The 105,569-nt window shown below is 43.3% G+C and carries 95 protein-coding genes, 1 tRNA gene and 5 pseudogenes (1 of these 101 only partly in view); 40 read left to right on the forward strand and 61 right to left on the reverse strand.

Annotated features, from left to right (window positions below; genetic code table 11):
- Nucleotides 1-882, forward strand: partial view of a phosphoenolpyruvate synthase gene (gene ppsA / locus AAC006_RS07775; protein WP_126872254.1) — the 3' end only. 1,491 nt of this gene lie to the left of the window's left edge; the window shows 882 of its 2,373 coding nt (coding positions 1,492-2,373); its start codon lies off the left edge, out of view; it ends in the stop codon at nucleotides 880-882.
- Nucleotides 883-1,069: 187 nt separating this feature from the next.
- On the opposite strand, the gene AAC006_RS07780 is transcribed toward ppsA, so the two are convergent.
- The 10 genes from AAC006_RS07780 to AAC006_RS07825 form a co-directional block, all read right to left on the reverse strand.
- A complete protein-coding gene (locus tag AAC006_RS07780; protein ID WP_126872195.1) occupies nucleotides 1,070-3,325 on the reverse strand; it encodes a molybdopterin cofactor-binding domain-containing protein in 2,256 nt (751 codons plus the stop codon).
- Nucleotides 3,322-3,819 carry a (2Fe-2S)-binding protein gene (locus AAC006_RS07785; RefSeq protein WP_126872196.1) on the reverse strand — a complete coding sequence of 166 codons (498 nt, stop codon included), beginning with the start codon at nucleotides 3,817-3,819 and terminating at the stop codon, nucleotides 3,322-3,324. The genes AAC006_RS07780 and AAC006_RS07785 overlap by 4 nt, the downstream gene beginning before the upstream one ends.
- Before the next feature lie 240 nt (nucleotides 3,820-4,059).
- Entirely contained in the window at nucleotides 4,060-4,275 is a 216-nt protein-coding gene (locus AAC006_RS07790) for a tellurium resistance protein TerC (protein ID WP_126872197.1), read from the reverse strand.
- A gap of 214 nt (nucleotides 4,276-4,489) precedes the next feature.
- Nucleotides 4,490-5,422 (reverse strand): AEC family transporter, encoded by a 933-nt coding sequence (locus tag AAC006_RS07795; protein WP_126872198.1) that lies wholly within the window; start codon nucleotides 5,420-5,422, stop codon nucleotides 4,490-4,492.
- 494 nt (nucleotides 5,423-5,916) lie between these two features.
- Nucleotides 5,917-6,777, reverse strand: coding sequence for a PhzF family phenazine biosynthesis protein (locus AAC006_RS07800; protein ID WP_339891070.1), 861 nt, complete (start codon nucleotides 6,775-6,777; stop codon nucleotides 5,917-5,919).
- A gap of 235 nt (nucleotides 6,778-7,012) precedes the next feature.
- Nucleotides 7,013-7,522 (reverse strand): glutathione S-transferase family protein, encoded by a 510-nt coding sequence (locus AAC006_RS07805; RefSeq protein ID WP_260563438.1) that lies wholly within the window; start codon nucleotides 7,520-7,522, stop codon nucleotides 7,013-7,015.
- Nucleotides 7,523-7,624: 102 nt separating this feature from the next.
- Nucleotides 7,625-7,750 (reverse strand): hypothetical protein, encoded by a 126-nt coding sequence (locus AAC006_RS07810; protein WP_257720344.1) that lies wholly within the window; start codon nucleotides 7,748-7,750, stop codon nucleotides 7,625-7,627.
- Nucleotides 7,751-7,809: 59 nt separating this feature from the next.
- Nucleotides 7,810-7,947 (reverse strand): hypothetical protein, encoded by a 138-nt coding sequence (locus tag AAC006_RS07815; RefSeq protein ID WP_158306767.1) that lies wholly within the window; start codon nucleotides 7,945-7,947, stop codon nucleotides 7,810-7,812.
- A gap of 90 nt (nucleotides 7,948-8,037) precedes the next feature.
- Complete coding sequence (locus AAC006_RS07820) at nucleotides 8,038-8,631, reverse strand: rod shape-determining protein (protein ID WP_013784416.1); 594 nt, start codon at nucleotides 8,629-8,631, stop codon at nucleotides 8,038-8,040.
- Nucleotides 8,632-8,752: 121 nt separating this feature from the next.
- Nucleotides 8,753-9,082, reverse strand: coding sequence for a hypothetical protein (locus tag AAC006_RS07825; RefSeq protein ID WP_126872201.1), 330 nt, complete (start codon nucleotides 9,080-9,082; stop codon nucleotides 8,753-8,755).
- A gap of 217 nt (nucleotides 9,083-9,299) precedes the next feature.
- Between AAC006_RS07825 and AAC006_RS07830 the strand changes: the two genes are divergently transcribed.
- The 3 genes from AAC006_RS07830 to AAC006_RS07840 are packed head-to-tail and all read left to right on the forward strand — an operon-like array spanning nucleotide 9,300 to nucleotide 11,545.
- Nucleotides 9,300-9,698: a PadR family transcriptional regulator gene (locus AAC006_RS07830; RefSeq protein WP_126872202.1), complete on the forward strand. Its 399-nt coding sequence runs from the start codon at nucleotides 9,300-9,302 to the stop codon at nucleotides 9,696-9,698.
- Between the two features lie 4 nt (nucleotides 9,699-9,702).
- On the forward strand, nucleotides 9,703-10,281 hold the full coding sequence (locus AAC006_RS07835) for a hypothetical protein (protein WP_126872203.1): 579 nt from the start codon (nucleotides 9,703-9,705) through the stop codon (nucleotides 10,279-10,281).
- A complete protein-coding gene (locus tag AAC006_RS07840; protein ID WP_339891074.1) occupies nucleotides 10,274-11,545 on the forward strand; it encodes a metallophosphoesterase in 1,272 nt (423 codons plus the stop codon). Before AAC006_RS07835 ends, AAC006_RS07840 begins: the two co-directional genes overlap by 8 nt.
- 70 nt (nucleotides 11,546-11,615) lie before the next feature.
- Here AAC006_RS07840 and AAC006_RS07845 read toward each other — a convergent pair whose 3' ends face one another.
- A complete protein-coding gene (locus AAC006_RS07845; RefSeq protein WP_126872205.1) occupies nucleotides 11,616-13,154 on the reverse strand; it encodes a glucan biosynthesis protein in 1,539 nt (512 codons plus the stop codon).
- Between the two features lie 520 nt (nucleotides 13,155-13,674).
- Between AAC006_RS07845 and AAC006_RS07850 the strand changes: the two genes are divergently transcribed.
- Together AAC006_RS07850 and AAC006_RS07855 are read left to right on the forward strand one after the other, a co-directional pair.
- Complete coding sequence (locus AAC006_RS07850; RefSeq protein WP_339891076.1) at nucleotides 13,675-15,231, forward strand: aryl-sulfate sulfotransferase; 1,557 nt, start codon at nucleotides 13,675-13,677, stop codon at nucleotides 15,229-15,231.
- A 446-nt stretch (nucleotides 15,232-15,677) separates the two neighbouring features.
- On the forward strand, nucleotides 15,678-17,486 hold the full coding sequence (locus AAC006_RS07855; RefSeq protein ID WP_126872207.1) for a DUF885 domain-containing protein: 1,809 nt from the start codon (nucleotides 15,678-15,680) through the stop codon (nucleotides 17,484-17,486).
- Between the two features lie 412 nt (nucleotides 17,487-17,898).
- Here AAC006_RS07855 and AAC006_RS07860 read toward each other — a convergent pair whose 3' ends face one another.
- The 3 genes from AAC006_RS07860 to AAC006_RS07870 form a co-directional block, all read right to left on the reverse strand.
- Complete coding sequence (locus AAC006_RS07860; RefSeq protein WP_126872208.1) at nucleotides 17,899-18,165, reverse strand: hypothetical protein; 267 nt, start codon at nucleotides 18,163-18,165, stop codon at nucleotides 17,899-17,901.
- A 35-nt stretch (nucleotides 18,166-18,200) separates the two neighbouring features.
- Complete coding sequence (locus AAC006_RS07865; protein WP_013784407.1) at nucleotides 18,201-18,698, reverse strand: hypothetical protein; 498 nt, start codon at nucleotides 18,696-18,698, stop codon at nucleotides 18,201-18,203.
- A gap of 542 nt (nucleotides 18,699-19,240) precedes the next feature.
- Nucleotides 19,241-19,525 (reverse strand): pyrimidine/purine nucleoside phosphorylase, encoded by a 285-nt coding sequence (locus AAC006_RS07870; RefSeq protein ID WP_126872209.1) that lies wholly within the window; start codon nucleotides 19,523-19,525, stop codon nucleotides 19,241-19,243.
- Nucleotides 19,526-19,778: 253 nt separating this feature from the next.
- Here AAC006_RS07870 and AAC006_RS07875 point away from each other — a divergent pair, with 253 nt between their 5' ends.
- Entirely contained in the window at nucleotides 19,779-22,883 is a 3,105-nt protein-coding gene (locus tag AAC006_RS07875) for an FAD-binding and (Fe-S)-binding domain-containing protein (RefSeq protein WP_126872210.1), read from the forward strand.
- 65 nt (nucleotides 22,884-22,948) lie between these two features.
- The gene (locus tag AAC006_RS07880; protein ID WP_126872211.1) at nucleotides 22,949-23,371 is read left to right on the forward strand and encodes a DUF4826 family protein; all 423 of its coding nucleotides are present in this window, start codon (nucleotides 22,949-22,951) and stop codon (nucleotides 23,369-23,371) included.
- 35 nt (nucleotides 23,372-23,406) lie between these two features.
- Here the strand turns inward: AAC006_RS07880 and AAC006_RS07885 are convergent, their stop codons facing one another.
- The 7 genes and pseudogenes from AAC006_RS07885 to AAC006_RS07915 all read right to left on the reverse strand — a co-directional run bounded on the left by AAC006_RS07885 (nucleotide 23,407) and on the right by AAC006_RS07915 (nucleotide 30,447).
- Nucleotides 23,407-23,874: a GNAT family N-acetyltransferase gene (locus AAC006_RS07885; protein ID WP_063458464.1), complete on the reverse strand. Its 468-nt coding sequence runs from the start codon at nucleotides 23,872-23,874 to the stop codon at nucleotides 23,407-23,409.
- Nucleotides 23,875-23,883: 9 nt separating this feature from the next.
- Nucleotides 23,884-25,050 carry a cupin domain-containing protein gene (locus tag AAC006_RS07890; protein ID WP_126872212.1) on the reverse strand — a complete coding sequence of 389 codons (1,167 nt, stop codon included), beginning with the start codon at nucleotides 25,048-25,050 and terminating at the stop codon, nucleotides 23,884-23,886.
- Nucleotides 25,051-25,109: 59 nt separating this feature from the next.
- A complete protein-coding gene (locus AAC006_RS07895; protein WP_013784400.1) occupies nucleotides 25,110-26,399 on the reverse strand; it encodes an adenylate/guanylate cyclase domain-containing protein in 1,290 nt (429 codons plus the stop codon).
- Between the two features lie 68 nt (nucleotides 26,400-26,467).
- Nucleotides 26,468-27,835 (reverse strand): adenylosuccinate lyase, encoded by a 1,368-nt coding sequence (gene purB, locus AAC006_RS07900; RefSeq protein ID WP_013784399.1) that lies wholly within the window; start codon nucleotides 27,833-27,835, stop codon nucleotides 26,468-26,470.
- Nucleotides 27,836-27,849: 14 nt separating this feature from the next.
- Entirely contained in the window at nucleotides 27,850-28,476 is a 627-nt protein-coding gene (hflD, locus tag AAC006_RS07905; RefSeq protein ID WP_013784398.1) for a high frequency lysogenization protein HflD, read from the reverse strand.
- Nucleotides 28,477-28,478: 2 nt separating this feature from the next.
- Nucleotides 28,479-29,585, reverse strand: a pseudogene (gene mnmA / locus AAC006_RS07910) (tRNA 2-thiouridine(34) synthase MnmA); the annotation flags it as partial.
- Between the two features lie 319 nt (nucleotides 29,586-29,904).
- Nucleotides 29,905-30,447: an rRNA large subunit pseudouridine synthase E gene (locus AAC006_RS07915; RefSeq protein WP_208805584.1), complete on the reverse strand. Its 543-nt coding sequence runs from the start codon at nucleotides 30,445-30,447 to the stop codon at nucleotides 29,905-29,907.
- Between the two features lie 423 nt (nucleotides 30,448-30,870).
- Between AAC006_RS07915 and AAC006_RS07920 the strand changes: the two genes are divergently transcribed.
- Entirely contained in the window at nucleotides 30,871-33,090 is a 2,220-nt protein-coding gene (locus AAC006_RS07920) for an NADP-dependent isocitrate dehydrogenase (protein WP_208805585.1), read from the forward strand.
- Between the two features lie 408 nt (nucleotides 33,091-33,498).
- On the opposite strand, the gene cspD is transcribed toward AAC006_RS07920, so the two are convergent.
- Nucleotides 33,499-33,717 (reverse strand): cold shock domain-containing protein CspD, encoded by a 219-nt coding sequence (gene cspD / locus AAC006_RS07925; protein WP_013784394.1) that lies wholly within the window; start codon nucleotides 33,715-33,717, stop codon nucleotides 33,499-33,501.
- A gap of 198 nt (nucleotides 33,718-33,915) precedes the next feature.
- Between cspD and clpS the strand changes: the two genes are divergently transcribed.
- Together clpS and clpA are read left to right on the forward strand one after the other, a co-directional pair.
- Complete coding sequence (gene clpS, locus AAC006_RS07930; RefSeq protein ID WP_129737954.1) at nucleotides 33,916-34,236, forward strand: ATP-dependent Clp protease adapter ClpS; 321 nt, start codon at nucleotides 33,916-33,918, stop codon at nucleotides 34,234-34,236.
- Between the two features lie 24 nt (nucleotides 34,237-34,260).
- Nucleotides 34,261-36,537 (forward strand): ATP-dependent Clp protease ATP-binding subunit ClpA, encoded by a 2,277-nt coding sequence (gene clpA, locus AAC006_RS07935; RefSeq protein WP_013784392.1) that lies wholly within the window; start codon nucleotides 34,261-34,263, stop codon nucleotides 36,535-36,537.
- A gap of 353 nt (nucleotides 36,538-36,890) precedes the next feature.
- Here the strand turns inward: clpA and infA are convergent, their stop codons facing one another.
- The 4 genes from infA to trxB form a co-directional block, all read right to left on the reverse strand.
- A complete protein-coding gene (gene infA / locus AAC006_RS07940) occupies nucleotides 36,891-37,109 on the reverse strand; it encodes a translation initiation factor IF-1 (protein ID WP_013784390.1) in 219 nt (72 codons plus the stop codon).
- Nucleotides 37,110-37,184: 75 nt separating this feature from the next.
- A complete protein-coding gene (locus AAC006_RS07945; protein WP_013784389.1) occupies nucleotides 37,185-37,898 on the reverse strand; it encodes an arginyltransferase in 714 nt (237 codons plus the stop codon).
- Nucleotides 37,895-38,641 carry a leucyl/phenylalanyl-tRNA--protein transferase gene (gene aat / locus AAC006_RS07950; RefSeq protein WP_013784388.1) on the reverse strand — a complete coding sequence of 249 codons (747 nt, stop codon included), beginning with the start codon at nucleotides 38,639-38,641 and terminating at the stop codon, nucleotides 37,895-37,897. Before aat ends, AAC006_RS07945 begins: the two co-directional genes overlap by 4 nt.
- A gap of 53 nt (nucleotides 38,642-38,694) precedes the next feature.
- Nucleotides 38,695-39,660, reverse strand: coding sequence for a thioredoxin-disulfide reductase (trxB, locus tag AAC006_RS07955; RefSeq protein WP_208805586.1), 966 nt, complete (start codon nucleotides 39,658-39,660; stop codon nucleotides 38,695-38,697).
- 606 nt (nucleotides 39,661-40,266) lie between these two features.
- Between trxB and yfbV the strand changes: the two genes are divergently transcribed.
- A complete protein-coding gene (yfbV, locus tag AAC006_RS07960) occupies nucleotides 40,267-40,716 on the forward strand; it encodes a terminus macrodomain insulation protein YfbV (RefSeq protein WP_288388411.1) in 450 nt (149 codons plus the stop codon).
- A gap of 56 nt (nucleotides 40,717-40,772) precedes the next feature.
- Here yfbV and AAC006_RS07965 read toward each other — a convergent pair whose 3' ends face one another.
- From AAC006_RS07965 to AAC006_RS07975, 3 genes are all read right to left on the reverse strand, one after another.
- Entirely contained in the window at nucleotides 40,773-41,279 is a 507-nt protein-coding gene (locus AAC006_RS07965; protein WP_083820145.1) for a SprT family zinc-dependent metalloprotease, read from the reverse strand.
- Between the two features lie 25 nt (nucleotides 41,280-41,304).
- The gene (sppA, locus tag AAC006_RS07970; RefSeq protein ID WP_013784383.1) at nucleotides 41,305-43,170 is read right to left on the reverse strand and encodes a signal peptide peptidase SppA; all 1,866 of its coding nucleotides are present in this window, start codon (nucleotides 43,168-43,170) and stop codon (nucleotides 41,305-41,307) included.
- A 101-nt stretch (nucleotides 43,171-43,271) separates the two neighbouring features.
- On the reverse strand, nucleotides 43,272-43,481 hold the full coding sequence (locus tag AAC006_RS07975) for a hypothetical protein (RefSeq protein ID WP_013784382.1): 210 nt from the start codon (nucleotides 43,479-43,481) through the stop codon (nucleotides 43,272-43,274).
- A gap of 60 nt (nucleotides 43,482-43,541) precedes the next feature.
- Here AAC006_RS07975 and AAC006_RS07980 point away from each other — a divergent pair, with 60 nt between their 5' ends.
- On the forward strand, nucleotides 43,542-44,159 hold the full coding sequence (locus tag AAC006_RS07980; protein WP_339348997.1) for a DoxX family protein: 618 nt from the start codon (nucleotides 43,542-43,544) through the stop codon (nucleotides 44,157-44,159).
- A 91-nt stretch (nucleotides 44,160-44,250) separates the two neighbouring features.
- Nucleotides 44,251-44,802, forward strand: a complete 552-nt coding sequence (locus AAC006_RS07985; protein WP_126872216.1) for an NAD(P)H nitroreductase — start codon at nucleotides 44,251-44,253, stop codon at nucleotides 44,800-44,802.
- A 284-nt stretch (nucleotides 44,803-45,086) separates the two neighbouring features.
- Here AAC006_RS07985 and AAC006_RS07990 read toward each other — a convergent pair whose 3' ends face one another.
- Both AAC006_RS07990 and ansA read right to left on the reverse strand, forming a co-directional pair.
- Nucleotides 45,087-45,929, reverse strand: coding sequence for a DUF2797 domain-containing protein (locus AAC006_RS07990; protein WP_126872217.1), 843 nt, complete (start codon nucleotides 45,927-45,929; stop codon nucleotides 45,087-45,089).
- A 9-nt stretch (nucleotides 45,930-45,938) separates the two neighbouring features.
- Nucleotides 45,939-46,946, reverse strand: a complete 1,008-nt coding sequence (gene ansA / locus AAC006_RS07995) for an asparaginase (protein ID WP_126872218.1) — start codon at nucleotides 46,944-46,946, stop codon at nucleotides 45,939-45,941.
- Nucleotides 46,947-47,109: 163 nt separating this feature from the next.
- On the opposite strand from ansA, the gene AAC006_RS08000 reads away from it, so the two are divergent.
- Nucleotides 47,110-48,981 carry a DUF885 domain-containing protein gene (locus AAC006_RS08000; RefSeq protein WP_126872219.1) on the forward strand — a complete coding sequence of 624 codons (1,872 nt, stop codon included), beginning with the start codon at nucleotides 47,110-47,112 and terminating at the stop codon, nucleotides 48,979-48,981.
- Between the two features lie 93 nt (nucleotides 48,982-49,074).
- Here the strand turns inward: AAC006_RS08000 and lipA are convergent, their stop codons facing one another.
- The 13 genes from lipA to leuS form a co-directional block, all read right to left on the reverse strand.
- The gene (lipA, locus tag AAC006_RS08005; RefSeq protein ID WP_013784376.1) at nucleotides 49,075-50,037 is read right to left on the reverse strand and encodes a lipoyl synthase; all 963 of its coding nucleotides are present in this window, start codon (nucleotides 50,035-50,037) and stop codon (nucleotides 49,075-49,077) included.
- Nucleotides 50,030-50,686 carry a lipoyl(octanoyl) transferase LipB gene (gene lipB, locus AAC006_RS08010; RefSeq protein WP_126872220.1) on the reverse strand — a complete coding sequence of 219 codons (657 nt, stop codon included), beginning with the start codon at nucleotides 50,684-50,686 and terminating at the stop codon, nucleotides 50,030-50,032. The genes lipA and lipB overlap by 8 nt, the downstream gene beginning before the upstream one ends.
- Complete coding sequence (gene ybeD, locus AAC006_RS08015) at nucleotides 50,687-50,950, reverse strand: DUF493 family protein YbeD (protein ID WP_013784374.1); 264 nt, start codon at nucleotides 50,948-50,950, stop codon at nucleotides 50,687-50,689.
- A 90-nt stretch (nucleotides 50,951-51,040) separates the two neighbouring features.
- Entirely contained in the window at nucleotides 51,041-52,174 is a 1,134-nt protein-coding gene (locus AAC006_RS08020; protein ID WP_041452539.1) for a D-alanyl-D-alanine carboxypeptidase family protein, read from the reverse strand.
- 297 nt (nucleotides 52,175-52,471) lie between these two features.
- A complete protein-coding gene (locus tag AAC006_RS08025) occupies nucleotides 52,472-53,392 on the reverse strand; it encodes a septal ring lytic transglycosylase RlpA family protein (RefSeq protein WP_126872221.1) in 921 nt (306 codons plus the stop codon).
- Between the two features lies 1 nt (nucleotide 53,393).
- Nucleotides 53,394-54,509, reverse strand: a complete 1,116-nt coding sequence (gene rodA / locus AAC006_RS08030) for a rod shape-determining protein RodA (protein WP_013784371.1) — start codon at nucleotides 54,507-54,509, stop codon at nucleotides 53,394-53,396.
- Nucleotides 54,509-56,398: a penicillin-binding protein 2 gene (gene mrdA, locus AAC006_RS08035; RefSeq protein WP_013784370.1), complete on the reverse strand. Its 1,890-nt coding sequence runs from the start codon at nucleotides 56,396-56,398 to the stop codon at nucleotides 54,509-54,511. Before mrdA ends, rodA begins: the two co-directional genes overlap by 1 nt.
- A gap of 14 nt (nucleotides 56,399-56,412) precedes the next feature.
- Nucleotides 56,413-56,883 (reverse strand): 23S rRNA (pseudouridine(1915)-N(3))-methyltransferase RlmH, encoded by a 471-nt coding sequence (gene rlmH, locus AAC006_RS08040; RefSeq protein ID WP_126872222.1) that lies wholly within the window; start codon nucleotides 56,881-56,883, stop codon nucleotides 56,413-56,415.
- Nucleotides 56,884-56,961: 78 nt separating this feature from the next.
- Nucleotides 56,962-57,279: a ribosome silencing factor gene (gene rsfS, locus AAC006_RS08045; RefSeq protein WP_013784368.1), complete on the reverse strand. Its 318-nt coding sequence runs from the start codon at nucleotides 57,277-57,279 to the stop codon at nucleotides 56,962-56,964.
- Between the two features lie 8 nt (nucleotides 57,280-57,287).
- Nucleotides 57,288-57,998, reverse strand: a complete 711-nt coding sequence (gene nadD, locus AAC006_RS08050) for a nicotinate (nicotinamide) nucleotide adenylyltransferase (RefSeq protein WP_013784367.1) — start codon at nucleotides 57,996-57,998, stop codon at nucleotides 57,288-57,290.
- A 4-nt stretch (nucleotides 57,999-58,002) separates the two neighbouring features.
- Nucleotides 58,003-59,031, reverse strand: coding sequence for a DNA polymerase III subunit delta (gene holA / locus AAC006_RS08055; RefSeq protein ID WP_126872223.1), 1,029 nt, complete (start codon nucleotides 59,029-59,031; stop codon nucleotides 58,003-58,005).
- Nucleotides 59,032-59,033: 2 nt separating this feature from the next.
- The gene (gene lptE / locus AAC006_RS08060) at nucleotides 59,034-59,555 is read right to left on the reverse strand and encodes an LPS assembly lipoprotein LptE (protein WP_126872224.1); all 522 of its coding nucleotides are present in this window, start codon (nucleotides 59,553-59,555) and stop codon (nucleotides 59,034-59,036) included.
- Between the two features lies 1 nt (nucleotide 59,556).
- Nucleotides 59,557-62,160: a leucine--tRNA ligase gene (gene leuS, locus AAC006_RS08065; RefSeq protein WP_126872225.1), complete on the reverse strand. Its 2,604-nt coding sequence runs from the start codon at nucleotides 62,158-62,160 to the stop codon at nucleotides 59,557-59,559.
- A gap of 405 nt (nucleotides 62,161-62,565) precedes the next feature.
- Here leuS and AAC006_RS08070 point away from each other — a divergent pair, with 405 nt between their 5' ends.
- On the forward strand, nucleotides 62,566-64,941 hold the full coding sequence (locus AAC006_RS08070) for an ATP-binding protein (protein WP_260563435.1): 2,376 nt from the start codon (nucleotides 62,566-62,568) through the stop codon (nucleotides 64,939-64,941).
- A 113-nt stretch (nucleotides 64,942-65,054) separates the two neighbouring features.
- Here AAC006_RS08070 and AAC006_RS08075 read toward each other — a convergent pair whose 3' ends face one another.
- Both AAC006_RS08075 and yhbY read right to left on the reverse strand, forming a co-directional pair.
- Nucleotides 65,055-65,885 (reverse strand): 3-hydroxyacyl-CoA dehydrogenase, encoded by an 831-nt coding sequence (locus AAC006_RS08075; protein WP_185864149.1) that lies wholly within the window; start codon nucleotides 65,883-65,885, stop codon nucleotides 65,055-65,057.
- Between the two features lie 137 nt (nucleotides 65,886-66,022).
- Nucleotides 66,023-66,316 (reverse strand): ribosome assembly RNA-binding protein YhbY, encoded by a 294-nt coding sequence (yhbY, locus tag AAC006_RS08080; protein ID WP_013784361.1) that lies wholly within the window; start codon nucleotides 66,314-66,316, stop codon nucleotides 66,023-66,025.
- Nucleotides 66,317-66,411: 95 nt separating this feature from the next.
- On the opposite strand from yhbY, the gene rlmE reads away from it, so the two are divergent.
- The 9 genes from rlmE to AAC006_RS08125 all read left to right on the forward strand — a co-directional run bounded on the left by rlmE (nucleotide 66,412) and on the right by AAC006_RS08125 (nucleotide 75,568).
- Nucleotides 66,412-67,041, forward strand: a complete 630-nt coding sequence (gene rlmE / locus AAC006_RS08085) for a 23S rRNA (uridine(2552)-2'-O)-methyltransferase RlmE (protein ID WP_126872227.1) — start codon at nucleotides 66,412-66,414, stop codon at nucleotides 67,039-67,041.
- A gap of 110 nt (nucleotides 67,042-67,151) precedes the next feature.
- Nucleotides 67,152-69,098 (forward strand): ATP-dependent zinc metalloprotease FtsH, encoded by a 1,947-nt coding sequence (gene ftsH, locus AAC006_RS08090; protein ID WP_126872228.1) that lies wholly within the window; start codon nucleotides 67,152-67,154, stop codon nucleotides 69,096-69,098.
- A gap of 118 nt (nucleotides 69,099-69,216) precedes the next feature.
- Nucleotides 69,217-70,041 carry a dihydropteroate synthase gene (gene folP, locus AAC006_RS08095; RefSeq protein ID WP_126872229.1) on the forward strand — a complete coding sequence of 275 codons (825 nt, stop codon included), beginning with the start codon at nucleotides 69,217-69,219 and terminating at the stop codon, nucleotides 70,039-70,041.
- A 9-nt stretch (nucleotides 70,042-70,050) separates the two neighbouring features.
- Nucleotides 70,051-71,394, forward strand: coding sequence for a phosphoglucosamine mutase (gene glmM, locus AAC006_RS08100; RefSeq protein ID WP_013784357.1), 1,344 nt, complete (start codon nucleotides 70,051-70,053; stop codon nucleotides 71,392-71,394).
- 95 nt (nucleotides 71,395-71,489) lie between these two features.
- Nucleotides 71,490-72,236, forward strand: a complete 747-nt coding sequence (gene tpiA / locus AAC006_RS08105) for a triose-phosphate isomerase (RefSeq protein ID WP_126872230.1) — start codon at nucleotides 71,490-71,492, stop codon at nucleotides 72,234-72,236.
- A 10-nt stretch (nucleotides 72,237-72,246) separates the two neighbouring features.
- Nucleotides 72,247-72,720 carry a preprotein translocase subunit SecG gene (gene secG, locus AAC006_RS08110; protein ID WP_126872231.1) on the forward strand — a complete coding sequence of 158 codons (474 nt, stop codon included), beginning with the start codon at nucleotides 72,247-72,249 and terminating at the stop codon, nucleotides 72,718-72,720.
- A 7-nt stretch (nucleotides 72,721-72,727) separates the two neighbouring features.
- Nucleotides 72,728-72,813, forward strand: a tRNA-Leu gene (locus AAC006_RS08115).
- A 171-nt stretch (nucleotides 72,814-72,984) separates the two neighbouring features.
- Nucleotides 72,985-75,279, forward strand: a complete 2,295-nt coding sequence (locus AAC006_RS08120) for a GGDEF domain-containing protein (RefSeq protein ID WP_126872232.1) — start codon at nucleotides 72,985-72,987, stop codon at nucleotides 75,277-75,279.
- Between the two features lie 130 nt (nucleotides 75,280-75,409).
- Nucleotides 75,410-75,568 carry a YqaE/Pmp3 family membrane protein gene (locus AAC006_RS08125; RefSeq protein WP_013784353.1) on the forward strand — a complete coding sequence of 53 codons (159 nt, stop codon included), beginning with the start codon at nucleotides 75,410-75,412 and terminating at the stop codon, nucleotides 75,566-75,568.
- 95 nt (nucleotides 75,569-75,663) lie between these two features.
- Here the strand turns inward: AAC006_RS08125 and AAC006_RS08130 are convergent, their stop codons facing one another.
- A complete protein-coding gene (locus tag AAC006_RS08130; protein ID WP_126872233.1) occupies nucleotides 75,664-76,107 on the reverse strand; it encodes a hemerythrin domain-containing protein in 444 nt (147 codons plus the stop codon).
- A gap of 211 nt (nucleotides 76,108-76,318) precedes the next feature.
- Entirely contained in the window at nucleotides 76,319-77,956 is a 1,638-nt protein-coding gene (locus AAC006_RS08135) for a diacylglycerol kinase family protein (RefSeq protein ID WP_126872234.1), read from the reverse strand.
- A 219-nt stretch (nucleotides 77,957-78,175) separates the two neighbouring features.
- Between AAC006_RS08135 and AAC006_RS08140 the strand changes: the two genes are divergently transcribed.
- On the forward strand, nucleotides 78,176-78,718 hold the full coding sequence (locus AAC006_RS08140) for a DUF2878 domain-containing protein (RefSeq protein WP_126872235.1): 543 nt from the start codon (nucleotides 78,176-78,178) through the stop codon (nucleotides 78,716-78,718).
- 107 nt (nucleotides 78,719-78,825) lie between these two features.
- Here AAC006_RS08140 and AAC006_RS08145 read toward each other — a convergent pair whose 3' ends face one another.
- Nucleotides 78,826-79,377, reverse strand: coding sequence for a hypothetical protein (locus tag AAC006_RS08145; protein ID WP_126872236.1), 552 nt, complete (start codon nucleotides 79,375-79,377; stop codon nucleotides 78,826-78,828).
- A gap of 604 nt (nucleotides 79,378-79,981) precedes the next feature.
- Here AAC006_RS08145 and AAC006_RS08150 point away from each other — a divergent pair.
- From AAC006_RS08150 to AAC006_RS08170, 5 genes are all read left to right on the forward strand, one after another.
- Entirely contained in the window at nucleotides 79,982-81,016 is a 1,035-nt protein-coding gene (locus tag AAC006_RS08150) for a DNA topoisomerase IB (RefSeq protein WP_126872237.1), read from the forward strand.
- Nucleotides 81,017-81,460: 444 nt separating this feature from the next.
- Entirely contained in the window at nucleotides 81,461-82,960 is a 1,500-nt protein-coding gene (putP, locus tag AAC006_RS08155; RefSeq protein WP_126872258.1) for a sodium/proline symporter PutP, read from the forward strand.
- Between the two features lie 15 nt (nucleotides 82,961-82,975).
- Nucleotides 82,976-84,085 (forward strand): glutamate 5-kinase, encoded by a 1,110-nt coding sequence (gene proB / locus AAC006_RS08160; protein WP_126872238.1) that lies wholly within the window; start codon nucleotides 82,976-82,978, stop codon nucleotides 84,083-84,085.
- Nucleotides 84,082-85,329, forward strand: a complete 1,248-nt coding sequence (locus AAC006_RS08165) for a glutamate-5-semialdehyde dehydrogenase (RefSeq protein WP_126872239.1) — start codon at nucleotides 84,082-84,084, stop codon at nucleotides 85,327-85,329. Before proB ends, AAC006_RS08165 begins: the two co-directional genes overlap by 4 nt.
- A gap of 177 nt (nucleotides 85,330-85,506) precedes the next feature.
- Nucleotides 85,507-86,412 (forward strand): mechanosensitive ion channel family protein, encoded by a 906-nt coding sequence (locus tag AAC006_RS08170; RefSeq protein WP_126872240.1) that lies wholly within the window; start codon nucleotides 85,507-85,509, stop codon nucleotides 86,410-86,412.
- Here AAC006_RS08170 and AAC006_RS08175 read toward each other — a convergent pair.
- Entirely contained in the window at nucleotides 86,395-86,955 is a 561-nt protein-coding gene (locus tag AAC006_RS08175) for an HNH endonuclease (protein ID WP_126872241.1), read from the reverse strand. The two genes, AAC006_RS08170 and AAC006_RS08175, sit on opposite strands and share 18 nt — an antisense overlap.
- A gap of 336 nt (nucleotides 86,956-87,291) precedes the next feature.
- Here AAC006_RS08175 and pnp point away from each other — a divergent pair, with 336 nt between their 5' ends.
- Both pnp and AAC006_RS08185 read left to right on the forward strand, forming a co-directional pair.
- A complete protein-coding gene (gene pnp, locus AAC006_RS08180; protein ID WP_013784342.1) occupies nucleotides 87,292-89,403 on the forward strand; it encodes a polyribonucleotide nucleotidyltransferase in 2,112 nt (703 codons plus the stop codon).
- A gap of 133 nt (nucleotides 89,404-89,536) precedes the next feature.
- Entirely contained in the window at nucleotides 89,537-89,830 is a 294-nt protein-coding gene (locus AAC006_RS08185) for a DUF1244 domain-containing protein (RefSeq protein WP_013784341.1), read from the forward strand.
- Between the two features lie 151 nt (nucleotides 89,831-89,981).
- Here the strand turns inward: AAC006_RS08185 and AAC006_RS08190 are convergent, their stop codons facing one another.
- The 3 genes from AAC006_RS08190 to AAC006_RS08200 are packed head-to-tail and all read right to left on the reverse strand — an operon-like array spanning nucleotide 89,982 to nucleotide 92,366.
- Nucleotides 89,982-91,412: an ATP-binding cassette domain-containing protein gene (locus AAC006_RS08190; RefSeq protein WP_126872242.1), complete on the reverse strand. Its 1,431-nt coding sequence runs from the start codon at nucleotides 91,410-91,412 to the stop codon at nucleotides 89,982-89,984.
- A gap of 31 nt (nucleotides 91,413-91,443) precedes the next feature.
- Nucleotides 91,444-91,935, reverse strand: coding sequence for a GNAT family N-acetyltransferase (locus tag AAC006_RS08195; RefSeq protein WP_126872243.1), 492 nt, complete (start codon nucleotides 91,933-91,935; stop codon nucleotides 91,444-91,446).
- Nucleotides 91,936-91,964: 29 nt separating this feature from the next.
- Nucleotides 91,965-92,366: a DUF4870 domain-containing protein gene (locus AAC006_RS08200; protein ID WP_013784338.1), complete on the reverse strand. Its 402-nt coding sequence runs from the start codon at nucleotides 92,364-92,366 to the stop codon at nucleotides 91,965-91,967.
- Nucleotides 92,367-92,533: 167 nt separating this feature from the next.
- Between AAC006_RS08200 and AAC006_RS08205 the strand changes: the two genes are divergently transcribed.
- The 3 genes and pseudogenes from AAC006_RS08205 to AAC006_RS08215 all read left to right on the forward strand — a co-directional run bounded on the left by AAC006_RS08205 (nucleotide 92,534) and on the right by AAC006_RS08215 (nucleotide 93,949).
- A complete protein-coding gene (locus tag AAC006_RS08205; RefSeq protein ID WP_013784337.1) occupies nucleotides 92,534-92,752 on the forward strand; it encodes a VF530 family protein in 219 nt (72 codons plus the stop codon).
- Between the two features lie 75 nt (nucleotides 92,753-92,827).
- Complete coding sequence (locus AAC006_RS08210) at nucleotides 92,828-93,301, forward strand: NYN domain-containing protein (protein ID WP_126872244.1); 474 nt, start codon at nucleotides 92,828-92,830, stop codon at nucleotides 93,299-93,301.
- A gap of 133 nt (nucleotides 93,302-93,434) precedes the next feature.
- A pseudogene (locus AAC006_RS08215) lies at nucleotides 93,435-93,949 on the forward strand (YoaK family protein).
- Between the two features lie 74 nt (nucleotides 93,950-94,023).
- Here AAC006_RS08215 and AAC006_RS08220 read toward each other — a convergent pair.
- Nucleotides 94,024-94,803 carry a hypothetical protein gene (locus AAC006_RS08220; RefSeq protein ID WP_013784334.1) on the reverse strand — a complete coding sequence of 260 codons (780 nt, stop codon included), beginning with the start codon at nucleotides 94,801-94,803 and terminating at the stop codon, nucleotides 94,024-94,026.
- 186 nt (nucleotides 94,804-94,989) lie between these two features.
- On the opposite strand from AAC006_RS08220, the gene AAC006_RS08225 reads away from it, so the two are divergent.
- Nucleotides 94,990-96,045, forward strand: a complete 1,056-nt coding sequence (locus tag AAC006_RS08225) for a DUF4350 domain-containing protein (protein WP_260563436.1) — start codon at nucleotides 94,990-94,992, stop codon at nucleotides 96,043-96,045.
- A 79-nt stretch (nucleotides 96,046-96,124) separates the two neighbouring features.
- On the opposite strand, the gene AAC006_RS08230 is transcribed toward AAC006_RS08225, so the two are convergent.
- From AAC006_RS08230 to AAC006_RS08245, 4 genes are all read right to left on the reverse strand, one after another.
- Entirely contained in the window at nucleotides 96,125-97,153 is a 1,029-nt protein-coding gene (locus AAC006_RS08230) for a methionine synthase (RefSeq protein WP_013784332.1), read from the reverse strand.
- Between the two features lie 25 nt (nucleotides 97,154-97,178).
- The gene (locus AAC006_RS08235; RefSeq protein ID WP_013784331.1) at nucleotides 97,179-98,156 is read right to left on the reverse strand and encodes a DUF1852 domain-containing protein; all 978 of its coding nucleotides are present in this window, start codon (nucleotides 98,154-98,156) and stop codon (nucleotides 97,179-97,181) included.
- 502 nt (nucleotides 98,157-98,658) lie between these two features.
- Nucleotides 98,659-99,186 carry a YchJ family metal-binding protein gene (locus tag AAC006_RS08240; RefSeq protein WP_126872246.1) on the reverse strand — a complete coding sequence of 176 codons (528 nt, stop codon included), beginning with the start codon at nucleotides 99,184-99,186 and terminating at the stop codon, nucleotides 98,659-98,661.
- Nucleotides 99,187-99,278: 92 nt separating this feature from the next.
- Complete coding sequence (locus AAC006_RS08245; RefSeq protein ID WP_126872247.1) at nucleotides 99,279-99,707, reverse strand: deoxyguanosinetriphosphate triphosphohydrolase; 429 nt, start codon at nucleotides 99,705-99,707, stop codon at nucleotides 99,279-99,281.
- Nucleotides 99,708-100,098: 391 nt separating this feature from the next.
- On the opposite strand from AAC006_RS08245, the gene AAC006_RS08250 reads away from it, so the two are divergent.
- The gene (locus AAC006_RS08250; RefSeq protein WP_126872259.1) at nucleotides 100,099-100,500 is read left to right on the forward strand and encodes a YqaA family protein; all 402 of its coding nucleotides are present in this window, start codon (nucleotides 100,099-100,101) and stop codon (nucleotides 100,498-100,500) included.
- A gap of 17 nt (nucleotides 100,501-100,517) precedes the next feature.
- On the opposite strand, the gene AAC006_RS08255 is transcribed toward AAC006_RS08250, so the two are convergent.
- Nucleotides 100,518-101,180, reverse strand: a complete 663-nt coding sequence (locus tag AAC006_RS08255; protein WP_126872248.1) for a protein-methionine-sulfoxide reductase heme-binding subunit MsrQ — start codon at nucleotides 101,178-101,180, stop codon at nucleotides 100,518-100,520.
- Nucleotides 101,180-102,190 (reverse strand): annotated as a pseudogene (msrP, locus tag AAC006_RS08260) (protein-methionine-sulfoxide reductase catalytic subunit MsrP). The gene AAC006_RS08255 and the pseudogene msrP overlap by 1 nt, the downstream one beginning before the upstream one ends.
- 381 nt (nucleotides 102,191-102,571) lie before the next feature.
- Between msrP and AAC006_RS08265 the strand changes: the two are divergent.
- Nucleotides 102,572-103,618 carry an RDD family protein gene (locus AAC006_RS08265; protein ID WP_126872249.1) on the forward strand — a complete coding sequence of 349 codons (1,047 nt, stop codon included), beginning with the start codon at nucleotides 102,572-102,574 and terminating at the stop codon, nucleotides 103,616-103,618.
- Nucleotides 103,619-103,675: 57 nt separating this feature from the next.
- Here AAC006_RS08265 and AAC006_RS08270 read toward each other — a convergent pair.
- Nucleotides 103,676-104,686 (reverse strand): annotated as a pseudogene (locus tag AAC006_RS08270) (anti-phage deoxyguanosine triphosphatase); the annotation flags it as partial.
- Between the two features lie 86 nt (nucleotides 104,687-104,772).
- Between AAC006_RS08270 and AAC006_RS08275 the strand changes: the two are divergent.
- A pseudogene (locus AAC006_RS08275) lies at nucleotides 104,773-105,569 on the forward strand (hypothetical protein); the annotation flags it as partial.

Below are 105,569 nucleotides of genomic sequence, written 5' to 3' on the forward strand. Positions count from 1 at the left end.
GCGCGTTTGCCTAATGCTGGTGTTGGCCTTGCTCGCTTAGAGTTTATTATTAACCGGATGATTGGTGTGCATCCTAAAGCGCTCCTTAATTTCGACAGCCAGCCTGCTGAGCTTAAAGAAGAAATTAGCGATATGATTGCCGGTTACGACTCGCCAACTGAGTTCTACATCGAAAAATTGGTTGAAGGTATTTCTACCATTGGTGCGGCGTTCTCACCAGAAAAAGTCATTGTTCGTATGTCTGACTTTAAGTCTAACGAATACTACAACTTAGTGGGCGGTTACCAGTACGAGCCAGATGAAGAAAACCCAATGCTTGGTTTCCGTGGTGCGAGCCGTTATATCTCGGAAGATTTCCGCGACTGTTTTGCTTTAGAGTGTGAAGCAATTAAACGGGTTCGTAATAACATGGGCTTAACCAACGTTGAGATCATGATCCCCTTCGTACGTACACTAGAAGAAGGCCGAAAGGTTATCGAACTGCTAGAAGAGCAGGGGCTTAAGAAAGGCGAAGATGGTTTACGCGTTATAATGATGTGTGAGCTACCTTCAAACGCATTACTTGCCGATCAGTTCTTAGATATTTTCGATGGCTTCTCGATTGGTTCGAACGATCTAACTCAGTTAACTCTTGGGCTAGACCGCGACAGTGGCGTTATTGCTCACTTGTTTGACGAACGAGACCCAGCAGTGAAAGCCTTGCTATCAATGGCTATTCAAGCGGCGAAGAAACGTGGTAAATACGTTGGTATTTGTGGCCAAGGCCCATCAGATCACGAAGACTTTGCAGCCTGGTTGGTAGAAGAAGGTATCGATTCAGTATCGCTTAACCCAGATACCGTCGTTGAAACTTGGTTATACCTTGCTGAAAAGCATGGCTAGCTAGAGATTTTAAATAGCGACGTTAACTAGCTTACAGGCAGTTTACACATACCGGGTAAACTGCCAAATAAGCCAATCTAGCAGAAGCGCTATTTATAAAAGCCTCAACATTAAAAAGCCGCATAGATTTTTCAATCTAAGCGGCTTTTTCTAAGCACTTTTATCACACTGTCAGCGTAACGCAGCCTTAAGCTTTTAACTGGTTTCCAATAGGTAACTGCCTAATGCGCTTGCCACACGCCGCAAAAATAGCGTTACATAAGGCTGGGGCATAAACCGGTGTGGCTGGTTCACCCACGCCTGCTGGTGGTGCATCACTGGGTATAATCTCAACGTCAATTTCTAACGGCGCATCACTCATACGCGGTACGCGGTAGTCATGAAAATTACTTTGTTGAGCACGGCCTTTATCAAAGGTAATACCCTCACTAATGGCGGCAGTAATACCAAAGACAGAGCCACCTTGTACCTGATTTTTCACGGTGTCGGTGTTTACCACAGTACCCGCATCAATGCTGGCCCACGATTTGATAATTTTGAGATCGCCTGCATCTGACACTTCTACTTCCACCACAGTAGCTACATAGGTTAAGAAGCTTCTATGGGCTGCAATACCAAGCCCTCGGCCTTTTGGTAGTGCTCGACCCCAGCCACTCATATCTGCCACTTTCTCGATGGCTTTGCGTAGGCGACCAATATCGAGTGGATAGGCATCTTTGTCGGCACCGTAGTTACCGTACTCTGCATTTTGTTCAGTTACATCGATAATACGATCGGGACCAATGGTTTCAAGTAGGTAGTCTTTTTGATCGCGACCCGCTTTGTGTGCCGCTTCACCAATGAAGGACTGAATAGCGAATGCATGAAAGATATTAGACACCGAACGCATCCACCCTATACGCGCTTTTGCAGGTGCTTCACCACTTTCAAGTTTAATATTAGGGGTATTGATTGGGTTATCAGTAAAGCCTAGGCCAAGTTCAAAGCTAAACGGCGCGGTAGCATCTTGTTGGAAGGTAGACGCAATAGGTGAAAAAGCCGTACGGTGCAAGTAAGCATTAATACCGCCATTTTCATCTAAAGAAGCTTCAATGTGCTGAGCTGACACTGCATGGTAAAAACCATGCTGAATGTCGTCTTCACGTGTCCACTGCACGCGAATAGGCTTACCTGTTTTCATTGAAAGGTAGGCCGCTTCAGCAGAAAAGTCGGGCTTAGACTTACGCCCAAAACCACCGCCTAGCATGGTGACGTGCACGTTAATTTTCTCTTTTGGCATACCAATCATGGCACCCACGGTTTCCATATCGGCTTGAGGGTTCTGCGTGGCAGCCCACACATCAACGCGGTCTTTATAATACATTGCCGTGGCGCAAGGTGGCTCCATTGGCGCTTGCGCTAAGTGCGGCACATAATAATCGGCAACCAGTTTGTCACTTGCACTGGCGAGCACATTGGCTGCATCACCTTCTGCGCGTACCGACTTTTGTGGTTTCGATACTGTTTCTAGCAAGCTTGCTTTAAAGGCCGCAGAATTATAATCACCATTTTTACCGTCATTCCAGCTTACTGTAAGAGCACGACGTCCTTTTATGGCAGCCCAGGTATTGTTAGCAATAATGGCGATGCCGCCTTTAGGTTGAAACTGTGGTGCGCCTTTCGCCGCCGGAATTTCCACAACATCTACAACGCCATCAATGGCTTTAACTGCTTTTGCATCAAAGCTTTTTACTTTTCCGCCAACAACAGGTGGGCGAACTACCACGGCAACTAAGGCTTTTGGCTCAAGTACGTCAGCCGCAAAAGTCGCTTTGCCAGTTACAATGTCTTTTAGGTCGATATGCGCCATGGCGGTATTAATGTAACGCCACTCGCTGCGCGCTTTTAATGTAATGCGATCTAATTCTGGCGGAGTAATTTTTAATGCATCATTTACCAGTTCTGCATAGGTAAGAGTTTTACCCGAGGTATGGGTGACCACATGTTGCACTGCACTGCATGAGTCGAAAGGCACATCCCAACGTGTGGCCGCGGCTTGCTGCATAAGGTGGCGCACGCTTGCGCCCATTTCACGAAGACGCTGCATGTTATAACGAATACTGCGTGAACCATCGGTATTTTGATCGCCGTATTTCGGATCACCTTTACCTTGGATAACCACGACTTTGTCCCACGAGGCTTCCATCTCATCGGCCACAATTTGCGCCAATGCGGTACGAATTTGTTGGCCCATTTCAGAGCGGTGACATGTAATCTCAACAACGCCATCAGGGCGAAGTGCTACAAACAAGTTAGCCATTTTGGCTGACTCAGAGGGTTTTGCTAGTACGCCTGCCATAGCGCGGGGCGCCGCTCCCATGAAGTAAGTGCCTAACACGAGTGCGCCAGCGGTAGCCGATGACTTTAAAAAGCTGCGACGAGTTAAATCAAAATACTTGCTCATGCTTCTTCTCCCGCAGACTCAGGCACATAATACTCCACACCGGCCATGGTTTTGGCCGCTGACTTTATGGCTTTGTGAATACGGGGATAAGTACCGCAGCGGCAGATATTGCCAGACATACCTTGCACAATTTCTTCATCGCTTGGGGTAGGGTTACTCGCTAATAAACTGGCCGCTTGCATCATTTGGCCGCACTGACAGTAACCGCATTGAGGTACCTTATGTTCAACCCATGCTTGTTGAACGGGATGTTCACCGTCTTTACTTAACCCTTCAATGGTCGTTATTTTGCTGCCTGAAACAGCAGAAACAGGCAGTACGCAAGAGCGCTGTGCTACGCCATTAATGTGTACTGTGCAAGCACCACATTGTGCCATGCCGCAGCCAAATTTAGGGCCAGTTAGATGTAATTCGTCACGTAAGTACCACAGTACGGGAGTGGTAGGATCGCCCGCAAATTCACGTGTTTCACCGTTAACGGTAAACGTAATCATGGTCTTGTCTCCATTGTCGTAAGTGTCGATGGTCAGTCGAATATCTCACGTTGCCTGTTTGAATAAATGAAAGGTTTTTTGATTTTATAAGGTGTTATATAACGCGTCGTTGGTTTTTATACGCGTTACGAATTTAGCGTATAAAATAACATGACGATGGAGGTTATACTGAAACTTCAGATTAATGGTTTACGATGTGCGATGACAGGGGGATAAACGTGTAAATTACGTAGTAATGAGTTAGCGAAATTTACGCATTAACAATACGCGGTCTATTTTTCTAGCGCTTGACGTCATCATGTTCTGGCTTATTTTTAGCCATCCTCGTGCACGAGGCCAATCGTAGCTTAGTAATACTAAACCACCTATCACCAACAGAATCGACCCTGGCAAAAGGGTTAACACAATCCCGCCGATAAATAGAATGCCACCAAGGGTTAACCGAACAATTTTCATGATAATTTTTCCACGCAATTAAATGCTAGTTACTGAATTTTAGCTATTAACGGCAAGCCATCGAATCTAATCGCTTAGCCCTAACGTTCGAATTAAAGCAATCGAACTCAGGTAATGAAAGATAACTAAACTCATTGTGGTTCAAAATCGAATAGTTGCCAACCACAAAAGTGTAAACAAGTGTATAGCGGAGTTTTTAAAGCTCAGTTAGTTTTTAAACGAGGCCTAGCATGGCCAAAGCCCCAAAACCGATGGCGGTAACAGGTAACGACACCAATGTGCTTAGGGCAATAATACTTGCAGCCAAGCGGTGATCGCCACCTAAGTTCCTTACCATCACATAACTGGCTGCGGCTGTCGGCGCGATAGACAGCAATAATACTATGCCTAGCTCCATGCCTCTGAAACCAAAAAAATAGGCAATACCTACCAGTAAGGCGGGGTAAACAATGCACTTACTAACTGTGGCTAATGCGATGTTGTACCAGTCGCTAGAAAATGAGCGGAACTGCAGCGATGCGCCGGTACAAATAAGTGCTAAGGGAAGGGTAAGCTGGGCAAAGTATTCCCCGGTTTTTAAGGCAACCTCGGGCAACGACCATTGAAAATAAGAAAACGGTAAAGCTGCAACAATCGAAATAATAAGCGGATTTCGAGCAATACCTTTAATTTGATTCATTGGCGCCGTAAAACCCACCTGATAGAAGTTAAGTACAAATACTGACATAACATTGTACAAAATAGTAATGCAGCCCATATAAACGGATGCGGCTGCTAAACCTTCTTGTCCGTAAGTATTCGCGCAATATGCTAAGCCAATAATGCCCATATTGGCCCTAAAACCGCCTTGCACTACTACCCCGCGTGCATTTTGTGGGTTCACGGTGCAATGCACCAATAGCATTAATACCGCGCACATTAATACCGAACCACTTATTCCAATAGTGATAAGGGTAAAATTAGCAGCATTAGAAAAATTCGACTGACTAATAGATAAAAAAAGCAGCGCTGGTAAGGCAACATTAAATACGAGTTTTGAACCCGACTCGATAAAGGCTTCGTTTAACCAACGGATGCGAAAAAATACCCAACCCATTAAAAGAAGGATTAAAACGGGCACTAAGGTACTGGTGATAAATGAAAGCATGGGAGTTAATCGATGAAAGCACTAAATTCAGGAGATGGGCAATACAGTACCAAACTTAAACGAGATTGCGGCATTAGTTTGAAAATATAATTTCAGTACTTTCATAGCGGGTTTTAGACATTCCAATGGCACTTGTAACTTTGCATAACTATCATTCAGTTCAGTACAAACAACAAATCCAATAGCTCAAAATGATGTCGACACTAATTCCCTAGGTCCCCAGCCCTTTGGCCCTTATTTGGAATTTCTATGAGAACGCTATATTTAAAATTTGTTGTAACGCATTTTGTTTTAAGCGCCATTATGTTTTGTGTTTGGTACTTGGTTGCAGGTATAGAGAATGCGAGGGAGATGACTTTCGTTATAAGTACATTAGCGAGCTGTATAGCAGCTAAAAATCTAATGGAAGACACCTTGAAAGAAAAGAGCTGACAACATAAGTGTTGGTTCGCGTAATGTATGCACAGCGCCTTTTGAGAAGTGTCAGGCACATGCTAAATTTCCATTTCAATCTGTTGAAGTGAGCGGCCAACGCCGCCAGCCATTAAACGAGTAATGCAGCCATCAACCAACTGTAAATCAACGGTTATCAGGCTGCCTGATGGGGGATTCATTAAATGGCCTTGTTCAATGAACAGAGTAGTTTTGTCTATACCCTCTCGATCATAGAGATAGCAAGCTAAAGGGCCAGCAGCCATACCAGTAGCAGATTCTTCGTCAATTCCATAGCGTGGGGCAAACATTCTAGCGCCAGCATGACGCCCGCGCACAGTGGTTTCACTAGAAAAAACATAGAAACCTATTAGGTCATATTGTTCGCTCATTTTTTTGATGAGATTTTGATTCGGTTGTACTCCAGCTACCGAAGCTGCATTGTGAAGGGGAACAAGTAAAAAGGCATTCCCCGTATTCACAATTGATATTGAATGAAGCGGTACGTCGCTTGAAAGATTAAGCGCAGCGCGCACTTCTTCGGTGTTTAACACATCCGTGTAGATTGGCCGTGATTGCTCCATAAATGCCATTGAACCATCAATGATTATTTCTCTGGTTCCATCTACCGTCTCTTTCGACATCCGACCATTTTGTACTAGGCCAAGCTCACTCATTCTGCTAAACGTCGCTATGGTGGCATGACCGCAATGCGCTATTTGCTGTACGGGGGTGAAAAACTCCAGCTTTATAGTGGCAACTTCTGAGTTTGAAACAAAGGCGGTTTCAGAAAGCCCCACTTTTTGCGCCACTATAAGCTTCTGCTGTGCCGTTAAGGGGTTCGCATCTAAAACTACACCGGCGGGGTTTCCACCAGAGTCACCGTCAATAAATGCATTTACTATTTCAACAGAGACTTTCATGATGAGCTCCTCTAGCAAACAATAGGACTGAATGTACTAACGTCAGACTACTAACCTCTAACACTTGAGGTTGGGCAGTTATTCCTTAAGCGCTATGAATATATCTTTATTAAGAGCCCTAATCCAATCCTTCTTGTGCCATCATGTTTTTCACCGCGTTACGGCTTAGCATGGTTTGATAGTGCGCATTTAAATGCGGCCAGTCTTGAGCTTTACTGGCATACCGACGGCTCCATTAGGCAACCATGAACAAGTGGAAGTCGGCAGCAGTAAGTTGCTCACCTACTAGCCATGGTCCATTATTGGTGAGCACTTTTTCAAGTACGCCCCAGCAATGGGTGAGCATATCATTCGCGTTATCTTTTACTTGCTGCAAATTGCTGTCGCCGCTAACGTATTGTTCAGGGTGCGCCCAGCGGTTGGCGGCCTCTTGCAGCGTAGAAGACATCCAAAATAAGTATTGATAGTACAAGCCGCGTGCAGGAGAGTGTATATCAGGCGCTAGTCCAGATTCTGGGTACTGATCTATCACATACAGTAATATTGCGGCAGATTCATAAATAACTCGCCCTTCATGCACCAACGTAGGCACTTTACCGTTTGGGTTAATGGCTAAATATTCAGGCGATTTTTGCATGTTTTTAGCTAAGTCTATTTCTATTAACTCATAAGAAACGCCAAGCTCTTCAAAAATGGCGTGGGTAGCCATATTCGCGCCGCCTTTATCCCAATATAATGTATAAATAGTTGTGCCTTTTTTTTGCTGCTATAGCTAAAAATTGAAAACCTATTAGGTGTTTTTTTAAAGCTTATCATTTTCGCGAAATTTTCGACATGATGGCAGCGGCTAGAATGGGTATTTCCGACTTCTTAAGCCTGCAATATTAATTCTACCGTTTGGCATGCCGTAAATAACGAACTCACCTTGTAGTAACTGCATTTGTTTTGCTGATAACGGTAATAATGAAAACATGCCTCTTTAAATAGCAAAATGACGTAGACGATGACACCGAACTTACACTAACCCTATTACTACCAGTCGGCGCTATATTTTTTATTCGCTTCAAAAGCTTCTACTTCTAACGGCGCATTATCGTAACCGTACGCTGCTAAATCAGAATAATGCTGCGTTATTATTTTATCTAAGCTGGCATTTTCTATCTGCCGCACATGCACTAATTCATGGGCTAGCGTTCCTTTCTAATTTTCGATGTATCTAAATATTCAGACATTTTAATACTCAAGGCCTTTCAAACTGTTTTACTTGCCTAAGTACCAAACAGCTAAGATTAATATTGCAAGATAAATGGCAAAGATACCATAGCTAGCCGACGTTGAAGCCGGTGAAATATTTTGAATTGTAGGCTTATCGTCATCTTCAAGTTCATCAAAATTTACTGTTTCAAAATTTAACGGGGAGCCAGAATGAATCTTTACTGCTATTGCGCCTGCACCAATAGCTAACTCTTTAAAAGCTCGCTTTTCAATCATAGTGAGACCACCTTCGGTTTTTTCCATAGGATGGATAATGACCTTAGGTCTGGGCCGTAATATTTGGTTAGTACTTAAGTGCTTAAAAGCGTGTTGTAGTAGCTTTTCGCCTACATAGAAATCAGAAAAAAGTACTCTGGGGTGTGAGAAAGGGTTTACGGCAATTTCATCCTGTTGAAGATTTTTACTAGCTTCTTTACCAATTCCCGATATTAGTTTCTGACCTTTGTCGGTCGTCTTTATGACTACAACGGGGTAATCATCAAAGGACGTGCGCTTTGCGGTATCAGTGACTTTTAATCGATGCTCCCAAATTTGCATGTACATGATCGGTGCAAATCTAGAACGTAAATTTGACAGCATCTTAATTTCCTTAGCATGGGTGGGGCAGGGTAGATTTCAATTTTTATAATAGTTTTATTCTATATCTCTACAAGTGTTTGTGTCACTGACGTTGGGAACGACAAAATATAGTTGATAACCACTAAATAGAGACTCTCTCAGCATTTGGAAATAACAGGCAAGCTCGGTCAAACACAAGAGCAGTATGTCTTTGTGATAGGGTGATATCGATGGCATTTGAACTATGATTAAATACCGTAATAATGTTGTCGGCATGTTGAATACGCGCTGCGTTTTGTTTATTAATTCGCTTACCCTGAGACGGCCACAGTCTTGCCAAGGGAGTATGAAGAATTAACACTTCATCGCCAACGTCTTGCAATACATGCTCCGGATTATTTAGGCGTGGTGAGCGGAACATAAAAAAAGTAAACAGAAATATAAGCAACGCTACTAAATAGAGATATTCCATGGGGGCACATTTTCCTTTGGTGAATAAATCCAGATTACCCCCTAATCCCCCCAAATTAAATAACAAACTAAACAACAAAGTAGATTAGCGTACTTCGCGAATTGATCAAAACCACCAAAACGCTCTGCCAAAAGAGAAAAGTGTATTTTGCTTAATTACTATGCTATAAATTATACTATGTATTACATAGTAATAAGTTTAACCTAGCTGGAAGGTCATGACAGAAGTTTCAAATCAAAGCGCGAAGTGGGATGCGCAACTTCGCAAAGGCACCTTAGAGTTGGCCATACTTGCCGCAGTCGCGGGCGAAGAAAAATACGGGCTGGCGATACTTAATTACCTGCATAGTTTTGAAACCATGGTGATTAGTGAAGGCACGCTTTACCCATTGCTCGATAGGCTGAAGCGCGAAGGGGTATTGAATGCGAAATGGCATCACGAGGGTGAAGTACGCCCACGAAAATATTACTCGCTTACCGAAAGTGGCCTTGAACGGTTACATATTCTGCGCGCACGGTGGAAGCGTTCGGTAGTCGATATGGAATCGCTGCTAGCAGATTCAGCTATCAGCGAAGGTAACGGCGCAGACAATGTGACAGAAACTGGAAAAGGATAATGAAATGAGTGGAAGGGAACAAATTAGCAACTACCTAAAAAGCTTTAGTCGTTACTTGGCCTCGTTAAGTTCTGAAGATGCAGCAGAAGTCATTAAAGAAATTGAATCTCATATTTATGATGTTATCGATCAGCAGGAAATGGCAGGAAAAGAAGCCAATATTGAAAGCATCTTGGCTGGGCTTGGTGCGCCAAGAGTACTGGCCGAAAATTATGTGAGCCATATTCAACAAGGTACACCCCCACCAAAAGGGTTTCGTCCATTAGCGTCGGTCACCAAAGGACTGTCTAAAACCTTGTACTGGGGCATGTTGGCTTTTGGTTATGGTACGGGTTTGGCACTAATTGCATTGGCATTTGCAAACTTACTGCTGCCCAACGGCATTGCCTTTTGGGTAGAAGCTGAGGGAAATTCAGTTGCTATTGGCTTTTTAAGTAACCCTATATTGGCAAATAGCGACGCTACTATTACAGGCTTATGGATAACGCCGGTTGCCTTGGTAAGTGCCTACGCGATTAGCCTATTAACCTATCGCATTCTGGCTTTGCTTAAACGGTTTGCTGTTCGCTATCAGTATGCTTAAGCGCGCAGCGAAACGTATAGCGAAATCAGTCGGGCATTTTCTATTTGTTACTTTTGTGTTGGCTATTGTTGGTGTGGGTGTCTTAATAAGCCAGCATGGCTCTATTGATATCGGAGACGCCCCATTGGCTTATAAAGTAGGCGGGGAAGGGCCCTTCATATTTTTTAACGATGAAACGCAGATAAGTACTGATGTTACAAGCTCTGATAATGTAGGTGCTGATATTGTTGGTGCTAATATTGTAAGTACTGGCGTTGAAATTAATTACATCCGCGGAAGCCGAGAAGAAAACTTCTTCATTGAAAAACGCTCCGTGCCTTTAACAGACCAAATAGCAGTGCCCCTTGAGGTATATTTTGCTTTAGAAGATGCCACGTTTACCTTCAATTTAAAGCCATTAAACACATTGAACACCAATACGCCGTCGGTGTATGAAAGCACTGCGCCTATTTTGGCAATGTCTGACTTAGAAGGGAATTACAAAACCTTTCGTGATTTCCTTATTACTCATAGCGTTATAAATGAAAACCTTAAATGGCAGTTTGGTGAAGGCCATTTAGTGCTAGTGGGCGACATGGTAGACAGAGGATTCTCTACTACTCAATTACTCTGGTTCATTTATAAGCTAGAACAAGATGCCCAAAAAGCGGGAGGGGTGGTGCATTATATTATTGGCAATCACGAGCTGAAAAACCTCCAAGGCAATTTTAAATCGGCGGCCAATAAGTATATTCCCATTGCGGGTTTAATTGGCAAAAGCCAAGCCGATTTATTCAGTCACAATTCATATATAGGGCGCTGGCTTGCCAGTAAAAATACCATTGAAAAAATTAATGGCCATTTGTTTGTACATGGCGGTATTCATGAAGATATCGCGAACCTTGATTTAAGTTTGCAACAGATAAACAACAAGTCTAAAGCTTATTACCGACAAATGTATTTCCCCGGCGTGGCTGACAAGGTAACTGAATCGTTAATTTCAACCGAGACTGGACTGGCATGGTATCGAGGGTATTTCAAAGGTGACGCCAGCAATACATCTATACAGCAAACATTAGATAAATTTGATGCTCGCTCAATAACGGTAGGTCACACCTTGCAGTTTAAGGTAAATAAGCAATTTGATGGCCGCGTGTTCGCGATAGACGTAAAGCACCCTAATGACTATCGAGGAAGTTTTCCAACAAAACATTCTGAGGCGTTATTTATTGAAAGGGAAAACTTTTATCGGCTTACAGAAACCGGCGAAAGAACAGCTTTATAAGTATGTGGGGATAAATAAGGGGGCAGAATACATTTTAAATTCCAAAGTAGTCTGCCCCTTTTTTATATGCCTATTTAATTGTTACCGTTGCGTCACTTACCCATGTTTCGCTGATGGCCTTATCGTCTTTATTTACTAAATATGCCCTTATCGTCACAGGGTTTTCATTAATTTGTTTGTAATCGAACGTTAGGCGCCATTGGTTTGTGCCTAGTACCGGATAAACACCAATAGGTTCAATTATTTCGCCATTGCTCGCTTCAACAATAGGCTTAACGCCGCTATCTCTGTTTAACCCTTCGAATACTGGGCCTTCAAAGTCGATAACCATTTTGTTCACACCTTCGGGAATAGGCTGACCCGGGATTCCGCCCAAACCCTGTCGGGTATTCGTAACTCGGGCTAATTCATTGGATTTTGGATCGAGCTCGCGCCATTCGATATCATAAGAAAAGGTAAACTCATCGCCTTTTTGAGCGGGTTTCTCGGGCACCCAATAGGCAACTATATTGTCAAATGTTTCGTCTTGCGTTGGGATCTCAATTAACTGAACAGCACCTTTGCCCCATTTTCCACGAGGCTTGACCCAAGCTGATGAACGTTTGTTGTAGAATACCCCATCGTCTTGGTAGTTGTTGAAATCACGATCTCTTTGAATTAATCCAAAGCCTTTGGGGTTTTCATCAATAAAGCTATTGGTCGACACCGACTTAGGATTATTGAGAGGGCGCCAAATATGTTGACCAGCGCCAGTGTGAATAGCAACGCCGTCACTATCGTGAATTTCAGGGCGCCAATCTTTAGCAACAGTTTTGTCTTTTTCTGAATACCAAAACATACTGGTTAACGGCGCTATGCCTAAACGTTCCACATCTTCCCGCATGTACAAATTCGCGGTAACAGATGTAACATGACCTTTGGCGTTTTTATTGTCTTTGGTTAGGCCGAATCGGTAGGCGCCCGTGATAGAAGGCCCTTCAAGCAATGCCCATACAGACAGATCTTCGCTGTTGTTTTCTGCCGGACCAACCCAAAATGCTGAAAATCGAGGAAATTCTTCCGGTTCGCTCATTCCAGTATTTATCGCAATACCTCGCGCTGATAACCCATATTGCCCTTGCGGCCCGTCGGTACGAAAATAAGAAGCACCCAGAAAAGATACCCAGTCTGGCTTCATACCTGGTCGCATAACTCTAAAGCCTGCATACCCGAAGCCTTCGGGGAGAGCGTGAGCAGGGCTATCAGCAGGCATATCAAAAAGCGCGTTACTGAAGGGAACCTCTTGAACAATATTTTTACTGTCTCTGATGAAAATTTTGACTGGCTCGGGAAAATATCGTCCAGGGTAGAATAATTGTACCGGTGCTATTTCACCACTCGGGTATAAGGTTTCGTCTTCTTTAAAGCGTATTTTCCAGTGTTGATCGTAAGTGATTTTATTAATTAATTCGGGCGCCGGAACGTCGGGAGGAGTATAGGGTTTACCAGCTGATGTTTTAGCAAGGGTTTTTAAGTCTTCGAAGGTAAATTTTGTTTTGTCTGATGCTTGTGCCGCATGTAACGACATGGAGGCAGAAAAAATAATTGCGATGAATAACATCAACTTCATAAAAATCTTCCAATCTATTGAGTCTAGTAAAATGAATTTGCTGTACGAATTCCAGTGGTAAATTATTCAGCCAGTCCGAAACAGACAACGATAATAAGAAGGAGTTCTTAGAATCACCTTTTGCCCTGTCCAGTAATTGCTTGATTGAGTTGAGTGAAACCCGTTCATCATGCACATGTTCCACGAATCTCAAGTTTTTAGGCGCTAGTGCAAAAGCAATGGTTTCTATTTTATTGATGACTAAGCTGACTGAATAACTACTTCAGCTATATAATTTAGGATCTTAAATTAAGGGGGCAGCACACACTTTCATTCAAAAATATATTCTTACCTGTTTTATTCCCCATCGTTTACTAACGTAAAGTATTTATAAAGACGATTGTACCTTTGACTTCAGCCCTCATAATCCGTGGTCATGCGTAGCAGGCTAACTGAAAAATTTACGCACATTATCGAACCAGATTTCAAAATTTTTTATTAATACGCACTAACCCGATAAACGGTTAACAAAGGCAGTCGAATGCAATTACAAAAATCTCCTTCTTTTTACTTTTCTATACTGCTCGTTTTGATCACTCTTACCTTATCAGCTTGTAACTCTGACTCTTCTGACAGCGCCTCAAGCGAAGAAACGTTAGAAGAAACTTCAACTGACGATACCAGTGATGACACGTCTGACGATACGACCGACGAGGACGACTCAGATACTGAAGTAACAGAATACGCGACCTCGAATGTAATTGGCTTGCTGTTGAATTCTGCAGACGCCCAGAATGGCTATACATTGTTTGGCGGGCAGCGCTTCAGTACCACTTACCTAATTGATAACTGTGGTGAAATGGTGCAAAGCTGGTCTTCTGACTACAGCACCATGTCTTCGTACTTACTCGAAAATGGCAACTTACTTCATACAGGCCGTTTGCAAAGCGCTGTGAATTCAGAGTTTTTGAGGGCAGGGGGCGACTCTGGTCGTGTAGAAATTATTAATGAACAAGACGAGCTTCAATGGTATTACGAATGCAATAGTGACACCCAGTTTATGCATCACGATGTCGAATACATTGAAAGTACCGGCACGGTATTGGTTATGGTGTGGAATAAGCATAGCGCTGCAGAAGCTGAAGCAGTTGGCTATTCAAGGAATCATGCGCTGTGGAGTGAGCAGATTATTGAGCTAGATCCAACAGTAGAAGATACCGAAGACGCTATTGTTTGGCAGTGGGATTCATGGGATCACATTGTACAAGATGAAGATTTAACGATTGAGAGTTACGGTGTTATTTCAGAGAACCCACAGTTAATTGACATTAATTTTACCGGCATAGACGTTGAATATGAAGCCGACCCTATTCATATGAACGCTGTTACCTATAACGAGAAGTTCGATCAGATCATGATCAATAGCCGTAACTACAGCGAGTTTTGGATTATTGACCATTCGACCACTACCGCTGAAGCGGCTTCCCATTCAGGTGGAGCTAGAGGCAAAGGTGGAGATATTTTATATCGTTGGGGAAACCCTCAAACTTACGACATGGGCGACGCCGACGACCAAAAGCTGTTTTTACAACATGATGCTTATTGGATAGATGATGACTATACCGAAGGTGGTCAAGTCATGAGCTTCAATAACCAACCAAACTATTACGGTAATAGCAATTATTCCACAATTAACGTGGTGGATACGCAAGTGAGTGATGCCGGCGATTACACCTTAAATGACGATGGAACTTACGGACCTACAGATTTTACTTGGACATATGAAGCTGATAATCCTACCGACTTCTACGCTACCAATATTTCCGGTGCGCAGCGATTAGATAATGGCAACACAATAATAGATGAAGGTACCACAGGCACATTTTTCGAAGTGACTTATGATGGCGAGGTTGTCTGGAAATATGTTACTCCCGTGGATGAGACCGGTGTACTTACGCAAGGCGATACACCAGGAAGTAACTTTGTTTTTCGCATAAATAAGTATCCTACGGACTACATCGGGCTTTCTTACTACAGCTTAAGCCCCAGTGGCGCGATTGAAAATGGCTCTGACTATTCCTGCGAACTGTTTGAATAAAGCGCTGTATTTACACAGATTGGGTCAAAGTACATTGGTAGTTTTTAAAGTACTTTGACCCTTATAGTAGCCCCTTATATTAGCCCCTTTTTTTTAACGTACTCAACCTATTCCCAGAAGACCTTATTGTAAGGCACGATTACCGTCACCCCTATCATCAAATACCTCATCGAATAGTCTATCCACACGTGATAGATGAAGGCTAGTACGCCGAACAAAGTTTCAAAATTCGATATTTACATAAATCAATGAAGTCAAAAAGACAGCCGCTGCAGAAAGCTAGTAAATAGCTTTAATTCTTCCTATACTCATTTTTTGGGCTTTTTCCGCAGTAGTTTTCAGGGAGCATTACCGCCCAAAAGCGGTAATTTATAATACGGGCCGTCAGATCAAAAGCCTGACGATGCTCTAAAAATCAATCTAATCTCGAAAACGGAGTTTCACCCATGAACAACCCTCGCCATCTGTTTATTGGTACTGCCATAGCAATATCACTCTTACTGGGCGCCTGCGCCCAAAAACAGGAAAATCCGGCTCCACACACCGCTGAACTAAAGGTTACTGACTTAGAAAAGCTAGCGGCCACTGACGCTCTGCGCACCCTAGCCGACGACGTATGGGCCGATTATCTAGAGCAATATACTTACTACCGGTTGCAGGAAGGGTTGCCTATAAGTAGGTTCGAGGACCTGACCTTGCAGGAATACCGCAAGGAATTGCTACAGAGTCAAAAGTACCGTGCAAGATTGGAAGAAATCGACAAACGGGCTTTGTCGGGTGATGATTTGATCACTTACGAAATACTGGCCTTCCAAAATCAAGAAGATGGCGCTAATGACGACGATTACTGGTTGACGTTTGATATAACAGCCTACCAAGCTCCCTATTTGTTTCGAACCGGCCAGCAAGCCTTAGCAGTGCAACCCCTCAACAGCGAATCTGAAGCACAGCATTATCTGAAACTGGTAGGTGAACTCGCCGATATGATTGACCAGCTTGTTGCCAAGGTTGAAGGGCAGGTTGAACGTGGTATTTATTTACCAAAGCCAGCTCTACCTTCCACCCTGCAGATGTGGGAAGGTATGCAGCGTGAGTTACCTGAGACCATCAGAGTTGATGAAGCGCGACTGGGTGGGCTTTCCATGGATGAGAAAGCCCGGTTCAATAAGGCGCTGAAATTGTTAATTGAAACTCGCATCGTGGGCGGTTTCGACAAGCTATTGGCTGCTTTGGGAGAAGAATACGAAGCCAATGCACCTGAAAGTGTAGGCCTCTCTCAATATCCGAATGGTATTGATGTGTACAAAAGGCTGGTGAGACAGATGACAACACTTAATCTTTCTCCAGAAGAAATACATCAACGAGGAAAAGCAGCGGTAGAGGACATCTCGAAACGCATGGAAGCCATTCGAGTGCAGCTTGGATTTGAAGGGACTGCCCAGGAATTCTTGCAGCAACTGAAAACTGACCCCAGATTTATCGCAGCTGATGCCGAAGAAGTTGAACAAAGATACTTAGAGTACATACGCCGGATTGAGCCGATGTTGGGAGAATATTTTAAAACATTACCAAAAGCGCCTTATGGCGTTAAACGACTTCCGCTGGCAGTCGAAGCTGGAATGACCTACGGTTATTACGGTGAACCTAGCGCAGCAGACCCTGTTGGCTACTATTATTACAATGCTTCGAACTTGTCAGAGCGGAGCATGGTATGGGCGGGGGGGCTTATATATCACGAGCTGTTACCCGGTCACCATTTCCATATTGCTACACAGGCAGAAAATAAATCACTGCAGAAATTTCGCCAGAACTCAATAGATAATGCCTATACCGAAGGTTGGGCAGAATACGCAGCCAGTCTGGCAGAAGAAATGGGCCTTTATGCGACACCTGAAGAATTATACGGTCGCTACATCGGGCAAATATTTCTGGCAGCCCGCCTCGTTGTCGACACTGGCATGAATGCGCTTGGCTGGTCATTGGAAGAGGCTCGTGAATACATGGCTCAATACGCTATTCAGTCAAAAACTGAAATTGCTTCTGAGACATTGCGCTATTCAACCGGTATGCCCGCCCAAGCTCTTGGCTATCGTATCGGTTACGAAAAAATTTGGGAGCTTCGTAGACATGCCGAAGCAAGTCTAGGCGACAAGTTTGATATTCGGGAGTTCCACCACATTGTTTTATCGGACGGCTCAAAACCGCTAGCGGTACTAGAAGCCAAAGTAGAGCGCTATATCGCGGCTGCACGATAAATAACGGAGTCTAAATAATTGGGGGGTCGAGTACATTATAAGTTTTTAAAGTACTCGGCCCCTCTTTACGAACCTTTTCTTCGGACTTTACTTTGCTGTTTGCGTCGCTATACCCACTTCACTATTTTCATCGATTTTTCAAAAGATTTAGTCAGCTTCGTACTGCAGTACGGCCTTGGATTAACTATGATTTGTTGATTGCAAAGGCGTAAAAGGGGGATATCAATTGAACTGTCTGAGTAACCTATAATTGTTTCGTATTCTTCAAGGTTATAGCGCATTTTGATGCGTTCAACTTTATTAGTTTCATAACAATGAAACTTGCTGACCATACCTCCAGCGAGTAATTGCCCATACTAGCGAAGAGAAGTTTGATGCATCTGCTCGCGAACATTTCTAACATCACCTCTATCTAATTCTTTTTTTTCAACGCGTACCAGTTTTCTTTAAAATATACCAATGAACCCATGGCTACTGCGAAAGGGATGAGCACTGGATTGTTTGATATGTAGCTAAAAGCTAATATAGGGAATGCCGAAGCGATAGCAAAGCCCAAACGTTGGTTCCTTGTATAGCGCACTTTTTTAAACTTATTTGCTTTCAATAGCACCTGCTGAACAAACAGAGCTGAAACGATAACTAGTATTATAATTACTTGAAAAATGCTAATTTCTTCCATGATATCTCCTGTTGATTTGCTTGTTATATGGCAGCTTATTTAAACCACTTTCCTATGTCTTCTTCACTAGCTGATGGATGTGAAAATATACCTTCATCTAGCGCTGCAACAAAAGAGTCAGCATCTTTTGGGGTTAAACCAGTATCTGCATAATTTAACACTTTAATATTGTCGACCAATGCGAAAGGCTGTGTATTATACATTTGGTATAGTTCCATAGGTTCTGACATTCCCTTAGCCCAAGCTTTGATAAAATAAACATCTTGCTTACTGCCGTTTTCTAGGGTTATTAATCCATCTTGAACATATGCCCAGCTATCAGACTTTTGTGACAAAGAATGTAAAAATTCTTGTCCAAGAATAACCGCATTTTGTTGTGTGACAGCTTCAAAGGTTTTAATTTCTCGGTTTTCACCTAGATAGTAAATAACTAAAGGAACTAATAGCTCACCTTCTTGTAAATCACTGCCAATCAAAACACTATGTGCTAATACTAAACCTATAATTTTCCCTACTGCTTCAGATATCAACATGTACCCCTTGCCACATAACAGTTTACTAGACTCCAAACCAGTCTGTTTTAACACACTATTATGGTTTTTTTGATTTTATCTATATTTCCAGATTACCTGCTAACCCCTCAAAACAATAAAGTCGAATGGCGTTTTTTGCTCACGAATTAAAGGTACAAAAACGGTATGTTCGGGGCTGAAGGAGTATTTGACTCATTTACTTTGTATTATGGTGTAGTAAGTTTAATTTAGCTAGAAGACCATAAAAGTACTACAAATTAAGCTCTATAAATAAAAGCGCTTAGGTAAGACAAATGACAAGTGGCATCTATGGCGAAAGGTACGCTAAAACATATTTGTCTAACGCAGAGTGCATAGAACGGTTATATATTCTTCGCGTATGATTGAAGCGTTCCAAAAGGGATAGGGAATCGCTATTAGCAAATAAATAAAGCAGCAAAAAATATAGCTACAATTAACTTACCTGCATCAAATTCACCCAACGCTGTCACCTGCATTATTAACAAGTGCAGCGTTAGGTAAGCCTAAGCAATAAACTTCAGCTAGCTATAAAAACAAAGATAAGCAGTAGGTGTTTCAATTTTTACATCGAAAGAAAGGTTTGCATCAATAGTAAACTCTGTTCCCGTTTTGAACGACTGCCAGTCGCTTGAACCTGGAAGTTTAACGGTCATTTCACCTTCCATTACTTTCATTACTTCGTGCTGACTGGTGTTGAAGGTGTACTCACCTGGCGCCATTACGCCTGAAGTACAGGGGCCATTTGCTGACTCAAATGCAATTGAACGAACCTTGTCATCAAAATAACTGTTTACTGTAAAAGACATATGCGCTTTCCTTTTATTGAAAATAGAAGAGCGAGCATTGTGCAATAATTAAAGCTGAATGGCTAACCTGTGATTTTCTAAGATATTCTCATTCGCAAAATAAGCCGGCATTAAAAAGGCATCCAGTTATATAAAGTGCAAAATTAGTCATTAAAACCACATGAAATATGTGTAATTGGCTAGAGACTCTCAAGCGCTGTGGTTATACTAGCTCACAATCGCATTTCCAGAGGTTTTACAGCAATTGAGCACAATGAGTTTGCCACGTGTGGTGCCCCAGCAGAGTCTTTTAACACATTATCAGACATATCTAGAACAGCTTGCTAGTACCGCTTTTACCGGCGATGTTGAGTACAGCTATGCCAGCCGTCTTGCTGTGGCCACCGATAATTCGGTATATCAAAAACTCCCTCAAGCTGTGGTATTTCCTAAAAGCGTTGCCGATTTGCAAGTATTAGGCAAGCTGGTTAACGACCACCCGCTAGTGAAATTCTCGGCGCGTGGCGGCGGCACAGGCACTAATGGCCAAAGTTTAACCGACGGCATTGTGGTTGACATGTCGCGTTACATGAATCAAATTTTGGAAATCAATGTTGAAGAGCAATGGGTTAAAGTACAGTCAGGCGTAGTAAAAGATGCACTGAATGACGCCCTTCGCCCCCATGGATTTTTCTTTTCCCCTGATCTTTCTACTAGTAACCGCGCTACGGTAGGTGGGATGATTAGTACCGATGCGTCGGGGCAGGGCTCGTTGGTTTACGGTAAAACCAGCGACCATGTATTGGGCTTAACTTCGGTGCTGGCTAACGGTGAAGTATTAAACACCACACCAATTAGTGTGCAAGAAGCGAAAGAAATAGCTGACACAAACGCAGATAACAGCGCCTATGTGGGTATTTTACGCCAAGTACTTGCTACTTGCGTAGATAAACGCGATGCCATTATTGAAAAATTCCCCCGTTTAAACCGCTTTTTAACCGGTTACGATTTAGAGCACGCCTATAATGAAACCGAGCAGCTTATAGATGTGAGCCGCTTGATTACCGGCGCTGAAGGCTCGTTAGCTATGGTGGCCGAAGCTAAGCTTTCTCTTACGCCCATCGCGAAACATAAAGCCTTAGTTAATATTAAGTACGATACCTTTGAATCGGCGCTTCGCCATGCTCCCGAAATGGTAAAAGCAAATGCCACGTCTGTTGAAACGGTAGACTCAAAAGTATTAAACCTAGCTAAAACCGATATTATCTGGCACTCCATTGCCAATTTAATTACCGACGTTCCACACAAGGAAATGTTGGGCTTAAATATGGTCGAGTACAACAGCAACGATGAAGAAGAAATTCGCACCCGCATTGCCGAGCTAGAAGCCAGGCTTACCGCCGCTGCCGAAACCGGCGAGGGTGGGGTAATTGGTTATCAGGTTACGTTTGATAAAGCGGATATTGGTAAAATATACGCCATGCGTAAAAAGTCAGTTGGCCTGTTGGGTAAAACCAAAGGTGTGCAAAAGCCTATCGCTTTTGCAGAAGATACTGCAGTGCCGCCTGAAAATTTGGCCGATTTCATCATGGAATTTAGGGCTCTGCTAGACAGCCATGGTTTAAAATACGGTATGTTCGGGCACGTTGATGCAGGTGTGTTACACGTACGGCCAGCTCTTGATTTATGCGATGTTGAACAAGAAAAGTTGATGCATCAAATATCAGATGAAGTAGTCGCGTTAGTGGCTAAATATGGCGGCTTAATGTGGGGCGAGCACGGTAAAGGTTATCGCAGCGAGTATGGTCCCGCCTTTTTCGGTGACATGTTATTTACCGAATTGCGTAAAATAAAAAGCGCATTTGACCCGCTTAATAAAATGAACCCAGGCAAGGTGTGTACGCCTTTAGATAGTACTGAGAGCTTGGTAAAGGTTAGCGATACGAAACGCGCAACATTCGATAGAACTATTCCTACTACGTTTAAAGAAGCTTTTGCGCCTGCCATGGAATGTAATGGTAATGGCTTGTGCTTTAACTACGACACTACGTCACCTATGTGCCCATCGAGTAAAGTGACTCGTGATAGACGCCATAGCCCGAAAGGCCGTGCGGGCCTTATTCGTGAATGGATACGTTTGCTCGCGAAAGATGGAGTAGACACTAAAACACTAAGTGCTGAACAATTCGATACGTCTTGGTGGCAGCGCTTTAGTAATAGCCGAAACAAACAAGACGATTTTTCTCACGAAGTGCTAGACGCCATGAATGGTTGCCTAGCCTGTAAGTCGTGTTCAAGCCAATGCCCGGTGAAAGTAGATGTACCTGATTTTAGGTCGAAGTTTTTATCTATTTATTACCAGCGCTACATGCGCCCAATGAAAGACCATCTTGTGGGAAACATTGAACGCATGGCGCCAATTATGGCTAAGTTCTCGCCCGTGGTTAATTTGTTTTTGAAACGAAAGTGGATGCAAAACGGTATTGAGAAAACCATTGGCTATGTAGACACGCCTATTCTATCTGAGCCTACGTTGGCGAATAGAGTAAAAGGGAAAGTGGCTACTTATAACCACGACGCGTTATCTAAGCTAAGTGCCCAAGAAAAGCAAAAGACGGTGTTGATAGTGCAAGACCCTTTCACCAGCTATTACGATGCGAGTGTGGTTGAAGATTTTGTTACCTTAGTGAATGCCCTTGGTTTTACACCGGTAATGTTACCGTTTAAACCGAATGGCAAACCAGAACATGTAAAAGGCTTTTTAGCTAAATTTGCGAAGACCGCAAAAAATACCGCAGGCTTTTTAAATGAAGTGGCGCAGCTAAACATTCCTATGGCAGGTGTAGATGCGTCTTTGGTGTTAGTTTATCGTGACGAGTACACCAAAACCTTGGGTAAAGCCCGTGGTGATTTTCATGTGTTGGCAGTGCATGAATGGCTTGAAACGGTACCCAGTGATGTATGGCAATCGACAAGCAAAAAGGTAGGTGTGTCAGAGCCTTCAGCGAAGACTTCGGATCAGAATTCAGCGCAGCCTTCAGCTCAGCCATTAGCACTGCTAAGTCACTGTACAGAAAAAACGGCGTTGCCCGCATCTGAAAAGCAATGGCAGGGTTTGTTTGCTAAAGTGAATCAGCCAGTTGATATTGTGGCGGTAGGCTGTTGCGGCATGGCGGGAACTTACGGCCATGAAGCCGATCAAAAAGAAAAGTCGTTAGCCATTTATGGGTTAAGTTGGGAGCAAGCGGTCAAACGTTATCCAGCAGATGCTATTCTTGCCACTGGCTATTCATGCCGAAGTCAGGTAGCGCGTATAGAGCAGTTTAAGCCGAAGCATCCTTTACAAGGTCTGTTGGCCTGTGTTTCATCATCGCAGTAGCCTAAACTCAACATCAACCGACTACGTAAAAACTAAAAATAAAACGAAATAGATCAGAGAATAATATGACAGACAATACACCACAAAATGAAATGACCGATCAGCAACGCAGTGAATGGGTGCGTGAGCAATTTCAAAAAGCAAACAAACATCTCGCCGAAAATGGTGTGCTATACGAATCAGTGGTGACAAACGAAAGCCGTTATTTAGTACCCTATTTAGCAGTATGGAAAATCAAAGATACTAATAATGCATTTTATTGGGTGATGAGTGGCGATTTGCCTACCGACTTTATTCCTGAGGCTACGGCGGCTAATGCTCGCGAAGCGATTAAACACTTTGCAATGTCGTGGCAGTTGAAGGCGGCAAATTTACGCGAGTCAGACAGTGCTGATGCATCGTCGTTGGAGTATGCGGAATTATTAGAAAGTAGAGCAGAAGGCCTGCACGCCATACAAAACCAAGATGAACTATGGCAAGGCGTTTAAGCTAACCTTTATTGATGCAATGGCTAATGTGATAGTTAATGCATTTGTGAAACATCGGGGAATGGAAAACGCTCTACAGGGCATTGCATGCGCTGACGTGCTACGCCACCGTCCATAAACACTTGCCCTTCGGGCTTAAAGCCTAAGCCTTGATGGTACGACACACTATCAAGGCTGCAGCTTACTTTTAAAATAGTGACGTTATGGCGATTGGCGACTTCTATTAAAGCCGCAAACAGCGCACGATAAACAGACATGTTTCGGTAACCGCGCTTCACTGCGATCCTGCCAATTTCTCCACACTGAGTTAACCGCCCCGTTGCAATGGGTTGGTTAGCTTCTTCACCATCTTCCAAAAGCAGTACATGAAAAGCGCTGGCATCGCGCTCATCAAATTCACTGTCTTGGGGTACTCGCCATTCCAAAACGAATACATCTTCCCTGATTGCTTTAAGTCGATGCTTATCCCTTGCCCAATCGACGTTCTCTATCGTATAAGCCATGTGGTTGCGTTACGCTTCTATCCATTCCCAGTAACCCTTATTTACAAGTGTAGTTAATGTTGCTAAAAACGCAAAAGAGGGTAGATCAGGCAGGATTTCGGCAAAAAGTACGTCGTTGTTCAATAAAAGCTGAACCCATTGCTCATCTTCTTTGTTATAACTGAAACGTTCGCCGTTAACATAAAAGAAGCGACCTTGGTGAGAAGGTGTCGTGTTTTCAGTATCTGTTGCAATGAGCGCACGTACTCCAGGGGCGGCTGCAAACTCCTCACCTTCTTCAAACCCTGCGGTAATTTGGCTATCAGTATATAAATACTCAGGTGGATACTCTGGAAGGCCTTGTTCACTTAGTGATTCAAGCAATGCATGGGTGAAGTCATCTGAATTAATGGCCGTGATGAGCTGTTTTTTCAACGCGGCGATATCGCTGGGTTCAACCACTGCCGAAGGCATTGACAACTTTCTACCTGAATCGGTAAATCGCACATTAATGTCGCTGGTTTCTAACATTAACGAAAGGCTATCGGCGAGCTGACTGGTTTCAGGGGCACGAAAGCCTACAGAGTAGGTTAAGCAGTCTTCCAACGCTTTGCCATCATGAGGCCAACCCGGCGGAATATACAGTACGTCACCTGGGTTTAGTACTTCATCAATAATAGGGTCGAAGCCTTCAATTTGACGAAGTTTAGGGTGTGGGAATACTTCTTTGTATTCTCCAGGCTTACCTACGCGCCAACGACGCTGACCCTTTCCCTGCACTAAAAATACATCGTATTGGTCGATATGCGCGCCAACACCTGCATTTTTAGTGGCAAAACTTACCATTAGGTCGTCTAAACGCCAATTTGGAAGAAAGCGGAAGGGTTCAAGAATGTCAGCTACGTCATGTACGTACCTGTCTACACTTTGTACAAGTAGTGTCCATGCACCTTCGCAAACGGCTTCAAAATCATGAATTGGCCCTTGATGAACTTTCCATTCGCCTGCGCCATCCGCTGGGTTGCCACTGGTATTTTCAAAGCTTAGTAGTCGGCTATCTATTTCTTCTTCTTGGGCTAAGCCGGCCAAATCGTGCTCATCGATAGGATCTTCAAAATCTTGAAAAAAGCCACGTAATACAACAGGCTTTTGTTGCCAATAATGAGATAGAAAATGTTCTATATCGAATTCTTTCATTAAGTAATCTCCACGCATCTATGGGGGTATTATCGTTTATTCTATAAAGGGTTACTAGCTTAGTGTGTATTAGTAAGCCGGTGTTCGAAGGCGGCCAATTCACCAATTTTGCTATCAATTAAAATGGGGCAGAATTTAGCTTGGGTTTCAGCGGTTAAATGAGAAAATGTACTATCGCAAACGGTAACAGCATTCCCTTTGCAATGTTGTTCTAGCATAGACGCCAAATTAACCGTGTTGCCCCACACATCGAAAATGCCGTGCTGTCTTCTAGGCATGCCAGCAGTAACAGGGCCTGCTGCAACGCCGATACGAATTTGGCAAGGCCAACCTTCTTTTAACGCAAAGATTTTAAAGGTGGCGGTAACAGCAAGCGCAAACAACACGCCGTTATTTATATGATGTGCACTTTTTTGTTCGCCTTTTTGTTTGCCATTTGAAGCACTTAAAGGAGGAAACATACACAGTTCGCTAACCGCCATGTATTCATCGCCATTCGTTTTTACTGGGTACATTTTATGGGCAGCGGCTAACACATCAATTTGGCTGTAAAAGGCATCCAATGCCTCTATCACTTTTTGTTCTCCAAACAAGGGGGCCAGTGTTTGATAACCTTTTATATCTGCAAATAACACACAGGCCGAGGAGAAGCTTTGCCGCATTAGCCCGGTCGAAAAGCCTGTTGATGCACTACTTGAAAACCTACTTAAAGGAGTATTCGGAACATGGCTCAAAGGGGGAGTAAAAGCGCTTGTAAGCTTGGCGGCAGGGGTTGCTTTTATCAACAATTGCCGTGTATGACGGTAGTTCACAGCAAGGTGATGAAGGTGGCGCCGGCTATGAGCATGCAAGGTCAGTATAAGTCCCACGCTGGCTAGAGTTAGGGTAATACTATTGCTACGACGAATAGCGCCTTGCCAACCGTGAAGTGAGTAGCTAAATAGGCCATCAATAGCACAGAATGTTAGGGCGAAAAGCAACCCCCAGTAAAGTCGTGGACGTTGCTCATGCTGGCTAAATACCCCCACACAGCATAAGCAGCCAATCAATAAAAAGTGCTGAATGTACATGTCGCCACGCCATAGGAATGTCGCTAGCACAATATAGCTGTAATAGCTGGTTAACAGCAGTGTACGGGCCCGCGTTGGCAGGCCTTTGTTGCACAAATATAGCGTGGTAAATGCACAAAGAATATGAAAGGTCAGATTCCACCACAGTGCAATATGGTGTGCGCTGTAGTGAGCATACGCCATCAATAGCGGTGTTTGTAACAACAAGCACAGGGCAAAAAAGCGTGCAGTTGCGTGAATTATTGCCGCTTTTGAATGAAATGTTTTGTGTGTAAGCATGCCTAAATCCCAACCATAAAAAAACGCGGACTGGCCGCGTTTTTAAGTGTATGGAAAAGGCGATGCCTTTATAACTGATCTACTAGCCTGATTGCATCACCAATGTAGCTTGCAGGTGTTAATGCTTTAAGGTCAGCTTTTGCTGCTTCTGGCATGTCTAAGTTATCAATAAACTCAGCCACGATTTCAGCGTTAACCTTTTTACCACGGGTCAACTCTTTCAATTTCTCGTAAGGCTTTTCAATACCGTAACGACGCATTACCGTTTGAATTGGCTCAGCTAGTAATTCCCAGTTGTTATCAAGTTCATTCAACAAGCTTTGCTCGTTAACTTCTAACTTGCTAATACCTTTAAGGGTAGCTTGATAAGCGATTACCGCATAACCTACACCCACACCCAAGTTACGAAGTACGGTGGAGTCGGTTAAATCACGCTGCCAGCGAGAAATAGGAAGCTTCGCGGCCAAGTGATTAAAGATAGCGTTAGCTAGGCCTAAGTTACCTTCCGAGTTTTCAAAATCGATAGGGTTAACTTTATGCGGCATGGTTGAAGAGCCAATTTCACCGGCAATGGTTTTTTGCTTAAAGTGACCTAGAGCAATATAACCCCACACATCACGATCGAAATCGATAAGAATGGTATTAAAGCGGGCTACTGCATCAAACAACTCGGCAATATAATCATGCGGTTCAATTTGCGTGGTATATGGGTTCCACGATAAGCCTAGCGATGTGACAAACTTTTCAGACTCGCTGTGCCAGTCTACATCAGCGTAAGCAGATAAATGGGCATTGTAGTTACCTACGGCGCCATTAATTTTGCCTAAAATTTCAACCTTAGCAATTTGTGCGCGTTGACGCTTCAAACGCATTGCCACGTTAGCCATTTCCTTACCCATGGTAGAAGGAGAGGCGGGTTGGCCGTGAGTACGTGCCATCATTGGAATATGTTGGTATTCCTTGGCAAGTGCTATTAAGGCATCGATAAGTTTGTCACAGTAAGGTAGCAACACGGTATCACGGGCTTCGGTAAGCATTAGGCCGTGAGAAAGGTTGTTAATATCTTCAGAGGTACATGCAAAGTGAATAAACTCGTTCACAGCAGATAATTCGCTGTTGCTAGCCACTTGCTCTTTTAGAAAGTATTCAACCGCTTTAACATCGTGGTTGGTGGTGCGCTCAATATCTTTAATGCGCATAGCATCATCAACACTAAAGTTAGCCACAATAGCATCTAATAATGCGTTTGAGGTATCAGAAAACGCAGGAACTTCTTCAATTTTAGTGTTCGCCGATAGCATTTGCAGCCAACGTACTTCCACTTCAACACGGTATTTCAGTAAGCCGTATTCGGAAAAAATACTACGTAATTCTACGCTTTTTCCAGCATATCGACCATCGACAGGGGAAATTGCAGTTAACTGACTCAGTTCCACCTTCAGCTCCTTAACTAGTTTATCAGCCTGAGCGCCTTTACAGCGCTATTTAAAATTTGTTTTCTGCGAAACAAAATGTTCCGACGTTTACCACCCATTTGACGCCACATTACCGCGGCGCGCACGCCTGCAAGTAATATAGCGCGAACTTTGTGCTGCGTAGCCGGTTGGCCAAGATGATCCGGATTACCCGCAATTTGAATACGCGGTGCTAATGGACTAATAATATCGCTATATATACTGGCCAACGACGACACAATTTGCGGGTTTTGAAAGTCTACATGCGCCAATTGACGCTGCACGTGAGAAATACGCTCTGCCAGTTCTTTCATGGCGGCAGGTTTACGTGCAAGTTTTCTTTCAAGACCAAGAATGCTGGCAATATAACGGGTCAGCTCGGTGTCTTTGCTCTGTTGTTTATCTGATAACTGTGCGAATAAGGTTTTATATCCTACTTCAAGGTTACTTAACTTGCCGAACACTTGCTGTGGATTTTCAGGATCGGTAACCAATATACTGGAAAGACTCGCTTCCACCGCTTCGTCGTTTGCGGTGCCTTTTCTTGCAAGGCTTTGCACAAGCGCCGCCGATTGGCAAACGCCAGCCAAAGCTAAATTATTTTCTACGTCGGTATCTAACATTAACGGATATAGCTCTCAATAATTCCGCCGCCTAAACACACTTCATCTAGGTAGAAAACGGCAGATTGACCAGGTGTAACCGCTTTTTGCGGCTCATCAAAAATAACTTCAATCATATCATCATTGATTGGCGCGATTGCGCAGGGGATATCAGTTTGACGATAACGAGTTTTTACCACTGCTCGCATAGGTTCTGTAATAGTAGTACGGTCTACCCAATGCAGTTGTTTTGCCACCAAGCCTTTAGAGTATAGGCGAGGGTGGTCGGCACCTTGGCCTACAATTAATACGTTGCGTGCTACGTCTTTATCTACCACATACCAAGGCTCTTCACCGTATTTAGCATGGCCACCAATGTGCAGCCCTTTGCGTTGTCCTAGGGTGTGATACATCAAGCCTTCATGTTTACCAATTTCTTCCCCTTCCGCGGTTTCAATAATGCCGGGTTGGGCAGGTAAGTAGCGGCCTAAAAAGTCTTTGAATTTACGCTCACCAATAAAACATATGCCGGTAGAATCTTTTTTATCGTGGGTGATTAGCCCTTGTTCTTCTGCAATTTTACGTACCAGTGGCTTTTCAATATCGCCCACAGGGAACAAGGTTTTCGCTACGTGTTCTTCACCTAGGGTATAGAGGAAGTAGCTTTGATCTTTGTTTTCATCCAACCCGCGCAATAGCTGCCACTTGCCATCTTGATGGCGGCGACGCACGTAATGACCGGTAGCAATATAATCTGCACCTAAGTCTTCGGCAGCAAATTCAAGGAACGCTTTAAACTTAATTTCCTTGTTGCACATGATATCGGGGTTAGGCGTTCTGCCTGCTTTATATTCTTCTAGGAAATACTCAAATACGTTGTCCCAGTATTCAGCGGCAAAATTGATGGTGTGAAGCTCAATACCTAGTTTGTCAGCGACGGCTTGTGCATCTTTTAAATCTTCGGCGGCTAAGCAATATTCATCATTATCATCTTCTTCCCAGTTCTTCATGAACAGGCCTTCCACCTGATAGCCTTGCTGTAACAACAAGTAGGCAGAAACGGAAGAGTCGACGCCGCCGGACATTCCGACGATTACTTTTTTGCTCGCGTTTGATTCAATATCAGTCACAACGTAGATAACACTCATTTAGGTTGATTTCAGGGTGGCGGATTTTACCAGATAAAGCCCACCAATTCACATAATAAAGCGATTGTGTTCAATCGTTTTGCTTTACCGACAGATTTTAGTGTCGGGAAGCGTAAATTGGTCGTTTAAAAGCGTATTTCAAGCGCCGAGTTTAAAAATTCAATAAACCAAAAAGCTATAACTAATAATGAACGTAATCATAGTGAGGTCTCATCGTTATATTGGTCTATTAAATAGCGAAACACACAATTGGGCGTTTGAATAAGCGTTTGAAGAAATCGGCATTGTTTTAGCGTCAATGTTAGAAACACACGTATTTGCCATTATCGATGCCATCAATGGTCCAATTGCCCACGCGATGGCGCACTAAACGCAATGTAGGAAAACCAATGTGGGCGGTCATACGCCTAACTTGGCGGTTCCTGCCTTCACTGATTGTGATAGATAACCAGCTAGTCGGGATAGCTTGACGAAAACGAACTGGCGGGTTTCTGTCCCATAATTCAGGAGGATCTATAGCTACAACTTTGGCTGGTTTGGTCATGCCGTCTTTAAGCTCTACCCCGTTACGCAAGGCGTCTAGCGCAGCCTCGTTAGGAATGCCTTCCACTTGCACCCAATAGGTTTTGCTGGTTTTGGCCTCGGGGTGTGCCAATTTATGTTGTAGCTTTCCGTCGTTAGTCAGCACCAATAACCCTTCGGAATCTCTGTCTAGTCGACCGGCAGCATATACCCCTGGTACATCAATATAATCCTTAAGGGTTTCTCGGCCGTCTGCATCAGTAAATTGAGACAGTACTTGAAAAGGTTTGTTGAAAAGTACGATTTTGCTTTCGTTTGCCATGGTGTGAATAATTACTCTTATTCTTAGGATGCCTTCTATCGCTAAAGCCTACCACAATGCGCGAAAAACTGCCCGAGTAAGACAAAGCTAAAACAATAAAGGGCATAAAAATGTGCGGGAAATTCGGCGAAATTCAGGCAAGTCGTCGGTTAAGACAATGGTATGACTTGTAACTAAAAGTTTCGACCTTATACTAATGTTCGCAGTTATAAAAATAACAGACTGCCCATTCGTGTTGAGTGCATGAAGGTTGCGTTAATCTCAGCACGAGGACGAAAACAACAAGTGGTTCTGTTGTTAAGTGCAACAGAACATAAAACATCAATTACGTATCGTAGTGACCGAAGGCTTTCCACATGCTTTGTGTTAGTGCGACTAATGGACTAAAACGGTAGTACGCTACCGACAACATTGAGGTACATAATGACCAAGTCTAAGATCATCTATACTAAAACAGATGAAGCGCCAATGCTGGCGACGTACTCGTTGCTTCCTATTATTAAGAAGTTTGCTAGTGCTGCTGATGTTGAAGTAGAGCTAAGCGATATTTCTCTTGCGGCCCGTGTGTTGGCTACTTTTCCCGAGTTTCTTTCTGAAGAGCAACGTGTAACCGATACGTTATCTGAACTTGGTGAAATGACGCAAGATCCTGAAGCTAACATCATTAAGCTACCAAATGTAAGTGCGTCTATTCCTCAGTTGCGCGCCACTATCGCTGAGCTAAACGAAAAAGGCTTTAACGTACCGGCTTTCCCAGATTCGCCTAAAACTGACGAAGACCAAGAGATTCGTGAGCGTTACGGCAAGGTTCTAGGTAGTGCAGTAAACCCTGTATTACGTGAAGGTAACTCAGACCGCCGCGCACCTACTGCGGTTAAGAATTTTGCGCGCAAGCACCCGCATTCAATGGGCGAGTGGTCACAAGCATCACGTACTCACGTAGCGCACATGCGCGGTGGCGATTTCTATTCAGGTGAAAAATCAGTAACTGTAGAAAAAGAAGGTTACGTAAGCATTGAGTTCACCGGAAAAGACGGCAGCAAGAAAACGCTTAAGCCTAAAGTAAGCTTGCTTGCTGGTGAAGTTATTGACGCTATGTACATGAGCAAAAAAGCCTTGTGTGAATTCTTCGAAGAACAAATTGAAGATGCGAAAAACACAGGCGTTTTATTCTCGCTACACGTTAAAGCAACAATGATGAAGGTGTCTCACCCCATCGTATTCGGTCACTGCGTTAAAGTATTCTACAAAGACTTGTTCGAAAAATGGGGCGACTTGTTTGAAGAGCTAGGCGTTAACGCTAATAACGGTCTTGGTAGCGTATACGATAAAATTGCTAGCCTTCCTGAGTCTCAGCGTTCTGAAATTCAAAAAGACATCAATGCTTGTTATGCCGACCGCCCACCTATCGCAATGGTAAACTCAGACAAAGGTATTTCTAACCTACACGTACCAAGTGACGTAATTGTAGATGCTTCAATGCCTGCAATGATCCGTAACTCAGGTCAAATGTGGGGACCGGATGGAAAGTCGCACGATACTAAAGCGGTTATTCCTGAAAGTACTTATGCCACTATTTACCAAGAAGTGATTAACTTCTGTAAAACTCACGGTGCATTCGATCCAACTACAATGGGTACAGTACCTAACGTTGGTTTGATGGCGCAGAAAGCTGAAGAGTACGGTTCACACGATAAAACGTTTGAAATGGAAGCTGACGGTACAGTACAAGTTGTCGATCAAGACGGTAACGTATTGATGGAGCATGCTGTTGAAGAAGATGATATCTGGCGTATGTGTCAGGTGAAAGACGCACCTATTCAAGACTGGGTTAAGCTAGCAGTTACCCGTGCACGTCAATCTGGTATGCCAGCTGTATTTTGGTTAGATGATGAGCGTGCTCACGATGCACAGCTGATCACGAAAGTAGAAACCTACTTGAAAGACCACGATACGTCAGGTTTAGACATTTCAATTATGGCACCTGTTCGCGCGATTCGTTTCAGCATGGAACGTGCAATTCGCGGACTAGATACTATTTCAGTAACTGGTAACGTACTGCGTGATTACCTCACTGACTTGTTCCCAATTCTTGAGCTCGGCACCAGTGCTAAAATGCTTTCAATTGTGCCTCTAATGGCAGGTGGCGGTTTGTATGAAACTGGCGCAGGTGGTAGTGCACCTAAGCACGTTCAACAATTCGTTGAAGAAGGTCACCTTCGTTGGGATTCATTAGGTGAATTCTTGGCGTTAGCGGTTTCACTTGAAGACGTGGCAATTAAGCACGACAACAAGAAAGCTAAGATTATCGCTACAGCGTTAGACAAAGCGACAGAGACACTGCTAAACAATGGTAAGTCACCAATGCGTAAAGCTGGCCAATTAGATAACCGTGGTAGCCACGTTTATCTTGGTTTGTACTGGGCAGAAGAAGTGGCTAACCAAACTGAAGACGCTGACTTAGCGGCGCAGTTTAAAGCGGTATATGACGAACTATCGGCTAAAATCGATACAATCATTACTGAGATTGATGAATCTCAAGGTAAGCCTCAGGATATCGGTGGTTACTACTACCCTGATTCAGAGAAACTAGAGGCCACTATGTCGCCTAGTGAAACCTTGAAAGCGATTCTAAACGCTTAATAAAACTAAATAGGTTACTGATTTTTTAGTCACCTGTTTTAAAAGCGCCCCTGACCAAATAGTCAGGGGCGCTTTTTTTATATTTATTAACATTTAAAACAATCCTATCGGAGTAAATTTTTAAAAAATTTACTTATCTTTATGCTAATTAATTTTGGTTTTTTGCTGGTTAGTGCAATTTAATCTAACAATGTGAGTGAGCAGAAAGGCAATTTATCTGAATTAAACTCAGAATATTTAAAAATAAGTAATAATTAAAAGAAGCGTTGCGAGGAAATAAAGAAAATTTAATAAAAAGAGTAGAGCAGACTCATCTATGAGAGTGAACGATTGTCGACTCCCTAAGAAAAAACCCACTGCTGCCTAAGTAGGCAACAACAGGCTTCTGTAGAATTTGTTTGGTGTTACTTAACGCTCTGGTTCTTCTTTGAAGCCTATGTTTTCAGCGTGCAGGCCTTTAGGGCCCTGTTGCACGTCATAAGTGACTTCCTGACCAGCTTTGAGTGAGCGATATCCTTCCATTTGGATAGTAGAATAGTGAGCAAAAATATCTTCGCCACCATCTTCAGGTACAATAAAACCAAATCCTTTCGCGTTGTTAAACCATTTAACTTTGCCAATCGCCATACTACGACTTCCTCTTAATCCTTGAACTAACACGATTATGCCCCCACAATATAATTGAAGGCAGAGTGACTTGTTTTCAATGCAACAATGTCACCTCTAAAATGTAGATTTTTTAACCATATTATGTCAAGAGCAAATGTAAATTAATTTTATCCTAAAGTTAGTGAGACATCTGCCAACAAAGCACTATTATTAATTATGAGTAGAGACAACGCCATTAGCATCGAACGGGAAAAACTGAAAGACGCGCAGCGCCAAAAAACGCAGCCGCCGCCAATGTATAAAGTGTTGTTGAACAACGACGATTACACGCCAATGGATTTTGTAATTGAAGTGCTCATGCAATTTTTCAATATGGATGCTGAGAAAGCGCATCAAATTATGCTAACAGTACACTACCAAGGTAAGGCAGTTTGTGGCATTTTTACTGCTGAGATAGCAGAGACCAAGGTGATGCAGGTAAATCAGTATGCACGTAAGCACAGTCATCCGCTTATGTGTACTATGGAACAGGCGTAAGTCAATTTGTAGAGGGCGAGCGATATGTTAAATAAAGAATTAGAACAGACGTTGAATGATGCGTTTGTATTTGCCAGAGAACATCGCCATGAGTTTATGACGGTCGAGCATTTATTGCTGGCGCTACTTGATAACTCGGCAGCCCGTGAAGCACTGCATGCCTGCGGTGCGGATATTGAAGCAATTAAAAGTGAGCTGATTTCTTTCGTTAAAGACACTACCCCGTTGATTCTTGACGAGCAAATGAACGAACGAGAGACACAGCCTACCTTAGGTTTTCAGCGCGTGCTCCAACGTGCAGTTTTCCATGTGCAATCATCTGGTAAAGAAGAAGTCACTGGTGCCAACGTACTCGTGGCTATTTTCAGTGAGCAAGAGTCTCAAGCCGTTTTCATTCTCAAAAAGTCTGATGTAACCCGCTTAGATATTGTTAACTTCATTAGTCACGGTGTGAGTAAAGCCGAAGATGATGCGCCACTTAACCCAGAAACGGGTGAAGAGGGTGAAGGCGGTGAAGAAAGCGGGTCGGCACTAAGTAAATACGCGACAGATTTAAATCGCCACGCCAAAGAAGGCAAGGTAGACCCATTGATTGGGCGCGATAAAGAAGTCGAGCGCACGATTCAGATTTTGTGTCGCCGTAGAAAAAATAACCCGCTGCTTGTGGGTGAAGCTGGCGTAGGTAAAACCGCTATTGCTGAAGGGTTAGCCTATCGAATTGTAAACGAAGACGTGCCTGAAGTTATCAGCAACAGTACCGTTTACTCGCTAGACTTAGGTGGCCTACTAGCCGGCACTAAATATCGTGGTGATTTCGAGAAACGCTTAAAAGCGATATTGAAAGAATTGTCGAAAGACGAAGACGCCATTTTGTTTATTGATGAAATTCATACCATCATTGGTGCTGGTGCGGCATCTGGCGGTGTTATGGATGCATCTAACTTGCTGAAGCCTAAGCTTTCAAGCGGTGAACTTCGTTGTATTGGCTCAACAACTTATCAGGAATACCAAGGTATTTTTGAAAAAGACAGAGCCTTGGCCCGTCGTTTCCAAAAAGTGGATGTGACTGAGCCAAGCGTAAGCGACACTACCAAAATTCTACTTGGCCTTAAAAGCCGATATGAAGATCATCACAACGTACGCTATACACAAAAAGCTATTCAGGCTGCAGCTGAGCTTTCGGCTAAGTACATAAACGAACGTCACTTGCCTGATAAGGCTATTGACGTGATGGACGAAGCCGGAGCAAGCCAGCGCTTGTTGCCGCAATCGAAGCGTAAGAAGACGATTGGGGTAGGGGATATTGAGCAGATTATTGCGAAGATGGCTCGAATCCCTGAAAAGTCTGTCTCCGCGTCTGACAAAGAAGTACTTAAGAACCTTGGCCGCAACCTTAAAATGATGGTGTTTGGCCAAGACAAAGCCATAGAGACGCTTAACGACGCTATTTTGCTATCGCGTTCAGGGTTGGGTGCGGAAGAAAAACCAATTGGTAGTTTCTTGTTTGCAGGGCCTACCGGTGTGGGTAAAACCGAAGTCACGCAGCAACTTGCTAAAATAATGGGCGTTGAGTTGGTTCGTTTCGATATGTCTGAGTACATGGAACGCCATGCGGTTAGCCGTTTGATTGGTGCGCCTCCAGGTTATGTAGGTTTTGAGCAAGGTGGATTGTTAACCGATGCGGTTATTAAAAACCCATACTCAGTGGTACTGCTAGATGAAATCGAGAAAGCGCACAGTGATATCTACAACATTCTGTTGCAGGTCATGGATCACGGTACGCTTACCGACAACAATGGCCGGAAGGTAGACTTCAGAAATGTAGTATTGGTAATGACGACCAATGCGGGTGTACAAGAAACGGTGCGCAAGTCTATTGGCTTTAAACAGCAAGATCATAGCCACGATGCGCTATCTGAAATCAACAAGGTGTTTACCCCTGAATTCAGAAACCGCTTAGACGGCATTATCTGGTTTAATCACCTTGATGCCGAGGTTATCTTGCAGGTTGTTGATAAGTTCATTATCGAGCTTCAGGCGCAGCTGGACGTTAAAGGAGTATCTTTAGAGGTTACCCCTGCAGCACGTGCTTATTTAGCCGAGAAGGGCTACGACAAGTCCATGGGTGCCCGTCCTATGTCTCGCTTAATCAAAGAAGAGATTAAGAAAGAACTGGCGAATGAATTGCTGTTTGGTGAATTAACGAAAGGCGGCGACGTTAAAGTAGATTTGAACGACGATAAGTTGGAGTTTGAATATTCGGGCGTTGATGCAGTTAAAGAAGAAACAGAGTCTAGCTAACACCTAGTGATCTTGTTGCACTAGACGTGTAATGTTGAATAAAAAATGCTGCGCCTGAAAGGGGGTGGCATTTTTTTTGTTTTTAAAACCTTGAGCCTCTAACGCGATAAACGCGATAAACGTGAAAGGGCTAGGCAGTTTGATTGCCTGTTGATGCAAAGTGCCAAATTCTAAGTGTCAAATACTAAGCGCTAAACCCAAACCCCAAATGCAAACCCAAACACTTTAATGCTAAACCCCAAGCGTTAGGGTACTGCCAAATGCCTTCGCGGGGCTTAACTCTACACATACAAAAAAGCCCAATGATTTACATTGGGCTTTTTTTTGGAATGCGTTGACCGCTAAATGGCTCATTATCTGGCGCGATAAATGATACGACCTTTTGTTAGGTCATAAGGAGTCATCTCAACAGTGACCTTATCGCCAGTAAGAATTCGGATATAGTTTTTACGCATCTTACCAGAAATATGTGCTGTCACTACGTGACCATTCTCTAGTTCAACACGGAACATAGTATTAGGTAGGGTGTCTTGAACCGTACCTTCCATTTCAATACAATCTTCTTTTGCCATGTAAAGCAGTTACCTCAGTAATTCAAATTTTTTGCCGCGCAGACATTAACCAATCTTGCGTTGCGTGTAAAGCGATTAAGCAGGTTTTTTATCAAAACGGTGCCATTTGTTGCCAGAAAATTGCTCATAAGGGAAAAATTTATGCTTATAAGACATTTTTTGGCATTCTTCTACGTAATATCCCAAGTAGACAAAATCTCGTTCTTGTTGCTTTGCCTGCTCGATTTGCATCATGATCATCCACGTCCCAAGAGACGATGAGTGATAATCAGGATCGTAAAAAGTATAAAGTGCCGATAAGGCTTGATGCTCTTCGCCATTGTCGATGGTGTCTGTCACTGCTACTGCAATCAACGTATCGCCATCGTAGGCTTCAATAAATTGGGGGCGTTTCCACTCGCACAAAATAAAGTTTTCAAACTGTTCGCTAGAAGGCGGATACATACTACCATCGGTGTGCCGGGCGCAAATATATTTCTCGTACAATGGGTAATATAAATGATTGGCGCTCTTGGCGCTGGTTACTACAAAATGTTGGTTGCGATTGAGTATACGCTTTTGACTTTTAGAAGGACAAAAAGTAGCCACCGGTATTCTTACCGATTCACAGGCATGACAGTCTGGACAGTGTGGGCGGTAGATTTGCTCACCGCTGCGTCTAAACCCTACTTGAATAAGTTGACCGTAACGCCACGCAAGCTGGTTATCTGATTCGGCATAAACCAGTAATTGTTCTTGTTGATTGGGCAAATAGCTACAATCAAAAGATTGCGTAATTCCAAATCTCACGGTGTGATAACCTGCGGATGCCACTGATGCATGTAGTCGGTAGTTAAAGAGCCTTCATCGGTTAGAGTGTGGTTGCTAGTTTGCAGTTTTTCAATAAATTCGTTACGGAAAATTGTTTTCGCACCCAGTGAGGCAAGATGATCCGTTGGCAGCTGACAATCAATGAATGCCATCTCGTTACGCTTCATGTGCTCAACTAACGCTAGCATAGCCAATTTAGAGGTGTTGCTTTGTTTGTGAAACATAGACTCACCGCAATACACTTTCCCTACACCTACGCCGTATAAGCCTCCAACAAGCGCATCACCGTCCCACACTTCTACCGAATGCGCTAAACCAAGCTGATGCAAATAACTGTAAGCTTTTTGCATATCTTCTGTTATCCAGGTGTCTTGACTGGGCGCTTGTGAATTCGGATTCTTACGTGGAATATTGGCACAGGCATTAATCACAGAATCGAAGGCGTGATTTAACGTCACCTTGTAGCGCTTTTGTCGAGCCAGTTTGCGTAAACTTTTCGAACACACAAAATCATCTAACTCGATAATAGAACGTGGATTGGGCGACCACCACAACAAGGGTTCATCATCGCTAAACCAAGGAAATATTCCGCTAGAATAGGCAGAAAAAAGACGCTGGGCGCTAAGATCTGCGCCAAAGGCTAGTAGGCCGTTTGGATCGTCAAGTGCTTCAGATACAGGAGGAAAGGGTGTATCAATGTCTAAATAAGGCAGCGCTATCATAAAAGGAAAGACATCAAGCCCTGAAAATGGCAGGGCTTGAAATCGAACAAGGCTTAGCCTTGCTCAGGCATAAAGCCATCTAAGTATTTTTCTGCATCTAACGCAGCCATACAGCCTGTTCCCGCAGACGTTATTGCTTGACGGTAGATATGGTCGCTCACATCACCGGCAGCAAATACACCTTCAACACTGGTTTGCGTTGCATTGCCATGCAAGCCGCTATTTACCACAATGTAGCCGTCTTTCATTTCAAGCTGTTCAGCGAAAATGTCAGTATTAGGCTTGTGGCCGATAGCCACGAAAAGACCCATTACATCAATTTCTTCGGTGGCTTCACCATCGGTTTCTTTAATACGAATTTTCGTTACACCCATTTCGTCACCCATGACTTCATCAAGGGTATGGTCTAAGTGTAATACCACATTGCCATTTTCCGCTTTGTCGCGAAGACGCTGTTCAAGAATTTTTTCACTACGGAAAGTATCACGGCGATGCACAACGTGAACTTCAGACGCAATGTTAGATAAATACAAGGCTTCTTCCACTGCGGTATTACCACCGCCAATGACCGCTACTTTTTGGTTACGATAGAAAAAGCCGTCACAGGTAGCACAGGCCGAAACCCCTTTACCCATAAACGCTTGTTCAGATTCCATACCAAGATATTTAGCAGATGCACCTGTGGCAATAATTAAGGCGTCACACGTGTATGTGCCACTGTCACCATAAAGAGTGAAAGGACGCTTGGTTAAGTCTGTTTTATTAATATGGTCGAAGATAATTTCAGTATCGAACTTCTCTGCATGCTTTTGCATACGAACCATAAGGTCAGGACCGGTTAGTCCTTCAGGATCGCCTGGCCAGTTTTCTACTTCTGTGGTCGTAGTAAGCTGTCCGCCTTGCTGGATCCCCGTCAAAAGCACAGGTTCTAGGTTTGCTCTAGCTGCATAAACTGCCGCTGAGTAGCCTGCTGGGCCCGATCCTAAAATAAGTAGGCGAACATGTCTGTTATCTGCCATTTGTATCTCCAACTAATGCCCATTTATCCGGGCTGAATTCTGCTATAATTTTGAAGCGAAGCTTGCCAACTGTCTGTCGCGCTGTCACTACGCTATAGGTAGCTAGGTAAGGACTGTACCTTGCTTTTTCAACTGCTAATCGGCCAATACCTTTGAAAAACACGATACCTTCGCACAATAGCACTGAAAGAAGGGCATTATGATGCCTTCATGATGATGAAAAGTCACCCATCTGATGTACTTGGTGATAATTAATTATGCAATTAAGTCTGTTTTTAAATTATTTATAATAAAAGGCGGCGATATTGCGACGAACTTGCGTTGTATTAGGCGAAATTCGTATTACAATTCATGTTGTAGCAATACGTTAAATCTGTGCTTTAGAAATCATGTTTAGACACCATATTAACCTTGAGCGCTGGGGTAATAATTAAGTGTTTGTATTATCACTGAGCTTTATGGCAAAAACAGCGTTTAAATATGCATAGCGTTTTAATTTGCGATAGTCACGAGCCAATACGGCGTTAAAGCGGCGCCAACTGGCTATTAGTGAATAAGAACAAGTATCCAGAGTGCGCTACTTACTGAAGCGAAATGAGGTGGTTTATGTCACAGTCTGTGATAACAATGCTAAAAGATGGCCAGCACTACATGAAAACCTGGCCCGTCAAAAAAGAACTGTATGCCTACTTCCCTGAATGTAGGGTGGTTGCAGCCACGCGTTTTGCTATAAAGACCATGCCACCTGCGGCGATACTCTCTTGCGTACTGTTACTTCAGAACATGGGCACAGACTATTTCCCCCAAACTATCACTATAGGTGCATTCTTTCTCAGTATTCCGCTTCAGGGATTATTGTGGTTGGGTCATCGTTCAAACCAATACTTACCACCGCAGTTAAATAGCTGGTATCTAGATATTCACAGCAAGATGCGCTCTGAAGGTTGTAATGTATCGTCGGTCAAATCGAAACCGAAATATAAAGAATTGGCAGCGTTGCTCAAAACTGCTTTTAATGATTTAGATAATGTATTTACTAAACATTGGTTCCGCTAAAATACGGTTGCTTGTTACTTTGTCGAAGCACGTTCGCGAGCTAGCGAATTAACCAACTAATTAACTAACTTTTCTTCTACAAGTACGCCATTGCATTTTCGGCACTTGTACTGCGCCCCTTTTAAAATTTTGTTGTGTCGTCTTATTGTCAGTTGGTGTGAACTGCAAAGGCAGGCATAGTTGAACAACTTACCAATCACGCCTTTTACATCAAAACTGTGGGTAGCGTTAGCCGGACGCTTAAACACATCAACCATAATCGCCTGCCATTCCACACCGTGGGGTTTTACCTTTTTGAATAATTGCCAAGTAAGTAAATGGCTCACTTCATGGGGAATGACATCTTCGATAAATTCGTGTTCATTCTGTTTGAATAGTTCGGGGTGTAAGTTAATGCGATTTTGTTGAAGAAACGCAGTGCCTGCATTTTTACCAGAGCGTCTAAAGGTAAGCGCAGGGCGGGGGAATGTGCGCTTAAAATATTCATCAGCGCGTTGGTAGCAGCCTTCTACAGCATCAGCAATGTGCTGACGCTGTAGAGAGGTTAAATCATGGTTTGCTATAGTAGTACCTTACCTACGTGACTAATTATTCTACTTGGCACTGCAGGCAAAGAATATAGGTACCCATCGGGTCGTTCAGTTCGTTGAAAATACTGAACTCGCCTAATACACGTTTAAATTCATTAATTAGCGCAGAGTCTGAGTTAGCAAACTGCCACTTTCCAACAAACGTAAAGGCTTGACCGAAGAACTCTTTCCAAAACAGTTCTTGTGCTGAAAGTGTACGTTGAACATAGAATGTATCGTAGTTTTCTAGTGCAGCGAATTCTGCCGCGGCATTAACAGCGTCTTCTAGCGTGCCCAGTTCATCAACTAGTCCAAGTTCTAAGGCGTCGGTACCAATCCATACACGGCCTTGTGCAACGTCATCTACTTCATCTACCGTCATATCTCGGGCGTTCGATACCAAAGATAAGAAGTTACCGTAGCTAGTTTCAACATTACGTTGCAAAATTTGACCAAATTCTGGTGCTAAAGGGCGTACTGCTGAGAAACCCGCTAGCTCATTCGAGCCAACACCATCACTATGAATGCCTAAGTAATCAAGTGAGTTTTCGTATGTCATAAACATGCCGAATACGCCGATAGAGCCAGTAATAGTGCTTGGGCTGGCAAAAATGCGATCGGCGTTTGCTGCAATCCAATAACCGCCTGATGCAGCGTAAGTACTCATAGAAACCACCACCGGTTTACCTGCGTTTTTCAACTCAAGTACTTCTTGGCGGATAATCTCTGAACCTAACGTACTGCCCCCTGGGGAATCTATTTGCAGTACTACTGCTTTAACGTTTTCATCTAGACGTGCTTTACGCAATAACCGTGCAGTACTGTCGCCGCCAATGGTGCCCGCTTTTTGATTGCCATTTAAAATAGTGCCCTTCGCTACCACAATAGCCACCTTATCGATGTCACTATTGATAGACGGTAGGGGAGGATTAACGACTTTCAAGTAGGTGTTAAAGTTAGTCACGTTAACACCGTGATTGTCTTCGTTTTCGCCCACAAGACCGGTAAGTTCAACGCGAACCTCTTCTCGGGTTTTTAGTGCATCTACCCAATTATTTTGTAATGCGTAATTTGCAAAATCCCCACCAGCTTGTTCAAACTTAGCCAGTAAGCCTTCCAAGGTTTCATCAAAGTTGGAAAGTGGGATGCCACGGGCCGCAGCAACGTCTTCTTTATATTGCTGCCAGTAACCGTCTAACCATTTACGCTCAGCTTCTTTGGCCGCTTCAGACATATCGTTGCGAATAAGTGGTTCTACGGCAGATTTATAAGTACCCACGCGGAAAATATGTGTAGTAACTTTAAGTTTTTCCAGGAAATCTTTGAAATACATGCCATAACGACCATAGCCATCTAGCAGTAATGAACCCATAGGATTGAGATAAACGTGATTCGCATGAGACGCAAGGTAGTACTGCTCTTTAGTGTAGTAGTCACCAATAGCGTAAACAGGCTTTTCAGAGGTTTTGAAATCGTTGATGGCGCGCGCAACTGTGCGAAGTTTGTCTAAACCGCCGCCAGATAAACCTTGAAGGTCTAAAACTAACGCTTTAATCCGTCTGTCTTGCTTAGCGTTTTCGATAACCTTTACGACATCACGCACTAGCACTTCTGGGTTATCAGGCTCTGACCCCATGGCATCTTGTAAAAACTGTTCAAAGGGATCGACAGACTCTTTTTCAATAACAAGTTGTCCGTTCAACGTAAGTAAAAGCGCACTATTCGCTTTAACCGTAAGTTGGTCGTCTTCTTGAGAGGTAATCGCAATGATTATGCCAACAAAAATCACCAGAAAAATGACATTGAAAAAAAGCTTACGGGTGAAGTTTAAAACCGTCCACAGGCCAATAAATAAGGATTTAGTCCAGTTTCCTTTGGCAGCCATAAATTACATTACCTTCTGTTTGTTTAACTCTATTATGTTACCGAATCGAAACTAGATCGCTAACTTATTTGTAATTGTTTGTGATTGTACCGCAAAGTCACTCACTTATGGGCATTCTCGTCATCTGTTAGCCATTGCGCAATCACTTCAGCGATGTGCTTATGATCATTCGCGCTTAGTTGCATCATTAAGTCGCCAGTGGTCTTTTTATAGCCTACTTTTTTGTGGCCACGCACAAACAACCGCTTAAGCGGTGATGTTTTTTGCGTATCCCGTGGTTGTTTTCTATTGTTAAGTGAAAGTTTATTCACTTCATCACGTTCCTATAACAATACGTTAAAAACCAAACTCCATTAACAAGGCGCTTGATAATGATAAAGCAATTATACGCGAACCTCTTTAAAAAACTAAGTGTGGCAGATGGAATACCATTACTGTTGTTAAGGCTTTATTTAGCCCCTGTCATGATTCAAGCTGGTTGGAATAAGGCGAGCAGCTTTTCGTCCATTGTTGACTGGTTTGGTAATGAAGACTATGGATTGGGATTGCCATTTCCGCTCGTGCTTGCTTTTCTAGCCACTGCTGCTGAGTTAGTAGGCGGTATATTCTTATTACTCGGTTTACTTACTAGGTTGGTGGCTATTCCGTTGATGGTAACCATGTTAGTGGCCATATTCACCGTGCACATCGACAACGGGTGGTTAGCCATTGCCGATGCATCATCTTGGCTAGCCGATGGCACTATTTTGATGAACGACAGTGTCATGGCGGCACCTGAGAAATTAAGTGCTGCTAAATCTTTACTGCAAACGTATGGCAACTACGATTGGCTTACTTCCAGTGGTAGTTTAGTGGTGCTAAATAATGATATTGAATTCGGTGCTACCTATTTTGTGATGCTGCTGGTGCTATTTTTCTATGGGGGTGGTCGCTATGTAAGTATTGATTACTTCTTTCGCCCTAAGTTGCGAGATAACAACTTTAGGTAGCCTGCCCCTAAAATAGACCCGCTATGCTGGTCTTTTCTCATAATAGAACGTAGGATCTTCATAACGCTTTGTTCGATAATAGGATACTGAAATGGATGCACTTACGTTACTGCTTAACAGAAGCTCTCAACCTAGACTTACTGCGCCTGCTCCGTCAGGTGATGCGCTTGAAAACATTATGCAAGCTGCACTTCGTGCCCCTGATCATGCGTGTTTAACGCCGTGGCGTTTTATCGTTTGTGAGGGTAAAGGGCTAGATAAACTAGGCAGTTTATATGAGCAATCTGCTATCGATAACGATAAGTCTGAGAAAGAAATTGAGCGGGCAGTGCAGTTACCTCGTCGAGCACCTATGATTGTGGTGGCGATTGCTAAGCATGTTGAACATGAAAAAGTCCCCCGTGTAGAGCAAATTGCTTCTGCATCGTGTGGGGTGATGGCTATGCAAATGGCTGCAGTAGCCCAGGGGTTTAATGGCATGTGGAGAACGGGAAGTTATGCCCATTGCGATACGGTAAAGCGTGGTTTTGATTTAAACGATGACGACGAGATAGTTGGGTTTTTATATTTAGGTACGCCAGCGTTTGAACCTGCGGCGAAACCCGAACGTGATACTTCTGACTACTTTGAATATTGGCGCTAACCCCCTAGCTTTTTGAATGCTGGACGGCAGTTTCACGCTTTATGCTATAGGGTTGGTGCTAAGAGGTTTATGTGACGAGCTTTGCATTACAAGGTTATTGCTAAGAGATTAACGCTACGAGATTAGCGCTACGAGATTAACGTTACGAGCTTTGCGTTACAAACTTTATGTTACACGCTTAGGCAGAAAGCTAACCGTGCAGACAAAGTATAGGACAACATTATCTGCACGGATTGCGCGGGAAGGGGCGGTGTTACAATTTGAGCCACCTCTTATCCCAAACTTTATCCTACATGCAGATTTACATTGTATCCGGCGTATTTACGGATATTGATAACACGGTCGCCATCCAGCATCCAATACTGGCCTTTAATTCCAGTGAGTACGCCTTCAAATTCTGGGGTTTTATCTAAGTTAATCGATTTGATTTTTTCAGGATAAGTATCAACAGGGTAGTGAATGTTATGCACTTCACCATCGGCTTCAGACACCGCTTGTATCCCTTTTGTCTGCTGAATTTGAGCTAATCCATCAGCAATTTTCGACAATATAGTGGCTTTTACCTCAAGTAAATCAACCTGTTCTGGTGCACTTTTCAACATAGTGCGCCAATTGGTTTTATCGCCAATATGCTCTTTGCAAAGCATTTCCACTAGGCCGCTGGTGAGCCTGTCTGTTACGCGTAACATGACCGTGGCTTGGGTAGCACCCTGATCCATCCAGCGGGACGATACCCCATCAGTAACGTGGCGAGTGATGCCGACTTTTACATTGCCGGTGTTAGCTAAGTACACAAAGTGCTCGCTAAAGCAGTGTTCTTCGCCCCATTGCGGTTCTCGACATGTTCCTTCGTGGTAGTGACATTTTTCAGGTTTAATAATACAGCTATCGCATTGGGCTAATGAAATTAAGCAAGGGTAGCAATAGCCTTGGCTAAAGCTTTTTTTGGTCTTTCTATTGCAATGTACGCAGTTAATGTCGCCCGTAAAATCTAGGGAAACCTTTTGGCCGATAACTGGGTTTATATCTACCTTGTGTTCTCCAATAGGAAGCTGGTAGTTTACCGTGTTGTTGTCGTCAGCATGAGTGCGCATTTTTCTAAGCGCACCGCTATAAGATGTGGTCATGGTGTATTCCTATTCGCTTAGCTCGCCGCAGAGGTTTTGGGTAAGCTTGGCTTTAATGGTTTCAAACGGCAGATTCTTACTTAATAAATAATGTAATTTTGCCAATGCTGCTTCGGGGGTCATATCGCTGCCAGATAACACGCCCACTTCTTGTAAACCATGCCCAGTGGCATACCCGCCCATGTTGACGCGACCGCGCATACACTGGGTGCAATTAAGCACCGGTATTTGCCTGTCCCTTGCATATTCTAATTGAGCAATTAGGGCTGGGCTTTGGGGGGCATTTCCCACGCCGTAACTTAATAAAATGAGTGCATTTACCGGTTGTTGTAAGGTATTTTTAAGCACTTCTGAAGAAATGCCAGGGTACAAACTTACCATACCAATGGGCTGAGCTTTTACACTCGAAACCTTCAGGGGTTTATCTGACTTAGTGGCAAGTTCACCGGCTTTAAGGCGGATGTTAATACCTGCTTCAAGAAGTGGTGGGAAGTTAGGTGAATCGAAGGCACTGAATCCATCGGCATCTACCTTACGACTGCGATTTCCCCGTAATAAGCGGTTATTGAAAAACAAACCGACTTCTGCAATGGGGAAATTAGCCGCAACGTAAAGCGCGTTTAGCAGGTTAACTTGACCGTCAGAACGCAGCTCTGCAAGAGGAATTTGTGAACCAGTAACTATCACAGGCTTGGTCAAATCTTCCAGCATAAAGCTTAACGCAGATGCGGTATACGCCATGGTATCTGTGCCATGCAAGATGATGAATCCGTCGTATTTATCATAGTTTTCTGCAATATCATCGGCAATGCGCTGCCAATCAGAAGGGTTCATATCCGATGAATCAATCAGGTTATCGTACTCATGCAGTGTGAATAATGGCATTTCACTACGATGAAACTCAGGCATGTCATTCAATGTATCACCAAGGAACCCAGCCGCTGGAACATAACCATGATCTGATGGCTTCATTCCGATGGTACCGCCTGTGTAGGCAATATAGATATGTTTACGCATTGCGTAACCTCACTTCTTTTGTGGGTTTAGGCAGAATGACGGCATTCTAACAGCCCGCAGACTAAAGTCATCCTGATCGCGCAAAAACCTTGTAATCATTAGGGGGGAACAGGCAATATTGGGCGGTAAATTAATAATAAATACACGACAGGTTATTTTTATAATGAAAACAATGAAGATAAGTTTACTTAGTGCTGCCATAGTGGGCGGCTTAATGGCTGCACCCGCTTTAGGGCATCAGCAAGACAATACAGCGGTTTCTACACAATTGCAGTCTGCGGTTAGTGAAACTAAAGACATCATGGAAGTGGATGCAAATAAAACCGAGGCAGAAAAATTAGCCGCCTTAACGCTTAAATATTTCAACGAGTCGTTGGAACAAAACCCAGTAATGGCGACATTTTATGGCGTGAGCGATTATAACGATAAGTTTAACGAGCCTTTAAGCGAGGCGTCTATCGCAAAATCAAAGGCGCACGAGCAAACGTATTTAGCAGCCATTAATGCTATTGATGCGTCTAAACTTTCTGGGCAAGACTGGATCAGCTACCATATTTTCAAAAACGACAGAGAACACCGCATTGCGGGATACGAGTTTGGTAGCCAGTACATGCCAATTAATCAAATGTATGGTGTGCATACTTTTTTCCCCATGCTGGGCTCGGGTCAATCTGCCCAGCCGTTTGTTACGGTAAAAGACTACGAAAACTTTATTTCACGTACTAAAGGCTACGTAGCGTTTATCGATAGCGTAATCCAGTATATGAAAAAAGGCATTGAGGAAGGCGTGGTTTTACCGACTGCTATCACCGAAAAAATGGTGCCGCAGTTAAGTGCTCACGTTGTTAAAAAGGCCTCTGAGAGTGTGTTTTACGGTCCAGTAAAACAGCTTGAAACAAATGAAAACATTAGCGACGATGAAAAAGCGCGTTTAGCCGCAGCCTATGAAGGAATGATCACTGAAATGATTGTACCTTCGTATCAAAAATTGCACGACTTCGTAGTAGAAGAATACTTGCCCCACACTCGCGCTACCGTAGGTTACTCAGATTTACCGAACGGAAAGGCGTGGTACGAGTACAAAATTAAAGACAATACCACCTTAGCGCTGAGTGCCGATGAAGTGCATGAGTTTGGGTTATCTGAAGTGTCGCGCATATTAGGTGAAATGAAAGCGGTCAAAGAAATCGTGGGCTTTGAAGGAAACCTAGCGGCGTTCTTCGACCATCTTCGTACTGACGATAAATTCTACTTCGAGTCTGATGAAGCCTTAATTAAAGCGTACACCGACGTGAAAAAGGATATAGACGCCCGTTTGCCCAAGCTTTTCAGCGTATTTCCGAAAGCTGATTATATTGTAAAAGCGGTAGAACCTTATCGTGAAGCGTCATCGGCAGCAGCTAGCTACATGTCTCCTGCCCCTGATGGCAGTAGACCCGGCATTTTCTATATCAACACTCGTGATTTAAAAGCGCAGCCAAAGTTTAGTTTGGAAACCCTTAGTATTCACGAAGCGGCGCCTGGTCATCACTTCCAAATAGCTATTCAGCAAGAAGTGGAAGGTTTACCTTTGTTTAGAAAATTCAACGGCTATACCGTGTTCAGTGAAGGCTGGGCCTTGTATGCGGAAAGCTTAGGAAAAGAGCTTGGCATGTTTACCGACCCCTACATGTGGTACGGACGACTAAACGACGAACAGCTTCGTGCTATGCGCCTGGTGGTTGATACAGGGCTGCATGCTAAGGGGTGGAGCCGCGAAAAGGCCATTGCGTATATGCTTGATAACTCATCAATGGCTGAGTCTGATGCGGTGGCAGAAGTAGAACGTTATATTTCTATTCCTGGTCAAGCGTTAGCGTATAAAGTGGGAGAACGTCATATCAGACATTTACGTAATCAAGCCACAGAAGCCTTAGGTGACGACTTCGATATTAAAGCGTTCCACAGCAATATACTGACCGATGGGGCAATGCCAATGCCTATCTTGAGTGACAAGATGTCGATGTGGATAGACGAAGTAAAATCTAAAATCTAAATTCTAAAAGCTAAGGCGAGTAAGTTGATAGCTTAGCTTAGCGAAAAGAAAGGCAAATAAAAAAGCGGCTGTGAAAAGCCGCTTTTTTTATATTTATTTTACTTCTTTACCCGCTGCCTGTTGGTCGGCATGGTAACTAGAGCGAACCATTGGGCCACTAGCTGCATGAGTAAAGCCAATGTCTTTGGCGTAAGCGCCTAGCGCATCAAATTCATCAGGGTGAACATAACGCTTAACAGGGAAGTGATGGCGACTTGGCTGTAAATATTGGCCAAGTGTTAACATGTCCACATCGTGAGCACGTAAATCGCGAAGTACGCCTTCAATTTCCACATTTTCTTCGCCCATACCCATCATTAAGCCAGACTTGGTCTTAACATCTGGATGCTGCGCTTTAAATTTCTTGAGCAAGTCTAGTGACCACTGATAGTTAGCACCAGGGCGACACTCGCGGTATAAGCGCGGAATAGTTTCCAAGTTGTGATTGAACACATCAGGAACACCATTTTTGAAAATTTCTAATGCGCGATCCATACGGCCACGGAAGTCCGGTACTAGCACTTCAATTGTGGTCGTCGGGCTGTGCTCGCGAATCGCGTTGATACAATCAACGAAATGCTGTGCACCACCGTCACGCAAGTCATCGCGGTCTACCGAGGTAATTACCACGTAACGAAGATTCATTTCAGCAATGGTTTTCGCTAGCTTTTCTGGTTCTTCTGCACTTGGCGGTAGTGGTTTACCGTGGGCAACATCACAGAACGGACAACGACGGGTGCAAATGTCACCCAAAATCATAAAGGTTGCCGTACCATGGTTGAAGCACTCAGCTAAGTTAGGGCAGCTGGCTTCTTCGCACACAGAATGCAGTTTATTCTTTCTTAAGGTCTTCTTAATATGGTCAATTTTATCGGTGCTGCGTGGCAGCTTAATTTTGATCCACGAAGGCTTGCGCAGCATTTCTTCCTTTTCAGTAGGAATAATGGTGACAGGAATGTGTTTTACTTTTTCGTCGTCGCGGAGTTTAACTCCAGCTACAGGTCGTGCGTTACTCATCAAAACCTTCTTTATGTCGTTTTTCCGTAATGGAAAGCGCTTCAAGTAGTAAGTCGGTGAGAACTTCACCGGCAACACTTATCGAATCTGGGCCATTCAGACTGGCGGTATCAATCATTTCCATACCTGCATAACCGCATGGGTTAATGCGCTGAAACGGTGACAAATCCATACTAACATTTAATGCCAATCCATGAAATGAGCAACCGTGACGAATTCTTAACCCTAGTGAGCAAATTTTTTTCTCATCTACATAAACCCCTGGTGCATCGGGTTTAGGGTAGGCGGTAACACCGTATTTGGCCATTAAGCCTACCACAGCATCTTCCATCGCAGTCACTAAGTGACGTACACCTAGCTTGCGTCTTCGAATATTAATAAGAAGATAGATAACCTGTTGGCCTGGGCCGTGATAGGTTACCTGACCGCCTCTGTCGACTTGCACCACGGGAATGTCACCGGGCATCAAAATGTGTTCAGCTTTGCCTGCTTGACCTTGTGTGAATACAGGGTCGTGCTCAACCAGCCAAATTTCATCTTCAGTCGTATCATCACGTTCATCCGTGAACGCTTTCATGGCAGCCCATATGGGCTCGTAGCTTTGTCTGCCAAGTTGCCGAATAATGACAGAGTCGGTTAGGGTGCTCACTTATAGTACGACTCTTACAAGTTCTAACTTAGCAAGTTCAGTGTAAATAGTTTCCATGTGCTCTTTGCTGGTCACTCGTACACTTACCGATACAGAATGGTAATTACCTTTGCTGCTAGGCTTCACTGCGGGTGAATAATCACCTGGCGCGTGCTGCTGTAAGCACTCAATTACGTGATTAGGTAAATCGTCATGGGCGATGCCCATTACTTTAAATGTTTGATTTGTCGGAAAATCTAGAAGTTCATCGAAACGGGTATCCATGCGATATCCTTTTTATACAGTCATTAAATACAAAAACGGCCCGATTATACCAATCAGGCCGCCCTTGAACTAGTGTAGCGAGGCGTAATGTTACGCTTCGTCGAAGCCCAGTTGCAGCATAATGTAATCTTTAATGCGGTTAAACATGCTGCCTTCTTTCACTTCTTGCAAAGTGACAAGGGGGTAGCTGGCTACATCTTCGCCTTCGAGTTGAAGGAAAAGTGTGCCGACAACTTGGCCTTTAGCCAGTGGCGCTTCTAGTTTTTTATCTAGTTCAAAATTGGCTTCCAAGTTAGCCGCCTGGCCGCGTGGAATGGTAATGGGGGTAGATTGGTTAATTCCAAGGTCTACGGTTTCTCTATCGCCCATATAAATGCGGTGTGCTACAAAACTATCGCCAGCGTGGTAAGGCGTTAGCGTTTCATAAAAGCGAAAACCATATTTAAGTAGCTTCTTGTTTTCAACCTTACGGGCTCTTTCACTATCTGTACCCATAACTACAGAGATTAAGCGCATGTCGCCTTGTGAGGCAGAAGTAATAAGGCTGTAACCCGCGTCTGACGTATGGCCAGTTTTAATGCCATCAACGTTTAAGCTTTTGTCCCATAATAGGCTGTTACGGTTATATTGCTTGATGCCATTAAATGTAAATTCTTTTTCGCTGTAAATTTTGTACATTTCAGGAGTTTCAGCAATAAGCGCACGAGACAGCACAGCCATATCACGAGGGGTAGTGTAGTGATCTGGGTCGTGCAGGCCGTGGGCATTAACAAAGTTAGACGATGTCATACCAATAGCTTGTGCATGCGCATTCATCATGCTGGCAAACGCCGCCTGTGAACCGGCAACGTGCTCTGCCATGGCAACACACGCATCGTTACCTGATTGCACTACAATACCGCGTAATAAATCGCTTACCGATACTTGCGTTCCCACTTCGATAAACATCTTTGATGAATCTGGGAATTTTTTAGCCCACGCATTTTCAGAAATGGTCACTTCGTCTGAAAGGCTAATGTTACCGGCTTGCAATTCTTTTCCAATCACATAAATGGTCATGATTTTAGTCAAGCTGGCGGGTGCCAATTGCATGTCTGCGTTTTTCGACGCGATTACGTGTCCGGTTTCAAAGTCGGTTAAAAGAAAGCCTTCCGCCGCTACCGATGGAGCTGGTGGAGTAACCACTGCTGCATTCGCTGACAGTACTAGTGCACTGAAAAGCATAAAAGCGAAGGAGAGAAAGGACGGTTTAGCGCGTTGAATTATTCTGAGCATGATTTTATTTTCTTTGACCGTTTATTATCCGTTTAAAACTGAACAGCAGGCACGCTACACAGTTTATACTACTACTTAGTTTAGAATTCTAACGTAAGGCGCATAGTTCGACTAGGGTTAAACCAAAAAGTTTAGCTGTTAATAGAGATTAGGCTACGAAACAACGAAAAAGCGCCATAAATGACAGATTTGAAACGTGTTTCGCCACATTGTCGCCATAGTTGTGGCGGTTTTTTAAACGAGTCGTTAGAGGGTTTGTTTTATCTTGTAAGCTTGGGGGTAGCCGTTTTGTTTTAACTGCTCTAACAATTCATGAGCAAGCGCTTCATCTTCAATCGGACCAAGTTGAAGTTTGTACACATTGCCTACTACTGGCATGTGTGTTGGCACCTGATAAAGTGCAGAAAGTACATTTGAAATAGACTCAGCTTTCTTCTGATTTGATAGTGCTGCCACCTGAATAAAATAACCGTCCAGAGAGATTGACGTTTGCTGAAGATTATCGCTTTGCGCTGAAGTACTCGCGGCGACCTCAGATGATGGTGTCACTGGTGATGTTGATGCTAGTGCTGAGGGAAGGGGAGCAATACCAATGTATTCGTCGTAACTAACGGTCGGGTTAATACCAACCGTTACATTGTTTTCGGGGTCGAAGTGAATGACTTCAATTTTTACCTTTGCCGTACCTTTGTTGTGATAACCCAACTTTACCGCCGCAGCGTACGACAAATCGATGATACGGTTATCGTGAAAAGGGCCACGATCATTCACTCGCACAATCGCTTGTTTGTCGTTGTTTAAATTAGTCACGCGCACGTAAGAAGGAAGCGGTAAGGTTTTGTGGGCAGCCGACATAGCAAACATATTGTAGGTTTCACCGTTTGACGTTAAATGGCCATGAAACTTCTGACCATACCAACTGGCGTAACCTACTTCTTCAAACCCTTTACCTGATGTCAGCGGTGTATAATGTTTGCCTAGCACCTTATAAGGGCGGCTGTTAAACATTCTATATGCTTCATACTTAGGAACTGCATCCAAAGTTTCAGGCACTTTCGCTACATGATTCGGGGCAGTATCTTGATGCTGAGTATAGCGTCCACTAGGCGCTGACTTACACGCGGCGAGTATAAATGAAGCAAGCAGTATTAACAGTAGTGTGCGCATGTTATCGAGACATTAATCGTTTTTGAGTGGCAATAGACATTAGCATGCCAAAGCCTGCCATTAATGTCACCATGGAAGTGCCGCCATAACTGACTAAAGGTAGTGGCACTCCTACTACAGGAAGTAACCCAGATACCATCCCCATGTTTACAAACACATAAACGAAGAAGGTTAAGGTAATACTGCCTGCCAGTAATTTAGAGTAGGCGTCTTGAGCTCTACTCGCAATAATAAGCCCACGTAAAATAACGCAAAGGTAAATAATCAGTAAAACAATAACCCCTGTAAGGCCAAATTCTTCACTGAAAACCGAGAAAATAAAGTCGGTATGTCGCTCGGGTAAAAATTCTAATTGTGATTGGGTGCCCTGCAACCAGCCTTTTCCATCTACACCACCTGAACCTATCGCTATTTTCGACTGAATAATATGGTAACCCGAACCGAGTGGATCGCTCTCTGGGTTTAAAAAGGTCAATACGCGTTGCTTTTGATACTCCGCCATTAAAAAGAACCACATAATGGGCGCGAAACCACCGAGCAACAGCGCAACAAACCCGATAAGCCGCCAACTCATACCGGCGAGGAATATCGCGAAGATGCCGGAGCTGGCAATAAGCAGCGATGTCCCTAAATCGGGTTGTTTAGCAATAAGTACCGTTGGGATAGCCACCATTAGAAAGCCAACCACAATATTCATGGTGCGAGGAGGTAGCGTGAACTTGCTAATATACCAGGCGACCATCATAGGCACCGCGAGCTTCATTAACTCTGACGGTTGAAAGCGAATAAACTTTAAGTCGAGCCAGCGCTGAGCGCCTTTACCCATGTCGCCAAATAACAATACCGCGATAAGCATTAGCAGCCCCGCGATATAGGCGTATGTCGACAGGCGGCGAAATGCGCCGGGGGGAATTTGCGCAATGCCAAACATAACTGCCACACTCAGTGCCAAGCGCGTAATTTGGCGTTCTACTTGGCCGCTGTCCTGTCCTGATGCAGAATACAGCGTTACCAAACCCACTGACATAAGTACTAACAGGCTTAAAAACAGCCAACCATCAATATGAATACGCTGTAAAAAACTGGTCTTATTTGGGTTGAGCGTGTTCTTTTTCATTATTCGTCAACCTTGCTAATTTCGGTGTCGAAAACCCGATCACGAAAATAGAAATCCATGATTTTCTTGGCCACAGGAGCGGCATTTTTACTACCGCCACCGGCGTTCTCAAGCACGACGGTTACTGAAATTTCTGGGTTTTCAAAGGGGGCAAAGCCTACATACATGGCATTGTCTCGCAAACGCTCATCTATTTTTTCAGCATCGTATTTTTCATCTTGCCCCACGGAAAATAGCTGTGCAGTACCGGTTTTGCCCGCAGACTGATAGGAGGCGTCAGCAAACGTATGGCGAGCACCACCTTCTTTACCATGCACTACGTCGTGCATCGCATTCAGTACAATATCGACATTATGCTGGTTTTTAATCTCGATAGGTCGAAGGGTTTTAAGTGGAATAATTTCTACCGAGCTATCTTCATGCATAAACCCGCGAATAATTTGCGGAATTATACGTTCGCCACGATTAACCAATGTGTTCACTGATTGCGATAACTGAATAGGGGTGGTAGACCAGAATCCTTGACCAATACCGACAGGAATGGTGTCACCGATATACCAAGGCTGGTTGAATCGTGCACGCTTCCAGCCTCTGCTAGGCATATTCGCATCAGATTCTTCGTATAAATCGATACCGGTAAAATCACCAAATCCAAATTCGTACATGGCTTCACTGATTTTATCTATCCCCAACTTATAAGCTAAATCGTAGTAATAAATGTCGCAGGAGACTTCTATTGCTTTTGCGATATCTACCTCGCCGTGGCCCCACTTTCGCCAGTCCCGCCATGTATGCGATACGTTGGGTAACTGATAGCGACCATTATCTTGAATCGTATACTCTTCGGTGACTATCCCCTCTTCAAGTCCAATTAAGCCAAGGTGAGGTTTAATGGTAGATGCAGGTGGATACTGGCCTTGAGTGGCGCGGTTTATTAGGGGGCGATCGGGGGAATTTAACAGGGCAGAGTAATTCTTTCTGCTGATACCGTGAACAAACAAGTTCGGGTCGTAACTGGGGTTTGAAAATAACGCCAATACCCCTCCCGTTTTTACATCACTCACGATCACCGCGCCGCGCTGACCTTCCAGTGCTTGCTGGGTGGCAATTTGTAGCGAAAGGTCGATGTTTAATACAATGTCTTTACCGGGCACGGGTGGGTCGACGTTTAACACACGAATTATCCGGCCCTGGTTATTCACTTCCACTTGTTGGTAACCCACTGAACCGTGCAATAGCTCTTCGTGGTATTTCTCTACCCCCAATTTGCCGATGTCGTGGGTGGCAGCATAGTCATCTTCTTGCCCTGCTTCTACCAGCTTTTGGAGGTCTTTCTTATTAATACGCGCCACATAACCTAATACATGGGTAAGGGCTTCTTTATAAGGGTAATGACGAGCTAGTCGCGCTTCAATTTGTACCCCGGGGTACAAATGTTTGCTGGCAGAAAATAATGCAACATCCTCTTCGGATAATTTAGTCCGCAGGGCAATAGGTTTAAAACGTCGTTGGCCTTTTAAGCTGCCATTAAAGCTTTCACGTTCTTCTGGGGTAATGCCCATCAATTGGGTTAAGCCATCTAAGGTGGCGTCTAAATCGTTAGTTTGCTCAGGTGTGATCTCTAAGCTAAATACAGGGCGGTTTTCCGCAAGCAATATGCCGTTTCTGTCATAAATTAACCCACGGTTTGGCGCAACAGGTAATACCTTAATGCGATTCCCGTTTGAGCGAGTTTGGTAAACGTCGTGTTGTTCAACTTGCAGGGAATAAAGGTTATTCAGCACCACGCCTAGCATCATAACAACAATAATAAAGGCGATAGACGCACGTCTGGCAAATAAGTTTGCTTCAGCCGAGTGGTCTCGAATTGCTTGGCGCTTGCGATGCATAAAAGGCTATTCTCTCACTCGCGATGATACGGGTGGTTCTGAGTAACAGACCAAGCGCGGTATAGACTTTCAGAAAGAATAATTCTTACAAGCGGATGAGGAAGCGTAAGTGCAGACAGTGACCATTTTTGTTCAGACAAGGCAATACATTCAGGTGCTAAACCTTCAGGTCCGCCAATCAAAAGACTGACATCACGGCCATCCATTTTCCAATTATCTAACTGTTTAGCTAATGTGGGGGTGTCCCAAGGCTTACCAGTGACTTCTAATGTCACTACGCGGTTACCTTTAGGAATAGCGGCGAGCATTTGTTCGCCTTCTTTTTCTAAAATGCGTTTAATATCAGCATTTTTGCCGCGTTTACCAGCGGGAATTTCGGTGAAACTCACCGGTAAATCGGCGGGGAAACGGCGAAGGAATTCATCTACCCCAGTGGTGACCCAGGCGGGCATTTTTGTACCTACGGCGACAATTTGTATACGCACAGTGGGTAAATCCTTTAGAACATCAAACTACCAACAAAGTTAACCGCAGCCCTTTTTATAAGTCTGCGGTTGGCTTTGTTATGACCACAGCTTCTCTAACTGATAGAAATCGCGGGTTTCGTCTTGCATTACGTGCAAAATAACGTCGCCAAAATCTACTAATACCCATTCGCCAGTTTCTTTGCCTTCCACGCTTGTTGGTGCTTCGTCTGCGCTTTTAGCTTCTACTATTACATTCTCAGCAATAGCAACAACATGGCGCTTAGAGTTACCAGAGCAAATAATCATGGTGTCGGTAATGGTTGATTTGCCACGAACATCCAGTTCTATAATATCGCGGCCTTTCATGTCGTCTACTTTATCTTTTACGAACTGCTTGAGTTGTTGACTCTCCAAGTGTTTCCTCACTTATTTGATAATTCTTGGTATAACCGATGTGTATAAATATAGTCTGAGACTGCCTGAGGCAGCCACTTTGCTATTAATGTCGTGGCTTGAAACTTTGCGTCATGCAATGCTGTTTCGTTCATATATGTTTCTTGCAATGTCGATGATGCATCCGTTTGAACGGCGCTGCGCAATTGCGTTGATGAAACAGGGTGTAATGGGGTATCCGCAAGAAATACTAAGCCATTAGGCTGAGCATGTAGTTGCAGAACGTCCTCTGTTTTGTTGGCTTTTAACCACTCAACCAAGTCATCAGGTGGTGTAAATGTATCGCTGTCGCGACGCATTACCACTAGGTGACAGAAATCAAGCAAACGCTCCCACTCAAACCAAGACTTAAGATTATACAGGGAATCGGCGCCAATGAAAAAACAGATTGTCTTATTGTCTCTTTCTTTTAATGCCCGAAGGGTTTTTACCGTGTAAGAAGGTGAAGGTAACGAGAGTTCGATTAGCTCGGGGTACAAGCGTTTATCTTGCTCACAACACAGCTTCACCATGTTGACCCGGTGTTCTTCGCTAACGGCCACTGATTTGTGCGGCGGTAATTTACAAGGCATTAAACCGAGGGCGTCGATATTCAGCGCAGACAATAAATGGAGCGCAGGTGATACATGACCTAAATGGGGCGGGTTAAACGTCCCCCCTAAAATGGCGCGAATAGCCAAAATGTTAGGCTTCCATCAAAGGAAGGTGAAAAATACCCATCGCCATAAACATCATGCATAAGTGGCAAAGCTTCACGAAGGGGCGAGAAATAACGTTTTGTTTAAACGCTAAATCAGCTTGGGTGAGGGCATCCTGAATTTGTAGCAGCTGTTCTATGCTAAGGCGATTTAACGCACTTTGATAGAAGCCCTGCCTGTTGCGCCAAATACCAAACTTTTGCCATTGAATGGCTTCACCATTAGCGGTAGCACTTTTCAATTTCCATAAGACTTCCCATTCACGAATCAGGGCCCAAATAATAATATTTGGCTCTAAGCCTTCACTTTCTAATCGGTAAAGCATTTTCACGCAGCGATTGGCATCGCCGCTTAGCATGACATCTACTAACTGAAACACGTTGTAGCGAGATTGATCTACCATCGCCCGTTCAATCTGTGCTTCAGACACGGACTGTTGAGGGTAAAGTAGGGCAAGCTTATCTATTTCTTGTTTTGCTGCTAGTAAATTACCTTCGCAAAAATCGGCAATCATTTTCATTCCAGCTGCATTAATAGTCAGCTGATGTTGTTTTACTTGATTGCTGATCCATGCACTAAGTTGCCTGCCTTCTAAAGGGTAGCAGAGTACAGAAACGCCCATGTCATCGAGTACTTTGAACCACTTCCCACGCTGTACGTCTTTGCCAATTTTAGGACCATGCACTAGAAGAAGAGTATCTTGAGTTAACCCTTTAGCCACTTCTTGCAGCATTTTGCTGCCTTCTGCGCCGGGTTTTCCTGTAGGAAGTTCTAATTCAATAAACTGTTGGTTTGAAAACAACGACATGCTTTGGGTTGCTTCAAGCAGCTGATTCCATGAAAAGCCAGTGTCGGCCACAAGCACTGTGCGCTCATCAAAACCGTTGGCTTTTGCCGTGCTGCGGATTTGCTCTATCACCTCAAACTTCTGCTGAGGCTCATCACCAAACACCAAGTAACAGGATGCTAATCCTTTACCTATCTCACTGGAAAATTGGTTTGGGTAGACTTGCATGCTTAATTAATCAGCTTAGCAGCAGAGGCTTGGCTTGAAAGCCTACGGATAATAATGTCCGCTGCCTCGGCACGCATTTCATCGAGTACTAATTCGAGTTCTCTTGATTTCGCCAATACTTGATCGGGATCATCTTGATAATCACGCATTACATCGAAGGTAGCCATAATGGCTTCCTCGTCAGGGAATTGAACCCGATAACGCACGGTATAAATCAGTTCGTATTCAGCAACTTGACCCGAAGCGTAAACCGAAAGCAGTCTGCGCTCTAATTTTTCAGGCAGTAAATACAAAGATACGCCGTCGTTAGACGACGTACTATCTTGTTGGTAGACGCCATTTAACCCGTACACAGTAAGGCGGTTGTGAAGCGCTCTTGCAAGAGGTGCATGAGCGCGAGCACTGGTGATAAGCACTGATTTTACATTTTCAGGAAGGCTAGGGGCACTTCTTAAATGAAATCCACAACCGCCAAGTGCAAAAAGTGCACTCAATACCACTGTGTAACGAAGTAAACGGCGCATATTAGTTAGCCACTATGTTGACAAGTTTTCCTGGTACCACAATAACTTTACGTATTGTTTTACCTTCAATAAACGGTTGCACGTTATCTTGTGCTTTGGCCGCTTCTTCAATGGCGTCTTTGCTGGCATCAGCAGCTACGGTCATCTTAGCGCGAACCTTACCGTTAACTTGCACGATAATAAGCTTTTCGTCTTCAACCAAGGCTGCTTTATCGGCGACAGGCCAAGGGGCATGATCGATATCGCTTGTCTGGCCCAATACTTTCCACAATTCATGAGAAATGTGAGGGGTAATAGGGTTAAGTAGCAAGACTAATGACTCTGCAGCTTCACGCATAATGGCAATATCTTGCGCATCTTCTTGTGGTGCTTTTTGAAGATGGTTCAATAACTCCATAATAGCGGCGATAGCGGTATTGAACGTTTGGCGACGACCTAAGTCATCAGAGACTTTTTCAATAGTCTTGTGCACTTCGCGGCGTAATGCTTGTTGGTTCTTATTCAGCGCTTTTGCGTTAAGGGCAACAGGCGTACCTTTTTCAACGTGCTCGGTTACCAGCTTCCAAATACGACGTAAGAAACGGTTAGCACCTTCTACGCCCGAATCTACCCACTCTAGTGTTTGCTCAGGAGGCGCAGCGAACATCGTAAATAAACGCACCGTATCGGCACCATATAGGTCGATAACTTCTTGTGGATCAATCCCGTTGTTTTTCGACTTCGACATTTTAGTCATGCCGCCATGAATAACCGGTTCACCATCGGCGGTTAGCCATGCTTTTACAATACGGCCTTTCTCGTCTTTTTCGGTAGACACTTCAGTGGGTGAGTACCAAGTTTTCTTGCCAGCATCATCTTCGCGGTAGTAAGAATCTGCTAGCACCATGCCCTGACACAACAAACGCTTAAACGGTTCATCAGAATTTACCAAGCCTTCATCACGCAATAGTTTGTGGAAGAAGCGAGAGTATAATAAGTGCAGGATGGCATGTTCGATACCACCGATATACTGATCGACAGGCAGCCAGTAGTTCGATGAAGTAGGGTCAAGCATTGCATCGTGATTTGTAGCGCTTGCATAGCGAGCGTAGTACCACGACGATTCCATAAAGGTATCAAAGGTGTCAGTTTCGCGAAGTGCAGGTTCACCGTTGTAGGTGGTTTTCGCCCATTCAGGATCGGCTTTAATCGGTGATGTAACACCGTTCATTTCCACATCTTCAGGAAGTACTACCGGCAATTCGCTTTCTGGTACAGGAACCGATTCACCATTTTCCAAGTTAAGCATGGGAATAGGTGAACCCCAGTAACGCTGACGGCTTACACCCCAATCTCGTAAACGGTAGTTTACTTTACGTTTACCAAAGCCTTTTTCTTCAAGTGCGGTTGCGATGTTATTAAACGCATCGTCAAACGCTAGGCCATCGAATTTTTCAGAATTTAATAAGGTGCCTTTTTCGGTATACGCAGAGACGGTTAAATCACATTCTTCTTTTGCTTCTGCATCTGGCGCGATAACTTGCTTAATGGTTAAGCCATATTTGGTCGCAAATTCCCAATCACGTTGATCGTGACCTGGTACAGCCATTACTGCGCCTGAACCGTAATCCATCAATACAAAGTTCGCCACCCAAACAGGTAACAATTCGCCAGTTAAAGGATGTACTGCTTGAATGCCCGTATCACAGCCTTTTTTCTCCATGGTAGCCAATTCTGCTTCGGCTACTTTGGTGTTTTTGCACTCGTCAATAAAGGTAGCAAGCTCAGCATTCGTCTTAGCTGCAAATTCCGCTAATGGATGCTGTGCAGCGACTGCCACGTAGGTTACGCCGTAGAATGTATCAGGGCGAGTGGTGTAAACGGTTAAATCGTTTATGTCGCTGCCGTTTTTACCTAAGTTAAAGGTAATGTCTACCCCTTCAGAGCGACCAATCCAGTTCGCCTGCATGGCACGCACTTGATCAGGCCATTCTTCAAGCTGTTCTAAGTCAGCCAACAACTCTTCGGCGTAGTCGGTAATTTTAATGAACCATTGTGGAATTTCTTTTTGTTCCACTAATGCGCCAGAGCGCCAACCGCGACCGTCAATAACTTGTTCGTTTGCCAAAACGGTTTGATCTACCGGATCCCAGTTAACAGTTGAGTTCTTTTTATAAACCAAGCCTTTTTCGTAAAGACGAGTGAAGAACCATTGTTCCCAGCGATAGTAGTCTGGCTTACAGGTTGTTACTTCGCGATCCCAGTCGTAACCAAAACCCAAAGAGCGAAGCTGAGTTTTCATGTAATCAATATTGGAATAGGTCCAATTGGCAGGCGCAGTATTATTATTAATCGCGGCGTTTTCTGCTGGAAGACCGAAAGCATCCCAACCCATAGGTTGGAGAACGTTTTTACCCTGCATGCGCTGATAACGGCTAATAACATCACCAATGGTGTAGTTACGCACGTGACCCATATGCAAGCGACCACTTGGGTAAGGGAACATAGAGAGACAGTAGAACTTCTCTTTTTCTACATCATCATTTGCTTGAAATGAGTTGTTTTCTTCCCAGTATTGCTGAACACGTTGTTCTATATCTTTCGGGTTGTACTGATTTTCGGCCATGAAACTTAGGCTTCCGCATTATTAGAGTTAAAACGTTCATGAAACCTGCTCCCCCAAATTTCATTGTGGGGTGTGACTCGTCGTTGGACAGAATCACAATATTGCAGGTTTAACTTGCATGTAGCCGCATAGAATAACCCAGCGCTACACTTAGCCTCAATAGCTAGTGCTAGGTTAGCACGACTTTTTTGTGACTACTTGTTGAAAAAGTAAGCGTATTGGCAAAGGTTTCACTTGATAGCGGTTTCGTACATAAAAATTAATAGCCGTGATTGTTCGTTAATTCATCGATTAGAGGCCCGAAACAGTGCTTTACGGCATAAGGGTTTGACACACTACTTAAATAGGGTTTCACTTACCCTAAAGCACAATAAATAGAACACTATGCCAGGCGAAAGCACCACTATGGCCCTAGATCCAATTGACCTAACCCCAACCATCAATCGAAAAGCAGTGAATGCTGCCTTAAAAGACGATGAAGCCCTAAATGCCACATTTATAGGGCAGGAGCGCGCGCGAGAAGCGTTAACCTTCGGTCTTGGCATTAACGCGAAAGGTTATAATCTTTATGTGATGGGTGAACCGGCTACGGGTCGCTTTACCTTGGTAAAAGATTACATTGAACGCCAAGTAGCCGTGCTGCCTGCACCCGATGATTGGTGTTATATCAATAACTTTGATGAAGAGCGCGAGCCAGTAGCCCTTCGTTTTCCGCCAGGTGGCGGTAAAGCATTTCAAAAAGACATCACTAGCTTAATTGATGACGTGCTCGATACCTTTCCGGTGGCATTTGATAACCCAGGTTATCAGCGCCGTAGAACCAGCATTTCTCGCGAGTTCGATCAAAAATACGATAGCGCCATTGATGCGGTAGAGCGTTTCGCAAAAGCTAATGAAGTGGCAATGAATGAAGACGGGGGCACTATCACGTTTTCACCTATTGTTGATGGTAAACCCATTAGCGATGCCGAATTTGCAACGGCTAGCGACGAAAAGCGCCAATTCTTTTACAACTTGATAGACGAGCTAGAAAATAGACTAAGTGAAAGTTTATTAAGTTTACCGTCGTGGAAGCGTGAAAATTCAGAGCGCTTGCGTGAGCTAGATAAGCAAACTGCCGAGCAAGGCATTAAGCCACTTTTAAAGGTACTAGAGCACAAATACGCGTCAGATTTAGGCATTTTAAAATACTTAAAGCAGCTTAAAACTGCACTTGTGAATGCTATTTTACTTATTTTGGCTGAAGAGCAAAAAGACGAAAAAAGTGATGAATTCGATAAACGCTTATTCTTAGAAGAGCAATTTCTGCCTAATGTATTGGTTGCGAATCGTCTAGATGACTCCGCGCCAGTAATCTATGAGCCAAACCCAACGTATCAAAACCTGTTCGGGAAAATTGAATACACTAATATTCATGGCAGTGTTTACACTAATTACCGAATGATTCGCCCTGGCGCATTACATCGTGCCAATGGCGGTTATTTGCTGCTTGATGTCGACCAGTTAATAGAACAGCCCTATGTGTGGGATACCCTTAAGCTGGCGGCGAAATCGGGTAGTTTGAAAATGGATTTACCCCAGCAAGATGTCGGTATGGTAAATGCGATTACCCTAAACCCTCAACCTATCGATTTGAACGTAAAGATAGTGCTGCTAGGGTCGCGAGAATTGTATTACACCTTGCAAGATTACGATGATGAATTTGATGAGCTGTTTCGTGTGCTGGTCGATTTCGATTTAGAAATTCAGGTGACTCGACAAGCTTTGTTCGATTTTGTGGGCAAAGTGCGCAAACACATTTTAGCGCTTAACTTAACCGGTATTACCGCCAATGCTATGTGCCGCTTAGTCGAATATTCATTGCGCATGGCTGAACACCAAGAAAAGCTTTCAGCACATTTTGCTGAAGTGATTGAGTTGGTGAATGAAGCCCATTATTTTTGCGTAAAGTCAGGTAGTGAAACCCTAGAGCTTGACCATTTGCGCACCGCACTTAGTGCTAAAAAACGCAGAACCGGGCGAGTAAGCCAAACTCTACTTAATGATATTAAAGAAGGGCATGTACTTATTGCTACCGACGGCAAAGCCATAGGTAAAGTGAATGGACTTACGGTGCTAGATATTGGTGACACTGCTTTTGGTACGCCTGCGCGCATTACCTCTACGGTATTTGCTGGCGCAAGTGGCGTGGTTGATATTGAACGTGAAGTAGAGCTAGGCCAACCGATTCACTCAAAAGGCGTGATGCTATTAACAGGGTATTTAGGTTATAAATACGCTCAGCACTTCCCGCTAACCTTGTCGGCTAATATTGCGTTGGAGCAGTCGTACGGGCACATCGATGGTGATAGTGCGTCATTAGGAGAATTGGTGGCGTTAATTTCTGCGTTAACCGAAATTCCATGCGTACAAACCCTCGCTATTACAGGCTCAATTAACCAGTATGGCGAAGTGCAAGCGGTGGGTGGGGTGAATGAAAAAATTGAAGGCTTCTTCGACTTATGTCAGCACCGCGGCTTAACGGGTACACAAGGTGTGGTCATTCCTAAATCGAATGCAATCAACTTGGTATTAGATGCCACTGTCATTGATGCGGTGAAAAAAGGCTTGTTCCACATTCATACTGTAGAAACGGTAGATGATGCCTTGACCGTATTGATGGGGCAAGATGCCGGTACATTAAGTAGCCGAGGTCGTTACCCCAAAAACACCATTAACTATCATGCAGTGAATCGTTTATACAATATTGCACTCATGGTTAACGGTGGCGACGGCGAATAAGCGCTTTCATTCGCCGGTCGCTCAATGCTGCACCCGTTCAGGCCGCTCGGTCTTTTCGTAAGAGAGTTTGAGCATCAATTTGATGCTCTTTGTTGTTATAGCAATACAGCCAATTATTTTGGCGGCATTCTTAAGCCGCCGTCTAAGCGAATAGTCTCACCATTTAAATAGTTATTTTCGGCAATATGCAGCACCAATTTACCGAACTCTTCAGGCAAACCTAAGCGTTTAGGAAATTGAACGTTACTAGAAAGAGCGTCTTGTACTTTTTCTGGCATGGCAAGCAGCATAGGTGTTCCCATTACCCCTGGCGCGATAGTGTTAACCCGAATGCCTAGCGGGGCAAGATCTCTCGCCATAGGTAGGGTCAGCGCAATAATGCCGCCTTTGCTTGCTGCGTAAGCGGTTTGTCCTATTTGCCCTTCATAGCCTGCTACAGAGGCTGTATTAATGATAACGCCTCGCTCGCCTTCCTCATTCAATGGGGCTTGTTCCGCCATGGCTGCCGCCACAAGACGCGCCACATTAAAGCTACCTACTAAATTAATATCAATCGTGTTTTGAAAGTCACCTAAGGGGGCTGGATTACCATCTCGGTCCAGTAAACGCTTTGCAGGGGCAATACCGGCGCAGTTTACGCACAGAGAAAGCGTGGAAAAACGAGAAAGGCATTTATCTATCGCATGGGTAATGTCGTCTTCGCTTCTTACGTCAACCTTAACAAACAAGGTATGTTCAGCACCGAGTTCTTCTACACGTTGCTTACCCATGTCTTCATTTAAATCGAGCAAACACACATTGGCACCAGCAGCACGAAGGGCAATGGCAGTAGCATGACCAAGACCGGAGCACCCACCAGTAACTATGGCAGTTCGGTTTTCAAGTGACTTTTGTTGCAAATAGGGAGTTTTAAGCGAGTCGGGAATAGGCTTGGTTTCTATCATAGGGTTTCCGCGTAGGTTCCGTATTATTGTTTGTTAATTTATGTCCACAACGACATTATCATGTTTGTTAACATAATATTAACGGGAATACGGTACGAAAACTATGGCGCCGGCAAAAACCGGCACCACGGCATGACTTATTTTGGCAACTGAATTTTACGCTCTTCACTCGGACGGTAAAGAATAAGCGTGTGTCCAATTACTTGTAGCTTTTCTGATTTAGTTTCGCGAACAATCGCATCCATGATGAGCGATTTTTCTTCACGATCATCAGTGGGAACTTTAACTTTTATCAGTTCATGGAAATTTAATGCGTTGTCGATTTCCGCAACAACACCTTCAGTAAGGCCGTTTGAACCTAGCTGTACGATAGGCTTTAGCGGGTGCGCTAGGCCTTTTAAAAATTGTTTCTGTTTATTTGAAAGTTTCATGTAGTCAATTTTCTTACAATTAATCTATAAATTTAAGCTTGAATTAACGTATTCTAACGCCATCTTCTCTACAATCCTAATGACAATGTATTGGAATGACAAAAAAGAAGCACTCTGCCAGCAGTAAACGCTGGTTAACAGAACATTTTAACGACCATTATGTGCAAAAAGCGCAGAAGCAGGGTAAGCGATCGCGTGCCTTCTTCAAATTGGAAGAAATTCAGCAAAAAGACAAACTTATCAGCAAAGGTAACACAGTAGTGGACCTTGGGGCTGCGCCAGGAGGCTGGTCTCAACTCGCTTCTGAACTGGTAGGAGACAACGGGCAAGTTATCGCATGCGATATTTTACCAATGGATTCTATCGTTGGCGTTAATTTTTTGCAGGGTGACTTCAGAGATGAAGCTGTTTTAAATGCGTTATTGAACAGAATTGGCGGGAACACCGTAGATATAGTGTTGTCTGATATGGCACCGAACTTGTCTGGAAATGCAGCGGTAGACCAAGCTGGCTCGATGTACTTGTGTGAATTGGCGCTGGATATGTGTCATCAAGTACTGAAACCAGGTGGAGGTTTTATGATTAAGGTTTTCCAAGGGGAAGGCTTTGATACCTTTCTACGTGCATTACGTGACTCGTTCACAACCATAAAAACACGTAAGCCCGATTCATCACGATCACGGTCTCGTGAGGTGTATTTGGTGGCTCTTGGGTACAAAGTGTAGTACGCTTTGAGTAAGCGATTTTCGTTGCGAAAGTTTATGTGTGTAAGGGAAGCACTCGTGGTTTTATCTTTCACAAGTATATTCTTTCGGATTTTTAGAGGTTAGTAGCATTGAGCGATATGGCAAAAAATTTAATCTTATGGTTGGTTATCGCCGTTGTGTTGATGTCTGTATTTCAGAGCTTTTCACCTGGTGAATCGTCGAAAACACAGACCGATTACACAACTTTTTTAAGAGAAGCTGAGCAGGGTAACATCCGTGAAGTTCGCATTGATAATAGCGGCGAAATTCGTGGTACCCGACGTTCAGGCGAAACATTTCAAACGTACGTACCGTATTTTGATGACAAGTTAGTTTCTGACTTGGTTAAAAACGATGTGCGCGTTTACGGTGAGCCGCCAGAAGAACAATCATTTCTCACATCTATTTTCATTTCTTGGTTCCCAATGCTTCTGCTTATTGGTGTATGGATTTTCTTCATGCGTCAAATGCAAGGTGGCGGTGGTCGCGGCGCTATGTCTTTCGGCAAAAGCAAAGCCCGCCTTTTAGGTGAAGACCAAATTAAAACCACCTTTGCTGATGTTGCAGGTTGTGACGAAGCAAAAGAAGATGTGACTGAACTGGTAGACTTCTTACGCGACCCATCTAAGTTCCAAAAATTAGGCGGTAAAATTCCTAAAGGCGTCCTGATGGTTGGTCCTCCTGGAACGGGTAAAACCTTGCTTGCAAAAGCAATTGCTGGTGAAGCCAAAGTACCGTTCTTTACCATTTCAGGTTCAGATTTCGTGGAAATGTTTGTGGGTGTTGGTGCATCGCGTGTTCGTGACATGTTCGAGCAAGCGAAAAAAGCAGCGCCTTGTATCATTTTCATCGATGAAATTGATGCGGTAGGTCGCCAACGTGGCGCAGGTTTAGGTGGTGGTCATGATGAACGTGAACAAACGCTAAACCAGATGCTTGTTGAGATGGATGGTTTTGAAGGTCATGAAGGCATTATTGTTATTGCCGCGACTAACCGTCCTGATGTGTTAGACCCTGCATTGTTACGTCCAGGTCGTTTTGACCGTCAAGTGGTTGTTGGTTTACCTGACATCCGTGGTCGTGAACAGATTCTTAAAGTTCATATGCGCAAAGTACCTGTGTCCGATAACGTTGAACCAAGTGTTATTGCTCGTGGTACGCCAGGTTTCTCTGGTGCTGACTTAGCTAACTTGGTTAACGAAGCTGCTTTATTCGCTGCACGTGGTAATAAACGTCTAGTGGCGATGGAAGAGTTTGAGAAAGCGAAAGATAAGATCATGATGGGCTCTGAGCGTAAGTCTATGGTGATGACTGAGGAAGAAAAGACCAACACGGCTTACCACGAAGCAGGGCATGCAATTGTTGGTCGCTTGGTTCCAGAACACGATCCTGTTTACAAGGTTTCTATTATTCCTCGTGGTCGTGCGCTGGGTGTCACTATGTATCTTCCAGAACAAGACAAGTACAGCCACAGTAAACAGCATTTAGAAAGTATGATTTCTAGCTTGTATGGTGGACGTATTGCTGAAGAAATGACCCTTGGCGAAGCTGGCGTAACTACTGGCGCTTCAAACGATATTGAGCGCGCCTCTGATATTGCGCGAAAAATGGTGACGCAATGGGGCTTGTCAAGCAAGATGGGGCCATTGCTATACGCAGAAGAAGAAGGCGAAGTGTTCTTAGGTCGTTCTTCATCTAGCTCAATCAGAATGTCAAACCAGACTGCTTTAGCAATTGATGAAGAAGTTAAAGACATCATCAATCGCAACTACGCACGAGCTGAAAAGATCCTAAAAGATAACGCGGATATTCTGGAAGCCATGAAAGATGCGTTAATGAAGTACGAGACTATCGACGCGAAGCAAGTTGATGATTTAATGGAACGTCGCGAAGTTCGTCCTCCTGCAGATTGGGATGATCGTCGTCCTTCTGATGGTGACAAGCCAAGCGGCGGTAAACCTACTCGCGAAGGCGAAATTACTAACGATGGTGTTGAAAAGCCGTCTGTTGGTAAACCAGGTGACTTACCTAGCTAGAAATTGATATAAAGTTAATAAAACGCCAGTATTTCTGGCGTTTTTTATTTGTGCAGTGATAATTTTTTTAATGATCGATACCACGCCGAGTTGGCTGATTGATTTTAAGAGTAAGTAAATGCAGTTTTCTTCCCACACACTAGATTTATCCCGCCCACAGGTGATGGGTATTTTAAATGTCACACCCGACTCCTTTTCTGACGGTGGCAAACACGCGCTTCTTGAGAATGCGGTAAGACATGCTGAAAAGATGCTAGCTCAAGGTGCTACGTTAATAGATGTTGGCGGTGAGTCGACTCGACCAGGTGCTGCAGCCGTTTCACTAGATGAAGAACTAGACCGTGTTATTCCGGTAATTGAAGCGTTGCGTGCCAATACCGATTGCATTATTTCAGTAGATACCAGTAAAGCTGAGGTCATGACGCAAGCGGTTAACGCTGGAGCAGGGCTAATTAATGATGTAAGAGCTTTGCAAGAACCCGGTGCACTATCGGCAGCGGCAAATGCCAATGTGCCAGTGTGTTTAATGCATATGCAAGGCCAGCCTAAAGATATGCAGCAGCAGCCTCATTACAAAGACGTGGTCGCTGACGTTGAACAATTTTTATTAGCAAGAGCATCAGATTGCATTGCAGCTGGCATTAAAAAAGAGCAAATTTTGTTCGACCCAGGCTATGGATTTGGTAAAACCCTGGAACATAATTACGCATTAGTAAAACACCTCCCAAGCATAATAGCGCTGGGCTATCCTGTGCTAGTAGGTATGTCACGTAAATCAATGATTGGCAATTTGTTAAATAGAAATGTAGATGAACGCTTGGCGGGAAGTATTACCCTCGCTACAATTGCAGCACAGCAAGGTGCGCATATTATTCGCGTTCACGATGTACAAGAAACAGCGGACGCAGTTAACATTGTTAATATGCTAACAACAATAGAATAAGGAACCTTCATGGGGCAGCGCAAATATTTCGGCACTGATGGCATACGCGGTAAAGTGGGCGAAAGTAATATTAATCCCGAATTTGTTATTAAGCTTGGTTGGGCAGCAGGGAAAGTACTTGCCGGACGAGGCACCAATAAAGTACTTATTGGCAAAGACACTCGTATATCTGGCTACATGCTAGAGTCTTCATTAGAAGCAGGCTTATCAGCAGCGGGTATTGATAGTGGGTTACTAGGCCCCATGCCCACGCCTGCTATCGCTTACTTAACGAAAACATTCCGCTCTGAAGCCGGTATTGTGATTAGTGCTTCACATAATCCTTATTACGATAATGGAATTAAGTTCTTCTCAGCAGACGGATTCAAGCTAGACGATGATATTGAGCTGGCGATAGAAGACATGCTTGATAAACCAATGACATGCGTTGCTTCGGATAAGTTGGGAAAGGCGACCAGAATTAACGATGCTGCTGGCCGTTATATAGAATTTTGTAAAGGTAGCTTCCCGTCTGATTTATCTCTTACCGGTTTAAAAATAGTCGTAGATTGCGCCCACGGTGCTACTTACCACATTGCGCCTAATGTACTGCGTGAACTTGGCGCTACGGTTGTTGAAATAGGTACCGCGCCAAATGGTTTAAATATCAATGAAGGTGTTGGCGCCACATCGATGGACGCGATAGTTGAGAAAGTAAAAGAAACGAACGCGCATCTTGGGTTTGCCTTAGATGGTGACGGCGACCGTATTATGATGGTTGATCATTTAGGCAATGTGATAGATGGCGACCAAATTGTTTATATGATTGCCCGCGATGCACTTAAAAATGGTCGTATGCAAGGCGGTGTCGTAGGCACCTTAATGAGTAACCTTGGATTAGAAATCGCCTTTAGTAAGTTAGGTGTTCCTTTTGCACGAAGCAAAGTAGGGGATCGCTATGTAATGGAAATGCTTCAGCAAAAAGGCTGGGCAATTGGTGGCGAGAACTCGGGTCATATTTTGAATTTAGCAACGTCTTCTACCGGTGACGGCATTATTGCTGGCTTACAAGTTCTTGCTGCAATGTTACGCTCAGACTTAGATTTACATGATTTAAGTAGTGGCTTTGATATGTATCCTCAGTGCTTAGTCAACGTGCGTTATCAAGATGCTAGTCAAGATTATCTAGCCCACGCTGATGTGCAAGGCGCTAAACAGGAAGCAGAGGCAGCATTAGGTAAGAAAGGCCGCGTTTTATTACGTAAAAGCGGAACTGAACCTCTTATTCGCGTTATGGTAGAGTCTGATAATGAAGGGCATTCTTCCAAGTGGGCAGAGCATATTGCTGAAACTGTTCGTAAAGTCGCCAATTAGTTGGCAGAACTGGAAATTTCGCGTTTTATACTTGTATATTTTTACTGAAATCGTTAATATCACGCCCGCTTTAAGACAGGGCTAAGGTCTGCATTGTGAATAACAATAAAAGAAAGCCGCTGGTAGCGGGCAATTGGAAAATGAACGGTAACCGTTCTCTGGTCACTAATTTCAACGATGCATTAACTATTGATGTCATCGGGAATGTTGATGTAGTTATTTGTCCGCCTGCTTTATATCTTTCAGCATTTTGTGCTGAAGCTTTCGCATTAGGCGGTCAAGATGTTAGTCATCTTGATAATGGCGCTCACACCGGCGATTTATCGGCTGACATGCTTGCTGAGCTTGGTTGTAGATACGCCATAGTAGGGCATTCAGAAAGAAGAGATGACCACGGCGAAAGCAATAGCTTAGTGGCCGAGAAAGCAAAGAAATCAATTGCGAGTGGATTAACCCCTATCATTTGTGTGGGTGAGTCACTTGATATTAGGGAAAGTGGTCAAGTTGAGTCTTTCATTGGCGAACAACTTGATGCGTTAATCAACGGCTTAACCGTTGAAGAGCTTTCTAAATCAGTACTTGCTTACGAGCCTGTATGGGCTATAGGTACTGGAAAAACAGCTTCACCTGAACAAGCGCAAGACGTACATGAATTTATTCGTGGATACTTTGCAAAAGTAGACGCAGAGCTTGCTCAAGGGTTACGAATTTTATACGGCGGCAGTGTTAAAGCAGATAATGCTAAAACATTGTTTGCACAACAAGACGTAGATGGTGGCCTAATTGGTGGCGCCAGCTTAAAAACAGAAGATTTTATTTCAATTTGCCAAGCGGCAAACTGACGAGGTAATTATGGTTTACGAAGTGCTACTGGTAGCATATTTAATTGTTGCATTACTGTTGATTGGTTTTGTTCTTATTCAACAGGGTAAAGGTGCAGATATGGGCGCTTCTTTTGGTAGCGGCGGCTCAAATACTGTTTTCGGCTCAGGTGGTTCAGGTAACTTTATGACCCGAACAACTGCTATTTTAGCCGGTCTGTTTTTCTTTATCAGCCTTACATTAGGCGCGATGACGGCAAACCGTGAAAGTGCTGAAGATGAGTGGGACAATTTAGAAGTTCCAGCAGCGGTTGAAGCGCCAGTGCAAGCACCAGGTGATATGGATGTTCCTGTTATGGATACGCCTGTAGAAGACGCAGCAACGACGAATGATATTCCAATGGGTGACGCTCCTAACGCTGAGGCTCCCAACGCTGACGCTCCTCAGGCGGAAGTTACTGAGGAAGACGTACCTAAGTCTGACGATTCAGACGTACCTAACTAAGATTTTTGCGGAAGTGGTGGAATTGGTAGACACGCCATCTTGAGGGGGTGGTGAGCATAGCTCGTGCGGGTTCAAGTCCCGCTTTCCGCACCAACTTTAAAAACCGGCTTTTAGCCGGTTTTTTTGTTTCTAATCCGTTATAAATTGAAGAATTACGACAACCTCGCGACTATAAGTATTGGGGTAATTGGGCTATGCTACTAACTCAATTAGAAAAAGTGAATGCACGTATTATGTATAGATTGGCACGCTGGGAGCGGTAGGTTGCAAATATCACTTCGACAAAGTCTTTTTAGAACGCTTCTTGGCGGGATTTTTATAGCCTCACTCCTCATTGTTGCTGGGGTTTGGAAGTCAGCCAACAACTTAGTTAAACAAAATATTAGTCAAGATATTGCTGTTACCGAAAAGGTGCTGCATAGGCTAATTGAAGATCGCCAAGCTATCATTAAAAGCGTCTCAAACGTACTCCTTCGGTCTTACGATTTTCGCCAAGCAGTGGGGACCTCAGATTTACCCTCTATACAAACTGCATTAGAAAGTTATGCATCGCGAATTAATTCCGATGTGATTGCATTAGTGAATTTAGATCACACCATTGTTGCTTCTCATAGTGCCTTATTTAAACCGGGTGAAACCTCAGAAGCCAGCACCGCTTTGGCTGCAAAGGGCTACGAAAATGGTTTTTTCCTCATTGATGGCTCATTAATTCAGTTGAATCTCTATAAAGTAGAAATTCCGACATTACGTTATTATATGATCATTGGTGTGGAGTTTGATGAAACATTATTACAAGAACTAAGAAATCTTGTTGATGCTGAAATTATTATCACCAATATGAGTGACAATACGCCGATTGCATCAACGCTCTCACCAGAGCAAGTAGAATCAGTGTTAACTAGTGAGCCCACACCTTCTTGGGTCGATGTAACTTTCAAGCAGAAAAACACCTACATAAGCCGTGAAGTTAGCTTAGTGTCGGTATCGGAGCTTCCTGTACGCATTACTATAGCTGTAGACGTGTCAGAGGCTTTTCAGGCGTTTACTAAAATCCAAATAAGTATTTTGGTGTTAACCCTAATTGCAGTTTTAGTGGCGTTAGGGTTCTCAATGCTATTGGCTCGAAATGTCAGCAGTTCTGTTTCCAACCTTGTAAAAGCAGTGAATCGGGTAGCAGGCGGTGAGTACGGCGCGACACTAGATAAACCTTCAAATTTACGCGAAATTAGTGATCTCGCTACGGCAGTAGATAGCATGCAAGAGAGCATTCAACATCGAGAAAAGCATATTCGGTATCAAGCGCAACATGACGTGCTTACTGGCTTGTTTAATCGAAATTATGTTGAAGGCTATTTTGATGGAAAAATGTCTGAAAATGAAAATTTGCAGGTTGTCGCTATTACCACTATAGGTTTTAGAACCACTAACGACCTTTACGGGTATTCTAACGGGGACAACACGCTTAAGGCACTTGCTACGCGTTTGCTTCGTTGGCCTGGTACATCTGCACGTTTAGCGGGGGGAGAAATTCTCTATATTACCGATACCGCGTTAGATGAAAATCAACTCGAAACGTTTAAACACATTTTAGAGCAGCCCGTCGAGAGTAACCTAATCTCCATCCCAGTCAAAGTGGCGATGGCCGTGCTGTCTTGCCCTCAGGATGCCACCAACTCAGAAGAACTATTTCGTAAAGTTAATATTGTTACCGACGAAGCTATTCACTCTAATGCATGGTGTGTGCATTATCGCCCCGAACTTGAGGCTAAGTACGTTAGGCGTTTGACCATTACTACCGAGCTTAAGCGGGCGCTTTCTAGCAATCAAAGCGAACTTTCAATGGTGTATCAACCTAAAATTGATCTCAGCACGATGAAAGTATGCAGCATGGAAGCGCTAATAAGGTGGAACAACAAAACACTTGGCTTCGTACCACCAGATGAGTTTATTACTATTGCTGAACAGGCAGCTCTAATTGAGCAAGTCACGACTTGGGTTATGCAGCAAACCATTGCTGATTTGTCGTACTTTAGGCAGAAAGGTTATGGCTTTACGGTTGCGATGAATTTATCAACTCAAGATATTCAAAATAAGCCGTTACTCGATAAATTGGTTTCTATACTTACCGACGCAGCACTTTCTCCCGATGCCCTAGAGCTAGAAATCACAGAGAGCGATTTGGTGGCAGATGCGTCGCTTGCTATTGAAAACTTAAACGCGTTAACGAGCAGGGGGTTTCACTTTGCTATTGACGACTTTGGCACTGGTTACTCTTCGCTTGCCTATTTGAAGAACCTGCCTGTCGATACAATCAAAATTGATAAAAGCTTTATATTGTCGTTAGCAATCGATGATAACGATAAACAAATAGTGCATACCGTGCTGGGATTAGCCACTGCTTTCGACTTAAAAGTGGTCGCAGAAGGGGTAGAAGACGAGATGTCGCTCAATATTTTGAAAGACTGGGGCTGTGATATTGCGCAAGGTTACTTCATTAGCCGACCATTAGCGAAGGATGCGCTAGAAGAGTGGTTAGAAAATTCACCTTTAGGCGAATAGACGGGAACCGGTAAATTCCTTATTGTTGGCAGTATATATGCATTATAAAAATAAAGCCTGCTCAAAACCGTAAGATATTGCCGTTTGAGTGGGTAAACTGTGAAATTACTTCAAAAACAAGGATATTATTATGGACATTATTCGCATTATACTTTCAATTTTACTGCCTCCTCTAGGTGTGTTCTTACAAGTTGGTATTGGCGCTCAGTTTTGGATAAACATCCTTCTAACATTGTTTGGCTATTTCCCTGGTGTTATCCACGCCGTGTACATTATTGCTAAACGATAGTTAATTTTACTAAGTTTTAGTAAACCAAGTACTAAAAGAAAGGCCAGTCTATGACTGGCTTTTTTGTATCAGTAAGATTTATGTAAAACGCACGCCTAGTGAGGCGCGAGTTCTTTTGCCATTTCTTCTTGGTAAGCGTCGGCAAGTTTATTCTTTTGAGAATCGTTAAGAAGTCGGCCAGCAACTTGAAAAAATTCTTGCTCTTCGTCAGCAAGGTGATGCTCAACTTTTTCTTGGAGAGATTTTAAGTGACGTAGCCACCCGGGTGAGTCCATTTTGGTATCATCCAATTTTTCGATAAGCTCATCAATCTCGTGATGCTCTGCAATACCATGGCGGGTTAAATCTACCGCTTCATCTTTTTTAAGCAGCGGAGAATAAAAATGACGTTCCTCAGCCACTGCATGACTTTCAAGCTGATCCTTCAACTCTTTGTAGTATTCACGGCGAGCAGCGGTGTCTCCGCTGGTCTCAGCGAGTATTTTAAGTAACAATCGTTGCTTCTCATGATCTTGGCGTAGTGCTTCAAAAATTTTCATCGGTAATCCCTCAACTAGTTGTACTGAATATGTGGCGTTAAAAGCACCTTAACTAATGCCAGAAGTGTTCCACTATATTGAGTTCACTAAGTCATTGTAAATGCAGCTTTTAGCGGTTATTTATTATTTCAATACATAAGGAACCGCTTAAATAATGCATTTCTTACATAGGGTTTACAGTAATCTTTACCTAACGCTATTGCGCTATGGATTAACTATTATTTTGCGTGTGGTCGATGCCAGTTAATACTCGTAAACTTGCAGGGTGTGTAGTGATACTAATTTCACTTGCACTGAAAATCTCACCATCGACCGCATAAGATACTTCTTCGTCAAAATAAAGAGATATCGATGGGGTTTGTTTGTGCCTAATACTGTCTGAACTGGTTTTATATTCTTCAGGCCCAAAGACTAGCTCTGCCAAAGAGAGTAATTGTCGGTCGGATGAATCTTGTGGGGTTAGCCAGGTGATATCTAATTTACCATCAGTCACATCGGGTAAATTTCCGCCTTGCGCAAGTGCAGTGGTAATTGGCGCGGCATTAGCGATGACTAAGCTTGGCGTTTCCAAGTGCTGAGATTCTTCATTATCAAATTTCACCTGAAAACTAAGGTTGTCATTTTTTCCTATGGCTTCCCACAGTCCCTTAAGGTAGGCAAACTGTCCGCCTGAGTCTTTCTCACCTCGTCCCGCGGCAGATATCATATGTTCTTCAAAGCCCACTGCAGCAACCAGCAACATCATTCGGCCATTACACCGGGCAGTATCGATATCTGCCGTTTTACCGTCAATAATGACGTCACACGCGGTACTAATAGGAACAATTTTACTGGCATAACCATGGAGTACCTGACAAAGGGCATTGGCCGTACCTAGGGGAATAACCCCTAAAGTGACATTCTTATCGGTAAGGGCATTGGCCACCTCCGTAATGGTACCGTCGCCACCACAAGCTACGATAATTTGTGCCCCATCGGCTAAGGCTTCTTTAGCCAAGACTTCACCGTTTATTTCTTCGGTTGTTTCTTTAACGGTAACTTTGAATTTTTCGTTTAGTCTTGCCAGAATATCCGCTTTTTCAACTTCCCATTTACCTCCGCCGGCAACAGGGTTGGCAATAAGGGTAAGACGCTTAGTTAATGACAAGCTTCCGCCATTCTTTATTTTTTCAAGTGCTGCTAACTGATGTTTATTTAGCCTGGCTGTCGAACGAACCGATTGAATTTTATCCATTGCATCTAGAATGGATAGGGAAGGATCCCTGGCCAGTAGGTAGGCGGCTAGCACTAATACAGAGCGGCCTCTACCCAGTGCACAATGCACAACTACATTCTTACCTTCAACGAGTTGTTGATCTAACCAGTTAATCGCAAGGGTTAGTTGTTCTTGAGTGGGGCTGGTATGGTCAAGAACAGGGATGTTCAAATAATCAAAATCTAATTGATAGGCGGTCCAGTCTAAGCCATCGAATTCGGCAGTAACGTCTAAAATAGCGTTAATATTGTTGTTTTTCAGCATAACAACATGCTGTGAAGACATGCGACAACCTAAATAAAGTTGATCATCAATTTTTTGAAAAGGGGGAACCTTGTCGGTACGTCTTGCATACTCATTGTATAACCAGCTCCCCATTAAGAATGGAACGAAGACCCACCGAATATAAATAGGGATCGAACCATCTTCACGTTTTCTGAACAATGCAGGATAGTTAAGCAAGTAGGCGCTACTAACTGCAATCAGTGAGAAACTGATCCAAGCAAAGATGACAGAGAGCCATAGTGTTGGGCTAAACCACGTTAGCACTAATGCTAAAATTGCGCCGAGTACATAATATTTAACCATCTTCATACTGTTCACATTTCCTTTGTTCAAACATTCAGTTTATTTATACAGTGGTTCCGCCAATTTTGTTTATTACTAATAAGCATCTATGAAGGTAGAATGAAAATAATAATCAAAAATTACATTTTGTTTAAACTTTATAAGTGAACTGGGTGATAGATAGCGCCGTACAGGTTCCATCAGATTTTCCACAGCAGTCAGTATTTACATGAACGGGCGAATTCAATGTCGAACAGTTTCATTATCAAATTGGTAAACTTTTTATGGTTTCAAACCATTTGGTGGTTAGTGGTTTTATACCAAAACACTTTCTTGGTTCTGGGTTTACTGATCGCGTGGCTTATTTATTCACCGTTGCGAAAGTCAGATAGTAAAATAATGATAGCGGTGCTTTTGCTAGGTACTGTGGTGGACTCACTTTTGATGGTGACAGGGGTATTTGGCTTTGAGCGTGGTGCTTGGTTCAGCGGTGGCGCATCTCATTTGATAATACCTATTTGGCTAGTGTGTCTGTGGGCCGCATTAGGAGGGTCGATTCAGCATAGCCTAAGTGCGTTTGCTGATAAGCCATTACTTGCAATGTTTGGCGGTGCAGTCTTCGCCCCGCTCAGTTATTTCGGTGGGCAAAAGTTTGGTGCTGTCACCTTTGGATATTCACCCCTAGTTACGGGGTTAATTTTAGCAATGGTATGGGGGGGAGTATTTCCGGCGTGCTTTTTACTGGCGAAAAAGTTAACGGCTCACCACGAATTGAGCCAAGACCATTAAGCCTAGCCACTCCCTTAATCTGTGATTAAAGGGAGTTAGCGGTTGATTTCGGTTTTAGCAGTTCTTAAACAGGTCTCAAGCAATCCTTAAGGGGCTTTAAAGCGGTATTAGCGTATCGCTTCTACCACATTCTTGCTTCGCGAATGTAAAAACGATGCAATGTCAGACGCCGATTGGCTCTTTTTCAAGTTAATAACCACGGCCACATGGTTTCTTCTAATAGCATGTCTTACCGCTTGCACTATTTCTGAACGGTCTGGGCGCAGGCCAACTAAGCCTGCTACGAACAAACCAGTAAAGATGCCTGGGCTTATCAGCGCGATATATGTAAATAGTGGGTTTTGTTTCGTTAGCTCAGGGCCAAACGAAACCAAAAGAAATGCTGCTAGTATGCCTACAAGAAAACCTACACCACCAAGCAATAAGTGAGAGTGCCACAAATTTTTGCCTATGCTTCTACTCTCTCGTTCTAGCTTCTCACTCGCTTCAGTATCGCTTGCGTCGATAAAGGCAACTTGATCAGTACTGACGTCAGTTGAATTTGCCAGTTGTTGAATGGTTTTTTTTGCCATTAATTTGTTTTCAAATATGGCAGCAACTTGAATTTGGTCTTTTGGCGCTAGAGATGCGCGAAGATTTTCATGATTAGCGGTTTGCATAACTTCTCCGATAAACCCGGTCAATTTATACCTATGCGGTACCCTTCAGCGTTTTTGCCAAAGGCGGGTAAATTCATAACTATTAAACGAATTTACAAATATTCATTTATAACCATTCAAAATGCGTTCCGCTGGCGGGTTAAACTTTAGTCTACATGCTTTCTAAGTGCTCTATTTTTATCTAAGATGTTGAATTTCATGGTTAATATTGCTTTTTGGATAAGGTTAACTTAACTTCATGTCGATAATACTTACCCTAGGTGTATAGATAACATTTTCGCTGTGTTACATATTTACTCACAGTATGAAAATTTGTCTCAGTCTGTAAATTTTGCTTTCAGCGGTTGTGTTACTGCTTACCAATATGAGAGCGCCAAATCATTAACCCATTGTAAAATTTCATCGCTAACCTATTGAATTTAATGGAAGATGTTTTTTAATCGAATTAGTAGCCTCCCCGTGATCTATGGCTATTAGCTGGCGCGTCACCACGCATGTAACTTGCATCTTCCTTTAGCATTAAAAATGGCATTGATAAATTGCCATACTACCAAGCAACCTTGATGTAAGTTTGCGGTACACATTATTCTAAAAGGGAGTTCAGGTGACTATAGGGCAAGTTGTTGAAAGGGATATGCCTCATCCACACCTCACCATTAAGCGGATTGCTTGTGGTAAAGGTGTCTATTATCGTTATACCAGCGGTCGAAAGGTAGAAGGGCAGCGCGTGCTGCGCAGAATCAAATCCCTTGCCATCCCCCCTAACTGGAAAAGTGTCACTATTAGTCGCAACCCTAAGGCAAGTATTCAAGCTATTGGCCTAGATGCTAAAGGGCGAAAACAATATCTCTATCATCCTGATTGGCATAAACAGCAGCAAGCAGAAAAATTCAAACGTCTGGCGGTTTTCGGACAAAAGGTACCTGAGTTTCGAGAATATTGTAGGACACTCGTTAATGGCGAGCAGTGGACAATAGAGCGAGCATCAGCCTTGGTGTGTCTGTTGTTAGATTATACCGGCGTGAGAATAGGCAACGCTCAGTATAGTAAAGAAAATAACACCTATGGCTTAACTACGCTTCGTCGTAAACATGTTCAAGAAGCAACGCTGGAAAAGGTGTCTCTTGAATATTCTGGTAAGCACAGCAAGCGACGCACCATTACTATCGACGATCCTTTATTAGCATCCCTAGTGTGTGAATGTACGCAGCTTCAGGGTTACAGCTTATTTCGATATCAGTTAGCTGACGGCTCGTGGTGTGATATTCATAGTGAAGACGTCAATGCCTTTATTCACGAGCATTTAGGCGACAACTTTAGCTGCAAAGATTTTCGAACTTGGGCAGCCAGTCGATTTGCACTGCAAAGCTTTCCAGAGGTTGATAGGTATTTGCGAGAAGGGCGTAACCGTAAATGGCCTAACTCGTTGAGTTCACATGTGTCAAAAATGCTGGGAAATACCCCTTCTGTTTGCAGGCAGTATTACATTCACCCGAAGTTATATTCTGTGTTTGATGAGAAAAATACGTTTGAGAATTTATTAAAGACACTCGAGCAGGCTAATGAGGAACTTTGCGATCCTATTGAACGAGATTTAAGCACTGAAAAGCTTTTGTTGTCGATTATTTCATCTGAGTGACAATTGGATTAACTTTTAATAATAAATGTTTCTATTGATGCTAATAGTGTACTGGTTGAACGACGTGGAGTACAAAATGTTGCGTTTCACGGAACCGGATAGATGCAGTAAATTCTTTTTTAATCAGTGGCTTGTATGCGGTTTTGAAATAGGTAATGTATGTGAAACCTTTTGGGCTATATTCACGCAGCAAATAGACCTCATAACAAATTGGCTACTATTTAAACTTGAAATCACAGCAGTGATACTTATATAATTAGAGCTCTAATCATTATTGTTCAATTTAAATGTTTGATTCTGAGTTTGGCTCAAGGCTGAAGTCGGAAACAAATGATGCGTGTTATTCAAGCTTTTAACCCTTGTATAGCACTTCGATGGAATGCCATGTCCTTCGAACATCTGAATGATGTAATTTTAACTAACATAGGAGAGCAATCTCACATTATGCCAATTGAAAGTTATATATCGCTGGCTATTTATTTTCTAGCGATGTTGGGTATAGGTCTTTTTGCATATCGTCAATCTACTAGTGATATTTCTGGTTACATTCTAGGTGGTAGGAAGGTTAGCCCTCAAGTTACTGCACTATCAGCGGGTGCTTCTGATATGTCAGGTTGGATGTTAATGGGATTGCCAGGGGCAATGTTCTTAACTGGGTTCGACGCAGTTTATATTGCTATTGGTCTTGTCGCAGGGGCACTAGCAAATTATATATTGGTTGCACCTAAGCTTCGTGTTTACACCGAAGTCGCGGATGATTCCTTAACCGTGCCGGAGTTCTTCGCAAAGCGCTTCGACAACCCTAAAGCAAACGTACGCATCGTTTCAGCTGTCATCATTGTCTTATTTTTTACTTTATATACGTCTGCAGGGCTTGTAGCCGGCGGAAAGCTTTTTGAAAGCGCGTTCTCAGTTGATTATCAGCTTGGACTGTTTATCACATTGGGTGTTGTCGTTTCATACACCTTATTGGGTGGGTTCTTAGCGGTCAGCCTTACTGATTTTGTGCAAGGTTGCATCATGTTTATTGCCCTTGTTCTCGTGCCGATTGTGGCTTTTACCGAGTTCGATAGTGTAAACCAAATGACGGCAGCGGCGTATGAATCAGTACCGGACTTTTCAGAGTCATGGGGTGCACTCACTCTTGTAGGCTTGCTTTCAAGCCTTGGGTGGGGCCTTGGCTACTTTGGTCAGCCTCACATTATTGTAAGGTTTATGGCTATTCGCGATGTTAAATCGGTAAGCACCGCACGAAATATTGGTATGTCTTGGATGCTAGTTACTATACTTGGTGCATTAGCAACGGGTTTTGTAGGGATAGCCTATGCAAATCAATTCAATTTAAGCGTGGACGACGCTGAGACTATTTTCATCGTTTTTTCTCAGTTGCTATTTCACCCGCTTATTAGTGGTTTTTTAATGGCTGCTATTTTAGCTGCCATTATGAGTACTATTTCGTCTCAGTTATTGGTATCGGCAAGTTCGTTAACCGAAGACATTTATCGAGTTGTAGCGAAAAAAGACATCAGCGAAAAAGAGACGGTAACCATCGGAAGAGTTGGTGTAGCGGGCGTTGCCATAGTGGCATTGCTATTGGCGATGGACTCGTCGAACTCCATTCTTTCGTTAGTGAGTAATGCATGGGCTGGCTTTGGTGCCGCATTTGGCCCGTTGGTATTGTTCAGCTTATACAAAAAGGATTTAACACAGAGTGCGGCATTAGCCGGCATTATTAGTGGTGCAGTAACTGTCCTATTTTGGATATACGCACCCGTGTTGGCTGACGGTAAAACGTTAAGCAGTGTTATTTATGAAATTATTCCTGGCTTTGCGGTAAGCACCGCAACCCTTTGGTTGGTATCGCGCGCAGGTGCTGCGCCGTCTGAAAATGTTCAGCGCTTATTTAGAGCAACCAACCAGCAATTAGCAGATCAACAATCTTAAGGTGAATGAAATATTATGAGTCATCCCAATTGGAAACGCGTGGTCATTAAAGTAGGCAGTGCACTAATCTCGCCAAACAAGCAAGGGTGCAGCAGCCACTACTTGCTAAGTATTGCCCAGTTCATCGTGCGTTGTCGGGCAAATGGAACACAGGTAGTGTTAGTGTCTTCAGGTTCAGTCGCCGCTGGAGCACATTTGTTCCCGGATCACGAAAAATCAAATATTGCTGTGAAAAAGGCAATGGCTGCAGCAGGGCAGACAGAAATGATTGCGACCTGGGACAGATTATTCGACTTCCCATCAGCGCAAATGTTGTTAACCCATGCTGACCTGCGTGATAGAGAGCGCTACGTTAGTATTCGTGAAACCATTTTTAGTTTGTTAGAGCATAACGTTCTACCTATTGTAAATGAAAACGATACGGTAACGACCGATAAACTAAAAGTGGGTGATAACGACAACTTATCCGCTATGGTGGCAGCAGCAGCTGACGCAGATGCACTTATTATCTGTTCTGACATTGACGGTTTGTATAACAAAAACCCTCACGATCACGACGATGCTGAGTTGCTTAAGAAAGTAGATACCATAGACGCCAGTATTTACGCCATGGCGGGTGGTGCAGCGGAAGGCGGTGTTGGCACCGGTGGTATGCGCACAAAAATTGAAGCGGCGGAAAAAGCCGTTTCGCATGGTATAGACACATATATTATTAACGGCTTTACCGAACTGTCATTTAACATGTTGCTTGCGGGTGAAAACCCAGGCACACATTTTAGCCCTTACGATAAGCCGATGTTGGAAAACGTGCATTGGATGCGCCATACCTCAAACGCGCAGGGCGAAGTGATAGTTGAGGGAGATTTTGATTCTTCACTGGAAAACCACAGTGAACAACTTACCAGCAGCGAGATAGTTGATGTGAAAGGCGAGTTCTCAGTGGGCGATACCATTTTGGTACGCAAAGCTGATGGCACTAAGCTTGTTAAAGCGAAATCAAACTACAGTAGCTGTTTACTGAATTTTATCGCGAATCAGGAAAACGATGACTTCGCCAGTGAATTTGAAGATAAGACTGGCCCTATCATTTCTGATCAGCATGTAGCCAATTTGGAGAAAGAATGAGCATTATTACAGAATTAGCAAAACAAGCGAAACAAGCAGCCCAAACACTTGCCATCTTAGATGAATCTGAGAAGAACGCGGTGTTAAAGGATATGGCTGCGGCTATTCGTGGAAATAAAGACACGATTAAAGCGGTTAACGAAAAAGAAGTGGCGCGCGCTAAGGAAAATAACCTAGACGATGCCATGATTGACCGCTTGATTTTAGACGACGCCCGCATTGAATCTATGGCAGAAGGCATTGAAGTTATTATTAGCCTTGACGATCCTGTTGGTCGCGAGCGCGTAATTGGCACCCGTCCAAACGGCATTGAAATTAAAAAGATGCGTATTCCATTAGGTGTAGTGTGCATGATTTATGAAGCACGCCCTAATGTAACAGCCGATGCTGGCGCACTGTGTTTTAAGTCGGGTAACGGCGTTATTCTACGTGGTGGTAAAGAAGCACTGGATACCAGTCTAGCCATCGCTGGGCTTATGCAAGACGTGCTTGAAAAGCATAACTTACCAAGAGCATTGGTTACTGTTGTGCCAAATCCAGATCGCGCGCTTATGCAAGAGCTTATGGAACAACGTGACTACATTGACGTTATTATTCCACGTGGCGGCGAAGGATTAATTAACTATGTAACCGAACACTCTAAAGTGCCTGTGATACAGCATTTTAAAGGGGTATGTCATTTATATGTCGATAAAGACGCTGATTTAGATAAAGCGTTGGCTATCTTGTTAAATGGTAAGACGCAACGTACTGGCGTATGTAATGCGTTAGAAGGTTTGGTAGTACATCAAGCTATTGCGGGCGACTTCTTACCTCGCGTTGCCGAAGCGTTTGAGCAACATAAGGTAACAGTGCATGTCAATGAAAAAGGCGCTCAGTACTTTAACAACGCTGACGTTATTAGCGAAGACGCTTACGGCGAAGAGTACTTAGGTTTAGAAATTGCCATTCGTGTAGTGGATGATTTCGCAGGTGCCATTTCTCATATTGCTGACTTTGGTAGTAACCATACTGAAGTTATCTGCACAGAAAACGAAGATAGCGCTAAGAAATTTCAGCGTGCCGTAGACGCCAGTGTAGTAATGGTAAACGCATCTTCACGTTTCTCTGATGGCAGCCAACTTGGTTTAGGTGCTGAAATTGGTATCGCGACTACTAAGCTTCATGCCTATGGGCCAATGGGATTAGAATCGCTTACGTCTGAAAAATACCTAGTGAATGGTGTTGGTCAAATTCGCGAATAAGCGACTAGAAAACTAACACGAAATAGCTTCGTTCAATTTAAGCATAAAATCCCGGCCTTTGTATGGGAATAATCCCACTGGTCGGCATTGTGCCCATCAATAGCATGCTTCATAATAAAGGCGCTGTATTTACAGCGCTTTTTTATTTTCTATCAAATGGTTAACTGGAGCATCTACATGGAAATAGCGATAGACCCAACACAAATGTGGCATAACTTTGTTCAATTTGTGTTGGATTACAAGCTATTGGCCTCGCTCTTTTTAGTGGTATTACTCCACTTTTTCAAGAAGGGCACCCTTCGCCTTATTAAGCGTCGGAGCTCGCGCAAAGGGGAAGATCGACGTAACCAGATTAATATTTTAGAGCAGCTAGGTAATGCATTCATTATTGTGCTGCTGATGATGGTGTGGTCATCTGAAATTCAGAACCTTGCCATTTCAATTGCCGCTTTCATGGTGGCTATTGTGTTAGCTACCCGCGAATTTATTCAATGCTTTATGGGCTTCATTTACTACCTAGGCGCACGGCCATTTAGGGTAGGGGATTGGATCCAGATGAATAACGTCATCGGGGAAGTGGTAGAAATGGATTGGGCAAAAACCGCCTTATTAGAAGTTGACCCTGAAACCTTCAATTATACCGGTAAGCACGTATATGTGCCTAATAGCCAGTTAGTTACTCAGACAGTGCGTAATTTAAACTTCTTACGTCGTTATAAATTGCACTCTTTTAATATTGTGAATGAGCCGACGGTAAATGCCTACAGCTTGTTACCGGCCTTTAGAGCTAGTGCACAAGCGCACTGTGAATACTTTCGTGATGTAGCAGAACGGTATAAAGGCCTTATCGAGCGTCACTTAGAACAAGACTTTATTCAAATTGACCCTGAAGTTGAAATTAAAACCAATGAACTGGCTAAGGTAGTCGTGAAAGTTAGTTTGTTTTGCCCGACAGCAGAGGCACACGAACTTGAACACAAAATGTGTTCAGATTGGCTAAGCCTGTGGTTTGAGGCGCTAGAAAAAAGTGCCTGTCCGCCAAACACTTCGTCTAGCTCTCAATCGCTAGGGGAAACCGTTTAAGTGCCAATCTCGCTTATCGGTAAAGTGGCCTTTTAAAAATTCCATTTGGTCAGCCAATATTCGTCGGTTCACTAAATAGAACCTTTCATACACGTTTGGCCTGAAGGGTACAGCAAGCAAAGGCATGCCCGCTTCCTCAGGGGTTTTGGCCGCTTTAGCATGGTTACAGCGCTGACAAGACGTTGCCACATTAGTCCAGCTATCTTTGCCACCCCGTGAGCGTGGAATAATATGATCACGGGTTAACAGGCTAGGTGAGAAGCGTTGGCCACAATAAAGGCATAAGTAATTATCACGCCTAAACAGATACCGATTGGTTAACGCTATTTTTCCGCTTAAATCTGTGACTTTGCCATCGCAAGCAATAATACTTGATAAGGTTAACTGACTTTGATGGCCGTCATGATCCCAGCCACCTTTAAGCGTAACGGCATCACTGCCTAATTCGAATAATACCTTTTCCTGACAATAGAGTTTTGTAGCTTGCTCAACATGGATCCATTCCTGTGGCATGCCAGCTTTATTTAGTCTGAGTACTAGCATTACATTCCCCTTAGCGCACCGTGTAGGTTTAGTTATAGCATACGAGGTTTTATGTCATTATGATGAAAATACATACAATTTGAACGTATTAATACAAAATTCATCTGGTTATGGTGATATTTACGTTGCGGTGAGTATTTATGCGCTTATTTGTTCAATGTGAACTACATTGTGTAGTGGGTTAATCACAGTGAATACGTGATGTGGACGAAATTACCACAAACCGCAACGAATTCTACGAATAGAAAATTTGTTAATGGTATTAGCGTTAGTTCATCGCTATACTATGCACCGCGATTATAAGCGATAAATAAGATTGAAATTAAAGGACAAATAGTGACTCCTATTACTAAATCATTTCAGTATGGACAGCATACTGTAACACTAGAAACGGGCGTTATCGCTCGTCAGGCCACAGCAGCCGTCATGGCAAGTATGGATGACACCGCTGTATTAGTTACCGTTGTAGGTAAGAAAGAAGCGAAAGCAGATCAAGATTTCTTCCCACTAACAGTAAACTATCAAGAAAAAACATATGCTGCGGGTAAAATCCCTGGTGGTTTCTTCAAACGTGAAGGTCGTCCTTCTGAAGGCGAAACCCTTACAGCGCGTTTGATTGACCGTCCAATCCGTCCATTATTCCCTGAAGGGTTTAAAAACGAAGTACAAGTTGTTATCACGGTAATGTCTGCTAACCCAGATATTCCAACTGATATCATCTCTATGATTGGTACTTCAGCAGCACTAGCCATTTCTGGTATTCCATTTAATGGTCCAATTGGTGCAGCGCGCGTTGGTTACACTGACGGCGAATACATTCTAAATACCCGTGTTGAAGAACAAGCTGACAGCGATCTAGATCTTGTTGTTGCTGGTACTGAAGGCGCAGTATTAATGGTTGAGTCAGAAGCCGATGTGCTTTCTGAAGACGTTATGCTTGGTGCAGTAATGTTCGGTCACGAGCAACTACAAACGGTAGTAACAGCAGTTAAAGAATTTGCTGCTAACGTTAGTATCGACAAGTGGGACTGGAAACCAGAAGCAGAAAACACAACCCTTAAAGATAAAGTGAAAGCATTAGCTGAAGCTGAAATGGTTGCTGCTTACCAAATCTCTGACAAGCTTGCACGTAAAGACGCAGTTACTGCTGCAACTGAAAAAGCTCGTGATGCTATCCTTGCTGAAGACGAGACCCAAGATAAGAAAGAAGTATCAAACCTTCTTCATGATCTTGAGTCTGACGTAGTGCGTTCACGCATCCTTGCTGGCGAGCCTCGTATCGACGGTCGTGATCCTAAGATGATTCGTGCACTAGACGTTGCAACGGGCATTTTACCACGTACTCACGGTTCTGCTGTTTTCACTCGTGGTGAAACTCAAGCTATCGTTGCTGCTACGCTAGGTACAGAACGTGACGCGCAGATGATTGACGAGCTTCAAGGCCGTCGTGACAGCCGCTTCATGCTTCATTATAACTTCCCTCCATACTGTGTTGGTGAAACCGGTATGATTGGTTCTCCTAAGCGTCGTGAAATTGGTCACGGTCGTTTGGCGAAGCGCGGTATTCAAGCAGTAATGCCAAGCGAAGAAGAATTCCCGTACGTAGTACGTATCGTTTCTGAAATTACAGAATCAAACGGTTCATCTTCAATGGCCTCTGTATGTGGTACTTCACTTGCGCTTATGGATGCAGGTGTACCAATTAAAGCTTCAGTTGCTGGTATTGCAATGGGTCTAGTGAAAAGCGACGAAAACTTCGTTGTACTTTCAGACATCCTTGGTGATGAAGATCACCTTGGTGACATGGACTTTAAAGTTGCTGGTACTACCGGTGGTATCACTGCATTGCAGATGGATATCAAAATTGAAGGTATTACTAAAGAAATCATGCAAATTGCCCTTAAACAGGCAAAAGAAGCACGTTTGCATATTCTTAACGTAATGGACGAAGCTATTGGCGGTCACCGCGAAGAGCTTAGCGAATTTGCTCCGCGCATTTACACTGTTAAAGTCGATCAGGACAAGATCCGCGACGTTATCGGTAAAGGCGGCGCAATGATTCGTTCAATTACTGAAGAATCTGATACCAACATCGAAATCGAAGATGATGGTACTATCAAAATCTTCGCAACTGAGCGTGCGAAAGCCGATATTGCTATCAGCAAGATTGAGCAAGTTACCGCTGAAATCGAAGTGGGCAAAACTTACCACGGTAAGATTACCCGTATCGTAGATTTCGGTGCGTTTGTTGAAGTATTACCAGGTAAAGAAGGCCTAGTACATATTTCTCAAATCGCTCACGAGCGTGTTAACAAAGTAACTGACTACCTTACTGAAGGTGCGATGATTGACGTGAAAGTGATGGAAATTGACCGTCAAAACCGCGTACGTCTAAGCATTAAAGAGTTACTTGAAAAGCCTGCTCCTAAGTCTGACGACGCAGAGTAAGGTTTTTATTTGCTAGTTTGCTATAGCGTAGGCTTACGCCTAATCACTATGGCAAAAAGTAGATTTAAGACAAAGATAAAAAATTAGAAAAGGGAGCTTAGCTCCCTTTTTTGTTTTTAAAGAAAGGAGCAACATGGAAAAGCAAACGCAAACTGAAATTGAAGCCGCCGTGTTTCGCCGTTTGGTTGATCATTTAGATGCGAACAAAGATGCACAAAATATCGACCTGATGATTTTGGCTGATTTTTGTCGTAATTGTTTGGCGAAGTGGTATTCCTCTGCCGCTGCAGAGCAGGGTGAAGACATCGATTACGATGCGGCTCGAGAAGTAGTTTACAAAATGCCGTATTCTGAGTGGAAAGAAAAGCATCAACTACCGGCCAGTGATGAACAGCTAGAAAAACTAGCAGCACGTCAAAAGAAATAAACAATAAACCCAGCTAAAAGCTGGGTTTTTCATTGATAAACGTGTAAGTCGTTTTATGTAAGCCGAATCCACAAAAGCCTTATCCACCAAGCGACATACAAAAAACGCTTAACGGAAGTCGCTTCACAAGTATCAAATACATTAAAGACCACTATCCTTGGTAATCTCGCATATCAAGCATGTTTTCGATACCCTCAATCGCTTCATCGGCTATATGAGTAACATAAAGTAGGGTGGTGTGGTTCGAAGCTGCTAAACGTTTTATCAGTGCCAGCACATTGGTGCGATTAATATCATCTAACCCATTGCAGGGTTCATCAAGTATTAACACCGCAGGGTGCTTCACCATGGCGCGCACAATAAGTAATAAACGCTGTTCACCAAAAGAAAGGCTGTTGAACGGTGTGTGTTTGTTATCGGTAAAACCTATAACATCAAGCCACGCATCGGCAATCGCATTTTCAGCGTTGGTCGGCGTGGTATAAAGCCCGATGCTATCGTAGAAGCCAGAGGTCACTACATTGTGAGCGCTGCAATTTACCCGGTACTGCATGTGCAGTGCGTTCGACATAATGCCAATGTGTTGTTTGATATCCCATATGCTTTCCCCTGACCCTCGCTTTATTCCAAATAAGGTTAAATCATTGGTGTAGCAGTGAGGGTTATCGCCTGTAATCATGGTAAGCAAGCAGGTTTTACCCGAACCATTGGGCCCAGATATTTGCCAATGCTGGCCGGGGTAAACCATAAAATCTACATCTTTAAATACGGTATTGTCATCGTACTTAACAAACCCATTTCGAAGCGCAATTAAGGGCGCATCTTTGGCAAAGGTTTTAGACGTTTCGGTGGTAGGTGGCAATGTGGGTTCAGCCGTGTTTAAGCTAAACCATGAAGATAGATGATTAATCAGCGCTTCAGGAGCCATGCTGTCGTCGCTAGACGATACTATTTTTAATGCCTCAACCAAGACTAATTTACATGCCATATTCGGCACGTCACGCACCGTGTTTGCGGTAATCACTAAGGTGGACTGAGTTTGTTGGCTTAAGAAGGTGTTTAAACCTGCTCTTGCGTTTTTATCAAGCCCTTCAAATGGCTCATCAATTAAAATTACGTCTGCATTGCTCACCCAGGCTAGTAACATCAGGATTTTACGTGTTTCACCGGTAGACAGTGAAAGAAAGGCCGTATTAAGTAAATGTTCAACCTGCAAGGCGGTTGATAAGGCTTCGTACGCGCTGTGTTGTTGATAATTAGCGTTTGCTTCGCTTAAAAGCTCATGCACTAGGGTAGGCTCGGCCACAATATCGAGCAGATCCGCACTGTCTTTTTGTTTTTCTTCAAGAATAATCGCTTGCTGAACCGCTACGCTCACTTCAGCAACTGACACATTGCATGAGCGCGTACCCGCTAAGGGCTTGCCACGACCAGCTAATGCCGCCATAAGTAAAGATTTGCCTGCACGGTTTCGCCCAGCAATGAGTACATGCTCACCTTGATTGACGTTAAAAGTAAATGCAGGAGTGGTGAAGTTGTTTTCTAGTTTTACTTGAAAGTTGTGTAGCGATAGCGTGGTCAAAATGCAGACGTTTCAGTTAGCCAGTATTAAATCATTTTGGCGGGGATGACGGGGATATGTCAATGTTAACTAACGGTTTGGTCATAAAGTGGCTGTTGGGATTAAGCTGATAATTGCCAAAAGGCTCGCAATCCTTAAATCCGTTTTTAGCATATAGTTGCCGAGCGGCGTTGAAGTAGCCTTGCGTGCCCGTTTCTAAGCTTAGCGTTTGGTAACCATTTGCTATCGCGAATTCAATCACATAGGTGAGTAACTGTGTTGCTACGCCTTTATTACGAAAAGCTGCAACAGTTCGCATAGATTTCAATTCAGCTTCAGTGCTGCTTAATTTTCTTATAGCGACACAGCCAGCTAGAACATCACTTTGCCATGCGCTAAAGAACGTAATGTTAGGTGGCTTTAACGCTGTAACATCCAAGGCATGCACGCTCTCTGGAGGAGACGTGGCATACATGTCTTTCAAGTGCTCTTCTAGCAGGGCGATAACATCGCCGCTGCTAAGGTCGTCATGTTTAATTTTCATATATAACGTACATTGGCCAACTTAAGTGGTTATTTAAGAAACGTAATACTCAGGGGGTAAACCCATAATTCGCCCTTGTTGGCTTTTATTGCTGCAACAATAGCAAAAATGAAGTTCAGTATGGCGAGTATTACTAAGCCAAACATACCAATAATAATTAACGTGAGCACGCCACAAATAAGTGAGTAAATGAACAAGCTAATCAACCAATTAACGGTGACCTTTCCATGCATATCAATATCTTGGTGCTTATCTTTATTCACAGCCCACATAACGATAGGCAGGATAAACCCTAAACCAGGCACTATAATACTGGTTAACTGGCTAAGGTGAATAAGCATGCAATAGGTGTTAAGTGGCATCCCCCAATACTCTTGAACGCTTCCGGTTTCATTACTAGCTTGATTACTGTTGTTCATATCATCGCTCATACAACTATCCTTGTTTAATTATGATTATTTATATTTATTTGCGTTAACGGCAGTTACTTCGAATTTTTCGAAGGGAATGCCAACATACTCTGTTAAAATAGCAAAATCAACGTACTAGCGAGCTGATTAGTCGCGATACGTATCTGTTTCTATTCGGAATTAGCATTATGAACCAACAGCAGCCAAATAATCCTCTTCACGGGCTTACCCTTGAAAAAATTCTTGTTCGTCTCGTTGAACATTATCAATGGGAAGGCTTGTACTCTGAAATTAGGGTGAACTGTTTTAACAACGACCCTTCTGTGAAATCTTCGCTTAAGTTTTTGCGCAAAACTCAGTGGGCGAGAGACAAAGTAGAAGCGTTATATATTCGTACATTTAGCTAATCTACTCGTGTAATAGGCAAGCTAACAAACAACATCAAAAAGGCTGAGCCTTCTGGCTATCAAAAAGGACTAACCATGGATAACGTTGCGCTTTTCGTTGACGTGCAAAATATTTACTACACCACGCGACAAATTCATAAGTGCAATTTTGATTACAATCAATTTTGGCGCTTGGCTACCGAAGGTAGAAACGTGGTGAAAGCAGTGGCGTATGCTATTGAGCGAGGCGACACAAAACAGCGAGAGTTTCAAAATATACTCCGTGGTATTGGCTTTGAAGTGAAGTTAAAACCTTTCATTCAGCGAGCAGATGGTTCAGCGAAAGGCGATTGGGATGTGGGTATAACGATTGACGCTATGGAGTATGCTGATCTCGCTGACACTATTGTGTTTGCTACAGGAGATGGTGATTTCGATATATTGGCCAGTAAGCTTGTTGATAAAGGTAAAGAGGTGGAAGTGTACGGCGTTCAAGAACTCACTTCGGTTTCTCTTATAAAGGCTGCCAGCAAATATGTTCCTGTACAAGGTGACTTGTTACTGCGTTAGTCTATGTGGGTTAAGCTATGTCATTGTTGCTGATAAAAAATTTATTTTGGCAGTTTTATTGATATCGGTCAGTTTGACTTTCTCTACTAGCGAGTACGCTAGCCTAATCTGAGTAGTAACACGACGAGGGATTATGATTTCTCAGCTTCCTAAGTGGGTAGAGTTCGGCGCATTTATCTTGGCGCTGGTGGCTGGGTATGTGAATGCGATTGGACTACTTGGGTTTGACCATCAATCTGTCTCGCATCTATCGGGTACTGCAACCCTGCTAGGTACTGGTGTTTACCAAGGGTCTCTGCAAAATGCATTTCATCTTGTAGGGGTTTTGCTTTCCTTTCTTGCAGGCGCTTCCATTGCTGGCTTCAAAATGCGTTAGCTACAACCTATAGCGGCGCTATTATTCGCACCACTCACGTTACTGGTATTTTCACCGATTTAGGCATTATGCTTGGGGCCCTGTGCCGAGGGGAAAAGCTAGATACCAGAAAAGCCAAGCTATTCTTGTTAATTATTACCGGTTTCATTTTTGGTGGCACAGCGGGGGCAATTCTGTTTGGCATGTTTCAGTTCTTTTCGCTTATTGCGCCAGCTGGCGTATGCCTAGTGATAGCGATGATTTACAACGTCTATTTGCGAAAAGCGGTATAAGTGAAACATTGGCAAAGGTAAACACTAAACGAGGCCGCTGACATTAGCGGCCTTGTTTTGGTCTATTTTAAAGGTTATTTATGCGCTAGATGTGGCTTAACAGCACCATAATGGATACAAGCAAGTACTGGACATGCAAGTAACACAGACAAACCAAAGGTGTGTGGCGCAAAATAAATAACCAAGGTGTTTAGTGCAGCTAACATGGCGAAAGCACTAGGCTGTGCAGAAACAATCGAAAAGGTTGTTGCCATACTTTGTTTAAAAGTGCGTTTAGCTATTAACATTAGTGGTGCAACAAACAGAAATAGCATAATAAATGGCACTGCCGATGAGAATAGTAAACCTAACGTTTGGGCGCTTATATCAATAAGCTTTTGGAATAAAAGCAAATCTACGCCGCTACTACCAAGTAGTACCCAAGAGAACAAAAGCTGACTTAAAAACGGTAGCAAAAGGAGAGGGCTAATAAGTAGAAATTTTCCCCACGACGCATTGCTTATTGCAGAGAACGACCATACTTTCCCTTTTGTCGCCAAGTTATGAATGCATAGCCAAGTAGCGCCAATAACAGGCACCATTATCCATTTTGAAAGCATTATGGACATGGGTGCTGCTAGTAGGGGATCAGGTATTAGTTGCGCAGGTAATAGCTGTATAATACCTTCAATAATTAACGGGCTCAGCATAAGAACAAATAGTGAAAAAGGGGCTTGCTTAAATAATTGCCACCCTTGTTGAAGCCACGCCTTGTTATCTAAACGCCCTGTATTTTTCCCATAGGTATTGTTTTCGTATGTTTTGGGGGCTTGTAACGCTAACTCATTTTGATTGCCTGAAGTTTGTGCCGTCATCGTGATTCCCTATATATGCTTTGGTGATTATTAATTAACCTTCAAAGCTATAGTCACGGGCAAAAAATAAAAATTACAAAATGATTGGAAAATAATCTAATTAAAGTCGAAAATGCCTTTAACGCTATGAAATATTTGGCTTTATTTTATCTTTTTACTCTAGAAGTTATTCATAAGGACGTGTTAATGAAAGCGATGGCGAGAATAGCTATTCTTTTCAATGTACTTTTAGTGGTTTCGTGCACTGACAGCCCTCAGCAAGCAGACGCGACATTTGAACCCTACCAGCGAACAGCAACTTACACCTCAAATGCTAGCCCAGTGGTACTGGTTGATGAATCTCACCACAATTTTCTCACCATCAATAATCGCTTCAAACCCTTTGCTCAGGTGTTACTAAGCGACGGAGTCACGGTTGATTCAAACAAGGTAAGTTTCAGCCAACAGGCCCTTAAAAATGTGGATATTCTTGTTATCGCCAATGCCCTTGATAAAAAGCGAAGCAATTGGCAACCCCCTTTTAACCAAGCGCTGACTAATGATGAAGTATCTGTTGTTATTGAATGGGTACGAAATGGCGGCTCACTTTTTCTTATTGCCGATCACGCCCCTTTTCCGAAAGTCATAGAAAGCCTAGCAACAGCGTTGGGCTTCACTTTTACTAATGGCCACGTCAAAGCAACACTATTTAGCAAGGCCACGGGTACGCTGATTAGCCATGAAGTAACCTATGCACATGAAAATACTAAGCAAGATGATAATTCTAGCGCTAATGCTAATGCTAATGCTAATTCTAATTCTGAAGCCAATCCAGAAGCCAAAACCCCAAACCATGTCGAACTTCCTGTATTTATGCAAGAAAGTCAAAATGGCGCATTCACATCAGTATTAAATAGTCAATTGCACGTAAAAGAAGTGATACAAGTTAAAACTTTCGGCGGCGCTGCCTTTTTACCACCAGAAGGGGCCACTTCACTGTTAACCCTTGGACCACGTACTGTATCTATTGAGCCAGAAGTTCCTTTTGAAATAACGTCTAGCACACGTCGAAGAGCCATTGAAGGGTGGAGTCAAGGTGCCTTGTTGAAATTGGGTAAGGGGCGGGTTGCAGTGTTTTCTGAAGGCATGATGTTTTCTTCTCAAATCGATACGCGTACAGGAGATAAACATGGTATGAGGTCGGTAGGAGCTGAACAAAACGAACGATTTTTACTTAACATTATTCATTGGCTAGCAGGTTAAACAGAGCTGACAAAAAAGTTGAGTGGCGCATAGATGCAAACTCAATGTCAGCTCTGTAATCGCTATCAGGACAGTAGCATTAACGCGTTAATTCTTGTCTAATGATTTCGGCACCTGCACTCAATGCGTTGAGTTTTCCGCGTGTTACATGTTGTGATAACGGCACCATGCCACAGTTAGTACAAGGGTATAGTTTATCAGCATCAACGAACTGTAAGGCCTTTCTTAGGGTATTAGCGACTTCTTCTGGTGTTTCAATAGCATTGGTGGCTACGTCTATAGCACCAACCATCACTTTTTTCCCACGAAGCAGCTCGATTAGTTCCATGGGAACCCGAGAATTTTGACACTCTAGCGAAATAAGGTCGATAGAGGACGATTGCAGTTTTGGAAAAATCTCTTCGTATTGTCTCCATTCATCACCTAATGACTTTTTCCAATCGGTGTTGGCTTTAATCCCATAGCCGTAGCAGATATGTACGGCAGTTTCACATTTTAACCCTTCAGCTGCGCGTTCAAGTGCCGCAATGCCCCAGTCATTCACCTCATCGAAAAATACATTAAAAGCAGGTTCATCAAACTGAATAATATCAACGCCTGCAGCTTCCAACTCTTTGGCTTCTTGGTTTAATATTTTCGCAAATTCCCAAGCAAGCTTTTCGCGACTTTTATAGTGGCTGTCGTAAAGGGTATCTACCATCGTCATGGGGCCGGGAAGTGCCCATTTAATTGGTTGGCTAGTTTGTTGACGTAAAAACTTGGCATCATCGACAAAAACGGCTTTTTGACGAGTAACCTCACCAACCACCATAGGCACACTGGCATCATATCTGTCACGGATTTTTACCGTTTTACGCTGCTGAAAATCAACACCGTTTAAATGTTCAATAAAGGTGGTAACAAAATGTTGGCGAGTTTGTTCACCATCGCTAATGATATCAACGCCAGATTGTTGCTGATTGAGTAACGACAAGCGTAAGGCGTCTTGTTTGCCCTGAGTCAGTTCATCACCCTCTAATTTCCAAGGTGACCAAAGTGTTTCAGGTTGCGCTAGCCAAGACGGTTTAGGAAGGCTGCCGGCAATTGAAGTAGGTAATAATTTTTTCATAATATGTACTACACGTTTGAATGAGTTAAAGGGCGCAGTTTGCAGACCATTGTTGAAGAATATTGTGGTAAGGCTTGATGAAATTCTCTTCAACAAACTTACCTTGTTGAGCCGCTAAGTGATTGCGTTCTTCTCGGTCATATTCTATTTGTGTGAGTGAATGATCTTGGTGTTTTAAATTCGGCTGATACACTCTACCTGCGACCGCGTTTGCGTTATAAATCTCAGGGCGATAAATCTTTTGGAAGGTTTCCATGGTGCTAATCGTGCTTATCAATTCAAGATTGGTGTAATCGTTTAGCAAGTCACCAAAATGATAGAATGCCAAAGGGGCAACGCTATTAGGCGGCATGAAATAGCGAACCTGCAGTCCCATCTTTTGGAAATACTGCTCGGTTAACGAAGCGCTATTAGGCTGGTATTCAAAACCTAATACAGGGTGCTGATTTTCCGTTCTTTGGTAAGTTTTGTTTTCCGACACACTCAGGCAGATAACAGGTAACTTACTGAAACTTTCTTTGTAAACGTCTGAGTTCACGAATGCTTTAAACATCTTCCCGTGCAAATCACCAAAATCATTGGGAATGCTAAACTGGTCTCGGTCTTTATTATGCTCAGATAAGATCACGCTAAAGTCGTAGTCTCGTACATAAGACGAAAAGTTGTTCCCCACAATTCCTTCAATAGTCGTATTGGTTTTGCGATCAAGAATATTGGTTTTTAGTATTTCAATGGTAGGAAAGGTACAGCCGTTACCTTCAACATCAATATCAACCGAAATGATTTCAAGCTTTGCCGAATAACGATCGCCGCTAATATTGTCCCAATACGCTAGAGCATTAAAACGATTGTCTATCATCTGTAATGCGTTTCGAAGATTATCCTGGCGTCGTCTACCTCTAGCCAAGTTAGCAAAGTTAGTAGTGATGCGTGTGTTGTCAGATGGACGGTAGTTTTCATCAAAACAAACGCGCTTAAGCGAAAAAGTAAAAGTGTTATTCATGGTGATCTGACATTCCATTTGTGAACATAAACCCAAATTTTTAGCTCAGTTCAACTGTTCTGTATTTTCTAATTAAGCGCCTAGTAGCTAATTAAAAACGAATGCAATACGTTAGTTGTGTCGAGCAGAGAAGGTTTTATACGCAGATTAACTGATGAATAAAAATGATTTAATTTCATTAAATTATGAACTTTACTCATAATTGTCAGTTTTAAGTTTTAAGTTTTAAGTTTTAAGTTTTAATTTGAATAATGACAGCGCTGCCGTAAAAGCAATCTACTTGTGTGAAGGGATGTGAAAATTCAACACTATTAGTAAAAAGAATGAATAAAAAGAATAGAGGTAAATGCTTCAAAAGCCCGAAGCAGCAGACTTATTTGCTTCGAACTTATCTGCTTCGGGTTTTGAACATTTTGAATGACAGGGTAACTATTAGTTCGCCGGGTAAAAGCGTTTTGTATTAAAGGGGATAGGGGAATACAGCCACACAGCTAATGAAGCTTTACCGTGCTTTGGTTGCACAGCATTGCTTAAATTTTTTCCCGCTGCCACAAAGACAAGGTAAGTTACGGCCGTATTTTACTTTGCCGCAGTCATCATGGAGTATCCCGTCGTGATAGCACCATTTGCCATCTTCAACAATAAAGTTCGATGTCTCATGTAACTGATATAGGTTTTTATTTTCAAAATAATAAGCCGTGAAATCTACCGTATCCGTTGCACCTTCATTAATTTGCATTATGTCCTCAGTAACCCCTTCGGCATGTTTAATAAGAGGTACATTCTGGGTTTCACCCACTTCCAGTGCAAACCACGTAGCATTAGCTGCATTTGCAGTTAATTCATTAACACTTAATTCCGGTTGACGTACTTTTGTGTAGGTAGCCAGTACATAATCGAATTGCTTACTGGCATACGCAGAAAAACGAGAGCGCATTAAATGGGCAGCAGTTTGAGGTGTGGCATGCCCTTTTAAAAAAGGTTCACAGCATGAAGAAAATGGTAAATTTGAACAGCAAAAACATCGCATAATTTTTTACAACCAAGTTAGCAGTGCACATATTGAATATATGTGCAGGTAAACGTGCACTCGGGCGCAATGCTAACGGTTAATCAAACGAATTACCATGGCCCTGCTGCAAGGTTGCCTTCATTTAACGCTGAATCTACTCGCACATTTACCAAACATACAGAATAAAGTTCGCAAAGCTTTCTGATCATATCGCTGTCGGTAGGCTGCAAATCTAAATCAATATTTTCAACATACAGTGTTTTGCACTGGCCGCCGGTTATCAGCTTGCTTATCCACTCTGGCATTTTTTCCTTTTCAGGTTTTTGTATACGAATAGCGTGGTCGACTTCTTTTGAAAATGACACTGAATCGGCTAATAGATAATTCCAGCCCTTACTCGTGCCACCTTTTCCTTCACCTGGATAGCCTTCGAAAGGTAAGGGGAGCTGTACAACGTTAGAAATAGCGGTGCTTGAAACAGACTTATTGGTCACTGAGGTACGTAATGCCTGTAAACGTGCAATTGGAGAAGTGTTCATAGCGTTACCTTTTCGTAAGTTATTTTTAAACTGGCTATCTATACAGTGTGTATGTGTATACAGTAGTTTTAAGTTGGAAGGATTGCAAGCATTAAATTGTGTTTTTTTCACACAATGTTTATTTCTTAAATGCTTTTGAATGGTTATACCGATTTGAAGAGGGAAGTGCTTCGCGCGCAAACGCTGTAATATCAATGACTACAGCGTATTGTCGTTCAAGGGTAGGCGTATAGCCACCAAAGGGTAAGCAAATTTAATGACTAAATTGGCGACTTAGGTACACTACAACCGCATAAAATTTCATTAGGGTAAACACGATGACGTGAACCTAGTAACAATAAATAAGGCATGATTTGCGGTGAGCAGTTTAATAACACTAGGGTATGTTGGTATGTTTGTTTCAGCGTTTCTTGCTGCCACAATATTACCCTTAAGTTCTGAACTGGTATTTACCACCTTGGCGCTAAACGGTTCATCTGCATTGGTGTTACTCGTTGTTGCATCTACAGGTAATGTATTGGGTTCAATCGTAAATTATGTTTTGGGCTTTCGCTTCGGCCAATTGGCAGCGACCAAGTTGCTGCGCGTTTCTCACGCCACCTTTATGCGGGTTGAAGTCATGTATAAAAAGTGGGGGAAATGGTCTTTACTGCTAGCCTGGGTGCCAATTATTGGTGACCCATTAACTCTGCTAGCAGGCACCTTACGTACGCGCTTTTGGTTTTTCTTACTGATTGTGGGAATAAGTAAAACTGCGCGATATGCCGCGCTGTTGTTTTTTATCACTCACTAAATTTGCACCAGTACTGGTTAAGTTTGTACAGCGTGTTTCCGGTTTTTATTACGAGCATGTTTTTTTCGTGCAGTAGTCACTAAACCTTTAATTCTGTTGAATAACAATACAAAGGTAAACAACCAATACCATATGGGTTCTTGCCATAGGGTTTTTTGTGACCATGAAAAATGAAGCAATGCCAAAGGTACTATTAAATAAATACTGTTATGTAAATGCTGCCAACGCTTGCCCATACAGCGACGAATTTTCTGAAAAGACGTGACTGTTAATACGAAGAGTAAAACCAAAGCGGTAAGCCCTACTACAATATAGGGCCGTTTAACCAACTCAGTAGCAATCAAGCCCATGTCTAGTTGCAGTTCGAACAGGATGTAAGTCACAAAATGCGACAGTGCATACACAAAGCTATATATCCCCAGCATTCGCCTGAATTTAATTGGCTCTGGGCTAGGCAGTATTTTTGCTAATGGGCTTAACATCAGCGTAATAAGTAAAAGGTGTATTGCCCATATACCGGTTTCGTTTAGCAACGTATCAACAGGATCGGGGCCTAAATTATCGGTGACGCCAGCGTAAAAAAGGCCAACTAAATACCCAAGTGCCAGTAAATGAATGATGCCCTTTAATGACCTGCGAGTTAAATTTGAAACACGAACGGGTTTTTTGAATATTTTCATTAGAAGTTACGGGTTAAATCCATGTTTGCATAAAGCGGCGCTACTTCGCTGTAACCATTGTACATTTCGGTAGGTATTCTATTGCGTGATAACAAGCCACCAGTGGTAATACGGCGTTCGCTAGCTTGACTCCAACGAGGGTGAGATACCTCAGGGTTCACATTAGCGTAAAAACCATATTCGTTAGACGCTAAGCGGTTCCATGTAGTCGGGGGCTGTTTATCGGTCAACCGGATACGGACTATCGACTTAATACTCTTAAAGCCGTACTTCCAAGGCACAACTAATCGAACGGGCGCGCCGTTTTGTGGTGGTAGGGTTTTACCGTAAAGTCCTACCGACATTAGCGTAAGCGGGTGCATGGCTTCATCTAAACGCAGGCCTTCAACATAAGGGTATTCAATACCACCACCCAAGAAACGGTTACGCTGCCCCGGCATTTGCTTTGGCTCGTATAAGGTTTCAAAGGCCACATATTTAGCTGACGAAAGGGGATCGGCCGCTTTTAGTAATGCGCCTAACTCATAACCAATCCAAGGGATAACCATAGACCACGCTTCTACACAACGAAGTCGATAGATTCGCTCTTCAAGAGGAAAACGTTTCATTAGATCATCAAGATTCAGTGTGAGTGGTTTGTTCACCAGCCCATCGACTTTTAACGTCCACTCAGAAGTATCAAATTCTTGCGCGTTTTTAACCGGTTCATCTTTGGCAGTGCCAAACTCATAAAAGTTATTTTAAGAAGTAGCTTTAGCTTCTGGGGTTTGTGTTTCGCTAATTTGGTACTTTTCTGGTTGGCTAAATTTGAGCGCTTGGGTTTTAAATGCTTCTGCTTTCTTTTCTTCATCTTCCCAAAACCAACCTGCTGCATTCGCGGGGTTTGAAAGTAGTGTAGAAGCACCTACAAAACCAAGAGATTTTAGTAACTGGCGACGATTAAGGTAAACACTTTCATCGGTCACATGATTGTCGGTTAACTTTACTGATGGTTTAAAAGGTTTAGACATACTTACACCATTAATTGATGAGCGCGCTTAGACATTAAGAACTGAAAAGCAGGTAACGTCGACTTCGCGCGAAGGCACCGAGGCTACATTACTTACGTGGAGACAAGGTTTTAAGATTGCACCATGTATTACGCGCGTTTTATTACACACGCGAATTTTATAAAAAATAACTACAGATTTGACGCGTATAAATGAAGACCCATTTAATAAGAAAAAAATTTCATGTATTACCAAGAACACAGCGAGACACAATGGTAAGTAAGGGATACCAATTGAACTCATTATGCTTTTTTGTGCATAGTAATCAATAGCTTTAGCTTGAGCTGAAATAGAAAAACGCGTAACTTAAATGGTTTACCTATTTTAATAACAAATATAAAAATGAAAGCCGACGAAATAGAGCAATTAGCGCTATCTGGTTCAGAAACCAGAGATGTGATCACCCCGTATGCTTTTAACGTTGACCAAGCGCTATTAGGTATCCCTCTAGCCACACCGATTAGGCGCGCACTGGCAATGATCATTGATGTCATTTTAATATTTATGGCTGCGAAGCTTAGCGCAACGTTAATTGCCTTTGTTGCTGCTATGGCTTTTTATAAAGGCACTGCACAACAATACCTTCCTAAAATGTCGCCGTTTTGGCGCAGAGCCTTAAAGCTTTTTGCGGCAAGCTTTTTATTTGTAAGCTCGCTAACGGTACTCTCGTTAGCAATAGATTTCTTTGAAGGCGATAGCGCTATACAAGGAACACAAATAAAAGAAGCAGAGCGAAAAGATGAGTTAAGTGAGCATGATAAATCAATAATACGTACCTATTTAGCGCAAACAGACGACGATAAAAACTGCGATGATATTTGCCAGAGCGCTGCTAGCGCTAGTTTAGTTGCTCAATTGCCTGAACTTGCTGAAATTGAAGGCGCTGAAAGTTCTCAATTTACGCGATCGCTATTACACTTAATGGCTATAGCAGATGAAGAATTTGATGCAGCAGAGGACGGTAAAAATACAGATTTAGCGCCAGAGAGCATTTCGGGCAAAGTTACAAATGAAAGTAGCACAACACCCGTAACCAGTATTTTGCAGTGGGGTAAAGGGATTATTCAAGACCTAGGTTTAGGTTTCGGTTGGGCTGCGGTTTATTTTACCTTGTTCTCACTGCTCTGGCGCGGGCAAACCCCAGGTAAAAAAGTATGTAATATTCGCGTGGTTTCGCTAAGCGGTGAGCCACTTGGCATGCTTGATTGCTTTGGCCGGTACGGTGGTTACGGAGCAGGTTTTGCGACGGGGTTATTAGGCTTTTTACAAGTGTACTGGGACCCAAACAGACAAGCCATTCAGGATAAAATATCTGCCACCGTGGTTATTCAGGGGAGTGTGAACCAAGTTGTAGATGCGCAAACCGTTGCAGATGCGGTTAAAGTTTAGTTCTGGTTTACGCAACTTAATAAATTTTTCCACACTCAACCTTTTTCACACTCAGCGCTACCCGTGAAAGTTATCTTGAATGCCACCTTGTCGAGGAGAAAAGAGTGTGCCGTATAAGCGTGAGGCAAATTCATCGGTCATGCCGGAAATATAGTCTGCAAGCACGCGCATTCCGTTATCTTGTTCACACGCTTTCAACCAACGCTCTTGGGTATTTTCGGGTAATAAGCGTTCGGGATCAGAGCTGAAGGCTTCTAGTAGCTCCATCACTACCATTTGGCCTTTATATTCAAGCTGCTGTACATCAGGGCGGCGAATCACTTTGTTATAAACAAAGCGCTTGAACAGTTCTAAACCATTTTCAAAGTCGGTTGGCATTTTCGCGTTATAGGCAAGCAGCGGATGCTCAAAGCCTTCTACATCCGCTATTTCTATGGCGGTAATGAAACTGTTTACCAAAGCACCAATAGCGTTTTTGCGCTCGTGATGGGCTTTGCTGAAAAGCTTATCGGTCAGTTCATCAATATTATCTGACAACCATTTTATCTCTAGTGACTTAAGCGGGAGGGTGACATCGCTAATAAAGTCTTGCCGGTTCACCATGTCCATGACAATTGCGTCTTCTAAATCGTGTATGCCATAAGCAATATCATCCGCAAGTTCCATAATCGAGCAATCAAAAGACTTGAAGCGTGTTTTACTGTGCTTGTTATCAATCTGGTTGAATGACATGAGCTTGTCTTTGTCAGAAGCGCTAAACGGCGCTAGTAACCAATCAAACAAGGGTTCATCACACCGAAACAAGCCTTTAGGCGGATGCCATTGGCTTGCTTTGACTTGGCGTAATGATGCGGGGCGCTCCCCCATAACATTAGGGGTTGTTAAGGTATCGATAAAATTGGGGTATTTCACAAGGCCCAAAACGCTTCGGCGGCACAAGTTCATGCCGTGTTCTGCAGTGTAAGGCTCTAACTGAGTAACAATGCGAAAGGTCTGGCCGTTGCCTTCAAAGCCGCCATGTTCATGCATCATATAATGAAGGGCTATCTCACCACCGTGACCGAAAGGAAATGGACACCCACTAAAAAAGATAAAAGTGTATCTATTGTTGGAAAGGTAAATTAGTATGTAATTAGATTTGGTATGAGAAATAGATGATGTATAACTTTCAAAGTGAAAAATATAAAACAAAGATGATGTGTGACGATGATGGTATTCCATTGTTGCTACCCAACTTATATTTACATTCACTTTATAAAAATAGACAAGTATACAAATTAACATGGGTAGATGGGTCTGGAAAGCGCAGAATAAAAGATGCAGAGCTTAATAAAGTAACATTATCAAAAACAAAAATTACCGAATGCTTTTACGAGTTAAGAAAGTTTCTGTTGTGGCTTGAAAGTTATTCAGAAAACTCACCTTCAATTTCTCTAAGTACACACCATAACTTACCTGAAGAAATTCTAAATTATTATATTAATAGTGTATTGATCTTGGAACGAAATACCAGCGAGAAAATGGTCGAGAAAGCAGTTTCAGGCTTGACGTATTACTACAACTATTTGGCTTTCAATGGGTTTACCAACATTAAAGAGATCCGTGTAAAAGACGATAAAAAATCTATTGCAAGGGACAATACAAAAAGAAGAAATGTAATCAAGTATCTGTCTCCACGTATGCGGGCTGAACTTTATGCCAATGCTAAAAGTCTTCGAGTAGAATGTACGTTGCGGGCAGGTGGAGAATGTGGCCTACGTACGCAGGAAAATATGGGATTATTACTTAATGACTTTAAAGTTGGTGGTCAATCATATTTAGGTCTGAAATCGTTTCTCAAGGAAATAGATACAGAATTAAAACTCAATACGCGCATAGACAAACAAAAGCAAGAGTTCAAGTATTGGCTTCAAGGTAAATATACTAAAGGCCGCAGAGGTGGTGTTGGCGG

The sequence above is a fragment of the uncultured Alteromonas sp. genome (assembly GCF_963976965.1).
GTDB classification, from domain to species: Bacteria; Pseudomonadota; Gammaproteobacteria; order Enterobacterales; family Alteromonadaceae; genus Alteromonas; species Alteromonas naphthalenivorans.

Bases quoted from the DNA above. Each gene is read 5' to 3' on its own strand.
- AAC006_RS07780 (WP_126872195.1), bottom strand. From the start codon at position 3,325: ATGAGCAAGTATTTTGATTTAACTCGTCGCAGCTTTTTAAAGTCATCG.
- AAC006_RS07785 (WP_126872196.1), bottom strand. From the start codon at position 3,819: ATGATTACGTTTACCGTTAACGGTGAAACACGTGAATTTGCGGGCGAT.
- AAC006_RS07790 (WP_126872197.1), bottom strand. From the start codon at position 4,275: ATGAAAATTGTTCGGTTAACCCTTGGTGGCATTCTATTTATCGGCGGG.
- AAC006_RS07795 (WP_126872198.1), bottom strand. From the start codon at position 5,422: ATGCTTTCATTTATCACCAGTACCTTAGTGCCCGTTTTAATCCTTCTT.
- AAC006_RS07800 (WP_339891070.1), bottom strand. From the start codon at position 6,777: ATGAAAGTCTCTGTTGAAATAGTAAATGCATTTATTGACGGTGACTCT.
- AAC006_RS07810 (WP_257720344.1), bottom strand. From the start codon at position 7,750: ATGTTTTCATTATTACCGTTATCAGCAAAACAAATGCAGTTACTACAA.
- AAC006_RS07820 (WP_013784416.1), bottom strand. From the start codon at position 8,631: ATGCTGTCAAATTTACGTTCTAGATTTGCACCGATCATGTACATGCAA.
- AAC006_RS07825 (WP_126872201.1), bottom strand. From the start codon at position 9,082: ATGGAATATCTCTATTTAGTAGCGTTGCTTATATTTCTGTTTACTTTT.
- AAC006_RS07830 (WP_126872202.1), top strand. From the start codon at position 9,300: ATGACAGAAGTTTCAAATCAAAGCGCGAAGTGGGATGCGCAACTTCGC.
- AAC006_RS07835 (WP_126872203.1), top strand. From the start codon at position 9,703: ATGAGTGGAAGGGAACAAATTAGCAACTACCTAAAAAGCTTTAGTCGT.
- AAC006_RS07840 (WP_339891074.1), top strand. From the start codon at position 10,274: ATGCTTAAGCGCGCAGCGAAACGTATAGCGAAATCAGTCGGGCATTTT.
- AAC006_RS07845 (WP_126872205.1), bottom strand. From the start codon at position 13,154: ATGAAGTTGATGTTATTCATCGCAATTATTTTTTCTGCCTCCATGTCG.
- AAC006_RS07850 (WP_339891076.1), top strand. From the start codon at position 13,675: ATGCAATTACAAAAATCTCCTTCTTTTTACTTTTCTATACTGCTCGTT.
- AAC006_RS07855 (WP_126872207.1), top strand. From the start codon at position 15,678: ATGAACAACCCTCGCCATCTGTTTATTGGTACTGCCATAGCAATATCA.
- AAC006_RS07860 (WP_126872208.1), bottom strand. From the start codon at position 18,165: ATGGAAGAAATTAGCATTTTTCAAGTAATTATAATACTAGTTATCGTT.
- AAC006_RS07865 (WP_013784407.1), bottom strand. From the start codon at position 18,698: ATGTTGATATCTGAAGCAGTAGGGAAAATTATAGGTTTAGTATTAGCA.
- AAC006_RS07870 (WP_126872209.1), bottom strand. From the start codon at position 19,525: ATGTCTTTTACAGTAAACAGTTATTTTGATGACAAGGTTCGTTCAATT.
- AAC006_RS07875 (WP_126872210.1), top strand. From the start codon at position 19,779: ATGAGTTTGCCACGTGTGGTGCCCCAGCAGAGTCTTTTAACACATTAT.
- AAC006_RS07880 (WP_126872211.1), top strand. From the start codon at position 22,949: ATGACAGACAATACACCACAAAATGAAATGACCGATCAGCAACGCAGT.
- AAC006_RS07885 (WP_063458464.1), bottom strand. From the start codon at position 23,874: ATGGCTTATACGATAGAGAACGTCGATTGGGCAAGGGATAAGCATCGA.
- AAC006_RS07890 (WP_126872212.1), bottom strand. From the start codon at position 25,050: ATGAAAGAATTCGATATAGAACATTTTCTATCTCATTATTGGCAACAA.
- AAC006_RS07895 (WP_013784400.1), bottom strand. From the start codon at position 26,399: ATGCTTACACACAAAACATTTCATTCAAAAGCGGCAATAATTCACGCA.
- hflD (WP_013784398.1), bottom strand. From the start codon at position 28,476: ATGTTAGATACCGACGTAGAAAATAATTTAGCTTTGGCTGGCGTTTGC.
- AAC006_RS07915 (WP_208805584.1), bottom strand. From the start codon at position 30,447: ATGGCAAACGAAAGCAAAATCGTACTTTTCAACAAACCTTTTCAAGTA.
- AAC006_RS07920 (WP_208805585.1), top strand. From the start codon at position 30,871: ATGACCAAGTCTAAGATCATCTATACTAAAACAGATGAAGCGCCAATG.
- cspD (WP_013784394.1), bottom strand. From the start codon at position 33,717: ATGGCGATTGGCAAAGTTAAATGGTTTAACAACGCGAAAGGATTTGGT.
- clpS (WP_129737954.1), top strand. From the start codon at position 33,916: ATGAGTAGAGACAACGCCATTAGCATCGAACGGGAAAAACTGAAAGAC.
- clpA (WP_013784392.1), top strand. From the start codon at position 34,261: ATGTTAAATAAAGAATTAGAACAGACGTTGAATGATGCGTTTGTATTT.
- infA (WP_013784390.1), bottom strand. From the start codon at position 37,109: ATGGCAAAAGAAGATTGTATTGAAATGGAAGGTACGGTTCAAGACACC.
- aat (WP_013784388.1), bottom strand. From the start codon at position 38,641: ATGATAGCGCTGCCTTATTTAGACATTGATACACCCTTTCCTCCTGTA.
- trxB (WP_208805586.1), bottom strand. From the start codon at position 39,660: ATGGCAGATAACAGACATGTTCGCCTACTTATTTTAGGATCGGGCCCA.
- yfbV (WP_288388411.1), top strand. From the start codon at position 40,267: ATGTCACAGTCTGTGATAACAATGCTAAAAGATGGCCAGCACTACATG.
- sppA (WP_013784383.1), bottom strand. From the start codon at position 43,170: ATGGCTGCCAAAGGAAACTGGACTAAATCCTTATTTATTGGCCTGTGG.
- AAC006_RS07980 (WP_339348997.1), top strand. From the start codon at position 43,542: ATGATAAAGCAATTATACGCGAACCTCTTTAAAAAACTAAGTGTGGCA.
- AAC006_RS07985 (WP_126872216.1), top strand. From the start codon at position 44,251: ATGGATGCACTTACGTTACTGCTTAACAGAAGCTCTCAACCTAGACTT.
- AAC006_RS07990 (WP_126872217.1), bottom strand. From the start codon at position 45,929: ATGACCACATCTTATAGCGGTGCGCTTAGAAAAATGCGCACTCATGCT.
- ansA (WP_126872218.1), bottom strand. From the start codon at position 46,946: ATGCGTAAACATATCTATATTGCCTACACAGGCGGTACCATCGGAATG.
- AAC006_RS08000 (WP_126872219.1), top strand. From the start codon at position 47,110: ATGAAAACAATGAAGATAAGTTTACTTAGTGCTGCCATAGTGGGCGGC.
- lipA (WP_013784376.1), bottom strand. From the start codon at position 50,037: ATGAGTAACGCACGACCTGTAGCTGGAGTTAAACTCCGCGACGACGAA.
- ybeD (WP_013784374.1), bottom strand. From the start codon at position 50,950: ATGGATACCCGTTTCGATGAACTTCTAGATTTTCCGACAAATCAAACA.
- AAC006_RS08020 (WP_041452539.1), bottom strand. From the start codon at position 52,174: ATGCTTTTCAGTGCACTAGTACTGTCAGCGAATGCAGCAGTGGTTACT.
- AAC006_RS08025 (WP_126872221.1), bottom strand. From the start codon at position 53,392: ATGCGCACACTACTGTTAATACTGCTTGCTTCATTTATACTCGCCGCG.
- rodA (WP_013784371.1), bottom strand. From the start codon at position 54,509: ATGAAAAAGAACACGCTCAACCCAAATAAGACCAGTTTTTTACAGCGT.
- mrdA (WP_013784370.1), bottom strand. From the start codon at position 56,398: ATGCATCGCAAGCGCCAAGCAATTCGAGACCACTCGGCTGAAGCAAAC.
- holA (WP_126872223.1), bottom strand. From the start codon at position 59,031: ATGCAAGTCTACCCAAACCAATTTTCCAGTGAGATAGGTAAAGGATTA.
- lptE (WP_126872224.1), bottom strand. From the start codon at position 59,555: ATGCGCCGTTTACTTCGTTACACAGTGGTATTGAGTGCACTTTTTGCA.
- leuS (WP_126872225.1), bottom strand. From the start codon at position 62,160: ATGGCCGAAAATCAGTACAACCCGAAAGATATAGAACAACGTGTTCAG.
- AAC006_RS08070 (WP_260563435.1), top strand. From the start codon at position 62,566: ATGGCCCTAGATCCAATTGACCTAACCCCAACCATCAATCGAAAAGCA.
- AAC006_RS08075 (WP_185864149.1), bottom strand. From the start codon at position 65,885: ATGATAGAAACCAAGCCTATTCCCGACTCGCTTAAAACTCCCTATTTG.
- yhbY (WP_013784361.1), bottom strand. From the start codon at position 66,316: ATGAAACTTTCAAATAAACAGAAACAATTTTTAAAAGGCCTAGCGCAC.
- rlmE (WP_126872227.1), top strand. From the start codon at position 66,412: ATGACAAAAAAGAAGCACTCTGCCAGCAGTAAACGCTGGTTAACAGAA.
- folP (WP_126872229.1), top strand. From the start codon at position 69,217: ATGCAGTTTTCTTCCCACACACTAGATTTATCCCGCCCACAGGTGATG.
- glmM (WP_013784357.1), top strand. From the start codon at position 70,051: ATGGGGCAGCGCAAATATTTCGGCACTGATGGCATACGCGGTAAAGTG.
- secG (WP_126872231.1), top strand. From the start codon at position 72,247: ATGGTTTACGAAGTGCTACTGGTAGCATATTTAATTGTTGCATTACTG.
- AAC006_RS08125 (WP_013784353.1), top strand. From the start codon at position 75,410: ATGGACATTATTCGCATTATACTTTCAATTTTACTGCCTCCTCTAGGT.
- AAC006_RS08130 (WP_126872233.1), bottom strand. From the start codon at position 76,107: ATGAAAATTTTTGAAGCACTACGCCAAGATCATGAGAAGCAACGATTG.
- AAC006_RS08135 (WP_126872234.1), bottom strand. From the start codon at position 77,956: ATGAAGATGGTTAAATATTATGTACTCGGCGCAATTTTAGCATTAGTG.
- AAC006_RS08140 (WP_126872235.1), top strand. From the start codon at position 78,176: ATGTCGAACAGTTTCATTATCAAATTGGTAAACTTTTTATGGTTTCAA.
- AAC006_RS08145 (WP_126872236.1), bottom strand. From the start codon at position 79,377: ATGCAAACCGCTAATCATGAAAATCTTCGCGCATCTCTAGCGCCAAAA.
- putP (WP_126872258.1), top strand. From the start codon at position 81,461: ATGCCAATTGAAAGTTATATATCGCTGGCTATTTATTTTCTAGCGATG.
- proB (WP_126872238.1), top strand. From the start codon at position 82,976: ATGAGTCATCCCAATTGGAAACGCGTGGTCATTAAAGTAGGCAGTGCA.
- AAC006_RS08165 (WP_126872239.1), top strand. From the start codon at position 84,082: ATGAGCATTATTACAGAATTAGCAAAACAAGCGAAACAAGCAGCCCAA.
- AAC006_RS08170 (WP_126872240.1), top strand. From the start codon at position 85,507: ATGGAAATAGCGATAGACCCAACACAAATGTGGCATAACTTTGTTCAA.
- AAC006_RS08175 (WP_126872241.1), bottom strand. From the start codon at position 86,955: ATGCTAGTACTCAGACTAAATAAAGCTGGCATGCCACAGGAATGGATC.
- AAC006_RS08185 (WP_013784341.1), top strand. From the start codon at position 89,537: ATGGAAAAGCAAACGCAAACTGAAATTGAAGCCGCCGTGTTTCGCCGT.
- AAC006_RS08195 (WP_126872243.1), bottom strand. From the start codon at position 91,935: ATGAAAATTAAACATGACGACCTTAGCAGCGGCGATGTTATCGCCCTG.
- AAC006_RS08200 (WP_013784338.1), bottom strand. From the start codon at position 92,366: ATGAGCGATGATATGAACAACAGTAATCAAGCTAGTAATGAAACCGGA.
- AAC006_RS08205 (WP_013784337.1), top strand. From the start codon at position 92,534: ATGAACCAACAGCAGCCAAATAATCCTCTTCACGGGCTTACCCTTGAA.
- AAC006_RS08210 (WP_126872244.1), top strand. From the start codon at position 92,828: ATGGATAACGTTGCGCTTTTCGTTGACGTGCAAAATATTTACTACACC.
- AAC006_RS08220 (WP_013784334.1), bottom strand. From the start codon at position 94,803: ATGACGGCACAAACTTCAGGCAATCAAAATGAGTTAGCGTTACAAGCC.
- AAC006_RS08225 (WP_260563436.1), top strand. From the start codon at position 94,990: ATGAAAGCGATGGCGAGAATAGCTATTCTTTTCAATGTACTTTTAGTG.
- AAC006_RS08230 (WP_013784332.1), bottom strand. From the start codon at position 97,153: ATGAAAAAATTATTACCTACTTCAATTGCCGGCAGCCTTCCTAAACCG.
- AAC006_RS08235 (WP_013784331.1), bottom strand. From the start codon at position 98,156: ATGAATAACACTTTTACTTTTTCGCTTAAGCGCGTTTGTTTTGATGAA.
- AAC006_RS08240 (WP_126872246.1), bottom strand. From the start codon at position 99,186: ATGCGATGTTTTTGCTGTTCAAATTTACCATTTTCTTCATGCTGTGAA.
- AAC006_RS08245 (WP_126872247.1), bottom strand. From the start codon at position 99,707: ATGAACACTTCTCCAATTGCACGTTTACAGGCATTACGTACCTCAGTG.
- AAC006_RS08250 (WP_126872259.1), top strand. From the start codon at position 100,099: ATGTTTGTTTCAGCGTTTCTTGCTGCCACAATATTACCCTTAAGTTCT.
- AAC006_RS08255 (WP_126872248.1), bottom strand. From the start codon at position 101,180: ATGAAAATATTCAAAAAACCCGTTCGTGTTTCAAATTTAACTCGCAGG.
- AAC006_RS08265 (WP_126872249.1), top strand. From the start codon at position 102,572: ATGAAAGCCGACGAAATAGAGCAATTAGCGCTATCTGGTTCAGAAACC.